At 62.2% G+C, this 111208-nt stretch carries 117 protein-coding genes and 1 riboswitch (1 of these 118 running past the window's edge); of the genes, 65 read left to right on the top strand and 52 right to left on the bottom strand.

The window, feature by feature from the left end; translation table 11 throughout:
- Positions 1-107: 107 nt before the first annotated feature.
- Positions 108-1496, bottom strand: a complete 1389-nt coding sequence (locus tag ACSQ84_RS09935) for a CmpA/NrtA family ABC transporter substrate-binding protein (RefSeq protein WP_436211500.1) — start codon at positions 1494-1496, stop codon at positions 108-110.
- A 167-nt stretch (positions 1497-1663) separates the two neighbouring features.
- Between ACSQ84_RS09935 and ACSQ84_RS09930 the strand changes: the two genes are divergently transcribed.
- Positions 1664-3595, top strand: a complete 1932-nt coding sequence (locus tag ACSQ84_RS09930; RefSeq protein ID WP_436211499.1) for a sigma 54-interacting transcriptional regulator — start codon at positions 1664-1666, stop codon at positions 3593-3595.
- Between the two features lie 201 nt (positions 3596-3796).
- Here the strand turns inward: ACSQ84_RS09930 and ACSQ84_RS09925 are convergent, their stop codons facing one another.
- The 4 genes from ACSQ84_RS09925 to ACSQ84_RS09910 all read right to left on the bottom strand — a co-directional run bounded on the left by ACSQ84_RS09925 (position 3797) and on the right by ACSQ84_RS09910 (position 7964).
- Complete coding sequence (locus ACSQ84_RS09925) at positions 3797-5182, bottom strand: CmpA/NrtA family ABC transporter substrate-binding protein (protein WP_436211498.1); 1386 nt, start codon at positions 5180-5182, stop codon at positions 3797-3799.
- A 111-nt stretch (positions 5183-5293) separates the two neighbouring features.
- The gene (locus ACSQ84_RS09920; protein WP_436211497.1) at positions 5294-6172 is read right to left on the bottom strand and encodes a sulfurtransferase; all 879 of its coding nucleotides are present in this window, start codon (positions 6170-6172) and stop codon (positions 5294-5296) included.
- Positions 6173-6234: 62 nt separating this feature from the next.
- The gene (locus ACSQ84_RS09915; RefSeq protein WP_436211496.1) at positions 6235-7347 is read right to left on the bottom strand and encodes an acyl-CoA dehydrogenase family protein; all 1113 of its coding nucleotides are present in this window, start codon (positions 7345-7347) and stop codon (positions 6235-6237) included.
- A gap of 74 nt (positions 7348-7421) precedes the next feature.
- Positions 7422-7964 (bottom strand): OsmC family protein, encoded by a 543-nt coding sequence (locus tag ACSQ84_RS09910; RefSeq protein ID WP_436211495.1) that lies wholly within the window; start codon positions 7962-7964, stop codon positions 7422-7424.
- A 232-nt stretch (positions 7965-8196) separates the two neighbouring features.
- Between ACSQ84_RS09910 and ACSQ84_RS09905 the strand changes: the two genes are divergently transcribed.
- Positions 8197-8859, top strand: coding sequence for a TetR/AcrR family transcriptional regulator (locus ACSQ84_RS09905; protein ID WP_436211494.1), 663 nt, complete (start codon positions 8197-8199; stop codon positions 8857-8859).
- 73 nt (positions 8860-8932) lie between these two features.
- Here ACSQ84_RS09905 and ACSQ84_RS09900 read toward each other — a convergent pair whose 3' ends face one another.
- A complete protein-coding gene (locus ACSQ84_RS09900; RefSeq protein WP_436212251.1) occupies positions 8933-10135 on the bottom strand; it encodes a TrmJ/YjtD family RNA methyltransferase in 1203 nt (400 codons plus the stop codon).
- A gap of 404 nt (positions 10136-10539) precedes the next feature.
- On the opposite strand from ACSQ84_RS09900, the gene ACSQ84_RS09895 reads away from it, so the two are divergent.
- The 6 genes from ACSQ84_RS09895 to ACSQ84_RS09870 all read left to right on the top strand — a co-directional run bounded on the left by ACSQ84_RS09895 (position 10540) and on the right by ACSQ84_RS09870 (position 17911).
- A complete protein-coding gene (locus ACSQ84_RS09895) occupies positions 10540-11754 on the top strand; it encodes a tyrosine-type recombinase/integrase (RefSeq protein ID WP_436211493.1) in 1215 nt (404 codons plus the stop codon).
- A gap of 136 nt (positions 11755-11890) precedes the next feature.
- Positions 11891-12124, top strand: a complete 234-nt coding sequence (locus tag ACSQ84_RS09890; RefSeq protein ID WP_436211492.1) for a helix-turn-helix transcriptional regulator — start codon at positions 11891-11893, stop codon at positions 12122-12124.
- Between the two features lie 205 nt (positions 12125-12329).
- Positions 12330-12554, top strand: a complete 225-nt coding sequence (locus tag ACSQ84_RS09885) for a hypothetical protein (RefSeq protein ID WP_436211491.1) — start codon at positions 12330-12332, stop codon at positions 12552-12554.
- Positions 12551-15238: a VapE domain-containing protein gene (locus ACSQ84_RS09880; RefSeq protein ID WP_436211490.1), complete on the top strand. Its 2688-nt coding sequence runs from the start codon at positions 12551-12553 to the stop codon at positions 15236-15238. The genes ACSQ84_RS09885 and ACSQ84_RS09880 overlap by 4 nt, the downstream gene beginning before the upstream one ends.
- A 628-nt stretch (positions 15239-15866) precedes the next feature.
- The gene (locus ACSQ84_RS09875; RefSeq protein WP_436211489.1) at positions 15867-16304 is read left to right on the top strand and encodes a hypothetical protein; all 438 of its coding nucleotides are present in this window, start codon (positions 15867-15869) and stop codon (positions 16302-16304) included.
- Entirely contained in the window at positions 16304-17911 is a 1608-nt protein-coding gene (locus ACSQ84_RS09870; RefSeq protein WP_436211488.1) for a hypothetical protein, read from the top strand. Before ACSQ84_RS09875 ends, ACSQ84_RS09870 begins: the two co-directional genes overlap by 1 nt.
- A gap of 95 nt (positions 17912-18006) precedes the next feature.
- Here the strand turns inward: ACSQ84_RS09870 and ACSQ84_RS09865 are convergent, their stop codons facing one another.
- Complete coding sequence (locus ACSQ84_RS09865; protein ID WP_436211487.1) at positions 18007-18486, bottom strand: hypothetical protein; 480 nt, start codon at positions 18484-18486, stop codon at positions 18007-18009.
- 647 nt (positions 18487-19133) lie between these two features.
- The gene (locus tag ACSQ84_RS09860) at positions 19134-19718 is read right to left on the bottom strand and encodes a hypothetical protein (protein WP_436211486.1); all 585 of its coding nucleotides are present in this window, start codon (positions 19716-19718) and stop codon (positions 19134-19136) included.
- Between the two features lie 266 nt (positions 19719-19984).
- Between ACSQ84_RS09860 and ACSQ84_RS09855 the strand changes: the two genes are divergently transcribed.
- The 8 genes from ACSQ84_RS09855 (at position 19985) to ACSQ84_RS09820 (ending at position 23790) form a co-directional block, all read left to right on the top strand.
- Positions 19985-20188, top strand: coding sequence for a hypothetical protein (locus ACSQ84_RS09855; protein WP_436211485.1), 204 nt, complete (start codon positions 19985-19987; stop codon positions 20186-20188).
- Entirely contained in the window at positions 20181-20453 is a 273-nt protein-coding gene (locus ACSQ84_RS09850) for a hypothetical protein (protein ID WP_436211484.1), read from the top strand. Before ACSQ84_RS09855 ends, ACSQ84_RS09850 begins: the two co-directional genes overlap by 8 nt.
- A gap of 2 nt (positions 20454-20455) precedes the next feature.
- Positions 20456-20959, top strand: a complete 504-nt coding sequence (locus ACSQ84_RS09845; RefSeq protein WP_436211483.1) for an HK97 family phage prohead protease — start codon at positions 20456-20458, stop codon at positions 20957-20959.
- Complete coding sequence (locus ACSQ84_RS09840) at positions 20926-21441, top strand: hypothetical protein (protein WP_436211482.1); 516 nt, start codon at positions 20926-20928, stop codon at positions 21439-21441. The genes ACSQ84_RS09845 and ACSQ84_RS09840 overlap by 34 nt, the downstream gene beginning before the upstream one ends.
- 105 nt (positions 21442-21546) lie before the next feature.
- The gene (locus ACSQ84_RS09835; RefSeq protein WP_436211481.1) at positions 21547-22152 is read left to right on the top strand and encodes a hypothetical protein; all 606 of its coding nucleotides are present in this window, start codon (positions 21547-21549) and stop codon (positions 22150-22152) included.
- A 37-nt stretch (positions 22153-22189) separates the two neighbouring features.
- Entirely contained in the window at positions 22190-23089 is a 900-nt protein-coding gene (gene ligD, locus ACSQ84_RS09830; RefSeq protein WP_436211480.1) for a non-homologous end-joining DNA ligase, read from the top strand.
- 38 nt (positions 23090-23127) lie between these two features.
- Positions 23128-23559, top strand: coding sequence for a hypothetical protein (locus ACSQ84_RS09825; RefSeq protein WP_436211479.1), 432 nt, complete (start codon positions 23128-23130; stop codon positions 23557-23559).
- Positions 23560-23586: 27 nt separating this feature from the next.
- A complete protein-coding gene (locus ACSQ84_RS09820; protein WP_436211478.1) occupies positions 23587-23790 on the top strand; it encodes a hypothetical protein in 204 nt (67 codons plus the stop codon).
- A 149-nt stretch (positions 23791-23939) separates the two neighbouring features.
- Here the strand turns inward: ACSQ84_RS09820 and ACSQ84_RS09815 are convergent, their stop codons facing one another.
- Positions 23940-24590, bottom strand: a complete 651-nt coding sequence (locus tag ACSQ84_RS09815) for a DarT1-associated NADAR antitoxin family protein (protein ID WP_436211477.1) — start codon at positions 24588-24590, stop codon at positions 23940-23942.
- A gap of 15 nt (positions 24591-24605) precedes the next feature.
- Positions 24606-25142 carry a DarT ssDNA thymidine ADP-ribosyltransferase family protein gene (locus ACSQ84_RS09810; RefSeq protein WP_436211476.1) on the bottom strand — a complete coding sequence of 179 codons (537 nt, stop codon included), beginning with the start codon at positions 25140-25142 and terminating at the stop codon, positions 24606-24608.
- A gap of 151 nt (positions 25143-25293) precedes the next feature.
- Here ACSQ84_RS09810 and ACSQ84_RS09805 point away from each other — a divergent pair, with 151 nt between their 5' ends.
- Positions 25294-26052 (top strand): DUF5131 family protein, encoded by a 759-nt coding sequence (locus ACSQ84_RS09805; RefSeq protein ID WP_436211475.1) that lies wholly within the window; start codon positions 25294-25296, stop codon positions 26050-26052.
- Here the strand turns inward: ACSQ84_RS09805 and tcmP are convergent.
- Entirely contained in the window at positions 26003-26941 is a 939-nt protein-coding gene (gene tcmP / locus ACSQ84_RS09800) for a three-Cys-motif partner protein TcmP (RefSeq protein ID WP_436211474.1), read from the bottom strand. The genes ACSQ84_RS09805 and tcmP overlap by 50 nt on opposite strands.
- 493 nt (positions 26942-27434) lie before the next feature.
- On the opposite strand from tcmP, the gene ACSQ84_RS09795 reads away from it, so the two are divergent.
- The 4 genes from ACSQ84_RS09795 (at position 27435) to ACSQ84_RS09780 (ending at position 31841) form a co-directional block, all read left to right on the top strand.
- Positions 27435-29162: an alpha/beta hydrolase family protein gene (locus ACSQ84_RS09795; protein WP_436211473.1), complete on the top strand. Its 1728-nt coding sequence runs from the start codon at positions 27435-27437 to the stop codon at positions 29160-29162.
- Positions 29163-29226: 64 nt separating this feature from the next.
- On the top strand, positions 29227-29841 hold the full coding sequence (locus ACSQ84_RS09790; protein ID WP_436211472.1) for a hypothetical protein: 615 nt from the start codon (positions 29227-29229) through the stop codon (positions 29839-29841).
- A 121-nt stretch (positions 29842-29962) separates the two neighbouring features.
- A complete protein-coding gene (locus ACSQ84_RS09785) occupies positions 29963-31180 on the top strand; it encodes an NADP-dependent isocitrate dehydrogenase (protein ID WP_436211471.1) in 1218 nt (405 codons plus the stop codon).
- 157 nt (positions 31181-31337) lie between these two features.
- Positions 31338-31841 (top strand): DUF3455 domain-containing protein, encoded by a 504-nt coding sequence (locus ACSQ84_RS09780; protein ID WP_436211470.1) that lies wholly within the window; start codon positions 31338-31340, stop codon positions 31839-31841.
- A gap of 8 nt (positions 31842-31849) precedes the next feature.
- Here ACSQ84_RS09780 and alaS read toward each other — a convergent pair whose 3' ends face one another.
- Positions 31850-34525: an alanine--tRNA ligase gene (gene alaS, locus ACSQ84_RS09775; protein ID WP_436211469.1), complete on the bottom strand. Its 2676-nt coding sequence runs from the start codon at positions 34523-34525 to the stop codon at positions 31850-31852.
- Between the two features lie 202 nt (positions 34526-34727).
- Positions 34728-34817, top strand: a riboswitch (glycine riboswitch).
- Positions 34818-34955: 138 nt separating this feature from the next.
- Between alaS and gcvT the strand changes: the two genes are divergently transcribed.
- The 3 genes from gcvT to gcvP all read left to right on the top strand — a co-directional run bounded on the left by gcvT (position 34956) and on the right by gcvP (position 39556).
- Entirely contained in the window at positions 34956-36101 is a 1146-nt protein-coding gene (gene gcvT / locus ACSQ84_RS09770; RefSeq protein WP_436211468.1) for a glycine cleavage system aminomethyltransferase GcvT, read from the top strand.
- 10 nt (positions 36102-36111) lie between these two features.
- On the top strand, positions 36112-36477 hold the full coding sequence (gene gcvH, locus ACSQ84_RS09765; protein WP_436211467.1) for a glycine cleavage system protein GcvH: 366 nt from the start codon (positions 36112-36114) through the stop codon (positions 36475-36477).
- A 190-nt stretch (positions 36478-36667) separates the two neighbouring features.
- On the top strand, positions 36668-39556 hold the full coding sequence (gene gcvP / locus ACSQ84_RS09760) for an aminomethyl-transferring glycine dehydrogenase (protein WP_436211466.1): 2889 nt from the start codon (positions 36668-36670) through the stop codon (positions 39554-39556).
- Between the two features lie 64 nt (positions 39557-39620).
- Here the strand turns inward: gcvP and ACSQ84_RS09755 are convergent, their stop codons facing one another.
- The 3 genes from ACSQ84_RS09755 to recA all read right to left on the bottom strand — a co-directional run bounded on the left by ACSQ84_RS09755 (position 39621) and on the right by recA (position 42934).
- The gene (locus ACSQ84_RS09755) at positions 39621-40688 is read right to left on the bottom strand and encodes a hypothetical protein (RefSeq protein ID WP_436211465.1); all 1068 of its coding nucleotides are present in this window, start codon (positions 40686-40688) and stop codon (positions 39621-39623) included.
- A 76-nt stretch (positions 40689-40764) separates the two neighbouring features.
- Positions 40765-41730, bottom strand: a complete 966-nt coding sequence (locus tag ACSQ84_RS09750) for a hypothetical protein (RefSeq protein ID WP_436211464.1) — start codon at positions 41728-41730, stop codon at positions 40765-40767.
- A 115-nt stretch (positions 41731-41845) separates the two neighbouring features.
- The gene (gene recA, locus ACSQ84_RS09745) at positions 41846-42934 is read right to left on the bottom strand and encodes a recombinase RecA (RefSeq protein ID WP_436211463.1); all 1089 of its coding nucleotides are present in this window, start codon (positions 42932-42934) and stop codon (positions 41846-41848) included.
- A 1043-nt stretch (positions 42935-43977) separates the two neighbouring features.
- On the opposite strand from recA, the gene ACSQ84_RS09740 reads away from it, so the two are divergent.
- The 3 genes from ACSQ84_RS09740 (at position 43978) to ACSQ84_RS09730 (ending at position 45203) form a co-directional block, all read left to right on the top strand.
- Positions 43978-44148 carry a bacteriocin gene (locus ACSQ84_RS09740; RefSeq protein WP_436211462.1) on the top strand — a complete coding sequence of 57 codons (171 nt, stop codon included), beginning with the start codon at positions 43978-43980 and terminating at the stop codon, positions 44146-44148.
- A gap of 308 nt (positions 44149-44456) precedes the next feature.
- Positions 44457-44645: a hypothetical protein gene (locus ACSQ84_RS09735; protein WP_436211461.1), complete on the top strand. Its 189-nt coding sequence runs from the start codon at positions 44457-44459 to the stop codon at positions 44643-44645.
- A gap of 318 nt (positions 44646-44963) precedes the next feature.
- Complete coding sequence (locus ACSQ84_RS09730) at positions 44964-45203, top strand: PilZ domain-containing protein (RefSeq protein ID WP_436211460.1); 240 nt, start codon at positions 44964-44966, stop codon at positions 45201-45203.
- Between the two features lie 347 nt (positions 45204-45550).
- Here the strand turns inward: ACSQ84_RS09730 and ACSQ84_RS09725 are convergent, their stop codons facing one another.
- The gene (locus tag ACSQ84_RS09725; RefSeq protein WP_436211459.1) at positions 45551-45787 is read right to left on the bottom strand and encodes a hypothetical protein; all 237 of its coding nucleotides are present in this window, start codon (positions 45785-45787) and stop codon (positions 45551-45553) included.
- 117 nt (positions 45788-45904) lie between these two features.
- Here ACSQ84_RS09725 and ACSQ84_RS09720 point away from each other — a divergent pair, with 117 nt between their 5' ends.
- Both ACSQ84_RS09720 and ACSQ84_RS09715 read left to right on the top strand, forming a co-directional pair.
- Positions 45905-46084 carry a hypothetical protein gene (locus tag ACSQ84_RS09720; RefSeq protein ID WP_436211458.1) on the top strand — a complete coding sequence of 60 codons (180 nt, stop codon included), beginning with the start codon at positions 45905-45907 and terminating at the stop codon, positions 46082-46084.
- A gap of 215 nt (positions 46085-46299) precedes the next feature.
- Positions 46300-46587, top strand: coding sequence for a DUF6894 family protein (locus tag ACSQ84_RS09715; RefSeq protein ID WP_436211457.1), 288 nt, complete (start codon positions 46300-46302; stop codon positions 46585-46587).
- Positions 46588-46605: 18 nt separating this feature from the next.
- Here the strand turns inward: ACSQ84_RS09715 and ACSQ84_RS09710 are convergent, their stop codons facing one another.
- The 3 genes from ACSQ84_RS09710 to ACSQ84_RS09700 all read right to left on the bottom strand — a co-directional run bounded on the left by ACSQ84_RS09710 (position 46606) and on the right by ACSQ84_RS09700 (position 47449).
- Entirely contained in the window at positions 46606-46836 is a 231-nt protein-coding gene (locus tag ACSQ84_RS09710) for a hypothetical protein (protein WP_436211456.1), read from the bottom strand.
- A gap of 111 nt (positions 46837-46947) precedes the next feature.
- Positions 46948-47229, bottom strand: coding sequence for a hypothetical protein (locus ACSQ84_RS09705; protein WP_436211455.1), 282 nt, complete (start codon positions 47227-47229; stop codon positions 46948-46950).
- An 88-nt stretch (positions 47230-47317) separates the two neighbouring features.
- Positions 47318-47449: a peptidylprolyl isomerase gene (locus ACSQ84_RS09700; RefSeq protein WP_436211454.1), complete on the bottom strand. Its 132-nt coding sequence runs from the start codon at positions 47447-47449 to the stop codon at positions 47318-47320.
- A 146-nt stretch (positions 47450-47595) separates the two neighbouring features.
- Here ACSQ84_RS09700 and ACSQ84_RS09695 point away from each other — a divergent pair, with 146 nt between their 5' ends.
- Positions 47596-48057 (top strand): PaaI family thioesterase, encoded by a 462-nt coding sequence (locus ACSQ84_RS09695; RefSeq protein WP_436211453.1) that lies wholly within the window; start codon positions 47596-47598, stop codon positions 48055-48057.
- A 13-nt stretch (positions 48058-48070) separates the two neighbouring features.
- On the opposite strand, the gene ACSQ84_RS09690 is transcribed toward ACSQ84_RS09695, so the two are convergent.
- The 4 genes from ACSQ84_RS09690 to ACSQ84_RS09675 all read right to left on the bottom strand — a co-directional run bounded on the left by ACSQ84_RS09690 (position 48071) and on the right by ACSQ84_RS09675 (position 52477).
- On the bottom strand, positions 48071-48376 hold the full coding sequence (locus tag ACSQ84_RS09690; RefSeq protein ID WP_436211452.1) for an HdeA/HdeB family chaperone: 306 nt from the start codon (positions 48374-48376) through the stop codon (positions 48071-48073).
- 149 nt (positions 48377-48525) lie between these two features.
- Entirely contained in the window at positions 48526-50589 is a 2064-nt protein-coding gene (locus ACSQ84_RS09685) for a pyrroloquinoline quinone-dependent dehydrogenase (RefSeq protein ID WP_436211451.1), read from the bottom strand.
- A gap of 67 nt (positions 50590-50656) precedes the next feature.
- The gene (locus ACSQ84_RS09680; protein WP_436211450.1) at positions 50657-52093 is read right to left on the bottom strand and encodes a caspase family protein; all 1437 of its coding nucleotides are present in this window, start codon (positions 52091-52093) and stop codon (positions 50657-50659) included.
- 156 nt (positions 52094-52249) lie between these two features.
- Positions 52250-52477 (bottom strand): hypothetical protein, encoded by a 228-nt coding sequence (locus tag ACSQ84_RS09675; RefSeq protein ID WP_436211449.1) that lies wholly within the window; start codon positions 52475-52477, stop codon positions 52250-52252.
- A 230-nt stretch (positions 52478-52707) separates the two neighbouring features.
- On the opposite strand from ACSQ84_RS09675, the gene ACSQ84_RS09670 reads away from it, so the two are divergent.
- From ACSQ84_RS09670 to ACSQ84_RS09660, 3 genes are all read left to right on the top strand, one after another.
- Positions 52708-53085, top strand: a complete 378-nt coding sequence (locus tag ACSQ84_RS09670) for a hypothetical protein (RefSeq protein ID WP_436211448.1) — start codon at positions 52708-52710, stop codon at positions 53083-53085.
- A 1086-nt stretch (positions 53086-54171) separates the two neighbouring features.
- On the top strand, positions 54172-55095 hold the full coding sequence (locus tag ACSQ84_RS09665; RefSeq protein ID WP_436211447.1) for an aminotransferase class IV: 924 nt from the start codon (positions 54172-54174) through the stop codon (positions 55093-55095).
- 152 nt (positions 55096-55247) lie between these two features.
- Complete coding sequence (locus ACSQ84_RS09660; protein WP_192734282.1) at positions 55248-55451, top strand: cold-shock protein; 204 nt, start codon at positions 55248-55250, stop codon at positions 55449-55451.
- 202 nt (positions 55452-55653) lie between these two features.
- On the opposite strand, the gene ACSQ84_RS09655 is transcribed toward ACSQ84_RS09660, so the two are convergent.
- On the bottom strand, positions 55654-57447 hold the full coding sequence (locus ACSQ84_RS09655) for a ShlB/FhaC/HecB family hemolysin secretion/activation protein (protein WP_436211446.1): 1794 nt from the start codon (positions 57445-57447) through the stop codon (positions 55654-55656).
- A gap of 129 nt (positions 57448-57576) precedes the next feature.
- Between ACSQ84_RS09655 and ACSQ84_RS09650 the strand changes: the two genes are divergently transcribed.
- The 4 genes from ACSQ84_RS09650 to ACSQ84_RS09635 all read left to right on the top strand — a co-directional run bounded on the left by ACSQ84_RS09650 (position 57577) and on the right by ACSQ84_RS09635 (position 63919).
- Positions 57577-58818: a FecR family protein gene (locus tag ACSQ84_RS09650; RefSeq protein ID WP_436211445.1), complete on the top strand. Its 1242-nt coding sequence runs from the start codon at positions 57577-57579 to the stop codon at positions 58816-58818.
- Between the two features lie 44 nt (positions 58819-58862).
- Positions 58863-61589 carry an EAL domain-containing protein gene (locus ACSQ84_RS09645; RefSeq protein WP_436211444.1) on the top strand — a complete coding sequence of 909 codons (2727 nt, stop codon included), beginning with the start codon at positions 58863-58865 and terminating at the stop codon, positions 61587-61589.
- A gap of 180 nt (positions 61590-61769) precedes the next feature.
- Positions 61770-62978, top strand: coding sequence for a GNAT family N-acetyltransferase (locus ACSQ84_RS09640; protein ID WP_436211443.1), 1209 nt, complete (start codon positions 61770-61772; stop codon positions 62976-62978).
- The gene (locus ACSQ84_RS09635) at positions 62975-63919 is read left to right on the top strand and encodes a cupin-like domain-containing protein (protein ID WP_436211442.1); all 945 of its coding nucleotides are present in this window, start codon (positions 62975-62977) and stop codon (positions 63917-63919) included. The genes ACSQ84_RS09640 and ACSQ84_RS09635 overlap by 4 nt, the downstream gene beginning before the upstream one ends.
- Positions 63920-64071: 152 nt before the next feature.
- Here ACSQ84_RS09635 and ACSQ84_RS09630 read toward each other — a convergent pair whose 3' ends face one another.
- The 9 genes from ACSQ84_RS09630 to ACSQ84_RS09590 form a co-directional block, all read right to left on the bottom strand.
- Entirely contained in the window at positions 64072-64710 is a 639-nt protein-coding gene (locus ACSQ84_RS09630; RefSeq protein WP_436211441.1) for an NIPSNAP family protein, read from the bottom strand.
- A gap of 255 nt (positions 64711-64965) precedes the next feature.
- The gene (locus tag ACSQ84_RS09625) at positions 64966-65631 is read right to left on the bottom strand and encodes a DsbA family oxidoreductase (RefSeq protein WP_436211440.1); all 666 of its coding nucleotides are present in this window, start codon (positions 65629-65631) and stop codon (positions 64966-64968) included.
- Between the two features lie 309 nt (positions 65632-65940).
- Positions 65941-66645: an ABC transporter ATP-binding protein gene (locus ACSQ84_RS09620; protein WP_436211439.1), complete on the bottom strand. Its 705-nt coding sequence runs from the start codon at positions 66643-66645 to the stop codon at positions 65941-65943.
- Entirely contained in the window at positions 66638-67372 is a 735-nt protein-coding gene (locus tag ACSQ84_RS09615) for an ABC transporter ATP-binding protein (RefSeq protein ID WP_436211438.1), read from the bottom strand. Before ACSQ84_RS09615 ends, ACSQ84_RS09620 begins: the two co-directional genes overlap by 8 nt.
- Positions 67359-68408, bottom strand: coding sequence for a branched-chain amino acid ABC transporter permease (locus ACSQ84_RS09610; RefSeq protein ID WP_436211437.1), 1050 nt, complete (start codon positions 68406-68408; stop codon positions 67359-67361). Before ACSQ84_RS09610 ends, ACSQ84_RS09615 begins: the two co-directional genes overlap by 14 nt.
- A gap of 89 nt (positions 68409-68497) precedes the next feature.
- Positions 68498-69718 carry a substrate-binding protein gene (locus ACSQ84_RS09605; protein WP_436211436.1) on the bottom strand — a complete coding sequence of 407 codons (1221 nt, stop codon included), beginning with the start codon at positions 69716-69718 and terminating at the stop codon, positions 68498-68500.
- A gap of 3 nt (positions 69719-69721) precedes the next feature.
- On the bottom strand, positions 69722-70579 hold the full coding sequence (locus tag ACSQ84_RS09600) for a branched-chain amino acid ABC transporter permease (RefSeq protein WP_436211435.1): 858 nt from the start codon (positions 70577-70579) through the stop codon (positions 69722-69724).
- A 33-nt stretch (positions 70580-70612) separates the two neighbouring features.
- The gene (locus ACSQ84_RS09595; RefSeq protein ID WP_436211434.1) at positions 70613-72127 is read right to left on the bottom strand and encodes an amidase; all 1515 of its coding nucleotides are present in this window, start codon (positions 72125-72127) and stop codon (positions 70613-70615) included.
- A gap of 143 nt (positions 72128-72270) precedes the next feature.
- Positions 72271-73449 carry a substrate-binding domain-containing protein gene (locus ACSQ84_RS09590; RefSeq protein WP_436211433.1) on the bottom strand — a complete coding sequence of 393 codons (1179 nt, stop codon included), beginning with the start codon at positions 73447-73449 and terminating at the stop codon, positions 72271-72273.
- 173 nt (positions 73450-73622) lie between these two features.
- Between ACSQ84_RS09590 and ACSQ84_RS09585 the strand changes: the two genes are divergently transcribed.
- Positions 73623-74060 carry a MarR family winged helix-turn-helix transcriptional regulator gene (locus tag ACSQ84_RS09585; RefSeq protein WP_436211432.1) on the top strand — a complete coding sequence of 146 codons (438 nt, stop codon included), beginning with the start codon at positions 73623-73625 and terminating at the stop codon, positions 74058-74060.
- A 51-nt stretch (positions 74061-74111) separates the two neighbouring features.
- Here ACSQ84_RS09585 and ACSQ84_RS09580 read toward each other — a convergent pair whose 3' ends face one another.
- A complete protein-coding gene (locus ACSQ84_RS09580; RefSeq protein ID WP_436211431.1) occupies positions 74112-74933 on the bottom strand; it encodes a helix-turn-helix domain-containing protein in 822 nt (273 codons plus the stop codon).
- Positions 74934-75034: 101 nt separating this feature from the next.
- Here ACSQ84_RS09580 and ACSQ84_RS09575 point away from each other — a divergent pair, with 101 nt between their 5' ends.
- From ACSQ84_RS09575 to ACSQ84_RS09545, 7 genes are all read left to right on the top strand, one after another.
- Positions 75035-75232, top strand: coding sequence for a hypothetical protein (locus ACSQ84_RS09575; RefSeq protein ID WP_436211430.1), 198 nt, complete (start codon positions 75035-75037; stop codon positions 75230-75232).
- Positions 75233-75268: 36 nt separating this feature from the next.
- Positions 75269-75667 carry a hypothetical protein gene (locus tag ACSQ84_RS09570; protein ID WP_436211429.1) on the top strand — a complete coding sequence of 133 codons (399 nt, stop codon included), beginning with the start codon at positions 75269-75271 and terminating at the stop codon, positions 75665-75667.
- A gap of 261 nt (positions 75668-75928) precedes the next feature.
- Positions 75929-76252: an ArsR/SmtB family transcription factor gene (locus tag ACSQ84_RS09565; RefSeq protein ID WP_436211428.1), complete on the top strand. Its 324-nt coding sequence runs from the start codon at positions 75929-75931 to the stop codon at positions 76250-76252.
- The gene (locus ACSQ84_RS09560) at positions 76249-76677 is read left to right on the top strand and encodes an SRPBCC family protein (protein ID WP_436211427.1); all 429 of its coding nucleotides are present in this window, start codon (positions 76249-76251) and stop codon (positions 76675-76677) included. Before ACSQ84_RS09565 ends, ACSQ84_RS09560 begins: the two co-directional genes overlap by 4 nt.
- Before the next feature lie 55 nt (positions 76678-76732).
- Positions 76733-76951, top strand: coding sequence for a hypothetical protein (locus tag ACSQ84_RS09555; protein ID WP_436212250.1), 219 nt, complete (start codon positions 76733-76735; stop codon positions 76949-76951).
- A gap of 9 nt (positions 76952-76960) precedes the next feature.
- Entirely contained in the window at positions 76961-77446 is a 486-nt protein-coding gene (locus ACSQ84_RS09550; protein ID WP_436211426.1) for a DUF1801 domain-containing protein, read from the top strand.
- Between the two features lie 46 nt (positions 77447-77492).
- Positions 77493-77909, top strand: coding sequence for a DUF1801 domain-containing protein (locus ACSQ84_RS09545; RefSeq protein ID WP_436211425.1), 417 nt, complete (start codon positions 77493-77495; stop codon positions 77907-77909).
- Positions 77910-77935: 26 nt separating this feature from the next.
- Here the strand turns inward: ACSQ84_RS09545 and ACSQ84_RS09540 are convergent, their stop codons facing one another.
- The gene (locus tag ACSQ84_RS09540; protein ID WP_436211424.1) at positions 77936-78070 is read right to left on the bottom strand and encodes a hypothetical protein; all 135 of its coding nucleotides are present in this window, start codon (positions 78068-78070) and stop codon (positions 77936-77938) included.
- Positions 78067-78528 (bottom strand): group III truncated hemoglobin, encoded by a 462-nt coding sequence (locus tag ACSQ84_RS09535; protein ID WP_436211423.1) that lies wholly within the window; start codon positions 78526-78528, stop codon positions 78067-78069. The genes ACSQ84_RS09540 and ACSQ84_RS09535 overlap by 4 nt, the downstream gene beginning before the upstream one ends.
- Positions 78529-78612: 84 nt before the next feature.
- On the opposite strand from ACSQ84_RS09535, the gene ACSQ84_RS09530 reads away from it, so the two are divergent.
- Positions 78613-79047, top strand: coding sequence for an RrF2 family transcriptional regulator (locus tag ACSQ84_RS09530; RefSeq protein WP_436211422.1), 435 nt, complete (start codon positions 78613-78615; stop codon positions 79045-79047).
- The gene (locus ACSQ84_RS09525) at positions 79044-79331 is read left to right on the top strand and encodes a DUF6522 family protein (RefSeq protein ID WP_436211421.1); all 288 of its coding nucleotides are present in this window, start codon (positions 79044-79046) and stop codon (positions 79329-79331) included. The genes ACSQ84_RS09530 and ACSQ84_RS09525 overlap by 4 nt, the downstream gene beginning before the upstream one ends.
- 107 nt (positions 79332-79438) lie before the next feature.
- On the opposite strand, the gene ACSQ84_RS09520 is transcribed toward ACSQ84_RS09525, so the two are convergent.
- A complete protein-coding gene (locus ACSQ84_RS09520; protein ID WP_436211420.1) occupies positions 79439-80173 on the bottom strand; it encodes an SET domain-containing protein in 735 nt (244 codons plus the stop codon).
- A gap of 183 nt (positions 80174-80356) precedes the next feature.
- On the opposite strand from ACSQ84_RS09520, the gene ACSQ84_RS09515 reads away from it, so the two are divergent.
- Positions 80357-80995, top strand: a complete 639-nt coding sequence (locus ACSQ84_RS09515; protein WP_436211419.1) for a hypothetical protein — start codon at positions 80357-80359, stop codon at positions 80993-80995.
- A 276-nt stretch (positions 80996-81271) separates the two neighbouring features.
- Here the strand turns inward: ACSQ84_RS09515 and ACSQ84_RS09510 are convergent, their stop codons facing one another.
- On the bottom strand, positions 81272-83140 hold the full coding sequence (locus tag ACSQ84_RS09510) for a dihydroxy-acid dehydratase domain-containing protein (RefSeq protein WP_436211418.1): 1869 nt from the start codon (positions 83138-83140) through the stop codon (positions 81272-81274).
- A gap of 122 nt (positions 83141-83262) precedes the next feature.
- A complete protein-coding gene (locus ACSQ84_RS09505; RefSeq protein WP_436211417.1) occupies positions 83263-84153 on the bottom strand; it encodes a DMT family transporter in 891 nt (296 codons plus the stop codon).
- Positions 84154-84247: 94 nt separating this feature from the next.
- On the opposite strand from ACSQ84_RS09505, the gene ACSQ84_RS09500 reads away from it, so the two are divergent.
- Positions 84248-85117: a LysR family transcriptional regulator gene (locus tag ACSQ84_RS09500; protein ID WP_436211416.1), complete on the top strand. Its 870-nt coding sequence runs from the start codon at positions 84248-84250 to the stop codon at positions 85115-85117.
- Positions 85118-85143: 26 nt separating this feature from the next.
- Here the strand turns inward: ACSQ84_RS09500 and ACSQ84_RS09495 are convergent, their stop codons facing one another.
- Complete coding sequence (locus ACSQ84_RS09495; RefSeq protein ID WP_436211415.1) at positions 85144-85872, bottom strand: TetR/AcrR family transcriptional regulator; 729 nt, start codon at positions 85870-85872, stop codon at positions 85144-85146.
- A gap of 111 nt (positions 85873-85983) precedes the next feature.
- Here ACSQ84_RS09495 and ACSQ84_RS09490 point away from each other — a divergent pair, with 111 nt between their 5' ends.
- The 8 genes from ACSQ84_RS09490 to ACSQ84_RS09455 all read left to right on the top strand — a co-directional run bounded on the left by ACSQ84_RS09490 (position 85984) and on the right by ACSQ84_RS09455 (position 92687).
- Positions 85984-87387 carry a carotenoid oxygenase family protein gene (locus ACSQ84_RS09490; protein WP_436211414.1) on the top strand — a complete coding sequence of 468 codons (1404 nt, stop codon included), beginning with the start codon at positions 85984-85986 and terminating at the stop codon, positions 87385-87387.
- A 195-nt stretch (positions 87388-87582) separates the two neighbouring features.
- A complete protein-coding gene (locus tag ACSQ84_RS09485) occupies positions 87583-88986 on the top strand; it encodes a carotenoid oxygenase family protein (protein ID WP_436211413.1) in 1404 nt (467 codons plus the stop codon).
- Positions 88987-89132: 146 nt separating this feature from the next.
- Positions 89133-89534 (top strand): MAPEG family protein, encoded by a 402-nt coding sequence (locus tag ACSQ84_RS09480; protein WP_436211412.1) that lies wholly within the window; start codon positions 89133-89135, stop codon positions 89532-89534.
- Positions 89535-89674: 140 nt separating this feature from the next.
- Positions 89675-90253 carry a hypothetical protein gene (locus tag ACSQ84_RS09475; protein WP_436211411.1) on the top strand — a complete coding sequence of 193 codons (579 nt, stop codon included), beginning with the start codon at positions 89675-89677 and terminating at the stop codon, positions 90251-90253.
- Between the two features lie 40 nt (positions 90254-90293).
- The gene (locus ACSQ84_RS09470) at positions 90294-90851 is read left to right on the top strand and encodes an inner membrane-spanning protein YciB (RefSeq protein WP_436211410.1); all 558 of its coding nucleotides are present in this window, start codon (positions 90294-90296) and stop codon (positions 90849-90851) included.
- Between the two features lie 106 nt (positions 90852-90957).
- Positions 90958-91254 carry a hypothetical protein gene (locus ACSQ84_RS09465; protein ID WP_436211409.1) on the top strand — a complete coding sequence of 99 codons (297 nt, stop codon included), beginning with the start codon at positions 90958-90960 and terminating at the stop codon, positions 91252-91254.
- 39 nt (positions 91255-91293) lie between these two features.
- Entirely contained in the window at positions 91294-92253 is a 960-nt protein-coding gene (locus tag ACSQ84_RS09460; RefSeq protein WP_436211408.1) for an SH3 domain-containing protein, read from the top strand.
- 122 nt (positions 92254-92375) lie between these two features.
- A complete protein-coding gene (locus ACSQ84_RS09455) occupies positions 92376-92687 on the top strand; it encodes a hypothetical protein (protein ID WP_436211407.1) in 312 nt (103 codons plus the stop codon).
- A gap of 53 nt (positions 92688-92740) precedes the next feature.
- Here ACSQ84_RS09455 and ACSQ84_RS09450 read toward each other — a convergent pair whose 3' ends face one another.
- Genes ACSQ84_RS09450 through ACSQ84_RS09440 form a run of 3 tightly spaced genes read right to left on the bottom strand, consistent with a single transcriptional unit; the run spans position 92741 to position 95557 of the window.
- The gene (locus ACSQ84_RS09450; protein ID WP_436211406.1) at positions 92741-93502 is read right to left on the bottom strand and encodes a DUF429 domain-containing protein; all 762 of its coding nucleotides are present in this window, start codon (positions 93500-93502) and stop codon (positions 92741-92743) included.
- On the bottom strand, positions 93424-93867 hold the full coding sequence (locus ACSQ84_RS09445) for a MaoC family dehydratase (protein ID WP_436211405.1): 444 nt from the start codon (positions 93865-93867) through the stop codon (positions 93424-93426). Before ACSQ84_RS09445 ends, ACSQ84_RS09450 begins: the two co-directional genes overlap by 79 nt.
- Before the next feature lie 37 nt (positions 93868-93904).
- Positions 93905-95557 carry a fumarate hydratase gene (locus tag ACSQ84_RS09440; RefSeq protein WP_436211404.1) on the bottom strand — a complete coding sequence of 551 codons (1653 nt, stop codon included), beginning with the start codon at positions 95555-95557 and terminating at the stop codon, positions 93905-93907.
- A gap of 374 nt (positions 95558-95931) precedes the next feature.
- Between ACSQ84_RS09440 and ACSQ84_RS09435 the strand changes: the two genes are divergently transcribed.
- The 6 genes from ACSQ84_RS09435 (at position 95932) to ACSQ84_RS09410 (ending at position 98992) form a co-directional block, all read left to right on the top strand.
- Positions 95932-96465 (top strand): hypothetical protein, encoded by a 534-nt coding sequence (locus tag ACSQ84_RS09435; RefSeq protein WP_436211403.1) that lies wholly within the window; start codon positions 95932-95934, stop codon positions 96463-96465.
- Positions 96466-96473: 8 nt separating this feature from the next.
- Positions 96474-96947 (top strand): hypothetical protein, encoded by a 474-nt coding sequence (locus tag ACSQ84_RS09430; protein WP_436211402.1) that lies wholly within the window; start codon positions 96474-96476, stop codon positions 96945-96947.
- Positions 96948-97040: 93 nt separating this feature from the next.
- Positions 97041-97514, top strand: a complete 474-nt coding sequence (locus tag ACSQ84_RS09425; RefSeq protein ID WP_436211401.1) for a hypothetical protein — start codon at positions 97041-97043, stop codon at positions 97512-97514.
- Positions 97515-97653: 139 nt separating this feature from the next.
- A complete protein-coding gene (locus ACSQ84_RS09420; protein ID WP_436211400.1) occupies positions 97654-97854 on the top strand; it encodes a hypothetical protein in 201 nt (66 codons plus the stop codon).
- A 93-nt stretch (positions 97855-97947) separates the two neighbouring features.
- Positions 97948-98622, top strand: coding sequence for a methyltransferase family protein (locus ACSQ84_RS09415; RefSeq protein WP_436211399.1), 675 nt, complete (start codon positions 97948-97950; stop codon positions 98620-98622).
- 10 nt (positions 98623-98632) lie between these two features.
- Positions 98633-98992, top strand: a complete 360-nt coding sequence (locus ACSQ84_RS09410; protein ID WP_436211398.1) for a GFA family protein — start codon at positions 98633-98635, stop codon at positions 98990-98992.
- A gap of 129 nt (positions 98993-99121) precedes the next feature.
- Here the strand turns inward: ACSQ84_RS09410 and ACSQ84_RS09405 are convergent, their stop codons facing one another.
- The gene (locus ACSQ84_RS09405; RefSeq protein ID WP_436211397.1) at positions 99122-99829 is read right to left on the bottom strand and encodes a glutathione S-transferase; all 708 of its coding nucleotides are present in this window, start codon (positions 99827-99829) and stop codon (positions 99122-99124) included.
- A gap of 214 nt (positions 99830-100043) precedes the next feature.
- On the opposite strand from ACSQ84_RS09405, the gene ACSQ84_RS09400 reads away from it, so the two are divergent.
- Positions 100044-100493, top strand: coding sequence for a DUF3606 domain-containing protein (locus tag ACSQ84_RS09400; protein ID WP_436211396.1), 450 nt, complete (start codon positions 100044-100046; stop codon positions 100491-100493).
- A 107-nt stretch (positions 100494-100600) separates the two neighbouring features.
- On the opposite strand, the gene ACSQ84_RS09395 is transcribed toward ACSQ84_RS09400, so the two are convergent.
- Positions 100601-100981: a hypothetical protein gene (locus tag ACSQ84_RS09395; protein WP_436211395.1), complete on the bottom strand. Its 381-nt coding sequence runs from the start codon at positions 100979-100981 to the stop codon at positions 100601-100603.
- Positions 100982-101176: 195 nt separating this feature from the next.
- A complete protein-coding gene (locus ACSQ84_RS09390) occupies positions 101177-102334 on the bottom strand; it encodes an acyl-CoA dehydrogenase family protein (RefSeq protein ID WP_436211394.1) in 1158 nt (385 codons plus the stop codon).
- A 109-nt stretch (positions 102335-102443) separates the two neighbouring features.
- Here ACSQ84_RS09390 and ACSQ84_RS09385 point away from each other — a divergent pair, with 109 nt between their 5' ends.
- The gene (locus ACSQ84_RS09385; RefSeq protein WP_436211393.1) at positions 102444-103373 is read left to right on the top strand and encodes a LysR substrate-binding domain-containing protein; all 930 of its coding nucleotides are present in this window, start codon (positions 102444-102446) and stop codon (positions 103371-103373) included.
- 24 nt (positions 103374-103397) lie between these two features.
- Here ACSQ84_RS09385 and ACSQ84_RS09380 read toward each other — a convergent pair whose 3' ends face one another.
- The 6 genes from ACSQ84_RS09380 to flhB form a co-directional block, all read right to left on the bottom strand.
- Positions 103398-104231 carry an amidohydrolase family protein gene (locus tag ACSQ84_RS09380; RefSeq protein WP_436211392.1) on the bottom strand — a complete coding sequence of 278 codons (834 nt, stop codon included), beginning with the start codon at positions 104229-104231 and terminating at the stop codon, positions 103398-103400.
- A gap of 35 nt (positions 104232-104266) precedes the next feature.
- Positions 104267-104956 (bottom strand): lectin, encoded by a 690-nt coding sequence (locus tag ACSQ84_RS09375; RefSeq protein ID WP_436211391.1) that lies wholly within the window; start codon positions 104954-104956, stop codon positions 104267-104269.
- A 139-nt stretch (positions 104957-105095) separates the two neighbouring features.
- Positions 105096-106082: a Tim44 domain-containing protein gene (locus tag ACSQ84_RS09370; RefSeq protein ID WP_436211390.1), complete on the bottom strand. Its 987-nt coding sequence runs from the start codon at positions 106080-106082 to the stop codon at positions 105096-105098.
- A 118-nt stretch (positions 106083-106200) separates the two neighbouring features.
- On the bottom strand, positions 106201-107409 hold the full coding sequence (locus ACSQ84_RS09365) for a hypothetical protein (protein ID WP_436211389.1): 1209 nt from the start codon (positions 107407-107409) through the stop codon (positions 106201-106203).
- A 143-nt stretch (positions 107410-107552) separates the two neighbouring features.
- Positions 107553-110114 carry a cell cycle histidine kinase CckA gene (gene cckA, locus ACSQ84_RS09360; RefSeq protein ID WP_436211388.1) on the bottom strand — a complete coding sequence of 854 codons (2562 nt, stop codon included), beginning with the start codon at positions 110112-110114 and terminating at the stop codon, positions 107553-107555.
- Positions 110115-110260: 146 nt separating this feature from the next.
- On the bottom strand, positions 110261-111208 hold the 3' portion of the coding sequence (flhB, locus tag ACSQ84_RS09355; protein ID WP_436211387.1) for a flagellar biosynthesis protein FlhB. 126 nt of this gene lie beyond the right edge of the window; only the last 948 of its 1074 coding nucleotides appear in the window; the start codon falls outside the window, past its right edge; its stop codon occupies positions 110261-110263.

The raw sequence follows: 111208 nt of genomic DNA, 5'->3' as shown, positions 1-111208 counted from the left end.
GACGTTGTGCCCCATACAAGGGGCACGGCGTATGGGTCCCCCCGATGCGCAATTGCGCATCTGAGTTCGCCGGGACGACAGCGGCAAATGTAGTTGCGTCTCCGCCATCAGCTCGCCTTCCTGATCTTGAAGCTGGCGAGGTAATCCTCGGGCTTGGCCGGATCGAAGGTCTTGCCCATCACCGAAAAACTCTTGGTCGTCGTGCTCGGCGGCGTCAGTCCCGCCTCTTTCATCAACCTGGTAGCATCGGTGGCGAGATAGACCTGCGCGGCGATGCCGGCATAATCGACATCGCCCTTGAGCTGACCCCAGCGCTTCATCTGCGTCATGATCCAGATCGCAAAGGACTGCCAGGGGAACGGATCGAAGTCGACGCGGTTCGGCTGGGTCACCACATTGCCGAGGCCGTCGGCAAACGTGCCGGTGAGAATCTGCTCCAGCACGATCTGCGGCTGGTTCAGATAATTCGCCGGCGCGATCGCCTCCGCGATCTGCTTGCGGTTCTCGGCCTTGTGCGCGAACGCCGTGGCCTGGATGATCGACTTGAGCAAGGCGCTATAGGTGTTCGGCATCGAGGTGATGAATTCCTTCGATGCGGCGAAGGCGCAGCAGGGATGCCCCTCCCAGATATCCTTGGTCAGGATGTGGATGAAGCCGACGCCGTCATAGACCGCGCGCTGGTTCATCGGATCGGGGCCGAGGAAACCGTCGATATTGTCGGCGCGCAGATTGGCGACCATCTCCGGCGGCGGCACGGCGCGGATCTGCACATCGGCGTCCGGGTCGATGCCGTGTTCGGCGAGATAATAGCGCAGCAGGTAATTGTGCATGGAGTAGTCGAACGGAACCGCGAACTTGAAACCCTTCCAGGTCTTCGGGTCGCGCCTGTCCTTGTGCTTGACCGCGAGCGTGATGGCCTGGCCGTTGATGTTTTCAACCGCCGGCATGGTGTAGGGCAGCGGGTTGGAGCCGACGCCCATGGTGATCGCGAGCGGCATCGGCGACAGCATGTGCGCCGCGTCGTATTCCTTGTTGATGGTCTTGTCGCGAATGACGGCCCAGCCGGCGGTCTTGATGACTTCGACGTTGAGGCCGTTCTTGGCATAAAACCCCATCGGCGCCGCCATGATGATCGGCGTCGCGCAGGTGATCGGAATGAAGCCGACCTTGAGGTCCTTCTTTTCCAGAGGCCCGCCTTGCGCGAAGGCCTCGGTCGCGGTCTTGAGCGGAAAGAATTGCGACAGCGCGGCGGCGGCGGTCGCAGCGCCCACCGATTTCAGGAAGGCGCGGCGCGCCACATCCTGCGGAAACATCGCGCGCATCACGGCTGAAGCGACCACGTTCTCGTATCGGGCCTCTTCGGAAGCGGTAACAGCCGGCGGCAGCGCAAGCTGCGCGGCGGCATCATGTTCGGCATCGCTAACGTGCCTGCCGCAACTGCAACCCTTGGAATGGAGTTGGCGGGCGGGATCGAACGGATTGTCGAACGTGGACATGAAACCTCCTGCGTAACGCTGAAGTTAATTACGCAAGGAGTGTGCCAGCCACGGCAGACCGAATTTATCGAATCATTGCAGCTATTTAGCTGGCTTGTTGGCGGCTACGAAAATTCGTGATACACGAAATATCGTAGCCGAATTACGATTTCTCGGAGTTTTGGAGAATGGACCCGACGCCGCATCCGCATGCCGCGACGGCGCGCGATCTCGATCTGCGCACTATCGCCTTTGATTATCTGGTCGAGCCGACGCTGCTGCTCGATCCGGATACAGACGAAATCATCGATGCCAATCCCGCCGCCTGCGCCCTGCTCGGCTACGATCGGACGTTGCTGCGGGAAACCAAATTCAGCGCGCTGCATGCCGGGCAAGTGCCTGCGCTGATCGTGTTCAGCCAGGCCGTGCTCGACAAGGGTGCCTGGTGGACCAACGCGCTGACGCCGCGCCACGCCACCAGCCAGAAGCTGCGGCTGGAATATACGGGATCGATGGTGCCGCATGACGGTCGCACGCTGATATTGCTCACCATGAGCGATCTCGAGCAGCGCCGCCGCCGCAACGTCGACGCGACCGCCGAGGACCATATGCGCGGCGGGCTCGCCGCCTGGCAGCGTGTCGAACGGGTATTCCAGGATATCGAGCGCGAGAACCAGTTGATCCTGCGCGCCGCCGGCGAAGGCATCTACGGCGTCAACGCCGAGGGCAAGACCACCTTCGTCAATCCGGCCGCCGAGCGGATGCTGGGGTGGAGCGCCGAGGAATTGGTCGGCAAGGCCATCCATCCGATCGTTCACCACAGCCACCACGACGGCAGTCATTATCCCGACGAAGACTGCCCGATCTATGCCGCGTTCCGCGATGGCGCGGTCCACAACGTCGACGGCGAAGTGTTCTGGCGCAAGAACGGCTCGCCGGTGTGGGTCGAGTACACGTCGACGCCGATCCGCGACCGCGGCACGGTGGTCGGCGCCGTGATCGTGTTTCGCGACGTCAGCCACCGCCGCGAAGCCGACGAGAAACTGCACGCCGCCCTCGCCGAGGTCGACCGCTTGCGCGAGCGGCTGGAGCTGGAAAACGCCTATCTGCAGGAAGAAATCCGGATCGAGACCAACCCGCGCGGCATCATCGGCCAGAGCGAAGCGATCCAGAAGACGCTGCGCCAGGTCAAGCTGGTCGCGCCGACCACGGCCGCCGTCATGATCACCGGCGAGTCCGGCACCGGCAAGGAACTGATCGCGCGCGCCATTCATGAAGCCAGCAACCGCCGCGACCGGCCGCTGATCCGCGTCAACTGCGCGGCGATCCCGCGTGAACTGTTCGAGAGCGAGTTCTTCGGGCACGTCAGGGGCGCCTTCACCGGCGCGGTGCGCGACCGCATCGGGCGGTTTGAACTCGCCGATGGCGGCACGCTGTTTCTCGATGAAGTCGGCGAAATTCCGCTGGAGTTGCAGGGCAAGCTGCTGCGTGTGCTGCAGGAAGGCAATTTCGAGCGCGTCGGCGAGGAGCGCACCCGCACCGTGGATGTCCGCGTGATCGCCGCCACTAACCGGAACCTGAAGCAGGAAGTGCAGCGCGGCCGGTTCCGCGAGGATCTCTATTTCCGGCTCAACGTGTTCCCAGTGGAATCCGTGCCGCTGCGCGACCGCCGCGAGGACATTCCGCTGCTGGCCCAGCATTTTTTGATGAGCGAGAGCAATGAGCTGAAATCCGATCTGCGGTTGTCGGAGGGCGATGCGCGGCGGCTGCAGCGTTACGATTGGCCCGGCAATGTCCGCGAACTGCAGAACGTGATCGAGCGCGCGGCGATCCTGTCGCAGAACGGACGTTTGCGGATCGATCTGCCTGATATGGCCGGCGCGCACGCACCGGCCAGCGCCAGCCGCCAGAAGAGCGAGGCCCGGCCGGCCGTGATGACGTCAGCCGAGATGCGCGATCACGAACGGTCCAACGTCCTGGCCGCCCTTGCCGCCTGCAACGGCAAGGTGTTCGGCGCAGGCGGTGCTGCCGCAATGCTCGACCTCAAGCCGACCACGCTGGCCTCGCGCATGAAGGCGCTCGGGATTTCGGCCGCCCGTTCGCGGCAGGCGGATGCGTGATGATTTTTGGTCGAACCAGCTAGCCCGCGCGTCCGCTTCACCTCTCCCTAGCGGGGAGAGGTCGATTTGCGTAGCAAATCGGGTGAGGGGGTGCTGCCCAAGAGACACCGTAACCCCTCACCCGGCGCTGCGCGCCGACCTCTCCCGAAGGGAGAGGTGACTCTCGGATGTCGCGCCAGGTCAACCTGATCTCATCAACCTCTACGACGACTTCCTGATCTTGAAGCTCGCCAGATAATCCTCCGGCTTGGCGGCGTCAAAGGTCTTGCCCATCACCGAGAAGGATTTGTAGGAGGACGCCGGCGGCGTCAGCCCCATTTCCTTCATCACCTTGGCGGTGTCGGTCGCGAGAAAGACCTGCTCGGCCACCGCCTTGTAATCGACGTCGCCCTTGATCTGGCCCCAGCGCTTCATCTGGGTCAGCATCCACACCGCAAACGACTGCCAGGGGAACGGATCGAAATCGACGCGCTTGGCATCGGTCTTCACGCCGCCGAGCCCATCGGCATAGGTCCCGGTCAGCACCTGTTCAAGCACCGTCACCGGCGCGTTGATGTAATTGGGCGGCGCGATCGCCTCTGCGATCTGCTTGCGGTTTTCGGCTTTCGAGGCATAGGCCGTCGCATCGACGATCGCCCGCGTCAGCGCCGCAAAACTGTTCGGCGACTGCGTGATGAACTCCTTGCTCGCCGCGAAGGTGCAGCAGGGATGACCGTCCCAGATTTCCTTGGACAGGATATGCAGGAAGCCGACGCCGTCATAGATCGCACGCTGGCAGATGTTGTCGGGCGCCAGGAAGCCGTCGATGTTGTCTGCGCGCAAATTGGCGACCATTTCGGGCGGCGGCACCGAGCGCAGCTGCACGTCGGTATCGGGATCGAGGCCGTGTTCGGCGAGGTAATAGCGCAGCAGGTAATTGTGCATGGAATAGTCGAACGGAATGGCGAACTTCATGCCCTTCCAGTCCTTCGGATCGCGCTTGTCCTTGTGCTTCATGGCGAGCGTGATGCCCTGCCCGTTGATGTTCTCGATCGCCGGCACCGCAAACGGGATCGCGTTGGCGCCGAGCCCCAGCGAAATCGCGATCGGCATCGGCGCCAGCATGTGCGAGGCGTCGTATTCCTTGTTGATGGTCTTGTCACGAATGACCGCCCAGCCGGCGGTCTTCACCACTTCGACGTTGAGGCCGTATTTGGCATAGAAGCCGAGCGGCGCGGCCATGATGATCGGCGTGGCGCAGGTGATCGGGATGAAGCCGACCTTGAGATCCTTTTTCTCCGGCGTACCGGTGTTGCCGAACGCTTCGGTCGCCGCCTTGATCGGGAAGAATTGCGAGATCGCGGCCAGCGCGGTCGAGGCGCCGACCGATTTCAGGAAGGCGCGGCGCGCGGCGTCCTGCGGAAACATCGCCCGCACCACGGCGGAAGCGACCACGCCCTCGTAGCGCTGTTGCTCGCTCTCGACGGGCTCGCAACGCAGCGCCAATGCCGCATGTTCGTGTTCGGCTGCGGAGCGATGCTGGCCGCAGACGCAGCCGGCACGCGAGAGTTCGCGGCTCGCGTCGAAGGGATCGTCGAAGGTGGACATGCTGCGCCCCTTTGTCACGCCGGCGCGGCGGAAGCCCTTATCCGCCGCGTACCGGGTCAATTCATTCACGGCCCGGCCTGTTTCGACCGGGCCGCGAGAAACATGCACGTCCTATGCCGCCTTGCCGGTGACGCGGGCAGCCGTCGGCAAGCCCTCGTCGATCGGCAGCGACGGATCGCGCGACCATTCGTTCCAGGAGCCGAAATACATCCGAACGTCCTTCACGCCGGCGTTCTTCAACGCGAGGAAGGTGTTCGAGGCCCGCGCGCCCTTGAAGCAATAGAGATAGACCGGCGTATTCTCTGAAATCCCGACGGTGGCGCATTCGGCCAAAATCTCGTCCTTCGATTTGAAGCGCGGGCCTTCCGCGGTCGGTTTCATCATCCGGTACCATTCCAGCCAGACCGCGCCGGGAATCCGTCCCTTCCGCGGGCAGAAATCCTTGCCGTAGGGCGAAGAGCTGTCGCCGATCCATTCATCGACATCGCGCACGTCGAGCAGCGCGATGCTGGGCTTGCCGAGTGCGGCCAGCATGGTCTTGGCGTCGATCAGGATCTCGCCGGCTTCGGGCACGATGGAGAACGACGCTTTCACCGGCGACGGCACGTCCGTCGTGGTCGGCAGGCCTGCGGCCGCCCAGGCATCGTAACCGCCATGCAGCACCTTGATCTTGGGATAGCCGAGCATCGTGAGCAGGTAATAGCCGCGGCAGGACTGGCCGAAGCCGGAGTTCATCGACTGCTCGTAAATGACGGCGGTTTCCTTGCCGGAAAGTCCGGCGCCGCCGAACGCGTCGGCGAATTTCGTTTTCAGCTCCTGCATGCCTTCCGGCGTCGAGGTCGCGAGGTACGTGAAGATTTCATGGACGTTGACGGCATTGGGCAGATGTCCCGCGCCGTAGGCGTCGGGATTGCGGGTGTCGATGACGACACACGGCTCCGTTTTCAAGAATTCGACGAGTTCGCCGGCAGTAATCAGCACGTCCGTCATGGCAGGCCTCTCCTGTTCTTGGGTTGCAGTTGGGGGTCGAACCGAAAAATCCTCTTCCGAACTCAGTCGCCCGCCAGCATCTTGCGAAGCTGCTTGGTGGCGGGGGTGACGATGGCGACGAAATAGGCTTCGCGCAGCCGGCGCTGGGCGCGGTGGCTCTTCAGGTAGCCGCGCGCGCCGCAATGGAGCATCGCGGCATGCGCGGCCGCGACGCTGGCGTCGCCGAGCCGCAATCGAAGTGCGATGACACGGCGCCAGTAGCTTTCGTCGGCGTTGTAGGGATCGCACGCCAGCGCCATCGTCTCCTTCTCGAACTCCGAATGCAGTTCGCGAAACTGGATCGGTTGCTGCGGCAGATAGCGGTTGACGTGGCCGAGCGGCGCGTCGACCTCATCCATGATCTGGATGCAGTCCTTGATCAGGCCGAGCGCCATGCCGGCCTGCAGCAGGATGAAGCCGGCGCGGATCTTCTTGACGAAGGGAGCTGCGGGGTCGGCCAGGATGAGCTCGTCGGGCACGAAAACGTCGCGGAACTGGACGCCGTAAGTGCCGGTACCGTCCATCGCGAGAAACGGCTTGCATGGCTGCAGCGTGATCGCCGGGTTGGAGCAATCGGCGAGGAACATCACCGGTCCGGTCTCGTCCTCGCGCTCGAAGATCGTGCCGAAAAAATGATCGGCACCGAGATTGGAGACCCAGGGCAGCGCGCCCTTGACGACGTAACCGCCATCGACCTTGCGGCCCTTCAGCTTGAGCTTCTCGATCCCGAAGAAGCTCTTCATCGGATTGGAGAGCCCGGTGCCGCCGAGGACTTGTCCCGTGGCAAATTTGTCGGCGAACTTTGCGGCCAGTGTCGGATTGCTTGAATTGGCGGCGTACCAGACCAGCGTGGTCTGGCACCACGCCATGAAGGCGGTTGCCCCGCAGACTTCACCGAGAACGGCGATGGATTGAATGGCGCAGCGCAGATCGGCTGCGCCATTCAGCGGTTGATGACTGCCCCATGCCCCGACATCGCCGAGGCGCCGCAGCAGTTCGTCGGGATAGACGGTGCCCTCGTCGATCGCGATCGCCTGGGATGCGAGGTTCTTGCGCGCGATCAACGCGACCTGATCGGCAATCGATGCCGATGGAAGATCGTCAACCGCGAGCCGGGATACCGCCGGTGAACCCATGAAACCCTCCGCACCCAAGGTCAATTGTCAGGCCAATTTCGAGGTTTAGTTCTGAGGTCTTGGTTGCGCGGCCGCTAGGCGCTGACTTCGAGGTTGACCGGGCGTGTGAAAGTGTTGGCTACCGGCGACCATTGCTTGACGTGGGTCACCAGCGCGTCGATCTCGCTCTGGGACACGCCCTCGCAGGCCATATCGACCTTGACGCGAACATCGGTGAAGCCGACCGGTTTTTCGCTGACGTCGCCGGTGCCCCACACCGCGGTGATATTGAGATCGCCCTCGAGTTCGAGCTCGAGCTTGTTGACGATCCAGCCGCGGTGAACGGCGTTGGCATGAAGACCAACCGCGAGGCAGGAGCCCAGCGCAGCCAGTGACGCTTCCGAGGGATTAGGTGCGGTGTCGTCGCCGAGCAGTCCTGGCGGCTCGTCGACGATGTAGGGCGCGAGGTTGCGGATGTAGTTGGCGTGGCGGAACTTGCCTTCCGCCACGGTCTTGCACTTCAAGGTCTTGATGACCTTCGGGTTGGCCTTGCCGTTGGCGATGAGCTGTTCAAGCCCGCCTTTGTCGATCGGCGCGAGGCAGCCTGTGAGCACTGTTTTTTGAGCGACCGCGGTCATCGTTGTTTTCTCCCTGGGGGTAGGATACCGAACGGTCTGTTTCCTGCATGAAGCGTGCCAGACCTCGCCAAAAGCAAAAGCCGAACTTCTCTCGCTGCTTAGCAATGCCTGCACGGAAATTGATCAGCCGCGCCGTGCACAAAGCCGATGCAATTGCCGCGTGTTGGCGATTATTCTGCGCGCACAAAGATGCGACTTGATGATTTCGCCGCGGTTCGATTTACTGACGCCCATGGGCAAATCAGTTTCGAAGAAGCAGGCCGTCGCCGCAGCGCTCGCTGCAAACGACGAAGAGTCGGCGCGCGGCCGTCTGCTCAGCGCGGCCACTCACCTGTTCTGCAAAAACGGAATCAACGCCACCGGCATCGACGCCATCATCCATGAAGCCGGCACTGCGAAGACCACGCTGTACAAATTGTTCGGCTCGAAAACCAACCTCGTGCACGCCGTGCTGGAGAGCGAAGGCAAGGCCTGGCGCGAATGGTTCATCGGCGCGATGGAGGAAGGCGGCGGCGACGCGCAGTCAAAGCTGACGCGGATCTTTCCGGCGCTGAAGAGCTGGTTCGGCGAAGAGCGGTTTTACGGCTGCCCCTTCATCAACGCCGTCGCCGAGCACGACAAGGACGCCAAACAGTTTCGCGCCATCGCGCTAAAGCACAAGAAGGTGGTGCTGGCGCACATCGAAAAGCTCGCCGGTGAAATGGGCGCGGCGGACCCGGAGAGTCTGGCGCATCAACTGGCGCTGCTGATCGACGGCGCCATCGTCGCCGCCATGGTGTCACGAGACCCGGGTGTCGCCGACACCGCCGCCTTGGCCGCCGGTTCCCTGTTCGGGCCATCCAGGGTGAAGAAGCCGAAGCGGGCGGCTGGGACGGCGCAGCTCGTGGCCGTCTAGCCAAGGCCCGTCCTATCTTTGCATGGGGTTGTTTTCGCGATTTTTATTTCTGGACCCGGGCGGGCCGGGATCGTTAGCCCACCGGCCGCAGGCTGGCCTCGAGCCGTCCCAGTTCGGCCTCAAGGTCCCGCTCCACCTCCGCCACCCGCATCTCGACCACCCGGTAGTCCCTCGCCTCGAGCCAGCTCCGCCGCGCGGCACGGTCGGCGACGATCGCCTCCGATTCGGTCCGGTTGACCAGTTCGATCGCGAGCCGGTGGACGAAGGAGACGAAGTCCGGGATGTGGCGGCCGACCGGGGTCTGGCGCTTGAACTGGCCGGCGAAGCGGCGGTCCCGGGTCAGCGCCTGCCACAGCATCCGCTCGGCGTCGGTCGGGTTGCGGCGCAGCAACCGGGCCAGCCCACGGACGGTTCCATTTTCGGAGGGCGCGGCGGCCTGGCTGTGTTCGGCCAACAGCGCCCGCAGCCGGGTCGCCTGTTCGCCGTCGAGCACGCCGCCCTTGGCCGGACCCTTGCGCCCCTCGGCGATCGCCATGACCACCCCGTGGAGGGTATGCATGTCCTGCTTGGTCGGCTCCATCCGGGTGAAGATGTTGCGCAGGTTGACCAGCATGGTCTCCCGCTTCTCGACCGGCCGGAGGAATTCGACCTTGTCGAGTTCCCGAACGAGATTGTCGAAGAAGGCCTGCATCTGGTGCTGGGAGGCCGGCTCGGAATGTTCCGGCATCGCGAACGGCAGGGCGCCGCCGGTCGACAGCTTGAACCACTCGTAGCCGATCAAGAGCACCGCCTGCGCCAAATTGAGCGAGGCGAAACCGGGGTTGACCGGGAAGGTGATGATCCGGTTGGCGAGCGCGACCTCCTCGTTCTGGAGACCGTAGCGCTCGCGGCCGAACATGATGCCGACCCCGCCCCGGCCTGCGACATGGGCGGCGATCTCGACCGCGGCGTCCGCAGGCGCCACCACCGGCTTGGCCTGGTCGTGGGCGCGGGCGGTGGTCGCAAACAGCAGCGTCAGATCCGCGACCGCCTGCTCGACGGAGTCGAACAATTCGGCGCTCTCCAGGATCTGGTCGGCGCCCGCCGCGGCGCGTTGCGCGGCGACGTTCGGCCAGCCGTCGCGCGGATTCACGATTCTTAAACGGGAAAGAGCGAAGTTGCCCATCGCTCGCGCGGCCATGCCGATATTCTCGCCGAGCTGCGGTTCGACAAGAACTACAACAGGTCCGGCTAAGTCCAAACCAGACTTGGTTTTATCGGTCCCGGATCCGGACATTTCTCGCGTCACTTTCCAATTCAGGTTCGGAAGCTGATTCAACTTCTGAAGGTTTTGAATCAGGATGCGAAGCATCCGATTCAACGTCTCATTCCATGCCTCGATGACCGGCCACGGCAACGGCCGGAATTCTCAAGCCAGACAACAGGGTTAGTAGCGTTTCCGAAAGTTCGGTCAAAGCCTCAATTGGGCTTGATCGGGCGCAGCTTGTGCGCCTCCTGCTTTCGGATAGGCTACCCATACCTTTGAGTTATTTTGCGTTATTTTGCGTCATTATAAGCGGCAGTAAGTGACTGAAAGATATACGATTTATCGCCTTGTAAGTTATTTTGACACCCGATACGTTCGCGCAATCAAACATGGGTTGAACGTAGGGTTGAGTGAAGATGACGAGTATAAACAGGTTGTCCTTCCTCAAGATTAAGGCGCTTAACAAGCCGGGGCTGTACTGCGACGGACAAGGTTTGTTCTTGCAGGTCGGACAGACCGGCACGAAGAGCTGGTCGTTTAGGTACACCTTCAATGGGAAGGTTCGGCAGATGGGCCTCGGATCGGTAACTCTGTGGGAGACGCTCAAGGAGGTTCGCGACCTCGCCCTCGCCGCCCGACAGTCGGTCTTCAACGGTATCGACCCCCTCGCCGCAAGGGAAGCCAAGCGGGCCGAGGCCGTCGCTACCGTGACGTTCAAGCAGGCGGCGGAGGGTTTCATCAAGGCGAAGGAAGCAGGATGGCGCGACCCGAAGACGGCACTCGCGCTGACTGCAGTCTTAGAGACCTACGCCTACCCGGTTATCGGGGACCTGCCTGTTTCGTCGATAGCAACCGGCCACATAATCAAAATCCTTGAGCCGATTTGGACCACCGTCAACGTGACGGCAAGCCGCCTTCGTGGTCGTATTGAGGCCATTCTTGACTGGGCAGCTGTTCGCGGTTTCAGGGAAAAGGGGGCGAACCCTGCAATGTGGCGGGGTCACATGGAGAGTCTTCTGGCCGCGCCTTCACAGGTTTCGAAGACCAAGCATCACCCGGCGATGCCGTACCTCGACCTGCCCGCGTTCATGGAGCGGCTGCGCGCCAAGGATTGCATATCGGCACGCGCCCTTGAGTTCACGATTCTGACGGCGGCCCGAAGCAACGAGATTAGGCAGTTTGTCGACAGCGAGATCGACCTCGCCACCGGGTTGTGGACGCTATCGGCCGAAAGAATGAAGTCTGACCGACCGCACCGCGTTCCGCTTTGTGCGAGGGCACTAGAAATAATCAAGACGACCCCTCGAATAAAAGGCTCGCCATTCATCTTCCCCGGCGCACGACGAACCAGCGGCCTATCGAGTTCGGCTATGTTGGAATACCTCCGCGATATGGATGGATGTGAAACCTTGACTGTTCACGGCATGCGGTCGTCGTTCCGCGATTGGGCCGGTGACATGACGAACTTTCCGCGCGAAGTGATCGAAATGGCGCTGGCTCATAAGGTGAAAAGCGAGACAGAAGCCGCATACCGACGTTCTGACGCGCTTGAGAAACGCCGCAGGCTCATGGACGATTGGTCGACATATTGCGCGGCCCCACCTATGGCATCGAGTGCGAACGTCATCCCGATACGAGCGACTCAATAAATTTTCGTTTCGTTCGATCAGTCATATTGCAAATCAAAATCGCGACGTATATTAACGCAACGGGTCACCACACCACCTGCTTCGCACCTCTCGCAGACTCTAAAAACTCGGTGCGTTAAAGTAATGGGGTGTGCCCGTGACGACCGATTCCCAAGAACCAATTCTTCCGCGCTTCCTGCGCCTCCCTGAAGTCCTGACCATTACGGGCTACTCAGCGGTGGACTCCATCTATCGAAAGATGCGGGAGGGCACGTTTCCCCGTTCCGTCAAGCTCGGTGCGCGCGCCATCGCGTGGCGTGAAGCGGATATCGCTGCGTGGGTCAAAGACCCGTCTGGGTATCGTGCCCCAGCGGCGGAGCAGGTCGCATGAGCGCAGCCTTAAATGCGTTGCGCGACGCAATCGCTCTTATAAACCACGGCAGCGATGTCTCTCTCGTCTGCAAAGAGGTTAGCGATTTCCATGCCTGCGGCCGACTAACGCCAGACGTTTACGTTGGCGTAGTCGACGCGATTGCGCACCAGTCAGGTCGGCCGCGCGTGCAGGTAGAAGCCGAAGTTCGGCGCTGGGTGTCGGCATGAGTACGCAGAACCGCCGCCAGCGTCGCATCGCCGATGCCATCGCCAGGGGCAAACGTAAGCCCGTACAGATTCAGATCGGTCCAGTTCGCGGTCATGTTCAGTTCGGTGTTAATCGCGGCATACGTGGCACGCTAGTCGACGCGGAAGCAGCGCGGCAAAAGGCGTCGCGTTCATCCATATCCTGCACCGTCAACAATAAAATGCAGGAGACAACGAAGTGACTGAAGTATTCACCAATGCCGAAAAAGTCTGGGTTGATACGCCGGTATCGACCGTGGCGCCCGGTGCAAATCTGCTATTGGATGCGGCGTTGATGTACGCGTCGCACGGCATCCCAGTGTTTCCGTGCTTGCCTCACAAGAAAATTCCTAGAACCACCAACGGATTCCGCGATGCTTCAAAGAATGAGACAACGATTCGGAACTGGTGGCATCAGTGGCCCGACGCTAACGTCGCCGTGCCAACAGGTAGCACATCTGGTTTCATAGCTGTTGACCCTGACGCCCCGAAGCACAACAAAGATGGCGTTCTGACCCGAGATGGTCGCGTTACATGGGCCGCCTTGGTCGCTGAGCGCGGGTGGGTCATCGAAACCCAAATGTCCCACACGCCGCGCGGCGGTCAGCATCTTCTTTTCAAAGTGCCAAAAGATCACCCTGTAAGAAACAGCGCTGGCACCCTTACCGACGGTGCCAACGAAGCAAAGGATTCAGGGATCGATATTCGCGGCGACGGCGGCTACATTGTCGTCTCGCCATCGATTGGCGACAACGGCGACGGTGGCCTCGCTCAGTACACATGGGACAGCCCGTTTGATCCGGCGAATATCTCCGAGCCGCCGGACGGTCTGCTTGAGCTGATAACGAAGCCGGGCGAACGCGAGCACGCGGCGGCACCCGGCGAAGCAAAGCCCCCGCTGGCTCCGAACGCCGAGATGTCGCCATGGGCCGCCGGCGCTCTTAGGAACATTGTCGGCGCATACCGCGCGCTAAAAACAGGCCGAAACCACCACCTCAATATCGCCGCCATGCAATTGGGCGAGTTAATTGCCGGCGGTGAGCTTAACCGTGCCGCAGTCGAGCGCGCACTTCTTGAAGCCGCCGAATTCAACGGAGGCGTTGCGGCACACACCCTTAAAGGGATCGAGGCGACAATCCGTAGCGGCATCAAGAAGGGCTTCACGAACCCACGCTCAAGGCCTGACATATCGGCCGCTGCAGCCCATGGCGCCGAGATCGCGAAGGCGATTGGCAACGTTGCCGGGGACGATGGCACGCTGCCCGTTGAGGTGCCCACATACGAAACCATCAAGCGCGATATCGCTGGGTTTCGCGTCGAGGCCATGAAACGCAAAGACCACGGCGAGCCGACCTACCCGGAGAAACTAAAGCCAATAATCAATAAGGTTGCGCTGCTAGTATTTAACGGGAGTCTGGACGAGGGGCAAAAAGCAACGCTCGTTATGCTGTTTCTCGGTTCAGGTGTGCATGGTTTTTCGTCTGGTGGCACCTTCAAAGGAACCACGACGCTTAAGAATATGCTCGATCAAGCCATTGCCAAACTCATGACCGAGCGTAAGGCCGCGCGCTGGCAGGATCAACTCATGCGCGGCGACGATGGTTCTGGCGCTATCATTGCCAATGAAGAGAACGCGGCCATCGCAGTTTCGAATATGTACGGCAACGTAATTCGCTACGACAAGTTTAGGGACGAGATCAAGTTTGGCGAACCATCGTCGGGGTCAGGTACCGCGATGGGCCAAGACGAGTACTTCGACGTGACAAGAACAGTGCAGCGCGCGGCGATCCCAACAATCAGGCCGCTGCAGGTTCGCGCGGCTGTTACCCGCGTCGCCCGCGTCAATCAGTTCGACTCCCTGCAAGATTACTTGCTCAACCTGCAGTGGGATGGAACGTCGCGGGACGGCTGGATGCATCTGCTCACGGGAGCGCCCGATACGCAGTACTACCGTCAGATCGAACGATGGTGGACAATCGGCACAGCCGCCCGAGCGCTTCAGCCGGGCTGCCAAATGGATAACATGCTGGTGTTCGTGAGCAAGCAGGGGAAGGGTAAGAACAAAGCGCTGCGCATTCTGTCAGGGGATCGCGTGGTCGAATACACCGACGACTTCGCCACAAAGGACGGCCAGCAAAAGATGCGCGGCCACTGGTTCATTGAAATGTCCGAGATGTCGTCGCTGAGCCGGCGTGATAACCTGGCTTACAAGGCATTCCAGACTCGCCTCAGCGACAAATACCGAAAAGCTTTTGACGTGGATTTCGTTGAGTATCCGCGCCAGTTCGTCACCGTCGGTACCGCGAACCCCGAGCCTTTCCTCCGCGACCCAACGGGCGAGCGCCGCTACTGGGTCGTCGATCTGGGTGAGAACGTTGATGGCATCCGACACGACGCGCTGGCTCGCAACGTCGATCAGATTTGGGCAGAGGCTGTCACACGCATCCGCACCGGGGAAAAGTGGTGGCCGGCCCCCGGCGCGACCGATCAATGGTTTCTCGACGAGCAGGTCAAGGTCAATGAGCGTTGGTCGCAGATGGATGCATGGGAGTTGGTGCTTCGCGGTCGTCTGCTGGAAGGCGGGATCCACACCCCGGGATGTGCAGAAGGTTGGCCCAATGAGTCGTGGCCGGGTGGTTCAGCGACACAGAAGCCTTATCGCAAGGTTCGCGGTGCCGCGTGGATATTGTCGAAGTTGCTAGAGCGTCCCATTGGGCAGTTCACGCAGACTGACTCGAACAGGGTAGCGGCGATCATGAAGCGTCTTGGGTATAAGAATCAGTCGGTTCGGCTCGATGGTACGAAGGCGCAGGGTTATATGTGGGTTGGCAACGGCACTGCCGGAGAATGGTGGCTTCGTTTGGATCATGATGAAAGTGAGGAGTGAGGTTGGATAGCTGCGCGGCAAACGAAGAATGAGCGCGATATTTAGGAATAGTAGGAGTGTTGTACGGCCGTCGGGGGTGCTTTGATCGCGATTTCAAAGCTCAGGGCTTAAAATCGAATATATATAAGAGCGAAATCGGCCTTATCATAAAATCAAACATACCCCTTACACCCCGTACACCCAATACAGTCATTGATTTTGTTGTCGTCTTCTGCGCACCGCCGATTTGCATACCCGATACGACCCCGTACACCGCTTCTCGGCCAGCGTCCGCGATGCCGTGCGGCACTCGCCCATGGGTTGCATCGCCTCGCCAACGATATTCAGCGCCAGCACACGTCGATACCACGACAACCCAAAGCCACCACGTTCGCGCCGCCCTACGATTCGATGCGGGTACCCGTGATGCGTTCGCGACGTTCGGGCGTCGCAATGCAGGGCGAAAATTTCAACGCAGTGTACCCCCTTTAAAATCGCTGCCGCTCGGGTTGCCCTCGTAGGACGCGGGTCGATTGCAACGTCAACAATCGCTCCGCGTTGATAACAAACGACAATCAAAAGATAATTTGTGTCAACCCATGTTTCAACCTATGATTGATCGAACGCACAGTACCGGAAGGACAACGTTATGACCGAGTATAAGTCGACTATCGGCATGACGCCGATTGAGTGGAACGAGCATGCCAAGGTGACGCCCGGCATGGGGTACTGGCAGGAGTGGCGCACCCAGTATCTGCATCATCTGTACGAGACGGAATATGGGCGTCTGCCCGTGGCAAAGTATTCGCTCCTGCAACGTGCGATCACGCTGCAAGTCGCATGCGAATACGCCGATGCCCTGCATCTTGCCGGACGCGGTTTCGATAGTGAAGCCTACGCCCGCAGTACGACGGTCATGCTGCGCCTGTTCACCAGCTTGGGCCTCGAGAAGAAGGCCGAGCAGCCCAACGACCTCAAGGCGTTTCTGGATCGGCGAGCAGCGCTGAAGCTCGTCAAGAAGGGCGAACCGCCTGTCACCACAGCGCCCATCGAGCACGGCGTAGATCTTTACCCAGGCAAAGACTGATGAGCACGACATACGCAGAAGCATGCTGCCTCCCTGAATTGTTCGGCCCGTGGTTCGACGGTGATACCGAAGCCGGCTCGACCTGGGACACATGGCGCGTCTTGGACAAGGCCATCTTCGGCGATCCCCTCGATCCCGACGAACTGCGCATCTTCACGGAATTGACCGGGCGAACCGAGCCGCAGTCGCAGCAGGCTACCGAAGCATGGATCATCGCGGGCCGTCGCTCGGGCAAAGACGTGAAAGCCGCAAGCATCGTGGTCTACCTCGCGACCATTGCGAACGAAGAACGCAAGTTCACGGACTACCTAACCCCGGGTGAAACTGGCGTTATTCAGCTACTCGCCGTGGACCGCATCCAAGCGGCTGTGTGTCTGAAGTACGTCACTGCCATGTTCGAGCAGCCGCTTCTCAAGCCTTATGTGAAGGACGAACTGAGCGACGGCATCGAACTGACCAATGGGTTGATGATCTCAATCACCACGAATGACAAGCGACGCGTTCGCGGTCGGACAGTCGTCGCCTGCGTTCTGGACGAGGTCGCATACTGGCTTTCGACCGAGACCACCGTAAATCCGGATACCGCGGTTTATGATGCCCTCAAGCCCGCAATGGCAACCATTCCCGGCGCGCTGTTGATCGGCATTTCCAGCCCATACGCTCACCGTGGTTTGCTGTATTCAAAGTATAAAAAGCACTTCAAGAAGAACGGCGACAACGTTCTGGTCGTGAAAGCCCCAACGTGGAGAATGAATCCAACCCTGAGCCGCGACCACGGCGTCATTGCCGATGCCTACGCCGACGACCAGCAAGCCGCGTCAGCCGAGTACGGTGCCGAATTCCGAACCGACGTTTCCGCCTTCGTTGCGCAGTCAGTCATTGATGCATGTGTGGACTCGGCTGTCGCTGAACGGGCACCTAACCATGAGACGCAATATGTCGCCTTTGCCGACCCATCGGGCGGTTCGTCGGATTCCTTCACGCTGGCTATTGCCCACGCGGTCGGCGCGTACTCGATCCTCGATTGTGTCCGAGAGGTCCCTGCCCCGTTCCACCCGGCAACCACCGTCGCGGAACTCTGCGTCACCATTAAGTCATATGGCCTGACAACGGTCACGGGCGATCGATATGCGAGCCAATGGGTCGTCTCAGAGTTTGCCGAGCATGGTGTCGAATACGTCCACAGCGAGCGCAACCGATCAGAGCTGTACTTGGACTTATTGCCACGTCTCAACAGCGGCACGGCGCGGCTACTAGATATCAAGCGCCTGTCCACGCAACTCGGCAACCTAGAACGTCGCACAGCGCGCGGCGGTCGCGATACCGTTGACCACGCCCCGGGCGCTCATGACGACGTGGCGAACGCGGTCGCTGGCGCGGTCACACTCTGCCAAGTCGATGCCCAATACCCCGTTGAAGTTCGGCTGTTCAGATTCCGCGATCAACCACCGCCCGAGAAGCCCGCACCAAACCTTGCCCCGGCGATACCGCTCGGCTCTCCCCCGCCCGTGATCGGAAATCATGCCAAGACCGCACGACTGATGACCGAAGCCGAGCTACTAGTCGCGGAATTTAGGGCCGGGCCATACGGCCCTTCGGCACCGTGAGAACATCGCGCAAGAGATGGCCCGCGGCACCGCTATGACGGCCTATGATCCATAGCGCTCCCGTGTCCACCGAGGACATGGAAAAGATGGCCGATCTAGTCATGCTTCTGCGCCTCCTCATAGTTCCAAAGACCAGTGTTGACCATCATTCGCGGTAATCCGCTCACGCTCGATGAGTAATAATAGGGTGGGCCCCCGCCCTCGAGTTTGTAGTAGTAGTGACCCCGGTACATGCCATGGGTCGTAATGATCTCAAATTTAAAGGCAGGGGCATTACTCCTGCTTTCAGAACTGCATATCCAGTTCTTCGCATCAACGACTGAGCACTTGTCCAGGATAATTTGGCCGGGGAAGAATTGGCCATTAAATTCGGTTACGTCGAGCTGAACCTTCTGCGTGCTCGTATTGACCTTGATAATCATCTCCGAACCTTTGCCAACAATCTTCGGGCATCGGAAGTTGCTGTCGAGGGGAGTTTGTTCGCATCTGAGGAGCGTGACACTGCGCTCGTTTACGTCGCAGGCAGCAAGCAAGAACAATGGGAACAGGCCAAATAGGCGGTACATCAAATTCATCGAGAAGCATCGTTGGTTATGGATCGGATTATTTTCTGCGCCTCTGTAGGCTCCTCAGGATTTTCGGGAGCATTTGGCAAAAGGGGTGGCAGAGGCGCTACATTGTGTCGGGACATAAAGTCGTCGATAAAATCGTAGTATGCGACCGGTGTGCCCCTTATCCTCTTCATGGCCCGCTCAAATAGATAATCACGGGCTAGTCGGGCGTGCTGATAGCGATTGGGTGTTCGCCTGCTGTATCGGCGGGCGATATCTATCGAGAGGTCTGTTATGAACGCCTTGGAGATTGGCGACGGGAAAACGCGCGCTTGCACGGCTTTCTTTTTCAGAAGCCAGCCCGTGTATAGAGCCATAGGACCGTTTGCCGCCAACGTAATCCACATTGAACAAGGGTATCCGGTTGCGTCTTCGTCGGCAATGTGCCTTTGCTACGAGCCCTTGACGGCACACTCGTCGCGACGTTCGGGTGCTTGCGCGACGGCGGCGAGGGTTGCGAGTGGGTCCGGTCACTTCGCTATTTTGCGAGCGCCGCCTATGGGGGACCCCAAAATTTCGACGCATCACGGGCGCTTACAACGCGCCGCCAAAACGCGAAAACGGCCCCGCATTGTTGCGAGGCCCTTCGTCGTCTTCGGTATTCGAAAGTGTCAGGCCTTGTACTGCACCTTCTGGCCCGCGACCTTGATGGTTTCGATCTGCACCTTTGCGCGCTTGAGGTCGCCAATCAACGCGTTTGCTGCGCCCGTTGTGATGCTCATTTCGGCGGCGATCATTTCGACGCTGTGCGGCGCGGCTTCGATCAGGGCGAGTACCTGGGCTTTCTTCGTCGGGGCCTTCGGTGCAGCCGGGGCCTTGACCTTGGCGGCCTCAGGTGCGCCCCCTGTGGGCAGGAACGCCGGAACGTCAACCACGGCCGCAGGCAACTCGAATGCGTCGATCTCTTCTTGAGTCAAGGTTGTGCCCTGCGGTTCGAGCAACGTGCACTCAGGGGCATTGATGCCGTCGTCCCCGACAAGCGACGCGTCGGCCTGCGCCGCGAACTCGTCCTTGATCTCCTTGATGGTCGCCTTCTTGTACACCCGCGAGTGCATGAACTTCTTCGCTGCGACGAGCGCGGCCTCGGCAGCTTCGTGGGTTTCGTGCTTCGTCGCGCGATCCATTTCGAAGGCCCAGACGGTGCCGCGCAGAGGAACTTCTTTGCCCTTGTGGATGACGGTTACGATGAATGCCATTTGCTTGCTCCGTTTGGTTTGCGCCGTTGCGCGTTGTCGATAATTGTTTGTCGGCGACTAGTTCAGGAGTGTAAAGGTACATCTCAACCTTTAGTTGTACCGCAAACGCATCTCTGAGGTGCAGCCGAAAAGACATATCGTTATCTCGTCCGGCGCTGTGTCATCCTGCAATCGTCGCGATCCAATCGCGCCCGACGCGCTCTGCGTCATCTGAAATCCTTGAGTTCACTGCCCCTGCCTTTATGGCGTTGCCCGGATGAGGCCCAATGACCGAAAAACTCAACACACTCTCGTCTTTCGAAAAACTGATTGTCGCTATGCGCCTAGTCTCGGGGCGCAACGATGCCCGCAGGCTCACGCGTTTGATCCGTGAGCATAGCGAGTTGTTCACTACGCCTATCGACGGCGTGCAGAACAAGGAGTTGGTCGGATGGTTGACCCGCTCAATGGAGAAGTCACCCAATGATTGAAGACGAAGACGGAAACGCTGTAAAGAAGCTGCCGCTTACGGCAAGCGAGCGCAGCAACGTGGCCCAAAACTTGTCCAAGAGCAGCGCGCTCATCAAGTTTGCGGATGACCTTGTCCTAGAGGGCATCGTTGATACGCGCACCGAAGGCCTCGAATGCTGCCGGGTGTACCTCGCTCATATGTGCGGTATGGACGAACGAACCTCGCGACTCGTAATCCTGAGCGCCGTGCTCGGCGACTTGAAACGCACACTCGGCGGCGTGTGACTATGCGGATTGCCGGGTACGCCAGCACACCACACGTCGACAAGCGCTGGCGCAGCGTCAGCAATGACGCTTTTGGTGCAGTCGAGACCGAGGATGTCCGCCTGTACCTCGACCACGATGAAACCAGGATCGCAGGCACGCTCACGCTGATCGAAAGGCGCGAGCGCGGTCTTTGGGCCGAGGCCGTTTTGGCAGAAGGCCAACCGGGCGTGGCACGCGTCGCGTCCGATATTCGCGCCGGGAAGCAATACGGGTTCTCCATCGGCGCGAAGCGTCTGCTCGGATGGCGCTTAATTAGTAGGGTCGCGCTGTTCGAGATTTCGGTGACCGAGCATCCCGCAAACCCCGAATGCCTCATTACCTGGGTTGATCGACCCGCAGTCAAACTGTGGCCGAAGGACCTCGCGGACGTATATGCCGAGCAAGACGCTGCGGCAGAACTCCATAAACACGAGATAGAGGATAAACTGAAATGGCTGACCGCGAACGTATCAGGATTAATTTGAGGACTCTTGATCGCACGGCGCTGCGTGAAGTCGCACGCGTAACGGCGATCCCTCGCGAGGAGTTGGAAGACTTCGCGCTAGTCGGCCTTGACCTTGGCGAGGACGCCATGGGCCGCCTCGAATTGTGGCACGCTGATTTTGCCCTCAAGCAGGCGCTGGTGTCGCCGGGCAACATGACGCTCCTTTCATTCGCAACGGAGGCGACGGGTATCCTGCCCAAGAGGATTAGCGACTTCGTAAACGGTCTGGTCGAATTGACCGAAGACGAAAAGACCGATCTGCGCGACCTAGTTATGGGACGCTATGGCCGAAGTGGCGTGGAAGGCAAATTCACCAAGACAAACCGCGCCGCAGTCACTGTGATGCTGGGCAACGCATCGGCGTCAGTCGATCCCGAATGCTCTCGCCGTGCAGAAGCCCTGCGAACCCTTTCCACCCTGAACCTTGAACAGCTTGAGGGACTCGCGCGCCGAGTCGTGTGATCGTGAAGGTTTTCGATCTTGAAGTCGCGACGGGCTTGTTCCGCACCCCCTAGAGCGATACTTATCGCACGTTTTTGCAGCGATCTGGTCATTGGAGGAGAGCGAATGGATTTCGGTGGGGGTGCAAGGAGAGGTATTGCCGTCCATGAGTCCGGCCATGCCGTTGCCCGCGTTCTCTCTATAGGCCGCGTAGGCATCACTAATGAAAACGCTATCCGTTGGATAGAAATGGACCGGGGCACTCCACACTGCTCCATGTTCGAACTACCGCTGCACATGCCCGGGCTTAAGGAATTTGGGGAGCGCGAAGGCATCAGGGAAGACAAATGGCCGACGGTGGAAGAATGGCGCAAGCTGTTTTCCTTTATGGGCATCGATCCATTGGAATGGGCGAGCGTGCGGCTTTTTGAATTTGCCGCCGGAGCAGCGGCGCAAGCAAAATTCGGAGGCGTATCATTCGACTCGGTCTGGCTTGACCACGGGTGCAGCGATGACCATCAGATGGCCATTGAAACTTGTCAAAGGATCGGCTTGAACCAACCTGAGGCAAAAGGACTTTTTGTGGAGCGGTCCAAGGAAGCGTGCGCCGTAATGGATAAGCCCGACGTGTGGCGGGCGGTGCTAACTTTAGCCGAACGATTGCCAACCACCGGCCGAATGCCGGGCGACACCGTTGTTTCTATCGTTCAAAATGCATTGCGTGCCTCGTAAGGAAGACGCAGAATAGTATTTTTTGTGAGTTGCGTGAGTGGCGAAGAATAGCAAACCGGTGATGCCGGGGTTCATTAAGCCCCAGCTTGCGACCCTGAAGAGCAAAGCTCCCAAGGGCGACCAGTGGATTCACGAAATAAAATACGACGGCTACCGCGTCCAGGTGCACGTCAACGCCGGGAAGAAGAAGGTCTTCACCCGAAACGGATTGGACTGGACCAAGCGCTTCTCACTGATTGCCAGCGCCTTCGATATTCCGGGGCAAGCCATCATCGATGGCGAAGTGGTCGTCATCCACGAAGTCCGGACCAATTTTTCTGAACTTCAAGCCGAACTTGCCTCAGGCAGGCAGGATCGGCTCGTCTACTACGCCTTCGACCTGCTCTGGCGTGATGGCGATCTCCGCAAACTTCCCCAGCTCGAACGCAAGGAAATGCTGGCTGACCTAATCGGCGAAAACGATATCGATATGCCGGTCCTCTACAGTGAACATTTGACCGGCGACGGGCAGGAGATGTTTGAGCATGCCGCGAAGCTGGGATGGGAAGGCATCATCTCCAAGAACGCGACTGCGCCTTACCGATCGGAGCGAACTGAGTCTTGGCTGAAAATCAAAACTGTCATCAAGGGGAAGTTCCCGGTGATCGGCTTCGTCAAGGATCCTACCGGCGTCGCTGCGCTGTACCTTGGCAAGAAAGAAGGCAAGGATTTGGTCTACATGGGGAAGGTCGGCACGGGCTGGTCTCGGACGGTTTCTAGCCAAATCCGAAAGCAGCTTGATTCCGTTGTCAGCCCGAAATCGAAGCTCACCAGACAGGTCAAAAAGCCCAAGGCGACTTGGGTAGACCCGGTGTTTTTCGCGGACATTGAATACCGGGACATCACCTCGGAAGGCTTGCTCAGGCAAAGCTCGTTCAAGGGCCTCAAACGGAACTAGGGCAAGGCAGTACGAACAAGTGAAGGATTTAAAGGGCCGTGGTTGATCCCAGGATAATTGCCGCGATGGAAATGCGGATTGTAACTAAAAAGGAAGCTGCGGGTCGTCAGATCGATGTTGCGATCCGCTTGTATGAAATAGGCGAATATGAGGCTTCGATGACGCTCTCATGCGCCGCTGAAGGAATGCTCCTCAGCGGCATGCCCCAGCCTTTGTTCGATAGAATGAAGGCGGGGCGGCCAGCCGATTTCAAGACAGAAAAGGAATGGGCAACGTTCCTGAATGATACGAGGGACTGGCTCAAGCACTCCAATGACCAAGAGGACCGATGTATCCGCAAGTTTGAGGCCTGGGTTATGCTCTGCCGTGGTCTGACGAAATACTACGGGATGTACGGCAGCGAGACTGATGAGATGAAAGCTTTCACTGAGAGGGCGCGTGAGAGCGGCATGACGCTGGCCGACAAATAGCTTCACTTTTACCAACGGGGATAGGGCATGGAATGGGTGATGATTTTGATGATTCTAGTGGGCGGAAATAACCCGGAGTCATTCAGCCACTATCTAGCAGGCTTCGCGAATGAGAAGCTTTGCGCCGAAGCGGCTAATGATTTTAAGAGTGAATTCGGCAAACCAACCGCTGAAGGAACAAAGATAGAGGTTCGGGCAGTCTGCCGACCCAAAAAGGCTGGCAAAGAGTAGTTTCACGGAGCTGTTGATAGCGGCTTAAACTTAGTAGCCATTTTCTTCATGCGGCGCAGCTCTTTTAGATTTCGTGCGATCTGTGAAGCGAAGATACGGGGACGGGAATACCGTGCTCGACGGCCTTTCAAGACGGTCGCGTGCAATCATTAGATCGAAGAAGACTCCATCTGCGCCTTGAAATCATCAAATGATGACATCGTCTTCTCTAGCCGATGACGCTTGATCAATGAAACGAAGGCAGCAAAAGACCGAGCTTGGCAGTTCACGGAGCGCTCTGGGTTGAATTCGATATCTGTGAAGCCGGCCCACTCTTCTCGGCGCGCAATCCAGTCGCGGTGCTGGTATAGCGCTTTGAAATAGAGCCAGTCGTAGAACATTGTAATAGGCGAGGTCGGAAAGTTTTTTCCCTCAAATTGAAATCCAATCAATCGACCTGAGTTCTTGATCCTTGGGTCTTGCTTTGCCTCCTTGCTCGTTTTCGAAAAGAGATCGGTGAAGGGGCCGCCGTGTTCGAACACTTTGCTTCCTTGAAACGCGCATTCGACTGTTGTCGGCTCTCCGTCTGCATCTATTTTTAGATGGAAGGCGCTGAGCCGTTGTCCGACTTCCAAATCTGACTTGCTGGAGATTTCCAGCAATGGGCTAAGGCCCTGAGCGCTGGCTGCTAGGTGCAATTCCACCACGTTCTTCTTTTTTTGTGACGGTGCTAGTCCCGGGTGCCAAGGAAATCGAACCTGAACCTGTTGGACTAGTTGGGTGCCAGTCACCGAAGGTACAAAAACTGGTCTTTCAGCCATCGATCCGCGTCCCGTTTAAAGCCCTCCGATTATATGCTGGATTACCAAGCCTGTCGGAATAAGAATTTCGTACTTTTCCGCCTTTTGCAGGCGGCTCTGTATGTCCGCGTTACTCCAGTCTGTACGTGTATAGATCACCTCTAGGTCCAATTGATCGAGCGCTGTTGCGGCCGGGACGCGAACTATTCCCGCCTGGTTTGACGGAGCGTTTGTGATCATCACGTTCGGCAATTTGATTACGTTTGGATGGATTTCAAGATACACGGGATCGAGCTTCCGCTCGTCATTCATCGCCGTATGCACCATCGGATGACTGCTAGTGAAGCAAAGGCAGACATAGTCGTCAGTACCTTTTGCATGATCGCTGGCGAGACTGTTTGCATCTCCGCCAGTCTTGATCCCATTGAACAGTCCAAGCCGCTTCAATTCTTTTGTGGATAGCAAACCATGCTGCCGGATCAGCGGTAAGTTCTTGCGGTCGGTAAAATGGTAGAACTTGCGATGCTGCACACTTTTCGCAACCGTTTCCGTCAGAAAATGATCAAGATCCATGGAGGTCCCCAGAACTCGAGTTCCATTACGACTCTAACGGGTACTTTCTGATTTACGCAACAGCGACTCACTGATAGAACAAACAGTGAACAAAGGACCTTTAATTAACACTTGAGTGTCATCATCTCTGGCGGGACATAGGGGATCGGAGATGGCGGAAACGTCAATTGAATGGACTGATGCGACCTGGAACCCCGTGGCGGGGTGCACGGTGCTGACTGCGGGCTGCACAAATTGCTATGCCATGCGGATGGCCGCTCGGCTCGATGCAATGGGCCAGCCTAAATACAAAGGCCTTACTCGAAAGAGCGGCGGAAGATCAGTTTGGACGGGTAAGGTCCGTCTTGATCACAAGTCCATCGACGTGCCGAAGTCGTGGTCAAAGCCGCGCAAGGTCTTTGTCAACTCGATGTCCGATTTGTTTCACACGGACGTGCCGCCCGATTTCATTGCGCGCGTATGGGCCACGATGAAAGCGACCCCGAGGCACACCTATCAAATTCTCACAAAGCGGCCGGACCGAATGGCCGCGATCTTGTCTCAGCCAGAGTTCGAGATCCTGCCAAACGTCTGGCTCGGTGCCAGCGTCGAGGATGGACGTGTGCTATCGCGACTCGATGATATTCGGAAAGTACCAGCGGCAATCCGGTTTGTTTCCTTAGAGCCTTTAATTGGCTCGGTCGCGGCCGGAGACCTCACAGATATCGATTGGGCAATCGTCGGCGGCGAAAGCGGTCCGCGAGCAAGACCTATGAACCCCGAATGGGTCAGCGAGATCGAAGCGATGTGCCGGAAATCAGGTACAGCGTTCTTTTTCAAACAGTGGGGCGGCAAGAATAAGAAGGCCGCTGGCCGGATGCTCAATGGGCGGACATACGACGAGATGCCGTCGGCCCATAGTTTTTCATGACGTACCGGTGGAATTTCTTGGCGAGATCGATTGCCGGCGCGCTCGGATTGGCGACCGCCAAGAACAACGAAAATTTCTGTTGATTGATGTTGGTGAAGAGCGGCAGCGGTTCGGAGACGTATGGGAAAAGTGTCTCCATGCGACCTTTGAACCAAGTTTCAATCTGCGCTTTGGTTGCGTTGCGTCGTTCATCAGCAGCGAATTCCGGGATCATCGCGTCGAATAATGTTTTCGCGAAGAGATCGCTGGTGGGCGGCGGAAGCTCATAAAGATCGCGCCATGCGGGACTTAGCACTCGATCCAGTTTTTTCTGCTTTGGGCCGACGCCGCTGAGCTTGTTCGCAAGCTGGCGAGTGACGTCCTGAAGTGGGAATAGATACCAGACGTCCACGCACTGCGTTTTTGCCAAGAGTTCCAGGGTCGCCCAATCCACCTGCAGTGCATAGGGATCAAGAAACACTGCCGCACGAGCTCCACCGGAAGCGCCGCGCCGCCAGACCTGCCGTGAAAAAACTTCTCTAATGGCTGCGTTGGCATCGCGGTCAATGATCTCGATGTCGAGCGACCGGTTAGCGGCCTTGAGAGCGTGCAGGGCTTTGTTGTGCTGATCGTCGCTCTCATTAAAAATGAAGTGCTTGAAGGCTGGCCGGATATTCAGCGCTCGTTTGGCAGAGCCCGGTAGGGTTTCCGTCACCCATTGCACCGGCTGGCGCTCAAGCAGCCCACCAGTGAGCTTTTCGTTGGTGCGATCACCCGTGCCGGCGAAAACGTCCACGTACCAAAGATCGAAATTCTTTTGGGTCAGAGCCTTGGTATAGCATTCCAAATAATAGCAGATGGCATCGAGCTTAAGCTCGGTCCAAGCGCCGCCGAATTGGTGCTCTGTCATGCTGAGGTCTCGCGTGTCGCGGAACGCGACTCGCCGGCAACATTCAACTGCAGCCCGTCACCAAGCACAAGGACAAAGCGAGAACTCGACCCGATAAACTAGCCTTCGGCGGGGCGTAATTCATTGTCCCCGCCATTGGCGCGCATTAGCTCAAGCATTAGCGCAGCGGGATTTCTCCAAGGTAGTGCTCGAAGGCCAAATCGATAATTTATACTGAGAATCAAGTGGTACAGTTGGGTGGGCTCGAACCACCGACCTCCTGTTCCACAGACATGCCCCTGTTTGCGTCACTAGCGTTCATCTCCGACCCGTGCGAGGGCCAAAATAGCAGCGTGGGTTAATCGTGGGTTGGGCGTCACGCCATGGAGCAATATCGAGCGATATCAAATACATAATGCCTAAAGTACGCGGGTAGGCTAACAATCACACTCAAAGCGAAGCTGCAAACAAACAGGCGGCCGGGTCAACGGCTGAGGCCAAAGAGGAGACGTCCATGCGCGGCAGATGGTCGTTGGCGATTGCCGGTGTCCTCCTCATTTTGGCCGGCGGACTGCTGGCCCACCTGACCCAGACCGCCGGCGGCATCCGGATCCAGGACGTTAGGTTCAAGGGCGCCAAGGGCAACACCATGAGTGCCCTGCTCTACATCCCGGCCAATGCCACGCCGCAGATTCCGGCGCCGGGGATTCTCGCGGCCCACGGCTACATCAATTCGCGCGAGACCCAGGACGGCTTTGCCATCGAGTTCGCCCGCCGCGGCTATGTCGTCCTCGCCCTCGACCAGACCGGCCACGGCTACAGCGACCCGCCCGCCTTCGCCCACGGGTTTGGGGGGCCGGACGGGCTGGCTTACCTGCGCAGTCTCGAGTTCGTCGACAAGGCCAATATCGGCCTCGAGGGTCATTCGATGGGCGGCTGGGCCGTGCTGGCCGCCGCGGCCGCGATGCCCGACGACTACCAATCGATGGTGCTGGAGGGGTCGTCCACCGGCAAGCCGTTCGCCGCCGACGGCACCCCGAGCTGGCCGCGGAACGTTGCCCTGGTGTTCGCCCAATACGAGGAATTCTCGACCCTGATGTGGGGCGTCGATCGGGCCCGGGACGTCACCCAGAGCCCAAAACTGTGGGCCATGTTCGGTACCCAGGGGCCGGTCGAACCCGGCAAGGTCTATGGTGATATCGCCAAAGGCACCGCGCGGGTGCTCTATACGCCGGCCATCACCCACCCGGCCGAGCACATTTCCCACGAGGCGATCGGCTACAGCCTCGACTGGTTCGCCAAGACATTGAAGGGCGGCGCGCCGCTGCCGGCCGGTGACCAGATCTGGTTCCGCAAGGAAATCGGCACGCTCATCGCCCTGCTCGGCTTTGTCGTTCTCCTGATCGGTGCCTTCGACGCCCTGCTGGAAGCCAAGATGTATTCCCGCCTGCGGCTGCCCGAAATCGCCGACGGCACCATGCCGGCCCATTCGGCGGCAGACGGCCGGCGCTGGACCACGGCCTTCATCCTGACCGCGTTCATCCCGGCGCTGACCTATTATCCGGCCCTGGCGTTGGCCGGCACTTTTGTAAAGCCGTCAGCCTGGCTGCCCCAGGGCATCACCAACCAGATCATGGTCTGGGCGGTCATCAACGCCCTGATCACACTGGCTTTGATGCGGTTCGCGCCCAAGCGGGCCAGGCGGGCCGGGATCGTCGGGCAGTCGGTCGTGATCGCGCTCGCCACCGTCGCGATCGGCTATGCCGCGCTGTGGCTGGCCGACCTCGCCTTCAAGATCGACTTCCGGTTCTGGATCGTGGCGCTGAAGCTGATGAGCGCCAGGCAGGCGCTGATGTTCCTGATCTACCTGGTGCCATTCACGGCGTTTTTCGTGATCGCGCTGCACGTGCTGCACCGGAATTTCTCGACCATGGCGGCCGGCCGCGCCTCCCTCTATCTCAGCAACATCCTGGCGCTGACACTGGGCTTCATCGTGCTGCTGGCGCTGCAATACGGCACGCTGTGGCTGACCGGAAAGCTGTTCGACCCGCTGCCCGACCCCGGCTTCGTGCCGCTCTCGACCATCGTCGCCATCCAGTTCGTGCCGCTGCTGGCGATCTGCGCCGTGGTCGCGACTTTCACCTGGCGGCGGACCGGCTCGAGCCTGCCGGGCGCCCTGATCTGCGGCCTGTTCGTGACCTGGTACGTGGTGGCGGGAACGGCGACACAGGCGGCGTTCTGACCCTGATCGAGCCGGAGGCGGATCTTACCGCGAACCGTGTCCGCTCGCGCCGCGACCAAGCCTCATGTCTTCCCGCGAGCAACGCTATCCGCATACGCCCATGCCGTCGCGCGCGTCCCTGATCGGGCGTCAGCGGGCGGGGCAGCTGGCGCCGACCGACACCGCCGAGGCGCTGCGGGCGGCGCGCGGCTGTCCCGACGCGTGGTATCGCGTCCAGGCCCTCGCCTCGGTTGCGGAACACGCGGACCCGGGCGCTGCCTTGTCGATTCTGGAAGAAGCCGCGCGTGAAGCGCAATCATGCCATGACGCCTATGGCACGGTCGCCGTGATGGCATGGCCGATCCGCGTGGCGCTCAAGCAGGGACGGCTGGCCTTCGCCGAGCGCGAACTCAAGAAGTGCCTTGCGCTGGCACCCCAAATCGAGCCCCGCGCGTCGCAGGCCTACGCGTTGGAGATTCTATGGCACAGCTGTTTTACGGAGCACCCCAGCCATGCCAACGCGGTGTGGCGCAGAATTCTGGAGCTTTGCCATCCCGACCACAGCTGGCGTGCCGCCCGGCTCTATTTGCACATCGCCGAAATCCAGCACCGGCAGAATCGCAACGCCGCCGCGGTGATCCGCGCCATGCCGCCGGGCAAGGCGCGAAGCTGGCTGGAACGGCGTTTCGGGCTCGCCTGAAAAGCAGCCAGATCTGCACCGCCAATCGCCTTCCAGCACGCGTTTTCGGGTGCTATAGCGACGGCACCACCATCCCATCCGCCGCTAAACGCGCGGTTTTCCAAAAAAGGCCCCCTCCGTCATGGCAAAAATCAAGGTGACCAACCCCGTCGTCGAACTCGATGGCGACGAGATGACCCGGATCATCTGGCAGTACATCAAGGACAAGCTGATCAACCCGTTCCTCGATGTGAACCTGATGTATTTCGACCTCGGGATGGAATACCGCGACAAGACCAATGACCAGGTCACGATCGACGCCGCCAACGCCATCAAGAAGGTCGGCGTCGGCGTCAAATGCGCCACGATCACCCCGGACGAGGCCCGGGTGAAGGAATTCGGCCTCAAGGAAATGTGGAAGTCGCCCAACGGCACTATCCGCAACATCCTCGGCGGCGTCGTGTTCCGCGAACCCATCATCTGCAAGAACGTGCCCCGCCTGGTGCCCGGCTGGACCAAGCCGATCATCATCGGCCGTCACGCCTTCGGCGACCAGTACCGCGCTACCGACTTCAAGTTCCCCGGCAAGGGCACGCTGACGATGAAATTCGTCGGCGACGACGGCAAGGTGATCGAACGAGAAGTCTACAAGTCGCCGGGCGCCGGCATTGCGCTGGCGATGTACAATCTGGACGACTCGATCGCCGATTTCGCCCGCGCCTCGTTCAACCAGGGCCTCGCCAAGAGCTATTCGGTCTATCTCTCGACCAAGAACACCATCCTGAAAACCTATGACGGCCGGTTCAAGGACATCTTCCAGGACATCTACGACAACGAGTTCAAAGCCAAGTTCGAGGCCAAGAAGATCACCTATGAACACCGCCTGATCGACGACATGGTGGCGGCGGCGATGAAGTGGTCCGGCGGCTATGTCTGGGCCTGCAAGAACTACGACGGCGACGTGCAGTCCGACACGGTGGCGCAGGGCTACGGCTCGCTCGGCCTGATGACCTCGGTGCTGATGACGCCGGACGGCGATACCGTGGAAGCCGAGGCCGCGCATGGCACGGTGACCCGGCACTACCGCGAGCACCAGAAGGGCAAGGAAACCTCGACCAACTCGATCGCCTCGATCTTCGCCTGGACCCGCGGCCTGTCGCACCGCGCCAAGCTCGACAACAACGAGGAACTGGCGAAGTTTGCCGACACGCTGGAGAAGGTCTGCGTCGACACCGTCGAAGCCGGCTACATGACCAAGGACCTCGCGCTCTTGGTCGGCGCCGACCAGCGCTGGCTCTCCACCACAGGCTTCCTCGACAAGGTCGCGGAAAACCTCACCAAGGCGACGGCGGCGAAGTAAGCCGCCCCGCGACCAGCCAGCAACCATCACCGTCATTGCGAGCGAAGCGAAGCAATCCATCCTTCACTGGAGAAAGTATAGATTGCTTCGTCGCTTTCGCTCCCTTGCACAAGCGCTCTGCGCTTGTTGCAGGCAATGACGAGTTTGGAGCATCGCCATGCTTCCACACCGCATTGCCGCGATTACCCTCCTGCTGTTGGCGAGTTCAGCGACCGCGCATGCTGCCGACCCACTGCCCGAAGCCATCGCCGCACCAGGCCAGATAGTTGTCACCACGCTGCATGCCGAGGGCGCGCAAATCTACGAATGCAAGGCCGGCGTCGACGGCAAGCCGATCTGGTCATTCCGCGAACCAATCGCGACGCTGCTGGCCGATGGCAAAACCGTCGGCCGTCACTATGCCGGACCGACCTGGGAACATAGCGACGGCAGCGCCGTGGCCGCCAAGGTCGCGGGCAACGCCCCCGGCACGACTGCAAATGACATCCCTTGGCTGAAGCTTGAAGTAACCTCCCGGCGCGGCAGCGGCGTGCTTGCCGATGTCACCACAGTGCAGCGGATCAACACCAAGGGCGGAAAGCGTGACGGCGCATGCGATGTTGTCGGCAGCTTTCTGAACGTGCCTTACTCGGCGGATTACGTGTTCCTGCGCAAGGGCTGAGCGTTCCGTTAAACGCCGGCCATCGCCTGTTCGATCGCCGACAAGGCGGCATCGGCCTTGGCCCCGTCGGGACCGCCGGCTTGCGCCATGTCGGGCCGCCCGCCGCCGCCCTTGCCGCCGAGCGTTGCGGACGCGATCTTGACGAGATCGACGGCGCTGAAGCGCGACGTCAGGTCGGCGGTGACGCCAACCACCACGCCGGCCTTGCCGTCCTCGGTGACGCCGACGATCGCGACCACGCCGGAGCCGATCTGCTTCTTGCCATCGTCGACCAGGCTCTTGAGGTCCTTGGTCTCGACGCCCTCGACCGCGCGCGCCAACAACTTGACGCCGCCCGCTTCGCGCACGCCGCCGGCTGCCGCCGCGCCATTGCCTCCGCCGCCGCCCATCGCGAGCTTCTTGCGCGCCTCCGACAGGTCGCGCTCGAGCTTCTTGCGCTCTTCCATCAGCGCGGCGATGCGCCCCGGCATTTCCTCGACCGAGGTGCGCAGCTCGCCTGCCGCGTTCCTGGCAAGCTGCATGGTGTCGTTGGCGTGTTTTCGCGCGTGACGTCCGGTCAGCGCCTCGATGCGGCGAACGCCGGAGGCGACCGCGCTTTCGCCGGTCACTGAAATCAGGCCGATATCGCCGGTGCGCCGGACATGCGTGCCGCCGCACAATTCCACCGACCAGCCGAGCGCGTTCTGGCCGTGCTCGCGGGACTGTTTGCCCATCGACACCACGCGCACCTCATCGCCATATTTTTCGCCGAACAGCGCACGGGCGCCGGCATCGCGGGCGTCATCGACCCCCATCAGCCGCGTGGTGACCTCGTCATTCTCCAGCACCACCTCGTTGGCGATATCCTCGACGCGCGCGAGTTCTTCCGCGGTGATCGGCTTCGGATGCACGAAGTCGAAACGCAAGCGATCCGGCGCCACCAGCGAACCGCGCTGGGCAATGTGGTCGCCGAGCACCTGGCGCAGCGCCTCATGCAGCAGATGGGTCGCCGAGTGATGGGAGCGGATCGAGGACCGCCGTGAATGGTCGACCTCGAGCTGCAAGGCAGTGCCGATTTTCAGCGTGCCCTGCTCCACCGTGCCCTGATGCACGAAGAGATCGCCGGCCCGCTTCTGCGTATCGGTGACGCGGAACTTGACGCCCTCGCCGATCATCACGCCGGTATCGCCGACCTGGCCGCCGGACTCCGCGTAAAACGGTGTCTGGTTGAGGACGATCGATCCGGTCTCACCAGCCTTGAGGCTGTCGGCCTCCTTGCCGTCCTTGACCAGCGCCGAAACCACGGCCTCGGCGCTCTCGGTCTCATAACCGAGGAACTCGGTGGCGCCGAGTTTTTCGCGCAGCGGAAACCAGATGTTCTCGCTCGCGGTATCGCCGCTTCCAGACCACGACGCGCGCGCTTTCACCTTCTGCTTTTCCATCGCATCGGTGAACGCGGCCTGGTCGACGCTGATGCCGCGCGACTTCAACGCGTCCTGGGTGAGATCGAGCGGGAAACCGTAGGTGTCGTACAGCGTGAACGCGGTATCGCCATCGAACATGTCGCCTTTCTTCAAGCCACTGCTCTTCTCGTCGAGAATCGACAGGCCGCGCTCCAGCGTCTTGCGGAAGCGGGTTTCTTCCAGCTGCAGCGTTTCCTCGATCAGCTTTTCGGCGCGCACCAGATCCGGATAGGCCTGCCCCATCTCGCGCACCAGCGCCCAGACCAGGCGGTGCATCAAAGGTTCGCGCGCGCCGAGCAACTGCGCATGGCGCATCGCGCGGCGCATAATCCGGCGCAGCACATAACCGCGGCCCTCGTTCGAGGGCAGCACGCCATCGGAGATCAGGAAGGCGGAGGAGCGCAGATGGTCGGCGATGACACGGAACGACGCCACGGTTTGTTCCCGCGGTCCGTCCCCCAGCGCCGAAGCGGCGGCATCGATCAGGTTACGGAACAGATCGGTTTCGAAGACGCTGTCGACGCCCTGCAGGATGCAGGCCATACGCTCCAGCCCGAGGCCGGTGTCGATCGAGGGTCGCGGCAGCGGCAGGCGCTCTTCCTTCGTCACCTGCTCGAACTGCATGAAGACGAGATTCCAGAATTCGAGGAAGCGATCGCCGTCTTCCTCCGGGCTTCCAGGAGGTCCGCCCCAGATGTGCTCGCCACGGTCGATGAAGATCTCCGAGCAGGGGCCGCACGGCCCGGTATCCCCCATCGCCCAGAAATTGTCTGAGGTCGGAATGCGGATGATACGATCGTCGCCGAAGCCCGCGATCTTCTTCCAAAGCCCGGCCGCCTCGTCGTCGGTGTGATAAACCGTGACGAGCAGCTTGTCCTTCTTCAGCCCGAAGTCCCTGGTGATCAGGTTCCAGGCGAGTTCGATCGCGCGCTCCTTGAAGTAGTCGCCGAACGAGAAATTGCCGAGCATCTCGAAAAACGTGAGATGCCGCGCGGTGTAGCCGACATTGTCGAGATCGTTGTGCTTGCCGCCGGCGCGGACGCATTTCTGCGAGGTGGTGGCGCGCTGGTACGGGCGCTTCTCGACGCCGGTGAAGACGTTCTTGAACTGCACCATGCCGGCATTGGTGAACATCAGGGTCGGGTCGTTGCGCGGGACGAGCGGCGACGACGGCACGATCTCGTGGCCGTTCTCGGCAAAATAGTCCAAAAATTTCGACCTGATCTCGTTGACGCCGCTCATGTTCATCCAATCGGAAAGTGGACCGGGTCAGGCCGCAAATAGACCTTTTCTGCCGGCCGAACGCTTTTAGACAAGGCCAAAGGCGGTGTCCAGAAACTGTGCAGGCGGATCATAGGCTTGCCGCAGCACACAAGACTGGTTGATAGGCCCTTCCGCGCGTTGACAGGCTTGCCATGGCTGTGTTTCCCTCCCATCTGTTCAAGACGTCACGTCGGGAGAGATCGGCTTAAGCGCCGGCGCCGAAGGAGCAACCGCCCCGGAAACTCTCAGGCAAACGGACCCTCGTGACGGACTAGCATCTGGAAAGAGACGCCGAAGGGCTTTGGCCATGAGGTGTCCGCCGACGGGATAATACTCTCAGGCACAGCGACAGATGGGGCTTTCTTTGGGTTTTCGGGGGCTGGTCCCCGAACCCTGGAGGGTCCTTGGGATGCTGGCACGCGACGAATCTCCCTTACATCACACACCCTTGCACGCGCTCCATGTGGCGCGCGGCGGCAAGATGGTTCCATTCGCCGGCTATGAAATGCCGGTGCAGTACGCCGCCGGCGTGCTCCGGGAACATCAGCACACGCGAAGCGCCGCCGGCCTGTTCGACGTCTCGCATATGGGCCAATTCGCGCTGCGGCCGAAATCCGGCAAGGTCGAGGACGCCGCACTGGCGCTGGAACGGCTGGTGCCGCAGGACATCGTTGCGGTGGCACCCGGGCGGCAGCGCTACGCGCAGTTCACCAATCCCGATGGCGGCATTCTCGACGATCTGATGGTGGCGAATTTCGGCGACCATCTGTTTCTGGTGGTCAACGCCGCCTGCAAGGCCGAGGACGAGGCCCATCTGCGCGCGCACCTTTCGGATGCCTGCGTGATCGATTCGCTGGCCGACCGCGCGCTGATCGCCCTGCAGGGACCGAAGGCCGAATCGGCATTGACAAGATTCTGTGCAGACCTCGCCGCCATGAAATTCATGGACTCCGGTCCGCGCAAGGTGGCGGGCTACGACTGCTTCGTCTCGCGCTCCGGCTATACCGGCGAAGACGGGTTTGAGATTTCGGTTCCGGCCGAGCATGCCGAAGCGCTGGTGAAGTCGCTGCTGGAAAATGCCGACGTGCTGCCGATCGGCCTGGGCGCGCGCGACAGCCTCCGCCTCGAGGCCGGGCTTTGCTTGTACGGCCACGACATCGACACCACGACCACCCCGGTCGAAGGCGCGCTGGAATGGTCGGTGCAGAAAAGCCGCCGCAGCGGCGGCGCGCGCGCCGGCGGTTTTCCCGGTGCCGAAATTATTCTCGCGCACTTTGAAAAGGGTGCCGCACGCCGCCGCGTAGGATTAAGGCCCGAAGGCCGCGCGCCGGTGCGCGAAGGCGCGGTTTTGTTTGCGGATAGCACGTCGGCCGAGCCGATCGGCAAGGTCACCTCGGGTGGTTTCGGCCCGAGCCTCAATGCGCCTGTCGCGATGGGCTATTTGCCGTCGCAGCTTTCGGCGACCGGCACGCAAGTGTTCGCCGAAGTCCGCGGCCAGCGCCTGCCGCTGCAGGTCGCCGCCATGCCATTCGTTCCCAACACCTATAAACGCTGAAGGACATCTCATGACGATTTTGTTCACGACCGACCATGAATGGCTCCGCATCGAGGGCGATGTCGCCACCATCGGGGTTACCGACTACGCGCAGTCGCAGCTCGGCGACGTCGTGTTCGTCGAACTGCCCAAGGTCGGCCGCAGCCTCAAGAAGGCGGAAGCCGCCGCCGTCGTCGAATCCGTCAAGGCCGCCTCCGACGTCTACGCGCCGATCTCCGGCGACGTGCTCGAAGTCAACGAGGATCTCGCCGCCGAACCCGCGCTGGTGAATTCCGACGCCGCCGGCAAGGCCTGGTTCTTCAAGCTGAAGATCAAAGACAAGAGCGAACTCGACGGCCTGATGGACGAAGCCGCCTACGCCAAACACACCGCGTGAGAGATGAAGCAATTTGCGACCACATACTCGCTGTCATCGCCCGGCCTTGTGCGCAATTGCGCACTGGGACCGGGCGACCCAGTACGCCGCGGCCCTTCGGCTCAATCGCTGATTTCCCGGCGTACTGGATGCCCCGCCTTCGCGGGGCATGACGGCAAGTGGGCGATATGACGAGCATAAAGGAAAGACCATGAACGCGCCGCTCAAGCATACCAACGAGGCCGCCACCGATTTCGTGCGCCGCCATATCGGCCCCTCGCCCCGCGACGTCGCGGCGATGCTGGAGAGCGTCGGCGCCGCGAGTCTCGGCGAGTTGATGAGCCAGACGCTGCCGTCCTCGATCCGGCAGAAGACGCCGCTCGATCTCGGGCGTCCCCTCAGCGAAACCGAAGCGCTCGCGCATATGGGCGAGCTCGCCGCGCAGAACCAGGTATTCACCTCGCTGATCGGCCAAGGCTATTCCGGCACCATCCTGCCCGCCGTAATCCAGCGCAACATTCTGGAGAACCCGGCCTGGTACACGGCCTACACGCCGTATCAGCCGGAGATCAGCCAGGGCCGGCTGGAGGCGCTGTTCAACTTCCAGACCATGATCTGCGATTTGACCGGCCTCGACGTCGCCAATGCCTCGCTGCTTGATGAGGCCACGGCCGCCGCCGAAGCGATGGCACTGGCGGAGCGCTTCTCTGGCGTGAAAAGCAAATCGTTCTTCGTCGATGCGGACGTGCATCCCCAGACGCTGGCGCTGCTGCGCACCCGCGCCGAGCCGCTGGGCTGGAAACTGGTCGTCGGCGATCCCCTCGCCGATCTCGACAAAGCGGACGTGTTGGGTGCGCTGCTGCAATACCCCGGCAGTTCCGGCGCGGTGCGTGATCTGCGCCCCGCGATTGCGTCGCTGCGCGCCAAGGGGGCGCTTGCCGTCGTCGCCGCCGACCTGCTGGCGCTGGCGCTGCTGGCATCGCCCGGCGAACTCGGCGCCGATATCGCGATCGGGTCGGCGCAGCGCTTTGGCGTGCCGATGGGTTATGGCGGGCCGCATGCCGCCTATATGGCGGTGCGCGACGCGCTGAAGCGCTCGCTGCCCGGCCGCATCGTCGGACTGTCGGTGGATTCGCGCGGCGAGCCCGCTTATCGCCTCGCGCTGCAAACCCGCGAGCAGCACATCCGCCGCGAAAAGGCCACCTCCAACATCTGCACCGCGCAGGTGCTGCTGGCGGTGATCGCCTCGATGTACGCGGTCTATCATGGCCCCGAAGGCCTGACTTACATTGCGCGCCAGGTACACCGGCACGCCGCCGTGCTGGCGGCGGGATTGGCGAAGCTCGGCTTTGCGCCCGCTTCGCAGAACTTCTTCGATACCGTCACGGTGTCATCAGGCGCCAAGCAGGACGAGATCGTCGCCCGCGCCCGCACCGAGAAGATCAATCTGCGCATCGGCCAGGACACATCTGGAAAAGCCACGCTCGGGATTGCCGTGGACGAAACCACGACGCCGGCTGTGATTGAGGCGGTGTGGCGCGCGTTCGGCGGCAAACTGTCTTATGCGGAAATCGAGATTGGCGCACGCGAGGCGCTTCCGGCCGAGTTGAAGCGCACCACCGCGTTCCTCACCCATCCGGTGTTTCATGCGCACCGCTCCGAGACCGAACTGCTGCGCTACATGCGCAAGCTCAGCGATCGCGACCTCGCGCTCGACCGCGCGATGATTCCGCTCGGCTCCTGCACCATGAAGCTCAACGCGACCGCGGAGATGATCCCGCTAACCTGGGCCGAATTCGGCAGCCTGCATCCGTTTGCGCCCGCCGAGCAGGCCAAGGGTTATCACGCGCTGTTCAAGCGGCTTGAGCAATGGCTGTGCGACATCACCGGTTATGACGCGATCTCCTTGCAGCCGAATTCCGGCGCCCAGGGCGAATATGCCGGCTTGCTGGCGATCCGCGCCTATCACGCCGCGCGCGGCGAGCCGCATCGCAAAATCTGCCTGATCCCCTCGTCCGCGCACGGCACCAATCCGGCGTCCGCCGCGATGGTCGGCATGGAAGTCGTCGTGACCGCCTGTGACGTCAGAGGCGACGTCGACGTTGACGATCTCCGCGCCAAGGCGGAGAAGCATTCCAAAAACCTCGCCGCGGTGATGATCACCTATCCCTCGACGCACGGCGTGTTCGAGGAGCACATCCGCGATATCTGCGACATCGTGCATGGCCATGGCGGCCAGGTCTATCTCGACGGCGCCAACATGAATGCGCAGGTCGGCCTGTCGCGGCCCGGCGATTACGGCGCCGACGTCAGCCATCTCAATTTGCACAAAACGTTCTGCATTCCGCATGGCGGCGGCGGCCCCGGCATGGGACCGATCGGCGTCAAGGCGCATCTGGCCCCATTCCTGCCCGGCCATCCCGCGACCGACGGCACGGTGCCGCATCCGATCGGTCCGGTGTCGGCCGCACCATTCGGCTCTGCGTCGATCCTGACGATCTCCTACATCTACATCCTGATGATGGGCGGCGAAGGCCTGACGCGGGCGACCGAGATCGCGATCCTGAACGCCAATTACATCGCGACAAAACTCGATCCGCATTTCCCGGTGCTCTACAAGAACGCCAAGGGGCGCGTCGCGCATGAATGCATCGTCGACCCCCGCCCGCTGAAAACGACCAGCGGCGTCACCGTCGACGACATCGCCAAACGGCTGATCGATTACGGTTTCCACGCCCCGACCATGAGCTTTCCGGTGCCGGGCACGCTGATGATCGAGCCGACCGAATCCGAGTCGAAGGCGGAACTGGACCGGTTCTGCAATGCGATGATTGCGATCCGCAACGAGATCGCCGAGGTCGAAGGCGGCCGCTGGAAAATCGAGGCGTCGCCGCTGCGCCACGCGCCGCACACCGTACACGATATCGCCGACGACGCCTGGGCCCGCGCCTACAGCCGCGCCGAGGGTTGTTTCCCGGCGGGGACCTCGCGGACGGACAAATACTGGTGCCCGGTTGGCCGCGTCGACAACGTCTATGGCGACCGCAACCTGGTGTGCTCGTGCCCGCCGGTTTCGGATTACGCGCAGGCGGCGGAGTGAGTCGCGCGCGTGTGGCGGTGGGTGGCATCGCCGAGGCTCGGTCGGGGCAACCCTCGCGCACCGATCAAAGCGGCTGACGATACGGGTGGGTTGCTGGTCCGGAGACAAAAGTCGATAAAGGCCGGGATGGTTGAGGCGCGACGAGCGCCGGATTCCAGCGCCACAGACGATCATTGGTCAATCTGGTCCCGCCCCACCAGCGATCGATTGGGTTGTAGCGGCTGAAATCTTCCTTGTGCGCGACAATCGCCCAGCCGAGCTCGGTTAGCGATAGCAGGCTTCGCCGGTAAGCCTCGCCGCGGCCGCGATAGTTCTCCCTGCCAAGCGTGCGCAACTCGTCGTCAAGGCCAGCGATCGCTGGATTCGGGCCGTGCGCCAGCCCCTCAAGCAGGAATCCGATTTCCCGGGTGTTAAAGACCCGCCGCCGGCGAACCGAATAGAGATAGAACAGCGCATTCGTGAGCGTGTAGCCTCGCGCAATGAGTTCCAGCAAGCGCATTTCCGTCGCGCCGAGTCCGGTCGCGTGGGAAGGTAGCTCCTCGAGCAGGTCAAGCAAGGCCGGTCTTAACAAGGGCAGCGCACTCAAATCCTCGGCCAGCAAACCGAAGCAGGCTTCCGGCGTTGCGGACCGATACGCCCGCCAGGCCATGGTTGCCGTCTCGATCTCGCTCTCGGTGACGTCGATGGCAGGGACCTTCCATTTTGCGAGTGGCTCCGGCTCCACCATGAGCAGATCGAGGTCGACAAGCCGCACCTTCAACTTGGCTATGACCTCCGGATGCGGACTGAGGAGATCGAGCAGCCATACCAATTGTAACTGATCGTTCGGGGCCGGATCGAACCACAACTCAACGGTCTCAAACGGCCGGCAGGCCTCGACCAGGCTCAGTGTCTTTAGGCTGTCAAGCTGGCGATGCCAGCGGAACGTATAGACCGACCAATGGCCGCCGGGGCCATGCTGCTCCGTCTGCGCAGCGACGTAGAATGCTAGTTCATCCGGAGGCGGCAACTTGCCATCCACGAAGCGAAACAGGAATGTGACGGGCGCCTCGGTTCGGCCCGAAGCTTCGAAATTCGAGCCGCCCTCACCGCCAAGGATTAATGGTTTCATCGATCCGACCAATTCACTCATAAGGAAAAACAATCGAAGACGCGACAACTCAAGGTTTGAAACAGTCCTAGCAACAGCGAGACACTTTCACTCAGGGCTAAATCAAAGCCTTGCTCGACGGATCCCAGCGCCACAGATTGTCATTGGTCAATTCCGTCCCGCCCCACCAGCGATGGATCGGGTTGTGCCGGCTGAAATCCTCAGTCTGCGCCAGGACGGCCTCGCCGAGCGCGGTCAGCGATAGTTTGCTTCGTCTGTACCGCGCGAGGCGCGCAGCGTCCTCGTGCATCTCATCCGTAAACGGCCCCTCCTCCAAGCCTGCCACGGCAGGTGCCGGACCCGCGGCTAACCCGTCCAGCAGCGATCCGACTTCCCAGTAGCCAAACACACGTCGCGTATTGCGCTTGTTGTGGCCCGGAAAGAGATCGAACGGAGTCGCATTACCCGCCGCAACCAGTTCAAGTATCCGCATTTCGGTCGCGCCTAACCCGGTTACGGACATCGGCAGTTCTTCAAGCAATTCCGGCACGGTCAGCCGAAGCTGCGGCAGGACACTGAAGTCCCTGTCAAGCAGATCAGCCCAGGCCCGCGGCGTCGGCTGCCGATACGCCTGCCAAGCCATGCTGGCAGCTTCGAGATGATCCTTCGATATTTTGACGCCCGGTGGCTGCCATTTGGAAATCGTTTCCGGAGCTTGTTCGGCAATGTCGACGTCCGCCTGAAACAAGGTCAGCTTCGCGACGATGCTCTCACGCGAGCTCAGATAATCCAGAAGCTGAGCAAGCATGAGTTGTGTGTTCGGCGCCGGGTCGAACCACAATTCGACGGCCTCGCAGCGCTCGCAGAGGTCGAGGGGGCCCATCCCCTTCAAATGAAACTCGCCAAGCCGATGCTGCGGAAAGTGATCCAGCGAGCCCGGTCCCAACATGGCTTCCAGCTTCGCGTCGGACGGCAATTCGCCCCAGACAAACCGGAAGCCGAGCGGAATCACGATGTCGGCGACGCCGGCGCGCAAGAGACATCCGGCTGCCGAGTCGCCTGTTGTCAGAACCAGGCGCGTCATCTTCGCTGCCCTCCCACGCAAAACAAAACGGGCACTGAAAACGTCGGCAACTCAACGTTCTCAGCACCCGCTATGTCGAAACCCGGATCAGGCGATCCGAGATTTCGGAAAAGTCCTATTCGTCGGCCGGCTCTTCGCCGTCGGCGTCGCGCTCGGGGGGACCGGCGAGAATCTGTTCGGCGATCAGGCCGGAGTTCTGGCGGATCGCCATCTCGATCTTCGCGGTCATGTCGGGGTTGGCCTTGAGGAACGCTTTCGAGTTCTCGCGGCCTTGGCCCAGCCGCTGGCTGTCATAAGAGAACCAGGCGCCGGATTTCTCGACGATGCCGGCCTTGACGCCGAGGTCGAGGATTTCACCCATCTTGGAAACGCCCTCGCCATACATGATGTCGAATTCGACCTGCTTGAACGGCGGCGCCAGCTTGTTCTTCACCACCTTGACGCGGGTGGCGTTGCCGACGACTTCGTCGCGCTCCTTGATCGCACCGATGCGGCGGATGTCGAGGCGAACGGAGGCGTAGAATTTCAGCGCATTACCGCCGGTGGTGGTTTCCGGCGAACCATACATCACACCGATCTTCATGCGGATCTGGTTGATGAAGATCACCATAGTGTTGGATTTGTTGATCGAGGCGGTGAGCTTGCGCAGCGCCTGGCTCATCAGCCGCGCCTGCAGGCCGGGCAGCGCATCGCCCATTTCGCCTTCGAGCTCGGCCTTCGGCACCAAGGCGGCGACGGAATCGACGACCAGCACGTCGACCGCGCCGGAACGCACCAGCGTGTCGCAGATTTCCAGCGCCTGCTCGCCGGTGTCGGGCTGCGAGATCAGGAGTTCGTCGATGTTGACGCCGAGCTTGCGGGCATAGACCGGGTCGAGCGCGTGTTCGGCGTCGATGAAGGCGCAGATGCCGCCCTTCTTCTGGCCTTCCGCCACTGTGTGCAGCGCCAGCGTGGTTTTGCCCGAGGATTCCGGCCCGTAGATTTCGACCACTCGCCCGCGCGGCAGGCCGCCGACGCCGAGCGCGATGTCCAGTCCAAGCGAGCCTGACGATATCGTCTCGATATCCATCGAGCGGTCGTTCTTGCCCAGCTTCATCACCGAACCCTTGCCGAACTGGCGCTCGATCTGCGAGAGCGCGGCGGACAGGGCCTTGGTCTTATCCATGGAGGATCCTTCGACGATACGCAGGGCAGTGGCGGACATTGGTCGTGCTCCTTATGGCGGGGATTCGCTAGCGGGACAAACGGACGGCGAGGATCTCAGGGATTCGATTGACGGTGAGAGCTTGTACCACCTTTGTTCTATGTTCGCAATATGTTCTTTTTTCGAGGCGTTGCCGTCCGCCTTTAACCCCCGGTGTCTTATGCTGAATTTCGAAGTGTCGTAGTTCGCGTTAACGAATGATCTCACCGTGTTTACCCGGTGTTCTCAAAGGCCCGGCACGAGCGGCGTGATTCAAATCATTATAAACCCATTAGGCCCGCGCGATCGGGGAATGGATTGAACACCTTCCCGATTTGCCAGAGGGAAACATTCCCGCAAGCTGCAACGGCGCTATGCCTACTTCGCGGCTTGGCTTCCAAGGCTCAACAGGTCGCCAGAATCATCCGGGTTGCCGGAGATCACGCGCTCCACTGGTAAGGTGGCGGCGGCAGATGCAGCAGCCAACATAAGGGCATCCATTACTGAAACGCTGCACATTGAAACGCGTGCCCGGCGCCGCCTCAGCTATCGTCCGTAATTCTGCCCTTGCCGGCACAGGCCTCACACTTCTCAGGATAAATTCTGTGAGTTGCCAGTACGGGCTGCTTCACCACGGGAAAGCCCGTTCCATTGCAGGCGGCGCACCTATGCTCTCTGATCTTTGGCGTCACGGCTTTCATTTGACCCACCTTTCATCCGGCTCGCTTGGCGGTCCTCGCACACTATGTATGGCGGTGAAACGTGGCCAGCGATTTGCGCCCGTATGATTGCGGAGACCCCGAGCATGCGCATGGGGGCGCACAAGCGCGAGCACCGCAGCGGACCAGCTCCGATCCGCGAATAACGCCAACCGCTTTCTTCGCCAGCACCTTCGGTGGAACGCGGCCACGCGTAGGCCAGATGCCAACCGTGCTGGCCTCCAGGGGCTGGCCCAATTGCCCAATTGCCAGAGTGACGGCCATCACAGCCGCGCATCGCGGGCCGGCCTATCCCTGTCATCGAGGCTGGCGGGAGTGGTCCTGCCCCACAAACAGGAGACAGACATGAGCGAACTCAACAACGAAATCTGCGAACTGTCGTTTGACGAACTCGAGCAGGTCAGCGGCGGCAACATCATCAACCGGATCGTCGAGGCGTACCTGGCCGCTGTGGGCAAGAACTTGATGGACGCCATACACCCGCCGAAGCCGAAGATGAGCATGCAAATGCGGTAATGCCGGGGCAAAATCGGGATTAAGAGGCTACCTCGATTGGCGGCCTCTTTTATTGCAGTAGCTTTCAAAACCTCTTCGTACTTATCGAGCACTGCTTAGGCGCGCGATGCCATCCGCATCAAGAGGCCGCCTCGGTTGGCGGCCTTTTTCATTGCCGGTAGCTCGACGCCATTTCCAATCGGCAGATTTGAAACATGCAGCGGCTCAATTCGGAGCGTGACACTCATCACAGCGAGCGATCGGATCTGCGCGTATCCCTTTGATCACGGGTGGCGGGAATGGTCTCGCTCCAACGACGGGAGACGACAATGATCAACTTGAACAATCGCGAACTGACGATCGATGAACTCGATATTGCGACCGGCGGCAAGGATGGCGACGGCAACGGAACCGGCACCGGCGGTGGCGATGGCCTCGGCAGGTATCGCCGCCTCGCTGGAGAAATCATCGGCGGCGTCATCGGCTTCGTCAAAACCATCGGCGGCATCTTCGGCTAATCGACGCTTCATCGGACGAGCCCCGGCCTCTGGGCCGGGGCTTGTTCGTTTGGGCTGCCGGTTCTCCAGCAAAGTTCCGGAGCCGCTACCGGTCTCGTGATGCTGCCCTCGAATCGCGCAGCTCGCGCTCGGCTGCCTCGCTTCCCGTCCGGTTCAGCCGACCAGATAGCTCTCTCCCGTAGTTCTCCGGGCAAGAACAAAGTTCCGGCCGTCCCTTGAGGGTTGGTCCCCAGCTTTTCGCCTTGTGTTCGCGCCTTACCCCCGCACGGTTCCCGCAGTCCCACCCATTCGGCCTTGAAATAGGATATAATGGGGCGAATGGACGAGACCCGCATTGCCCCGCGGCGGCGCACGTTGAAGGCCGGAACCATCGAGTTCGGCGGCGGCGGGATCGACTGCACCGTTCGGAATCTCTCGCAGACTGGCGCCGCACTTGAGGTCGTGAGCCCGCTGTTCATCCCGGACCGCTTCACCCTGTTCGTGCCATCAGAGCAATTGAAGCGGCCGTGCCATGTCGTCTGGCGCAGGGAAAAGCGTATCGGCGTCACGTTCGATTGAGTGCGCCGCCCTGGCGACGGCGATCGCTTCGTTATTTGGCCGAGGACGTTGAACCTTTTGAAGGCCCGCCGCGACGTATCAATGCCTGGGACATTGCATCACTCGGGGTATAAGCCTGCGCCGCCAAGCGACCATATTCCGCTTGCGCGGCGCGGTGCGTTTTGGGCCGCTCCTGTAAAGGTAACAGACTGCCTCTGCAGGCATTTCCAGATCGCTGGCGGCTTTGCAGCACCCCGCGGCTCGTGCGAAACCAGCAAGGCGCTCTGAACCCGTTTAAGGCAGGAATGGTTACTCACGCGGCGTTTGCAGGGCGCGTTGAGTGCAACGCGGGCGCGCAAAGTACGCTATCAGACAATGGAACTTTCCTCGCCCAGCTTCGTTGATTCCGGGCGCGCGGGAGATTCCCCATGAATCACAAAGGCGTAGAATATACGCTGACACGATCGGAAACTCCGGACATCTGGAAGTGGCAATTCCGGATCGGCGGTCTCCTCAGGTCCGGAAGAACGGAAGCAAGGCTGCTCCTGCTCGCCATGCGCCGCGTTCAGCTGAAGGTTGACCGCGAACTCAAGCATACCGGCCATCGACTGGCTTCCCCGAAACCACCTGCCCGCTTATTCCCTTAACGAGCATCAATTAATATTTACAATTTTAGGTGACATTCTCGGATTGAATGCGGCTGGACCGGACAGGGCTGCTTCATGACTTACAAGGGCGTTGAATACAGCGTGACGGCGGTAGCTCCGGGGATCTGGAAATGGCAATTCCGGATCGACGACAGGGTCGTCGCCGGCAAAACCGAGGCCAAACTTTATTTGCTGGCGGTGAGGCGGGTGCAGCTGCGGATCGACCGCGAGCGGAAAAAAAGCCAGGCTGGCTAGCCCGCCCGGCCGGCGCAGCAACGACGAAACATTCTTCAATGATTGCTAGACGTTGCGGCGGAGCCGACGCTTGGGCCATGGAGCCGATAGGTGCTTAATCCCGTAAATGACCGGAATTGATCTTTGGCCGGTCGAGGAATCCACTCCGCCGGTTCCGACCCGTGGTGCACGTAGCGGCCTCACCGCATTTGCCCCGCCGCATTAGTCATGGTGCCATGCCGATTTTCTTCTTCAGCGTCCGAAACGGCGAGCACGGCGACATCTGTAATGCCGGCGCCGAGTTTCCCGATCGGAATGCGGCCTGGAAGGAAATGACCGGCGTCTGCAGCGACATGGTTGCCGAGGTGTCGCGCAAACTCGGCGAAAATACCGAGTGGCAGATGGAGCTTCTGGACGAGTCCCGGAAGCCGGTTTTTCGAATCCGCCTGGTTGCAGAGTCGCTGGATCAGGCAGGCGCCTTGGCGGCGGCCCCCATCAAGCAAGTCGCTGGCTCGAAACGCTAGGCCTGCAACCAACGCCTTCTAATCCGCGCTGGCGAGCCGCCGCATCGTGAACTCGATGTCGCCGCCCGGTAGTTCGCGCCAGCTTTCGACCGCGCTCATATAGGCCGCCTTGGGATAGCGGCTGAGGAAATCGCGCGCCCGCTTCCGCGCTATCTCGCGCGGCAGCGTGAAGGTCTCGCGCAGATAGCCATCATCCGGCTTGCGCCGGGTGGCCATCCGGCTGGCCAGATCGCGCGGGCGCATGACCATGTCGCAACTCCGATACACAGGACGACAGGTTCAATATAGGGCCGGCGGGGAACGATTCCGAGTCTGCTTTGGAGCTTCGGCTATGGGGCTTTTGGGTTATCGGGCTTTTGGCTAGCGAGGACTATTGGCTGCACTGCCGCTGGTCTTCGGCTTGGCCGGCGCGGCCGCCTTGGGCGTCTCGTTGTTGCGCACGGTTCCCCACGGATCGGAAGAGGCCTTCGTGTCGGGAATCTTCTTCAGCGATTCCTTGTAGGCCTTTTCCCTGATCGCATCCTGTTCCTTCTCCTCCGGAGTCTTGGTGGCGACTTCGGGCATCAGGTTGAGGTTGGGCATTTGCGCGTAGGCAGGCGCCGTCAGCAACACCATCACCGCGGCCGCGCTCAGAATTCTCATCACACGCTCTCCTTTGGGACGCTCTCCCCAGCATCTTCGGCGGTATATCACCGCCGCAGCCGCGCCGCCAAGCATAGGCGTCAGTGCTTCAAAGCCGGTCCGACTTGCAGGATTTGGGGGATTGCACCCAGTCGTCCCAGATCGGACCGCATTTGGTGCAGCCGCTAAGCGCAAGGCCCATGGCGATCAGGCCCAAAATCAACACCACCCGGCGAAACATTCAACGCGCCCCTGCTCCTGAAGCGACGATCATGGCCCCCAAGTCTGGCATTTTCAAGCCGAATGGAGCCTGGCTTGCCATGGTCATTTCGGCCGAATGCGCCTTACAATGTGCGGATAACAACATCGGGCGAGGAACGAGCATTCATGCAACAGGAGCAGTCGGCGGAATTCGGCATCGCGGACGCAAAGCGCGTGCTCGGCGAGGTGTTTGCGCCCTGGGTGCTGGACCTCAATCTGTCGATCGAGGGTTTTGACATTATCCCGCCGCCGGACGGTCCGGCCGACTGGCAGCCGGGCGCGATCCTGCGCATGCCGTTTTCGCAACGGCTGTGCCGCAACGGCGGCACCGTCTGCGGTCAGTCGCTGATGGCGTTTGCCGACACCGCGATGGTGGTGGCCAACCTCGCCGCCAATCGCGGCTATCGTCCGATGACGACGGTCGATCAGACCACGCACTTCATGCGCGCCGTCACGGCCTCCGACGTGCTGGCCGATGCGCGCGTGGTTCGCCTCGGGCGCACCATGAGCTTTGGCCGCGTCACGCTCTCCAGCGCCACCGACAACAAGCCGGTAGCAATGGTCTCGAGCGCGTTCGCGATGCTGTAGCTCTTTTTACGCGTTACTTGCCGAGAACCGATTCAGCCGCATTGACGATGCTCATCGTCGGATTCTTTCCGCAATAGGTGCCGAACTTCTTGGCGTTCTCCACGAACACATCGGTGTCGATGATCGCCTCGTCGGAGTCGCCCTTGTACCAGCCGTCCATCCAGGTCAGCACCATCTTGATGGTGTCATCGCCACCATCGACGAACTGCTTGCAGGTCATGGTCGACAGGTCGAGAACGACAGCCTGCGCCGGGACGGATGCAAGTCCTAGCGGAAGCGTAAGCGACGCCGCAAACAGGATCGAAACACTCGTCTTCATGATGCTCTCCCTTGGCGCATGACGGTGAAAGCCGGCACCAATGCCGGAAAACCGCGCCAGCACGTTTCCCGGCCATTGTCGTAAACGAAATCCGAATGCATGCGCAAGCGCGGGTTGTATTGAATTCGATCGTCGGCCATTGCGCTTCGCTACATGGGATTCTCAAACAGAGCACGATTACGTTTCGCACGACGGTTTCGGCGCCAGCGCCACGCCGCAAGCACCAGCAGCGCGACGATGAAGCCAGCTGCGATCGCCATGGCCATGAACCTGCCGCCCGGCCGGTCGATGGTGCGCGACCATAGCGTGGGCGCCTCCCCTGCCCGCGCCAGGCGGAACGCGACCACGCTGTCGCCGATCGTCGTGCCCGACTCGGAATGACCGCCGGCACCAATCGCCACATATTGCTCGCCCTTCCAGAGATAGGTCATGGGATTGGCGACGCCCGGCACCGGCAGCCGGCCCTGCCATAACTCCTCGCCGGTCTTGCTGTTGAAGGCGCGCAGGTAAGCATCCATCGCGCCGGTGAAGGCCAGTCCGCCGGCGGTAATGACAACACCGTTGACCAGCGGCGTGCCAAAGTTGAAGGCGATGCCGAGCGGCGCGCGATCCTCCGTGGTGCCGACCCGCGAGCGCCAGAGAATTTTTCCGGCCCTGAGATCGACCGCCACCATCTCGCCCCAGGGCGGCTTGTTGCACAGCAGGCCGAGCGGCGAGAACACCGTCGCGCGCGTCATCGCAAACGGCGCGCCCTGCTGCTGACCGAAATCATGGCCAGGCGGCGGACTGAAACCTCTGGCCTCCGCGCGCGGCAGTAACTTGACGATGTGGATCGCCCGCGACGTGTTGGCGTAGAGGATCTGGTTGACCGGATCGAACGCCGCCCCGCCCCAGTTCACGCCGCCGCCGGTCATCGGAAACACCACCGTCCCGTGTGTCGAAGGCGGCGTGTAGAGGCCGTCATTGCGCGCGGCTTCGACCTGCGCGCGGCACAGCGCACGATCGCGGAACGGAATGAGGCCGAACACATCGTCCGCCGAAATCCGCTGCGACAACAGCGGCGGCACGTGGGTCGGAAACGGTTGGGTCGGCGACAGCTGCTCGCCCTCGGCGCCGCCTTGCGGCACGGCGCGTTCCTCGACCGGCCACACCGGCTTGCCGCTGTCGCGGTCGAGCACGAACACAAAGCCCTGCTTGGTCGGCTGGATCACGACATCGCGCATGCCGTCCCCGGTATCGATGCGCGCCAGCGTCGGCTGCGCCGACACATCGTAGTCCCAGACGTCGTGATGCACGGTCTGGAACGACCACACCAGTTCGCCGGTCTCGGCACGCAACGCCACCACCGAATTGGCATGCTCGTTGTTGCCCGGCCGCTTGCCGCCCCAGAAATCCGGGCTCGGCGACGAGGTCGGCAGGAACACCAGCCCGCGGTCCTCGTCCGCCGACATCGGCGCCCAGACATTGGCGTGTCCTGAGGTCACGCCGCCATGAACCAGCGGATCGAACCCCCAGCGCAGCCGTCCGGTCCTGACATCGAACGCGCGCACGGTACCAAGTGGCGCCTCGACGCGGCGGTTATCCGCGATCGCCGAACCGACGATGACGACGCCGCTGACGACCACCGGCGCCGACGTGATCTGAAATTCGCCCGGCCATTCTAGCGCCGCGCCGGTCTCGATCTTGACCTCGCCGCCGTTGCCGAAATCGGCGCAGGGAATGCCGGTGCGGGCATCGAGCGCGATCACGCGGACATCGTTGGTGCCCATGAAGATCCGCGCACGGCAGGCGGCGTCCTCTAGCGCCTCGCTGTCGACCCAATAGGCGACGCCGCGGCAATTGTAGCGGTTGGCCGGGCGCTGGCTGGTCGAAATCTTCGGATCGTAGCGCCACTTCTGCGCGCCGGTGCCGGGATCGAGCGCGATCACTTCGTTGAACGGCGAGCAGAAGATCAGGCTGTCATCGACGAACAGCGGCGTCGCCTGAAACTTGCTGCGCTTCATCACTTCGGACGCGCGGCGATCGAGATCGCCGGTGCGAAACTCGAAGGCGCGGACCAGGTTGCCGACATTGTCCGGCGTGACCTGCGCCAGCTTCGAGAACCGCATCCCGCCGCGATCGCCGCCCCAATGCTCCCAGGCCCAGGCCGGAAACAATATTGCCGGGGAAATGATGAGCGCGACGAAGGCGAACAGGCCGATCAGGCTTCGCATGATTTCCCCGCAACGGAAGCAGCGCGCTGCGGCACTGTCTTGCGAAACCGATTACGCCAAACCTGCGTCAGTATCTACCCCGGCCCTGATGATCGCCGCCGCCGTGGCGTCCACCACCGTAGCCGCCGCCACCAATTCCGATCCCGATGCCGATGCCGATCGGCGGCCCGAGCGGCGCAGGCTCATACACCTCGCGCGGCGGCGGACGGCGAACGACCACTTCATCCTCATAGTCGGGCCCGCGCGTGCGCTTCGGCGGCGCGCGTTCGACCCGCTTGGGCGGATCCGGATCGACCCGCCTGATCGGCGTCGTGTTCTTCTTCAACGCCGGCGGGGTGGTGCAGGGACAGGTCAGCGCGACGTTCTGCGGCGCAGCGCCACCGCCGACCGCCACGGCCGGGATGATCTCGGGACGGTTGCGCAGGCGTTCTTCCAGCGTGCGCGCGGTCGGCACCAGGTCGCTGTCCGGGAATCTCGCCAGGAAGGCGCGATAGCCCGCCGCAGTGTTCAATACCACCGCGTCGTTCCACGCCACCATGCGCCTGTGTCGGGCGAGCCAGTCACGGGCCAGCGCACCGAGCGGTGTCTGCGCATACAGATTGGCGAACGCCTCGTAGGATTCATCGGTGCCATCGGCGACGATGATCTCGTTTGCGGCCTCGACCGGCTTGCCTTTCAGCTCGCGCGTCCACGCCTCGACGGTTTTCCTGGTCGAGGCCAGCTTCGGCCCGGGCACCGGGGTGCCGAAGAATCTGAAATCCTCGGTCAGCGAGGAGCTGTCCCACGGCGTCTGTCGTCCGTCGGTCGCCTTGTTGACCGACACGCGCGTGCGCTTGAAGGTTTCCTCGATCGGAATGTTGGCTTCCTTGGCCGCGGCGAGCAGCGCGGTGGTGTAGGGACTGTTGCTGCCCGTGCCGTCCTCGGCCACCGCGCCGGGCGAGGTCGAGAACGACAGGAACGTATTCGGCGCGCCGATCTTGGCGTCGATGATCGCGAGCCCACCGCCGGCGCTCTTGGCGATTGCGGGGAACGGATTGTTGCGGCAGGCGTCGAGCAGCAGGATCCGCATCTTGCTCGGCGCCGAGGTCAGCGTGTTCAGGACGTCGTTCAGCCGCACCGCCTGGATCGGAATGTCGGATTCCCGCTTCGGATCGATGTCGACCGGCACCAGAAAATTCTCGCCGTCGATCTGCACGCCGTGGCCGGCGTAATACACCAGCGCGATCGAATCGCCGCCCTTGGCGGCGACTTTGGCGGCGAATTCCGACAGCTGCTCGCGAATCTGGCTCTGCGACAGATCGGAGGCGGTCGACACCTCGAAGCCGGATTCGGTCAGCATCTGGCTGACCGCCCTGGCGTCGTTGATCGGATTGGGCAGCGCCGGCACGGATTTATAGGCCGATTGGCCGATCACCAGCGCAAGGCGGCTTTCGGCGGAGGCGCAAGGCGCGCCCAACAGCAGCGCCGCCGGCAACACTAAACTGAAAAGCGCGTGACGAAACATGGGACCACCTCCGGCAATGCAGGCTGCAAATTGGTCATGGTGTCGGTGGTAAAGGTTCAAGCAAGTCAGGCAATGTGAGGTGGGACACAGACTCAAGACAACGACGAATTTGTCGCAGGCGAATGCCTGCGCGATTTGACGTCATCACGCTTTGGCTTACCTGGATTTCCTGGCGGGTTCCGCCGGGCGCGCGACGCCCCAGGGGTCGTATTTCTCCTTCGGTTCGGGAATTCGATCGAGCGCGGCCTTGTAGGCGTTCTCGTCGACCTTCGGCCTGGTATCCTGCTTTGCCTTCTGCTCCTCGCCCTGCGGCCGCCGGGCCTGGGCGTGCGCGGGCAGCGCAAGCAGCGCCAGAATGAACGCCGCAATCGTCAAGGTCTTCATCGCCCCCTGCTTTCTCCGCCACCCTGCTCCGCGACGTTCCGGCCGGGACGATGGCAATCCCGGGATCGGGTATCCGGTGCAGGATAGCCCGTCCGGACGCGCCTTTCAGCAAATGTTGATCGCCGGGCGACCCATTGGCCGCACAATTTGATCGCCGCCGGGGGGCGCAATTTTTGCCGACCCGGGGTAAAAAGCCGGCGATGGGGCGGATCGTTGTTCAGATTGCGTTGATGGCGGGCGGAGTGCTTGTTCTGGCCGGCTGCGGCTTTGCCGACGTCCGCTCGCCGGTGCCGGAATTCATGCGCGCCAAAGCGCCCGAACCGCCGCCGCTCGAGCCGCCTCCCGATGTCAAACGCCTCCTCAGCGAAAAACTGGATTCGGTGTTTTTGGCGGCGTCGAATCCAAGGGGGGTGCAGGTCTCGGCGCCGCGCCCCGAGCTGCGCGGAACCGGCTGGACCGCCTGCGTCAAGGCCGATCTGACCTCAGTGAACGGCAAGCCGCTCGGCACCCAGACCTATCGCATCACGATTGCCAACGGCGTGATCTTCGATCGCCGCCACGTCGAGGGGGATGATACCTGCACGAGCGAGAGCTACGAGCCGGTTTAGCGGGCTTGGTGTAACGGATTTGAATGATGTCAACGTGCCGCTCCACGCCGTGCTGTCGTCACCCGCGAAGGCGGGTGATCCAGTACGCCGCGGCTCCTCGATTCAATCATTGACGTCTCTGGGATACGCTCATTCTCAAACCCGTCATCCTGAGGTGCGAGCCCCTTCGGCGAGCCTCGAAGGACGACGGCCCGACTGTGGCCGATTCATCCTTCGAGGCTCGCCCAGCGGTGCAAGTGCACCGCAAGGCTCGCGCCTCCAGCGACAACGGCGCAGCCGTTGCGCGGGGATGACGGGGAAATAGTTTCGCGATCTCGCGGCACGTTGCGCCCGAGCTTTGCAAGTAACATTCGCCCCCAAATCCAGAGGGCGCAGGGAATGCCGGATGCGCGCTGCACCCGCGATCTCGTGTGCGAAGTGCACAAACAAAGGTGCACACGAGCATACAGGGCAGCGGAGAACATCCGACATTCCCTGCGCAATGGCTTTACGGCTTATAACGAGCTCTCCCCGGAGAACGGCTCTTTTGCCTCCGTTGCGCCCTGAGAAGCAATTGCCTCCAGGTGCATTGACGCCAGCACCGCGACGTCAGGACCACACGCCTTTGCCGTACGCTCTCGTGCCGTTCGTTATCGGCACTGCCAACGTCCACCGCGACCCGTCCCAACGATCGTGACGATCATGATACGCCCCTCTGGCGGGACGGGATGGGTGGAGATATAAACTGATTTATACTTCCGTAAAAGCGAAATATTTTTTATTTCAGGGCTTGACATGATTTCGGTAGATCAGAAGTGATTTGCCCGTCGGGTTGATTTGTCGCACCCATCGCATCCAGATTCCGGTTGCACGCGAGGCGACGCAGCATGTGGGGCGGGTTCGCTTTAACCCGCCGCATTATGTGCAAGATGGCGGGTTAAAGCGAACCCGCCCTACACGCTACACGCTATAATCACCGCAAGTTTGCGCCGGCCGAATAAGTTTACGTTGCTGGCCGGTTAACGCGGACATTCAAGTCGTTGACTCCTTGAAATTCGCGGGGCGAACTAGCCGAAGGATCCGTCACTACAGGCCGGGAGACACCCCATGACCACCGCCCCCTACCCCGATGGCGCCGGCTACGTCCGGGGCCGTTATGTCCCGATCGCCGAGGCGACGCTGCCGGTGACGGATTGGGGGTTTACGCGCTCGGACGTCGTCTATGACGTCGTGCACGTGTTCAAGGGCGGCTTCTTCCGGCTGGCCGACCATCTCGACCGGTTCGAGCGCTCGATGGCGAAACGACGGATCCATCCGCCGGAAGACCGCGGCGCGATCGAGGCGATCCTGCATCGCTGTGTCGCCCTCACCGGCCTTGCGGACGCCTATGTGGCGATGGTGGCCTCGCGCGGACGGCCGCGTGTTATGGGATCGCGGCGGCCGGCGGATTGCGAAAACCATTTGATCGCCTATGCGCTGCCCTGGATCGACGTCGTGCCAAAGGACGTGCAGGCGCGCGGCGCCCACGTCCTTGTCGCCTCGACGCCGCGCGTGCCGGACGCGTCGGTCGATCCCACCGTGAAGAACTATCAGTGGAACGACCTGACCTCCGGCCTGCTGGAGGCGCACGATGCCGGTTTCGACACCGCCGTGCTGTGCGACGCGCAGGGTTTTCTCACCGAGGGACCCGGCTTCAACGTCTTCGTCGTGCGCGACGGAAGGGTGACGACGCCCGATCGCGGCAGCCTGCGCGGGATCACGCGGCAATCGGTGCTGGAACTATGCGCCGAACTCGGCATCGAGGCGGCGGTCGAACCGATCCTGCGATCGGCGCTCGACCACGCGGACGAGGTTTTTCTGGCGACCACCGCCGGCGGCGTCATGCCAGCGTCGCGCATCGGAACGCGCATCCTCGGCAACGACCGGCCGGGGCCGATCTCGACGCGGCTGAAGGATACTTATTGGCGCAAGCACGATGAGGGCTGGCACCATACGCCGGTGCAATACCAGATGGCGGAAGCGGGCGAATAAGCCTCGAACGGTCACAGATTGGCGCGCGGCCAAGGTCCTCAGCCTCCTGGCTTGACAGGCCTTGCCGACCGCCGATCCGGCCCCAAGACCCTTGCGGAGCACCCTCGGACGGACCTAGGGTACCTCCTCGATCAAAACTAGGGAGTGCGGACGTGGCGACAGGTACTGTGAAGTGGTTCAACGCGACCAAGGGGTTCGGGTTTATCCAGCCCGACAGCGGCGGCAAGGATGTGTTCGTGCATATCTCGGCGGTGGAAAAAGCGGGACTGAGTTCCCTGAATGAGGGCGCCAAGGTCAGCTACGAAGAAAAAGAAAACCGCGGCAAGACCTCCGCGGAAAATCTCAGAGTTGGCTAACGAAGCTACCGCTCGCCGGCCCGCGCCGGCGAGCCAACGCTGCATCAGCGCAACCGGGGAAACTGCCGGCAGCGCGTAGGATAGATGCCAACGGGTCGCGCACATGCGCGCCCGATGGCAGGCTCCGCGATACCCATCACATGCATCATCCGTGAGCGATGGGTTTCGCGAAGAGCTCAACCCATCCTTGGACTGGAGCCGTCTACAGACAGCGCGTCGTCGCGCGTGCCGGGCAAAGCTTGAACGCGCTCGATAGCGAGAACAATAGCCGCGCGCTGCGGCTGGAATTATCAGGCGCGCGATAGCTCAGCGGCGCCGCGACGCCGATGTCGGCCTGCCAGTCATCGAACAGGAAGAAGCGCACGCCGCCGCCCGCCGAGGTCAGCGCGAGACCTTCATCCATGGTGTAGCCGGCATTCCAGGCGGCGCCAGCGTCGACGAAGCCATAGAGCTGAACGCTGCTCCAATAGCGATAGTTCAGCTTGTGGTCGAAGCGCAGTTCGAACGAGCCGGCGATGCCGTTGTCGCCGCTGATCTCCGCGCTGCCGTAGCCGCGGCCGAATGCGATGCCGCCGAGATAGAATTGCTGCGAGAGGAAAAGCGGCCCTGACGCCCATTGGCCGGCGCCCGACAGTTTCACCGACCAGGCGTCGGACAGCGTCTGGTAGCGCGCGTACCAGAAATTCAGCGCGGAGAATCTGCCGGACGCATCGTCGTGCGACAGCAAGTCGTCGTCGCGGTGCGAGGCGCCCATGATGTCGAGGCCCTGACGAAGGCCAAACGTCAGATAGTTGCTGCCGCCGAAATCATCCTTGAGCCGGTAATCCGCGGTCAGGTTCAGGGTACGGATGCGATCGTTGTAGATCGGTCCGAACACGTCCTGCTCCCTGACATTGCTGAATCCCAGCCCCGCCGTCAGCGTCAAACCGGATTGCTGCGATTGCAGCGGCACGATGCTGCCGTGAAATTCGAACGATTTGGTCTTGGTGTTGTCGCTGTAGAGGTGGCGAATGTCGCCCGGCCAGACCTCGCTGTAAAAGCCGGACGCGCCGATGCGGGCGCCGTCGGTGCCCACAGGCACTTCATAGGACAGCCGGCCGAACGCGAGCTGCCTCGGATCGCCCGGGGTGGTCGAGAGATTGAGCACCAGTGAATCGCCGGGCGCGAGATAGGAGTTGAAAGCGGCGGTGCCGTAGCTTTGCCAGGGTCCGACCGCCGACGATCCCATGTTGTCGACGCCGAACGACGTGTAGAGATGCCAGGTCTTCAGTTCGACGACGAGGCGGAAACGGCCGCTGGCGGTGCCGATCTCCTCGAGCCCGGTGTCCAGGATGCGTATGCCGGGCCGGCCGTTGATCAGGAGCAGTTGCCGCTCCAGCGTCGCAAGGCGCGCGGGCCGTTCGCTCACCACGATATCGAGCATCGGGCGGATCCCGAACTCTCCGGCGCCCTCGCCTTTCAGCGTCAACTCCGTGATGCTGCCTTCGATGACCTCGAGGCGAAGCCGGCCTTCCTTGATGTCCTGCACCGGGACGATTGCCCGGGAGAGATGAAAACCGGCGGCGCGATAGATATCGCTGACCGCGGACGCCATGTCGGCGAGGTCGGCCTGCGAGACCTTTCTGCCGAGGTAGGGCTGATAGGCGGTATCGAGTTTTTCGCGCGGGATCGCCACGGCGCCGGCGATGACCACGTGGCGCAGCACGAACAGCGGCTTGGTATCCGCCTTTCCCTCCGGCCGGGCGAATGGCGTCCGCGGCAACCGGGGCCGCCCACCCGGCGTCTGATCAATCTGCTGATCCTCGAAGCGCTTTTCGGTCTGCCTCGGGTCATAACCGGGGCTGGCGTGCTGGGCGCGGGCCGGCAGGACGGCGATGAATGCGGTCAGGAATAACAGGCAAGCGACCAGGGACCGGTGCCCGGCTACAGGTACAGCAGCGCGCACCCGTAGTACTACGGACAGCGGGGCCTGAATCTGGGGAGAACCGTTAGCCATATGATTTTTATAGGGTTTTTATGGTCAACGAACGGTTAACGCCGCGCTTGGATACCCGCGGTTCCCACTCACTCAATGTTGAAACTTTTCCTCTAAATCTCGGGAGAATTCGGCAACTGGAGACAGTTCATGCGCACGGCCCATCACATCTCGCGGCTTCTGACGGCGACGTTCTTTCTGGCGGCCGCTTCCAGCGCCATCGCCGCCGATGACGGCGCCTGGACGGTCAGCAAGTCCTCCGGCGAGGTGTGGCGCACCCATAGCGGCGCGCAGCCGGCGTCGCTGCAGCCGGAAGAATTCCTGAAGCCGGGCGACACCATTCGCACCGGCAAGAACGGTCGCGTGCTGCTCAAGCGCGGCGAAGAATCCATGATGATTGCGCCGAACTCGGTGGTCGGCGTGCCCGCGGAGAAGAAGGAAGGGCTGTCGACGACGATCGTTCAGCAGGCCGGCTCGATCCTGCTCGACGTCGAAAAGCGCAACGTCAGGCATTTCGAGGTCGAGACCCCCTACCTCGCCGCCGTGGTCAAGGGCACGCAGTTTCGCGTCACCGTGAACGCCACCAGCACCAGCGTCGATGTGATCCGCGGCCAGGTCGAAGTGGCCGATTTCCGCACCGGACAGATCGCACAGGTCAAGCCAGGCCAGCACGCGACCAGCTTCGCACATGGCAAAGGCGGGCTTTCGCTCGGCGGATCCGGGACATTGAGCCCGATCGAGTCCGGTAAACCGCGCACGCCTTCGATCGAGCGGGTGCCGGTGCCGCGCGCCGGCCTCACCGCGCCGCGCAATACCGCGATCGGACAGGCCATCCAATCGCCGGGCAACGGCGCCCGCGCCAGCGCCGACAAAGCGGCGGACAAGACGTCAAACAAGGCATCCCACCGCGCGGTCGCCGGCATGGCAAAGCACGGCGGCATCCGGATTTCGTCGGCGATCGGCGAAGTCAAGGTCAACGTCCACAAGGTCACCAACGGCCTCGCCCGCGACAAATCGGCGGTGCATGCGGGTAACCGAAACGCGGCCAACAAGAACACGATCTGGGGTTCATCCGGCACGGCAACCAATTCGGCCGCAAGCACCGGAAACGCTGGCAACGTCGCGGCGACCAGCGCCGGCGCGGCAAGCGCGGGCACATCCGCCGCCTCATCCCAGAGCTCCGCGGTCGCGGCCATCACCGGCTCCGGTAATGGCGGTGGAAATGGCAACGGAAACGGCAATAGCGGAAACGGCAACAACGGTAGCGGCAACGGCAACAATGGCGCCAACGGCAATGGTCACAACAACAACCGTTACGGCGACAAGCACACCAACGGCAATGGCAACGGCGGTGGAAATGGCGGTGGTAGCGGCCATGGCAAGAACAGATAGCTAACCTTCTCGTCAATCGATCTGCCGTTGGGGGACGGTAACCCGTGAAACAGTATCGCCCGCATATTTTCGCGATGATTGCCCTGGCAATCGTGCTGTCGTGCGGCTGGCATGGCGCGCTGCGCCATGATCTGGCCGACCTGCGTTTCGCCTGGCAGTCGCGGGAGGCCAGCGGCGATATCGTGGTCGTCGCGATCGATGCGCCGTCGATCGACAAGATCGGCGTCTGGCCCTGGTCGCGCCGGCTCTATGCCGAGCTGATCCAGCAGCTTCAGGGCGCGGACGTGCAGGACATCGTGCTCGACGTCGATTTCAGCACTCCGTCGGATGCGGCGTCGGACCGGAGTTTTGCGCAAGCGCTGGAAAAAGCCGGCGGATCGGTCGTGCTGCCCTCGTTCCAGCAGCCCGGCGCCGACCGAACCACCATGCACGTCAACCGCCCGCTGCCGCAGTTCACCGATCATTCCTGGCCGGCGCTGGTCAATGTCGAGGTCGGGCCGGACGGCCTGGTGCGCCGTTATCCGTTTGGCGACAAGCTCGACGGCAAGTTCGTGCCCTCGATGGCCGCCGTGCTCGCCGGGCAATATGCCGAGAAGCGTGCGCCGTTCCTGATCGATTACAGCATCCGAAGTACGTCGGTGCCGCGCGTGTCCTTTGCCGACGTTTTGCATGGCGATCCGGCGACGCTGCAAAAGCTGAAGGGCAAGAAGGTCATCGTCGGCGGCACCGCGCTCGAACTCGGCGACCGCTTCAGCGTCCCCAACGGCGTCATCGTATCCGGACCCGTGCTGCAAACCCTGGCTGCCGAATCGTTGCTGCAGAACCGCGCCTTGCAATGGACCTCGAACGTCGTCACCATGGCCGTGCTCGGCCTGCTCGGCCTCGTGATGCTGCTGTCGTGGCGCCGGGTCTCCGCCGGAAGGCGCGCGGCGATGCTGCTGGGAATGGCTGTCGGCATCGAAGGCGTCGCTTTCCTGCTGCAGGCGGCGTTCCCGCTGATGCTCGACACCTCGTTGTTTCATATCGCCATCATCGTCTACGTCGCGACCATCGCGCTGGACGAAATCGATGTAAGGGATTTGCTGGGCCGGATCGCCGAAAACCGCTTCCAGCGCGTGGCCATGTCGCTCGGCGACGGCCTGATCTGTACCGATTCCAATTATCTGATCACGGTGTGGAATCCCGGTGCGACGGCGATCTTCGGCTATGCGCCGGAACAGATGATCGGCCGTCCGTTCGACACCATCTGCGCCCGCGACGAGGGGCTCGCCGCGGCGTCTTTTGCGGTCCGAAGCGCCACCGATCTTGCCGCCGGCACCGTGATCGAATTCGACGGACGGCGCAGGAACGGCGAGATTTTCCCGGTCGAGGCCAGTTTCTCCGGCTGGCAGGGCACCGACGGATTTCAGTTCGGCGCGATCCTGCGCGACATCTCGGTGCGCAAGCGCGAAGCCGAACGCATCAGATACCTGGCGGAATATGATTCATTGACCGGGCTGATCAACCGCAACACGCTGCACGCCCAGCTGACCACGATGATCTCGAAAGCCGAGACCGATGGCGGCGAGATCGCGTTGCTGGTGGTCGGTCTCGACGGCTTTCAGCAGATCAACAACTTGCTCAGCCACGCCAGCGGCGATCTGGTGCTGCGCGCGGTGTCGGAACGTCTGGCGGCCGAGATGGCGGGCACCGGCACGGTAGCGCGGCTGAGCGGCGATGAATTCGCCATCGCACTTTCGATCGACGATCTCGGCGATGATATTAGCGCGCTCGCGATGCGGATCGGTGCCGCCTTCGACGCACCATTGCTCGCCGGCACGCGCCAGCACCGGGTCAGGGTTTCGATCGGTGCTGCGGTTTTCCCCGCCGGGGGCCGTACTGCGGACGAGCTGCTGAGCAACGCGCATCTGGCGCTGAGCCGCGCCAAGGCGACCAAACGCGGCGGCTACCTGCTGTTCGAGGATTCCATCCGGCGCGAACTCGAAACCCGCCTGACGCTGGAAGCCGAACTGGCGCTGGCGGCGGAACGCAACGAGTTCGAATTGTTCTATCAGCCGCAGCTGCATCTGGGCGACAATCGCCTGATTGGCGCCGAAGCCTTGATCCGCTGGCGCCATCCGGTCCGCGGCCTGGTTTCGCCGGCGGAGTTCATGCCCGTTGTCAACACCTCGCCGATTTCGGAACGGATTGCCGACTGGGTGCTCGAAACCGCCTGCGCGCAAGGTGCGGCGTGGGAGCGCGCCGGACAAAAGCTCCGCATGGGCGTCAACCTTTCGCCCTCGCAGCTGCAGTCGGGCGACCTTGCAGCTTCGGTCGCCGATGTGCTCGCCAACACCGGATTCAGCCCGACCAGTCTCGAACTCGAGTTCACCGAGGATATCCTCTTGCTCGACGAGCAAGGCGCACTGAACACGTTCCAGAAGATTCAGGCGCTCGGCGTGCGCATCGTGTTCGACGATTTCGGCACCGGCTATGCGAGCCTGAGCTACTTGAAGAAATTCCCGCTCGACGGCCTCAAGATCGACCGCTCCTTCGTGTTCGGATTGCTGGGCAATCCGGACGATGCCGCGATCGTCAGTTCGACCATCGGCCTCAGCAAGCAATTGGGGCTGTCGGTGATCGCCGAAGGCATCGAGAACCGCGCCACCGCCGATTTCCTGGTCAGCATGGGCTGCGAAGAGGGCCAAGGCTATTGCTTCGGAAAGCCGATGCCGGCGGCCGATTTCGAACGGCAGTTTCTCGCCGCTCCGGCGGAGGCGATCGTCGCCTGACGCGGCCCCGCTTTTCGCAGCGGCATGGTGAATCGACCGTTAAAATAACTGCTCGAATCCGAGCGTCGGCTCAACGGCATTTTCCATTTCTTTCGACTAGCGTCGCCCCGGAACGTGGTGCGCAGGCAGACGGTACCCTGTCGGTGCCGCCGCGGGATTGCGACCGGGGAAACGGGGAACGTGGCCGAGATTGTTCAGACATCAGTCGTTCGTCGCGCATCAGGTAAGGATGCCGCACGCACGCGCACACCGGCGGCAGAACCTGCCCGTGCGCTGACGCCGCTTGCCGACGTCCCCGCCGCCCAATGGCGCGCGCTGTCGGGGCGTACCGCCGAGCCCAACGGCTATTACCTCCCGGAATGGGAATCGGCCGTGAATGCTTCCGCGCGGGGCCGCGGCGGCGCCTCTGCCCTGAGTGCCTGGAGCGATGCCGCCGAGCTGACCGGGTTGATGCCTGTGATTTCGATGTGGCGCGCCTACAAGATTCCGCTGCCGGTTTGGGTCAGCGCCGATCCCTATGGCTCGCTGTCGACGCCGCTGCTCGACCGCGACAATGCCGAAGAAGCGGCAGCCCGCCTGCTGGACGGCGCGCGGCAGGCGGGCGCCCACGCGCTGATGCTGCGCGACATGTCGCTGGATGGCGCCGCGATGAAGGCTTTCACCGAAGCGCTGGCCCGCGACGGACTCAAGCCGCGTGTGCTGCAATCGCATGTCCGCGCCGCCCTCGATGCCAGCCTTGACGCTGAGGAGTTGCTGCGCGACGCGCTGGGGCCGAAGAAGCTGAAAGAGCTGCGCCGGCAGCGAAACCGGCTCGGCGACCATGGCGAGGTGCATTTCGACATCGCGCGCACCGCGGCCGAAGTCACGGCCGCACTCGAAACATTCCTCAACCTGGAAGCCAGCGGCTGGAAGGCCAAGCGCGGCACCGCGCTGGTGCAGCACGCCGGCGATGCGGCCTTTATCCGCCGCGCCACGCCTGATCTCGCGGCCACCGGTCAATGCGAGATCGTGACGTTGCGCGCCGGCGAGACACCGGTGGCCGCGGCCATCGTGCTGCGGCAGCAGGACCACGCCTTCTATTTCAAGCTTGGTGTCGACGAGCGCTTCTCAAAGTTCTCGCCGGGCGTGCAGCTGACGCTGGATTTGACCCGGCACCTTTGCGCCGATCCTGCGATTACGCTGGTCGATTCCACCGCCAATGCCGACCATCCCATGATCAACCCGATCTGGCGCGGACGGCTTGCCATCGGCGACGTGCTGATTCCGCTGCGGCGGGGCGATGTGGTCGCACGGCTTGCCCAAACCGCCTTGACGCTGCGCCGGCTGGCCCGTGAGCCGGCCCGCCGCGCCATCCATTTCATCAGGGAACGTCAGGAGAAATCCTCATGAACACGCAGACCGCCGTAGCGCCCGTGATCACCGCCGACAACGACGCGCTACGCCGCGACTTTCCGCTCAAACCGTTCGCGATCCGCCACAAGCTGGCCGGCCATCCGCTGCTGATGCTGCCGCGCATCGCGCAACTGGCGGCAGAATTGCCGCGCGATTTGATCGAGTATAATTCCGGCAAGGTCGCGATCAGCCAGGATCCCGACGCCATTCCCTCGGTCGATCTCGATCCGGTCGCAGTCGTCAAAAGCATCGAGACCGCCGGCGCCTGGATGGTGCTCAAGCGCGTCGAGAATTCGCCGGAGTACCGCCGACTGCTGGAAGACACCCTGCTCTCGGTCGCCCGCGCGCGCGGCTTCAGCAGCCTGGCCGACGCCGGCTTCGAACAGCTCGAAGGTTTTCTGTTCGTGTCCTCGCCGAATTCGACCACGCCGTTCCACCTCGACAGCGAAGACAATTTCTTCGTGCATATTCACGGCGAAAAGTTCTTCACCATTTTCGACAACAACGACCGCGCGATCGTGCCCGACGACGAGATCGAGCGCTCGATGACCAAGCATCGCAATTTGAAATATGACGAGAGCTTTGCGTCGCGCGGCAAGGAATTTCATCTGTTCGCCGGCGACGGCTGCTACGTGCCGTATCAGTGGCCGCATTGGGTGCGGACCGCTGGTTCGTTCTCGATCTCGATGGCGATCACCTGGAAGACGCGCGAGGTGCGCCGCCTCAACGACCTGCATTTCTTCAATTCGATGCTGCGCGGCATCGGCTGGCCGCAGCAGCCGCCCGGCAAACAGCCGGTGCGCGACGCGGTCAAGCTGGCCTTCTACCGCACGGTGACGGCGGCGATCAAGCCGCTGCGCGCCTCGATGGCAATGCGTCGCGTGCTGCGCCGCATCGCGCTGGGTAAGCGCGCGAATTATTATTTGAAGGGCGTTTAGCGCCGGCAAATGAGGACCGTCATCCTGAGGTGCGAGCGCTTGCGAGCCTCGAAGGATGACAGTTCGAGCCCGTAGCCTATCCTTCGAGGCTCGCCGAAGACGGCGAGCACCTCAGGATGACGGCGGAGTATGTTGCGCGAAGGGCTTCCCTCTCACTTCAGCGGCGAATGCGGCGCCGGCAGCATGATGGTCGAGTGCATCTCGTCGAGGAAGCCCGGGCCCTTGCCGAGGAATTCCTGCCAGGCCGGATCCTTCATGGCATTGCCCCGCGCTTCCGCGCGCGCGTTGAGGTCGGGATAGGCCCAGATGTGGCAGGCCTCGTTGGGCTGCCCGGCTTCCGTCAGCCAGAGGCCGACGATCTTGGAGTATTTTTCGCGCTCGGGAAGCACCGCGGTAAACGCATCGAGCCACTGCTTGAGGCCGCCGGCCGGCTTGCCGCGGTAGTTGCGCAGTTCGTAGATGTTGCCCGAGGATGCCGGGGCTACCGGCGGCCTCACCGCGTTCATCAGGCGGACGTCCTGACGGACCAATAGCGGACGGATCAGCGGAATGTACTCACTGGTCCAGCGCGGGTTCCTGGCGAGCTCGGCGCGAAGCTTTGCGCGCGCCTCGAAACTGTCGTAGCTCCACATGTGCAGGACCTGGTTGAGCGGCCCGATCTCGGTCATCCAGTAACCCTCGAGCTTGCCGTAGTCGTTCTTGCGGATGTCAGCCGACACGGTGCTCGCCGCCTTCACCATGTCGCCGAGCGTGCCGGGTCTTACGGTGTAGGTTCGCAGTTCGTAGATCATGGGAGTTTCCCTTGGTTTCTTGGTTGTGCGGACATATCAGGGCGTGAGAGCGGCAAGGAGCTAGCGAGCGAAGCTCACCTCTCCCCGTCCTTTACGGGGAGAGGTCGGATCGTCTCGGCGATGCGAAGCATCGTCCGGTACGATCCGGGTGAGGGGCGAGGCACACTGGCAATCGCAACACCGCGTTCACCGGAGAGAGGCCCCTCACCCCAACCCTCTCCCCGCAAGAGCGGGGCGAGGGAGAAGACCACCGCGTCACCCCGCCGCCTGCGCGTTGATCTCTTCCGACACCTGACGGATGGCGCGGGCGAGTTGGTCGGCGGGCTGCGCGCCGGAGATGGCGTATTTTTGCGCGAGCACGAAAGTCGGCACGCCGGAGATGCCCTTTTCGGACGCCTCCTGCGCCTGGCCCGAGATCAGGGCTACGTCCTCATCGGTGGCAAGGCGCTTGCGCACGTCGTCGGCATCGAGGCCGATATCGGCGGCCGCCTGCACCAGCACGTCGACGTCGGTGAGATCGCCGCCATCGCGAAAGTACAATTCCATCAGCCGCTGCTTCATCTCGGCGGATTTGCCTTGCGCTTCCGCCCAGTGGATCAGGCGATGGCAATCGGTGGTATTGGGCTGGCGCTTTACGAGCTCGGGCCGGTAGGTCAGGCCCTCCTCGCCGGCGGCCGTGACGACGCGGCCGGCAATGCCCTTGTAGGCCTCGACCGAGCCGAACTTCGCGGTGAGATATTCGTCGCGGCTGATGCCCTCGCGCGGCACCCAGGAATTGAGGAAGAACGGCCGCCAACGCACCTCGACCGGCACATCCGGCACCAGCGCCAGCGCGTTCTCGATCCGGCGCTTGCCGATATAGCACCACGGGCAGACCACGTCGGAGACGATGTCGATCTTCAGCGGTTTTAAGGTGCTCATCGGCGGCGTCCCTTGTTGAATGATGGCCGGAAAATAGGCCGATTGGAGCCCCAGACAAGGCCCCGGGCCGCATGCCGCCATTACATAACCTCTGCGGTTATTGTGGCCGCGGGCCGGTCTCCGTAGAAATCGGGCAATAACTCACCTGCGGAGCCCGATATGACCCCCATTTTCAAGCCGGAAGGCCACCGAGCGCGCCGAGGTCGCCGGATATGCTGCAGGGCAGCGCGACCACCGTAAGCAAACAGAATCTGGCGCTTTAGCATCCAGCTCGTCATGCCCGGCCCGGCCATGACGACGTTGGGTCTTTCAAGGCGCCAGATACTGCAGCAGCCTCGGATCGTCACGGACTTCCTGCGACGATCCTGATAGCGCGACCCGGCCGCGGTCGAGCACAAAGGCTCGGTCCGCGACGCGAAGCGCGAGATCGAGATGCTGCTCGACGATCACGATGGCGATATCTTTGGCCAGCAGGATCAGGCGCTCGGTGATTTCCTCGATCACGCCGATCCAGACGCCTTCGGTCGGCTCGTCCAGCAACAGCACCCGCGGCTCCGACAGCAGCGCGCGGCCGATCGCCAGCATCTTGCGCTCGCCGCCGGACAAGGTGCCGGCGACCTGCTCCATGCGCTGACCGAGCTTCGGAAATATCTCCAGCACGCGGTTGACGGCCTGGCTGTCGCGGTTGGTCAAGGCGCCGACGGCCAGATTATCGCGCACCGAAAGCCTGGCGAATACGGCGTGCTCCTGCGGAACGTAGCCGACGCCGAGGCGAATGCGCTGCTCGGTGGGCAGCGCGCCGACACTGCGGCCATCGAGGCTGACGGAGCCGGCGAGCAGCGGCAGTTCGCCGACGATCGCCTTCATCAGCGTGGTCTTGCCGGCGCCGTTGCGGCCGAGAATGGCGACGCCGCCGCGCCACGGCACGGCCATGGTGACGCCGAACAGCACCTGGCTCCGGCCGTAACCGGCATCGATATTCCTGATGTCGAGATATCTGTCCTGATCAGGCACGACGGAGATAGACCTCCTGAACCCGGGCGCTCGACTGGATATGCGAAACCGTGCCGCAATCGAGCACGCTGCCCTGGTCGAGCACGGTCAGCCGGTCGCAGATGTCCCGGATAAAATCCAGATCGTGCTCGACGATGACGAGGGAGCATTTTTTCTTGATCGGCTGCAGCAGTTCACCGGTTACACGGCGTTCCTCGAGACTCATGCCGCCGGTCGGCTCGTCCAGCAGCAGCAATTTCGGCTCGGGCGCCAGCGCCATCGCGATTTCAAGCCATTGCTGCTGGCCGTGGGACAGCGCGGACGCCGGTTCCGCCGCGCGATCGACCAGACGGAATTGCTCGAGCATGGCCATGGCGCGGTCGTGCAGCACGCCGCGGCTGCGCGAAAACACCAGGCTGGGCAGCGAGGTCTGCGCCTGCAGCGCCAGCAGGATGTTGTCGTACAGCGTCAGTGCCGGCAGCACGCTGGTGATCTGGAACTTCAGACTCATGCCGGCGCGCGCCCGCTCCGCCGGCGGGGCTTGCGAGATATCGCGGCCGCCGAACGTCACCGTGCCCGACGTCGGGATCTCCGCCCCGGCGACGCATTTCATCAGCGTGCTCTTGCCCGAACCGTTGGGTCCGATCAGACCGTGGAATTCGTTTTCCGCAACGGTAAGATCAGCGCCGTTCAGCGCCGTCAGCTTGCCGAATATCTTGATCAGGCCGCGCGCTTCAAGAAGAGCCACGATCGCCCTCCTGCGGCAGCCGGCCGAAACTGCCGACACGCTCGCGCTCGCTCAGGATCAGGCTGACCAAGCCTGCGGGGCGGAACAGAATGACCAGCAGCAGCAATATGCCAAGAATGATCGGCCAGATGTCCTGATAAGAGTTCGACAGCCAGAAACTGACCGCCTCGATCGCGACCGTGCCGATCACGGCGCCGATCAGCGTGCCGGAGCCGCCGAACAACACGTAGAGCACCACCTGCGTCGAGATCACCACGCCCAGCATGTTGGGCCAGACGAATCCTTCGTGAAACGCATAGAGACTGCCCGCGAGCCCCGCGACGGCGCCCGCGAAGGAAAAGATGATCGCCTTGAGGCGCTGCACCTGGTAGCCGAAGAAGGCGATCCGCTGCTCGTTCTCGCGCAGACCTGCCAGCGCCAGACCGAATTGCGACCGCACCAGAAAACGGCACAGCAGATAGACCGCCAGCAGAATGCCCAGCGTCATGTAGTAATAGACCGGCCCCTCCGTGATGTCGTAGCTGCCCAGCGTCATCGGCGGGATCGATGGAATGCCGTTCTGACCGCCGAGGTAATACCAGCCCCGCGCCACGCGGTCGGCCGCGTAGGAGCCGGTCAGCGTGCCCAGTGAAACGAAGATCACGCTGGATGGATGACGCCCGAGCAGCAGAAATCCGCCGAGCAGCAGCGCGAAGGCAAGACCGATCAACAGGCCGGCCGGCAGCACGATCAGGATCGAGGTCACGCCGAGATCTCGAGCAATCAGCGCTACCCCATAGCCGGCGGTGCCGAAGAACACGGCCTGCCCAAAGCTCATGATGCCGGCATATCCCCACACCAGATCGAACGACAGCGCAAACAGGCACAGGATCAGGACCCGCGTGGCATAGATCGTCAGATAGTCCTTGAGCACGAATGGCAGCAGCACCGCGATCGCCAGCACCACGATTTCAATGATCGGCAGCACTTGCCATCGGCGGGAGCGGCCGACCCGAAGGGGAAGCCGCAGCGACGTCGTCGGTGTCGGTTCTATCATCAGATCGCCGGCAGACCAGCTCCCGAGTTGGCAGCGGCGGTCATCCGCCGCCGCGCGCTCTGCATCGGCATTCCCTGTCGGCATCCTTCTCAGCATTCTTTGGGATCGACGAGGCCAGCGCTGCGGGCCACGATCTCATAATTGCCGCCCTTGGCAACCGCCGTGTACATCTTCATCTTGCAATGCCGCTTGCCGGGAACCATTTCCGCAGGCCCGCCGGGACCGTCGGCGATCTTGGCATGGTCCAGTGCCGCCGCAACTCCGTCGCGATCGATCTTGCCGGCCTCCTTGACCGCCGCTTCCCACAGCTTGAGGCCACGATAGGTCCCGGTCGCCGCACTTCCCGCTGCAAACAGGAAGGTGCCCGGGAACTGCTTCTCATAGCTCGCATGAAGCTTGGCGCTGAACGGATCTTCCGGGGTGAGCGCCTTGAAATAGTCGAGGCAGCTCGCGAGGCCCTCGATCTCCGCGGCCTGATTGATGTTGAGCGTGTTCTCGTCGTAGTAGACGCAACTCAGCCTGCCGCCGTTCTTGAGGAATCCCGCCTCATAGAGCTGCTTGAAGAACGGTCCTACCCCCGGCGGGATCACGGTGTTGAACACCACGTCCACCTTGTTGGAAATGACCCGGTTCACCGTGGCGCTGAAGTCGATCTGGTCGAGCGGGTAATATTCTTCGAACACGACCTCGCCGCCATTGGCCTCGATCACCTTGCGCGCATAGACGTTCAGGGTGTGCGGCCAAACGTAGTTGGCGCTCGGCAGCGCGAACCGCTTGCCGCCGTTCTTGATCAGCCAGGGAATGAACTCGTCGCACTGCTGCGCGGGCGTCGGGCCGGTGCAGAACAGATAGGGCGTGCACTCCTTGCCCTCGTAGAGCTGAGGGTAGATGTACAGCGTCTTGCCGCGCGCGACGATCACGTCCTTGATGGCGTTGCGCATCGAACTGGTGATGCCGCCGAGCACGAGATCGACCTTGTCGCGCTGGATCAACTTGCGGACGTTGCCGACCGCGACCGATTCATTCGACGCGGTATCCTCGATGAACAACTCCAGCGGCCGGCCCAGCAACCCGCCGGAATCGTTGATTTCCTTGATCACCATTTTCGCGACGTTCGCATCCGCGTTGCCGGCGTAACCGATCGGGCCGGTCAAGTCGGTCGCGATGCCGACCTTGATCGGGGCGGCCGCCGCGTTGGCCCAATCGGGGCGAACCACCCAACTGCCGACGCCGGTGGCAATGGCGGTGCTGGCAAAGGCGAAATTGGAGAGAAACCGCCGGCGGTTGAGCTGGCTGCGATCGCTGGACATGGACTAGACCCCTTTTCCTGAAATCAGGCCTTGCGGCCGAAACTTGATGAAGATGATGGCGAGAACGAACACGAGGACGTCGGCAATCACGGGCGGGATGATCCAGGGCAGCGCCGCGGCGAGTGTGCCGATCACGCCGGCGCCCGCGACGGGTCCCGCGAACGAGCCCACCCCGCCGACCATGACGGCAACAAAACCCTGGATCAGGAAGCGCAGGCCGAGATCGGCGAACAGCGAGAACACCGGCACGATCAGCGCGCCCGCAAGACCTGCGAGCGCGGCGCCGAACGCAAAGGTGGCGCCATAGATCGCATTGGTCGAAATGCCGGAGGCGCGGGCGAGCGCCGGGTTTTCCAGCGACGCCCGGATTCGCAAGCCGAAGGCGGTGCGCGCCAGCAGCAGATAGCTGCCGATCATCACCAGCGCCGTGATCAGGATGATGACCAGCCGCCAAGTGGAAAAGTGCATGGTCCCGATGTTGACCGAGCCGCCGAGCGGCTCCGGGACCGACAGATAGAGCCCGCCGATCAGGCCGCGGACGATTTCGCGGATGATGAGGCCGAGCGCGTAGGTGCCCAGCATCGCCACGATCGGCGCGGCGTAAAATCGCCGCACGATGCTTCGTTCCAGCACAAATCCCAGCGCACCGACGGCAAACGGTGCGGCCACCATGCCGACCCAGACCGGTGCACCCGCGCTGTGCGCGATATAGGTGACGTAGGCGCCGAGCAGGACGAACTCGCCCTGCGCGAAGTTGAAGATGCCCATCATGCTGGCGATGATCCCGAGCCCCAGCACGACCAAAACGACGATCGCCCCGAAACTCAGGATCTCGAACAGTGCGACGAACAGATTATCCATATGGCATCCAGCAGCGTTTGCGGGTTCGGCTGCTTACATTTTCTTCCAATCTGCCGCCTGCTCGAAGGCGTGCGCCGCGCGATAGATGGTCGATTCCTCGAAGTGCCGGCCGACCAGCATCAGACCTACCGGGAGTCCGTCGACCATGCCGCACGGCACCGACATTGCCGGGTGGTGCGTGATATCGAACGGTGCGGTGTTGGAGATCATCTCGAAGGCGCGCTGGCACACCTCTTCCCGGCTGGCGCCGGGCGCGGGCAACGGCGTCGCCTTCATCGGCGTAGTCGGCATCAGCAGCAGATCGTAATTCGCCAGCACCTTGTCATAGGCGGCGGTGATACGCCTGGAGATGTTGACGGATTTGCCGTAGTAGCGCGGACCGAAATTGTTGTTGATGTAGACGCCGAGCATCAGGAACAGTTTGGTCGTTTCCGACAGCGAGTCCGCCTGCCCGCGCCAGCCGCGGTGAAAATCCATCAGCGACGTCGAGTACAGATCCGAACGGCTGAGACCATAGCCGTCGCCGAACATCATGGTCTGGGCGATGCCTTCGGCGCCGATCGGCGTCCAGACCGCCGGTGCCACCATGTGCGCCGGGATTGAAACCTGTTCGACGGTCGCGCCGAGGCTCGCCAGCCGCTTCGCCGCTTCCATCACGCTCCGGTTGACGTCGGCTTCGGCGCCGGCCTGCTCGAAACCTTCCTTGACGATGGCGATCTTCATGCCCTTGATGCCGGCGCCCAGCGCCTTGGTGTAATCCTCCACCTTGGGCGACTTGATCCGCGGGTCGTAGCCGTCGTCACCGGCTATCACCTCGAGCAACAGTGCGTTGTCGGCGACATTGGCGGTCATCGGCCCGGTGTGATCGACGAAGATCTCGATCGGCATGATGCCGGTATAGGGCACCAGCCCCCAGGTCGGCTTCATGCCGTAGGTGCCGCTGAAGGACGACGGCATCCGGATCGATCCGCCCTGGTCGCCGCCCATCGCCATGTCGACTTCACCGAGCGCGACCACGACTGCGCTGCCGGACGACGATCCGCCTGCGGAATATCCCATCTTGTGCGGGTTGTGCACCGGGCCGGTCGAATTGGTATGGCTGCCGCCGGAGATGCAGAACGATTCGCAGTGCACCTTGCCGGCGATCTCGGCGCCGGCGTCGAGCATGCGCGTGACGACGGTGGCGTCGAAATCGGGAACATAGCCTTCGAGCGTCGCAGATCCGTTCATCATCGGCACGCCGGCCAGCATGATGTTGTCCTTCAGCGCGACGACCTTGCCCTTCAGCTTGCCGCTCGCCGCACCCTTGACGGTCGATTTGCGGTACCAGGCGTTGCGCGGATTTTCTTCCGGGGCCGGGCGATAGCCCGGGGTTCGCGGGTATTTCACGATCGGGACTTCGTCGGCCATCGCGCCGACGGCGTTGTAGGCATCGATCGAGCCCTGCATCAATCCACGGAAGGAGGTGACGTCCTCATCGGTCAAGGCCAGACCGCATTGGTCGGCAACCGCGCGCAATTGATCGGGAGTAGGAAGCGCTACTGTCACGATGGATTCTCCTGTTTCTTTGACGGCTCGCGAAGAAGATTGCGAAAGGGCCCCAACCCATTCCGATCACTAGAAACGGAAATGTTTTCCTTTTCAAGTATTATTTTGCAACACCTCCTTGGCGAAGCGTTACGCGTTCGCGCTCAGAACTGTTTGACCAGCTGGAAATCGATCCCGTTGGCGGCCGCAAGATAGATCGGCATCCTGGCGCTGCCGCGACGAATGCCGACGGTGCCGCGCGCGCCCTGATAATCCACGTTCGCGGCCGCGGCGAGCAGCGGCTTGCTCGCCAGCGAGCCTGCGCGTGCCGCGATCGTCTCCAGAAACCGCAAGCCTTCGTAGTTCGACTGCGCGATCGAGCCGAGCGGCGGCGCGTTGCGGCCGAACGAGGTCTCGTACTGGCAGCGGAACGCGTCGTTCTCGCGCGAGGCCTGGTCGATGAAATAGCCGGAGGCGCAGAACAGGTTTTCGGTATTGTCGGCGCCGATCCCGAGCAGCACCGTCTCGTCCATCGCCCCCGCCAGACGAAGCATGCGGGAGCCGAGCCCCTGCTCGCCAAAGGTACGGTTGAAGACAACGCTGTCGGTGCCGATCAACGTGAGCAGGGCCACGTCGGGCTTCGCGGCCCGTATACGCGCCAGCTGGTTGCCGTGATTGTGCTCGCCGATCGGCACGAACTCCTCGCCGACGACACGCCCGCCGGCATCCGCGATGTATTTCTTGATCGCCCGGTGGGACAGCCACGGCCAGACATAGTCGCTGCCGATCAGATACCAGTTCGACGCATGCTTTGCCTTGGCGAGCCAGTCGATGGCCGGGCGCCACTGCGCCCCCGGCGTCTCGCCGATGGCCATGACGCCGGGTGTCCGTTCGCCGCCCTCATAGACCGGCGTGTACAAATAAGGAATGCGCCCGGCGACGACCTTGCGCAGCGCCACCCTGACCGCGCTGATATGCGAGCCCATGACGAGGTCGGCGTCCTCGGACGCGACGATGTCGGAAGCGGTGCGCGTCACGTCGTCGATATCGCCGCCGGTGTCATGGAACGCGACTTCGATTTCGCGGCCGAGAATGCCGCCGCGGCGGTTGATCTCGGAAATGCCCAAAAGCGTGCTGTTGATGGAGGCCGGGCCCCAGATGCCCGACGGACCGGACAGTCCGACGAAATTGGCGATCCGCAATTTCTTGCGGTCGCGGCGCGCCCGAAACGGGCCAAGCGCCGGCTCCGAGGTGCCCGTCCCCAGCCCCGGAAACCCCTTGAGCAGCAATTCCGGCGGCATCGTTGGCCCGCCGAACTTTTCAAATGGCGATAGCGAGAGCAATTCGCTCTCCTTTTCAGCTTCTTTAGTCCGGCGCCATCAGACTACCATCGGCAAGGTGATCGGCAACAGAAAATATCCTAGTGGAAAATATTGAATATTCAACGATTCCCGTGCATAGAGTTCAAGCAAGAGCGCTAAAGATTCATCCAAACCCATTACGAAGTTCAAAAGCCTTGGCCAAATCGCCCAGTAAACCCATTACCGAGCATCTCGCCTACCTGCTTGCGCAGGCCAACCGGGAGATCAATCGCCAGCTCGACGCGCGCTTCCGCAAGGAAGGCGTGCCGGTCGAGCAATGGCGCATCCTGAAGGTGTTGTCCGACGGCAAGGGCCACTCGATGGGCGAACTCGCCGAAGCGGTGCTGCTCAATCATCCGACCCTGACCAAAATGGTCGACCGGATGGTGTCCGACGCCCTCGTTTACCGGGTCCAGGATGCCGACGACCGCCGCAAGGTTTTGATGTTCTCCTCAGACCGCGGCAAGGCGCTGACCCAGCGCCTGAACTCGCTGGCGCTGAACCAGGAAGCCTTCATCGCCGAGAATTACGGCAACAAGGCCACGGCGGATTTGAAGCGGCTGCTGGAAAGCCTGATCGAGAAGGCGAACTAGGGCTAGGCCGCTGATGCGGCGAGCGTTGCTTCCGAAGCTCACGGTGTCGCGTCAGGTGAGCGCCGCCGCCATCTCCCGCATTCGCTGCGTAGTCAGATCGTCGGCGGGGAAAAACGTCTCCAGTGCCAGTTCGGACAGCGTGACGTCGACCGGCGTGCCGAAGATCATCGTGGTCGAGATGAAGCTCAGCACCTCGCCGTTCTGCCGGAGCTTGAACGGGATCGCGACATTGTCCGGCGAGAGCGGGCCGGAACGCGCCGGCATCGGATAGGCCTTGAGCTCGTGATAGAGTTTTAGCAGCTCGGGATCGGCGGTCGCCTCGCACTGGCGGTGCAGCCGTTCCAAAAGATGACTGCTCCATTCGGCAAGGTTGACCGTGCGCGGTGCCAGCCCTTCGGGATGGAAGGCCAGCCGCATGATATTGAGGGGCTGGCCCAGCAGCCGCGCCGGGACGCCCTCGAGCAGCGGCGCCACCATGCGGTTGGCGGTGACGAGATTCCAGTGCCGGTCATAGGCCAGCGCCGGATTGGGTTCGTGCGCCTTCAGCACCAGGTCGATCGCCGTCCGTGCCGCTTTCAACGCGGGATCGTCGAGCGAGCGCTGCGGAAAGGCCGGTGCATAGCCGGCCGCCACCAGCAATACATTGCGTTCGCGCAAGGGCACCTCCAGGCGTTCGGCCAGTTTGAGCACCATCTCGCGCGACGGCGCAGCGCGGCCGGTTTCGACGAAACTCAAATGACGCGCCGAAATCTCGGCGTCACCGGCCAGATCAAGCTGGCTGAGATGGCGGCGCTGCCGCCATTCGCGCAGGTGATTGCCGATATGGACGGGCTGGGTGCGTTCGGCTCGCGCCGTGGAAGCATGTGCGTTCATGGTGGAAAACCTACCATGCGAATTTCTCAGCTTCCATTACCTCCCACGTAATCGAATTGGGTCGCGGACCGGGTCATCTTCACAGTCACAGGAGATGACCCATGCTGATGCTTTCGATCTTTCGAGCCCTGCACAATCTGGCGGTCTGGGTACTGGCCCGTTCCCTGAACGTGCCGGAACCCCTGGTGCACGACACCGGCGTTTTCGTGGTCGCGCAGGTGCAGACGATCGAGAACCGGATCGGCAAGGCGCTGTGCCCGATGCGGCGCTGGCGTCAGCTCCGGTCCTGGTTCCGCTAACCCCCAACCACCCCCGTAAAACCAAAGGAGAGAACTATGATCAACCCATCCTCATTCCTGCGCCGCGCGCTGCTTGCCGACGCCGTCTTCAGCGGCGTAGCGGCGGTCGGCCTTACGCTCGGCGCCGGCCTGCTGGCGCCCCTCCTCAATCTGCCGGAAGCCCTGTTGCGCGAGAGCGGGCTGTTTCTCATCGCCTATACCGCGCTGGTCGGCTGGCTCGGCACGCGGCAATCGGTGCTCAAGGCGCTGGTGCTGCTGGTGATCGTGGGCAATGCCGCGTGGACGCTAGGCAGTATCGCGCTGCTGTTCTCGGGCGCGGTCAGCCCGAACCTGCTCGGTGTCATCTTCGTCGCCGCGCAGGCGATTGCGACCGGCGTGTTTGCCGAACTGCAATATATCGGACTGCGCAAGAGCGGCGGCGTGGTGACCGCCTGAGCTCGATGTGAATTGCGCGCGCCCGATGACAGGCTTCCATGTCATCGGGCGCGAATTCGGGTGCCCCGTTGGCACCCTTGGCAGACGCCTTTCCGCTTAATGCATAACCAGCACGGTATGGTAATTCTAGGCTGAACTGTCCTGCCCCGGTGTGGTGCCACCTACTGAAGAAGGCCTATAATCGTAGAGTCTACCCCACTTGACTAACACATATCTGGATGGTTATACGTCTACCCATAGCCAACGGGTTATCAATTCCAGATGCCGAACGTACATGACGTGCTGTTCAGAACACTCGCCGATCCAACGCGGCGGGCGATCTTCGAACGGCTGTGCCGCGACGGCGAGCAGACGGTCACCGCCCTGACGGCCCGCGCCGGAGTCTCGCAACCAGCCGTCTCAAAACATCTCGGCGTGCTGAAGCAGGCCGGGCTGGTGCGCGACCGCCATGAAGGACGACAGACCCATTACAGTGCGCAGCTCGGCGCGCTTTCCCCGCTGATCGACTGGACCAGCCAGATGGCCGGCTTCTGGCAGAACCGGTTCGACGATCTTGAGGACCTACTGAAGAGGATGGACCAATGAACACTGCGACCGAAACGCGCTCCGTCGTTGTCGAACGCGAAATCCCTCATCCGCCGGAAAAGATCTGGCGCGCGCTGACACAACCGCACCTGATCGAGGAGTGGCTCATGAAGAACGACTTCAAGCCTGTCGTGGGTCACAATTTCAATCTTCGCGGCGAATGGGGCGGCGTGTTGGACTGCGAGGTCCTCGCCGTTGAGCCGCACAAGAAGCTGACCTACACCTGGAATTTCAAGCACGAGGAAGCGGCCTACAATCTGAGCAGTGTCGTCGCCTGGACTCTCACTCCGAGCGGCACTGGAACCCTGCTGCGCATGGAGCAGTCGGGCTTCCGTCCGGATCAGCCGCAGGCCTATGGCGGCGCCAAGGCGGGCTGGCAGGAGTTCTTTGCAAAATTGGAGCAGATCTTGGCGCGGGGTGAGTGAAGCCTGCAGGCAAAGCCAAGGAAATATTCAAGGCATGTAACGAGAGGAGATCGCACTGAATTGGAATATGTGGCTTCGCCAGATCCACCGCTGGCTGTCCATGGCCTTTACGGTGACCGTCATCGTCAACTTCATCGCCGTGGCACGGGGGACGCATGCCGACTGGCTGGGTTTCGTGGCGCTGCTCCCGCTTGCCTTGCTGCTGTTCACCGGTCTGTACTTGTTCGCGCTGCCCTATGCCGCCAAATGGCGCAGCGGTGGCGCGCCGGGATAAGGAATGGACATGAAGGCGGGCAAGACGTCGCGGAAGCCGGCGAAGAAGGTCGCAAAGAAGGCAACAAAGGCCGTCACCAAGACGAGCGCCGCGAAGCCGAAGCTGCTGTCGGGCGGCAATCCGCAAATCGCGAAGGCCTACGGCGACGCCCCGGTGCAAGCCTACATCGCGGCCATGCCGGGCTGGAAGAGCGATGTCGGGCGGCGCCTCGACGCGCTCATCACGCGCGCCGTCCCCGGCGTGTACAAGGCCGTCAAATGGAACTCGCCGCTGTACGGGTTCGAGGGCCAAGGCTGGTTCCTCGGCATCCACGTCTTCACGAAATACGTCAAGGTGGCTTTCTTCCGCGGCACGTCGCTACGCCCGATCCCTCCCGGCGAGTCCAGGCAGAAGGAAGTGCGCTATCTCGACATCCACGAGGACAACCCGCTCGACGACGCTCAGCTGACCGCCTGGGTGAAGCAAGCCAGCAAATTGCCCGGCGAGCGAATGTGAGCGGGAGACGGGCGATGACAACAACCATGAGAAAGCGACAACAACCATGAAGAAGGACAAGAGCGGCCCGAAGGAAGCAAGCGGAGACGAATCCCCCTCGCGGCTGATCGACGCGCGGATCAAGGAGCTGGGCGACTGGAGGGGCAAGACGCTCGCCGGTGTCCGCGCGCTGATCAAACAGGCAGTCCCTGACGTGATCGAAGAATGGAAGTGGCGCGGCGTTCCGGTCTGGTCGCACGATGGCATCATCTGCACCGGCGAGACCTACAAGAGCGCCGTGAAGCTGACGTTCGCCAAGGGCGCTTCGCTCAAGGACCCCAAAAAACTGTTCAACTCCAGCCTCGAAGGCAACACAAGGCGCGCGATCGATATCCATGAGGGCGTTGAAATCGATGCGGATGCCTTCAAGACGCTGATAAGCGCCGCTGCAGCGCTGAACAGCTCAAAGAAAAAAGCCCGCTAGCCGAATCCGGCCTCACGCGTTGGCGGCTAGCTCAACGCCAACGCCGCGAACATGCCGGCCAGCGTCAGCACCAGACCAATAACAAGCATCGGCAGCAGGCTGCTGCCGGAATACGGGTTGGCCTGATCCTGATTGGGTACCGCGCGCGTCTGGTTGGTCATTGCACGGCTCCTGTTTCGTTGCGCCGAAATCTCTCGCCAGGTGCAAGCATGAGGCCCTGCCCGCCGGCGATGCCAAGCTCGAGGCTTGCTGCGATCCGCCGTGCGCGTTCGACGAAATGCGCTTCGGCCTTCGGTGGACAGAGTTCGCGGGCGGCCGCCTCGAACAGTTCGAGCCAGCGGTCGAAATGACCGGCGTCGACCGGCAGCGGCGCGTGTTTCACCATGGGCGTGCCGTGGTAGCGGCCCGTCATCAGCGCCACCGACGACCAGAACGCGCACATCTGCTTCAGGTGCGGCTCCCAATCCGTAATGCGCGCCTCGAATACCGGCGCCAGCACCGTGTCGCGGCGGACTCTTGCGTAGAAGCCGTGCACCAGTTCCTCGATCATGGCCTCGGTGATGCCGGTCCGTTCCATGATCTCGGCCGTGATCGCCTCGCGCCGTTCCGCCCCTGTCATCGCGGGTTTCCTTAAATAGGTATTTCAAATGCGTATTTAGACGGCTATAGAAGGTCTGCCAAGTCACATCTTTGAAGGCCTCCCATGCGCCTGACGTCGTTTACGGATTTTGCCTTGCGCGCCCTGATGCGGCTGGCGGGAGAACCGGCGCGCTCGTTCGCCACCAACGAAATCGCGGCCGAGTTCGGCATCTCGCGCAATCATCTGGCCAAGGTGGTGCGGGATCTCGCCGACGGCGGCTTCATTTCGACCCAGCGCGGCGCCGGTGGCGGGTTCAGCCTGGCGCGGCCGCCGCAATCGATTACGCTCGGCGAGGTCGTGCGCGCGCTGGAAGGCGAAGCGCTGGTCGAATGTTTTCGTGAGGATGGCGGTTGTTGCGCGCTGATGCCGCGCTGCCGGCTGAAAGCAAAACTCGCTGCGGCGCGCGAAGCCTTTTTGCGCGAGCTCGACGCCACGACGCTGGCGGAATGCGCCTATCCTGCACGATCGAGAAGCAGGCCTGCGCGAGGCGTGGCATGAAGCCGATCGAATTTGCCGACGGTGCCGTCCAGATCGATGCGTCCATCGTCGCCGAAGGCCTCGGCATCGCGCTGCCGCGGCTTCGCGAAGGAATGCGCGCCGGCACCATCACCAGCGTTTCCGAGCGCGGTGTCGACGCGGATCAGGGCCGGCATCGGCTGACGTTCTTCTCCGAGCATCGCCGCTTCCGCGTCGTGGTCGATGCGTCCGGCACGATCGTTCAGCGCTCGGCGATAGATTTTGGGGATTCGGCGTTGCCGAAATCGGTGCGGAAGCCGGGCTAGACGGTGTCATTCCGGGGCGCGAAGCGAACCCGGAATCTCGAGATTCTCCGATGTGCAAATGCACATCGTAGTTCGATGCTTCGCATCGCCCCGGAATGACGGGTTTCTCAGACCGTCGCGCGGCTTTCCGCAGCCTGCCGGGGTTTTGCGAGAATGCCGGATTTTGCGGTGGGGATCTTGCGGGCGTGTCCGTTCAGCGACTTGCCGTCCAAGGACTTGCCGTTGAGCTTGGCGCCGTTCGCCTTGGCCCCATTGGTCTTGGTGCCATTCTTGGCGACCAGCTTCTGCTTGTCTCCTTCTTTGGCTTTTTCCCTAGCCTTGCGTGCCCGGGCGGCCTTCGCCTTCTGCTTCTCGGCCTCCTTCAGAGCCTTCCGCTCCGCCTTTGCCTTGAGGCGAAGCTTCTCCGCCCTCGCCTCGGCGCGCTTCTTCTTGCGCTTCTTTTCACAAGCGTCGCATTTGCAGCCGATCGGCTTCAGGTAGGCTTTGAAATAGTCGGTGCCGTAATCATAGTTGATCTCATCGCCCGGCTCGATGTTCTTGATGGCGCGGATGATGACCCTGCGCTTGCGCGGCTTGACGTCGGATTCCGCGTTCGGCTTGCAGGCATGGTTGATGTAGCGGGCGACGTTGGCGCGCACCGAACCGTCGATGGTCCAGCGGTTGGTCAATTCGAACAGATATTTGTTCTCGATCGCGTCGTCTTTTTTCTTCTTCGAATCCAGCAGCGGCCCAAGATAGCGGACGATTTTAGCGCCCTTCTTGATCGGCTTGGTGGCGAAGAGGCCAAGGCCGGTGCGGGAGCGGCCGACGCGATAGGGCTTGTTCGGGGATATGGCAGGCATGAGTTTGATATAACTGACACGCTAGTGAAGGGAATGGCGAAGCCGCTCTTCTAGGACGATTCCGCGCCGATGTCAGGTATTTCGCGTGGCTTCCTTGAACCTTCCCCAGATTGCACACGTCTGAAATATCATGGTTCCCAAAAGCCAGGGACGGCAGAGGGGACGTCCAACGGACGCCAAGGGATGAAACGCCTCAACCATCACTATTTGACGGCATTGGCCTGTGTGGCGGGTGCCGGGCTTGGCCCGCCTTCAACGGCAAATGCACAGACATTCAGCAGTAGCTACACGTCCACGGCGCCAAAGGATTGCCGCACGATCGGCAAGCCCAGCGAACTCGACGGCAGCACGACGCGGGTCTGCCTCGGCAAAGCGGGGCTCGTGGTGCTGATCAGCGAAGGCGACCTGCGCGAAACCGTCTCGGTCGGCCGCAACCGCGCCGCGGCGGCCGGGGAGCCGGCCGCGCAAAACTGGTTCGGCCCGTTCAACTCGACCACCAACACCGTCGAATGGCGCGCGGTGGACGGCAAGCCGTTCGCGATCATCCAGCGCTGGCACATCGCCGACAACAGCGATCCGGACAAGGAGGGCCGGCCGACCGCCAAGCCGATGCTGGCGGTGACAAGGCTGCCGCCCGGCGAAGCCTGCCACGTCGCCTATATCGACGCGCAGGCCAACCCCAATCCGAACGAACTCGCCCGCAAGGCCGCTGACGACCTCGCCCGCAGTTTCAAATGCGGCAAGGACGAGGTGAAGATTATCGGCGAGACCGGCCGCGCCGTGAGCCTGGCGAAGCGCTGGAGCGTGATGAAGTTAAGTTGAATCGGTGGGGCCGCAGATTCGGTGCACCTCTCCCGCTTGCGGGGGAGGTCGGCGCGAAGCGCCGGGTGGGGGCTCTCTCCACGTCGGGAGTGTCAATTGCGGAGACACCCCCACCCCGCCCTCCCCCGCAAGCGGGAGAGGGAGCGCAGTCCCTTCGCGGATGCTATTCGACCTAATCTCATCGTTTTATTTTGACGCGTTTTCTTTACGCGAACCGGTATCCACCCCCCGATCAAGTCCGAGGGCATGCTTCGCTCGAAAACGCCATGGCCCTTTCTAAAAAGCCTTCTCCGCTTCCGGCCGGTGCTTGTTCTTCGGCACGAAGCCCGAGCGTGTGGCTTCGCGCGGCTCGCGGACCCAGACCTCGCGGTTCGGATGCAGGCCGCCACCGCGGGTGGCCGGGACTGCGCTGAGCCGCGCGCGGTGCAGCAGGCGGGTGTCGGCGACGCCGCAGTTCGGGTGCAGGCCGCCATTATCAGCCACCACCTTTTCCCAAGCCGCTTTGCGCGCCTTCAGAATGGCAGGATCGGCCAGCGCCGTGCAGTTGAGTTCGTTGTTGTTCAGATCGGCGATGATCTCGTCGCCGTCCTCGACGAAGGCGATGGGGCCGCCAAGACCCGCTTCGGGACCAACATGGCCGATCACGAGGCCGACCGATCCACCGGAGAACCGCGCATCGGTCATCAGCGCCACCACGATGCCGCGCTCACGGCACAACGTCGTGATGCGCGAGGTCGGGTCGAGCATTTCGGGCATCCCCGGTGCGCCGCTCGGACCCTCGTAGCGCACGATGATCATGTCATTGTTCTGGAACCCTTCGGGCGCCTTGTCGAGCGCCGCCAGCAGGCCCTGCTCGCCTTCGAACACGCGCGCTCTGCCGCGGAACAGGTTGTTTTCAAGCCCGCCCTCGACGCCGGCAAGCTTCAGGATCGCCGAGAATTCCGGCGACAGATTGCCGCCGAGAACGCGCAGGCCACCGGTCGGCTTGTAGGGCTTGGCGACGGGATAGATCACCGTGCCGTCGGCAGTTTTCGCGCCGAGGCGCTTGACCTGCTCGGCCAGTGTCTCGCCGGTGCAGGTCATCACGTCGCCGTTGAGCAGCCCGGCCTCCAGCAGTTCGCGGACGATCACCTGCACGCCGCCAACGGCGTCGATGTCGACCATCGAATATTTGCCATACGGGCGGGCGTCGGTGAGGACCGGAACGACGTACTGCGACAGATGGTTGAACTCGGCCGGCGTCATCACCTCTTTCCAGAAGTCGGCAAAGCCTGCGGCGCGCGCGATCTCCGGCGCATGCAGCGTGACGTTGGTCGAGCCGCCGATCGCCATCGCGACGATCACGGCGTTGCGGATTGAATCGCGCACCACGATGTCGCGCGGCTTGAGGCCCTTCGCCATCATCTGCGCGAGATACTCGACCAGCTGGTCCGGAAACTCCTTAAGGCGGCGGGGATCGTCCGACGGCGGTGCCACCATGTGCAGCGGCTGCATGCCGACGACACCGATGAAGGTCTGCATGGTGTTGTAGGTGAACATGCCGCCGCAGCTGCCGTAACCGGGGCAGGCGTGGCAGGCGATGTGGTGGCGGTATTCCGCATCGGGATTGCCGGCGACCTGGTAGGCGCTGACGATGTCGAGCTTCTCGCCGGTGTTCGGATCCGTGCCGGGATGGATCGCGCCGTCAGACATGATGATCGCGGGCTCATTGTGCTCGAGCAGCGCGGCCAGCGTGCCGACCGGCGGCTTGTCGCAGGCCACGACGGCGATGGTGCCGGCAAGTCCGGTGGCGCTCAGATGTTCGCAGAGCGCGTCGTGGGTGATCTCACGCCCGATCAGCGAGTAACGCATTTCGCGCGTGCCATTGCGGATGCCGTCCGAGGTCGCGATGGTGTATTCCGGCTGCACCAGGCGCAGCTTCATCTGGCCCGCGCCCTTGCCGATCCGGCTCTTGAGGCTGGCGTGGATCGCATCGACCTTCGCCATCACACCCATGTAGCACTGGCTGTCGCCCTTGGTGCCGACCACGCCGACAGACGGCTCGTGAATGAGGTCTGGATCGGTGCCAAGTTCGCGCGCAATCCCGATGGTCTGGGTCGAGCGGCCTGGATGGCGGTCGATGCGTACAATGTTCGAATCTGTCACGGCTGGTTCCTTCCCGGCGGGCGGCTTTTTTCGATCGGCTATATAGAGTGCACAGCCGACCTTCGTCACAAAGTCAACTGGACACCTGGCCCAGGCGCATCCGCTGGACGCGCCGTTTCGGCCTATATCCGGACCGTTTCCTCTTTCGACGGCGAGGATGCAACCGAAATCCCTGCCGCGACGAGCAAGAGGCCCATTACCAGATTGACGGTAATCGGCTCATCCAGCGCATACGCCCCGAAGATCGCGGACGCGATCGGGTTGACGGTCACGGAGATGGCGACCCGCGTCGGCGTCGTTCGCTGCAGGGCGTACGACCACAGCAAGAACGTGAGGGCTCCACCGAACAAACCGAGGAACCCAACAACGCCCCATTGGACGGGCCCGAATGACACCGTCGCGGCGAAGCCACCACGCAGCCAGGCCAGAATGACAAGCACGAGAGCGCCAAAGGTCATGGCGAGGGCGGTATAGGCCATCGCTCCGTATTGCCTTGCCAATGCCCTCGACCAGACACTGTAGAAGGCCATACAGAGCGCGGCGGCGACCATCAACAGATCACCGCGCCACGCCGTCGAGGGGGCCGAGCCAAGCCCTGTGAACAGCGCAACAGCCACTCCCACGGTGGCAATCACCACCCCTGCCGTTTTGGCGCGCGTTAGTGTCTCGACGTGCAGCATCGCCGCCACCAGCATGGTCAGTAATGGCAGCGTCGAGAGCGCGAGCGAGCCACGGGCAGCCGTCGTGTAGATCAAGGACGCGTTGAACAGCACGGGAAACAAAGTGAAATAGAGCAGCCCCAATCCCGCGATCGGCGCCAGCGCAGCGACGTTGGGCCAGCGCGCCCGATGCCGCCAGGCGAGCGGCAACAGCAGCAGACTGCCGATTCCGAACCTGAAGGCGCCGAGCGTGATGGGGTCGGTGCTGCCGACAACGAGCCGGGTCACGCCGACCGATAGCCCACCCAGCGAACTGGATGCAACCGCAGATAATATGCCAATAATTTCTGTCACTTAAGCGCTCCTCGCGCAAGTCTTGCGGCAGAGGTAGCGGGCGCGCTATTATCTGTAAAACGAATAATTGAGATGAATTTTATCACGGAATGGCATGAGCACCGCACAACTCGATCCTGATCTGCTGCGGGCCTTCATTGCTGTGGCGGACCATCGTTCGTTCACGGATGCAGCAGCGTCGCTCAACCGAACACAGTCCGCCGTCAGTACCCAGATCAAGCGCCTGGAAGATCAGCTTGGGCTCAAGCTGTTTGCGCGCTCGACCAATCGCGTCGATCTCAGCGTGGCCGGCGAAGGCCTGGTTAGCTATGCGCGCCGCATCCTGAGCCTCGGCGAGGAGGCCATTCAGCGGCTGCGGCAGCACGAGATTGCCGGCCAGGTGCGGCTCGGCGTGATGGACGACTATGGGACCATCCTGATGCCTCCGATCTTGAAGGCGTTCTGCAATTCCTATCCCGGCATCGAACTGCACATGGAAACCGGTCTGACCTCCGGCATGACCGGTCGGGTCGGCAAAGCGTTTGACGTGGTCGTTGCGATGCATGCCAAGGGTGAAAAATCGGGAGAACTGCTACGGCGCGAACGCGCGGTATGGGCCGGCAGCCCGGAGCTGAATGTCCGCGATATCGACCCGTTGCCGGTTGCGCTTTATCCGAATGGATGTCTGTTTCGGGACTGGACGATTGCCGCGCTCGATCGCAGCGAAAGGCGGTGGCGGATTGCCTTCATCAGCCATAGCCACGGAGCCGTCGAGGCTATTGTGGCGCAAGGATTGGCGGTGACCGTTGTAAAGGAAGGAACGTTTCCACGATCCTTGCGAATGCTGGGCAGCGAGGACGGCCTGCCGGCGTTGCCGACCGCGGAAATCAGGCTGCACGTATCGCAGACCGCGCAGCCTCCAGCCATTCTTCTGGCGCAACATCTGCGCGATCACTTCAAGGCGGATCACCGCAGGGCGATGTAGGGCACCGTGGGCGATAGTGCCGTGGTTTACACTGCCGGCCCGCGGCCGACGGTCGAGCGCAGCATCGCGTCCAGCAGTTTGTCGGCAGACGTGCCCTCGGGCAATCGCTCCAGAATACCGGAGAGGCGGCCATCGAGCAGCAGCATGGTGAACCCATGCACCAGCGACCAGGCGCGCGCGATCGCGGCAGCCTGATCCAGCGATAACGTATCCGTGGAGATATGCTCCTGCCGGCTGGCGGCGACCCCGCCGGTCAATCCGGCGAACGAGGCCTCGGCGGCTTCACGCAGCGAGGGGCGCGAATAATCGAGCCGCTGGCTGCGGAACATCACCCCGTACATGCCTGGATGCGCCTGCGCGTAGGCGACGTAGGCCTTGGCGCTCGCCAGCCCCTGCATCATCGGATGCGTTTCGCTGTTGCCGGCAGCCTCCATCGCCGCATTGAACATCCGGAAACCGATCGCGGCGAGTTCGCTGACCAGACCGGTGAGATCACCGAAATGATGGGTTGGCGCGGCATGCGAGACGCCGGCTTCGCGTGCCACCGCGCGCAGCGTCAGCCCGGCCAGGCCGTCGCGTTCCAGCACCCGCTCGGCCGCCTTCAGCAACGCTTCATGCAGATCGCCATGATGATAGGGGGTATCGCCGGGCGAACGCCGGCGGCGGCCCGCCGGCTTCTCCGCGCCCGCCTTCGCCGGCCGACGCTTCCGCGCGGGACTGCGGACCACTTTGCTTTCTCTCGATGTTCTCGTCATGCGAATCCTTATAGCGTCAATTTTTACACTGTAAAGATTTTGCTTGACGATGGCCGCCTTGCCGCGTAGTGGTATCTTTACATTGTAAAGATCAACCCGGAGGAACGCTCGATGCTCGATCAAGTGGCGACCAAGGCGGCTCGGACCAATACCGCGCCGATTCCGATGGAATGTGACGCGCCGTTCCTGAAAGTGACCGGCGAGTTGCCGCGCGAGCTCAACGGCACGCTCTATCGCAACGGGCCCAACCCGCAATTCGAGGCGCCCGGCGCCCACTGGTTCGTCGGCGACGGCATGCTGCACGCCTTCCATCTCGAGAACGGCCGCGCCAGCTATCGCAACCGCTGGGTCCGCACCCCGAAATGGCAGGCCGAGCACGACGCCGGCCGCGCGCTGTTCGGCGGCTTCGGCCTGCGACGGCCCGACGCGCCGGCTGCGACCACCATGGACGGCGGCGTCGCCAACACCAACATCATCTTCCACGGCGGCCGCCTGCTGGCGCTGGAAGAGGGCCATCTGCCGACCGAGATCGAGCCCGGCACGCTGAAGACGCGGGGCTACTGCGATTACGGTGCCGGCATCAGCGGTCCCTTTACGGCGCATCCCAAGATCGATCCCGTCACCGGCGAAATGGTGTTCTTCGGCTACAATGCCGCAGGACCCCTGACCCCTGCCCTGTCGTTCGGATCGGTCAATGCGTCGGGCGTGGTGACGCGGTTCGAGCGCTTCGAAGCGCCCTATGCCAGCATGGTGCACGACTTCATCGTCACCGAAAATCATCTGCTGTTTCCGGTCCTGCCGCTCACCGGCAGCATCGAGCGCGTGATGCGCGGCGGACAGCCTTACGCCTGGGAGCCCGACAAGGGCGGCTATGTCGGCGTCATGAAACGCCGCGGCGCTCCGGGCGATATCGTCTGGTTTCGCGCCGAGACCTGCTACGTGTTTCACGTCATGAATGCCTGGGAGGAAGGCGACCGCATCATCGCCGACGTGATGCAATACGGCGAACCACCGCTGTTCAGCCATCCCGACGGCCGGCCGACCGACCCGAGCAAGACGCGCGCCCGGCTGTGCCGCTGGACCTTCGACCTCGCTGGCAATACCGACCGTTTCACCCAGACCTGGCTCGACGACATCGCCGGCGAATTCCCGCGCGTATGCGACGACCGCGTTGGCTCTCCCAACCGCCACGGCTGGTACTCCTGCGCCAATCCGGACCAGCCGGCCGCCGGCGCCTTGTCAGGTGTGATGCATGTCGATGGCAACGGATCGCGGCTGGGCCAGTATCTGCTGCCGCCGGGCGATACCCTCTCCGAACCGGCGTTCGTCGCCCGCAGCGATGACGCCAGCGAAGGAGACGGCTGGTTGCTGTCGGTGATCTGCCGCGGCCGCGAAAACCGCAGCGATCTTGCCGTATTCCAGGCCACCGATGTGGCCGGCGGCCCCATCGCGCTGGTCGAACTCGGACATCGCGTGCCCGATGGCATCCATGGCAATTGGGTGGGGGCGGCGTAAGCCAGCGTCAGCGACGAACTCGGAACCGATGTGATCAAGATTCCGGGCGCGCGTTTGCGTGCGCCCGGCTTCGATTTTCTCGTGATGCCGACTTAGGGCCCAATTTGACACTGTAAAGATTTTGCTTGACGGCGCGCCGCGTCTTCCTATACGTATCTTTACGTTGTAAAGATAAATCAGGGGAGGCGACGACGCATGCTTGACCAAGTGGCGACCAATCCGGCGCGAAGCAATCTGGCGCCGATTCCGATGGAATGCGACGCGCCGTTCCTGAAAGTCACCGGCGAGTTGCCGCGCGAGCTCAACGGCACGCTCTATCGCAATGGCCCCAACCCGCAATTCGAGGCGCCGGGCGCGCACTGGTTCGTCGGCGACGGCATGCTGCACGCCTTCCATCTCGAGAACGGCCGCGCCAGCTATCGCAACCGCTGGGTCCGCACCCCGAAATGGCTTGCCGAGCACGACGCCGGCCGCGCGCTGTTCGGCGGCTTCGGCCGCAAGCTGCCCGACGCGCCGCCTGATATCACCCAGGACGGCGGCGTCGCCAACACCAACATCATCTTCCACGGCGGCCGCCTGCTGGCGCTGGAAGAAGGCCACATGCCGACCGAGATCGAGCCGGGTACTCTGGAGCGTCTCGGCTATTGCGACTACAAGGGCGCGATCGCCGGGCCTTTCACGGCGCATCCCAAGATCGATCCCGTCACCGGCGAGATGGTGTTCTTCGGCTATAACGCAGCCGGACCCTTGACCCCTGCCCTGTCGTTCGGATCAGTCAATGCGGCGGGCGTGGTGACGCGCTTCGATCGCTTCGAGGCGCCCTATGCCAGCATGGTGCATGACTTCATCGTCACCGAAAATCACCTACTGTTTCCGATCCTGCCCATCACCGGCAGCATGGAGCGGGCGATGCGCGGCAAGCCGCCTTACGCCTGGGAGCCGGAGAAAGGCGCCTATGTCGGCGTCATGAAGCGCAACGGCTCCGCCAAAGACATCGTCTGGTTCCGCGCCGAAAGCTGCTACGTCTTCCACGTCATGAACGCGTGGGAACAAGGCAATCTCGTCGTCGCCGACGTGATGCAGTTTGAGGAGGCGCCGCTGTTCACCCATCCCGACGGCTCGCCGACGGATCCGGCGAAATCGCGCGCGCGGCATTGCCGCTGGACCTTCGATCTCTCCGGCAATACCGACCGCTTCACGCAAGTTTATCTCGACGATCTGACCGGTGAATTCCCGCGCATCGACGATCGCCGCGCAGGTCTCGCCAGCAACCACGGCTGGTACGCCTGCGCCAATCCTGACCTGCCGATGTTCGGCGCACTCGCCGGCATCGTGCATGTCGACGGCAAGGGCAAGCGGCTCGGCAATTATCTGCTGCCCGCCGGCGATACCATTTCCGAAGCTGTCTTCGTCGAGCGCGGCGAAGACGCCGCCGAGGGCGACGGCTGGCTCTTGGCCGCCGTCTGGCGCGCGCGCGAAAATCGCAGCGACCTTGCGGTGTTCAATGCCAGGGATGTCGAAGCAGGCCCGGTGGCGCTGGTGCATCTCGGGCACCGCGTGCCTGACGGATTCCATGGCAATTGGGTGAGTGCGAACTGACGCGCTAGCTAGCCCGTCATTCCGGGGCGATGCGACGCATCGAACCCGGAATCTCGAGATAATTGAATACGACAAGGTCGAGATTCCGGGTTCGCGCTAACGCGCGCCCCGGAATGACGTTATGAGTCATCCCGGGGGCAACACACATGCACGCGCCTGCGATCACCGGCTTCTATCTCGCCATTCTTGCGCTGCTGTACCTCGTGCTCGGCCTGCAGGTCTCGCGGCTGCGGCTCGGACACCGCGTCGTGTTCGGCGACGGCGACAATATCGAGCTGCGCAGCGCCATTCGCGCGCACGGCAACTTTGCCGAATACGTCCCCATCATCGCGTTGCTGGTCGCGATGCTTGAGACGTCGGGAGTGCCGGCTGTGCGGGTACATCTGCTGATGGGCGGACTGCTGGCGGCGCGGCTGCTGCATCCGCTCGGCATGTATGTCGGCCCACGCTCCATGCAGTTTCAGATCTGCCGAGTCGGCGGCATTCTGCTCACCCTCCTCATACTGCTCGTAGCCGCGCTGATGGCGCTGACGCGATTCTGGCCGTGATCAAGGATCGACACGGAACATGAGCTGAATACAATCTCTGGCATGCTTCTATTTTGACACTGTAAAGATTTTTCTTGACCGCTCCTACGGACCTCTCTAGAGTATCTTTACGATGTAAAGATATCGCCTGAGAGGCTGCCATGACGATCTTCCTGATCCTCGCCCCCTACGCTGCCTTCTCCCTGCTGATGCTGCTGAGTTCGGCCGACGTCAGCCTGTTCACCGCTGCTGCGATCTGCCTCGCGGTGATCGCGTACGACAGGGTTCGCGGCCGCTCGCTGAAGATCCTCGGTGCGGGCTCGGTGGTGGTCTTCACCGCGGTCGGCGGCTACGTCACCGAGATCGATCCCGACTTGAGCATCTCCGGCGTGAAGTTCGCCGTCGATGCCGGCATATTCCTGGTCACGCTGGGCTCGATCGTGGCCAGAAAACCCTTCACGCTGCAATATGCGCTCGAAGCAGTGGATGCCGAGACCGCGAAGCTGCCCGGTTTCATCAAGGCGAACTACATCATCACCTGGGCGTGGGTCGCGTCGATGCTGCTGATGATGGCCGGCAATGCTGCGCTGATCTACGTGCCGGGCCTGCCGCTATGGTCGGGATTGCTGATCGCCTTCGCCGCCCGCAACAGTGCGGTCTACTTCACCAAATGGTATCCCGAACACCGCAAGGCGAAGTATGGCACCCCGCCCGCCAACGCCTTGCCCGAAACCCACTGAGACTTAACATCAATCACCGCAGTCAGCAGAGGACAGCACGATGAAGGACGTATTCGCGAGATTAGGTGCCGACTTTTTCTCCACCATCGTGTTCCTCGCGATCTACCTCGCCACAAACAATGTCTTGCTGGCAACCGGTGTGGCGATCGCAGGCGCCGTCGGCCAGGTGATCTATTCGCGCATCAAGGGCAAGGAGCTCGGCTACATGACCTGGGCCAGCCTCGCGCTCGTGATCGTGCTCGGCAGCGCGACGCTTTTGACCCACGACCCGCGCTTCGTGCTGGCAAAACCCGCGATCGGGCATTTTGCGATCGGCGCCATCATGCTCAAGCGCGGCTGGATGCTGCGCTACATGCCGCCGATCGTGACCCAGACCATTCCGGAGTACGTCACCGCCGCGGGCTACGCCTGGGCCGCGCTGTGTTTCGTACTCGCCGCCGGCACCATCGGCGTGGCGATGACCGGCGACATGAAGCTGTGGACATTCTATGTGACCGTGGTGCTGATCGGCGCCAAGATCGCCATGTTCGCCGCGCAGTATGTCGCATTCCGCGTCCTGGTCGGCAACCGCCTGCGCGCGGCCGCCCGCGCCGCCTGAGTGGCGCAAAACAACAGGGTTGGGCTTGCGCGGCCAGATAGGCTATACCGCCGCGGGAGAACCCAGGACCATTCCGGTTACTGGGAAATGTATCGGGGAGACCAAGATGGCCGTGGACGGAAACTGGAACATCGTCATGACCACGCCGATGGGCGAACGCAAGGCGACGCTGACATTGAACAATGCCGGCGGCACGCTGACGGGCACCCAAGGCGCTGACGGCAATTCCGGCGAAATCTTCGACGGCACCGCCAACGGCGACGACGTCGCCTGGAAAATCTCCATCACCAACCCGATGCCGCTGACGCTCGCCTTCACCGGAAAGGTTTCCGGCGACAACATGTCCGGCGAAATGGGCATCGGCCCGATGGGCAGCTTTCCGTTCACGGGGACGCGGGCCTGAGCGTCAGGGAGCAGCTTCGCTCCCTCGCTGTTTTGCTGCATGCAAAAGATCGCCCTGCTTTCAATCGCCGCCGTCGCCTCCCTGGTGACGGCGGCGATCGCACAATCCGCGCCCGAGCCTGAGCCGGCATGGCGCGCCAGCGCGCTCGCTCTGGTGCCGGCGGGCTTTGTCGCGGGCGAAGCGTACCGCACCACGGACATGACCGGATACCTCGCGGTCTATCCGGCCAGCGCGAACGACCCGAAATCGCACTTCAGCGTGTTCGCACCCCGCGAAGTACTTGTCGTCACGCTCGATAAGGATGCGCGGCACGCGCTATCGGCTGAACTGAAGCCGCGCAGCGACCCCGCGCGCGGCAACCGCTACACCACGATGACCGATCCCGACGGTGAAGAGAGCGGGTTCGAGCAACGACACGCCGAACTCGCGGCGAAGCGCGCGGCGCTGCCCGCCGGGACCGAACCCTGCGATTTCGGCGCGTGGTCCGAAGATCGTGACCCCAAGGGCCTCAACGTCCGCGCCGAGCCGTCGGTGAAATCGCGCGTGCTGGGCACGTTGCCGCCACCCTACCGGCTGAAGACGCGCGGCAGCGAAAACACGCCGGAAGGCGGCTGGCTCACTGAATTTCGCATCATCGGCTTCAAGGACGGCTGGTTCCTGATCGAGGGCGCAACGCCGCCCGGCAAGGAATATGAGGACGAGAAGAAATATCCGCGCAACGCGCCAAAGCCATATTCAGGGCGCGGCTGGGTCGCCGCCAACAAGGTCGGAGCCAACTACGCCAATGGCGCCACGCGGATGGGAGGATTATTTCAGGCGCCATTCGCCGATGCGAAGTGGACACCGGCGATGCGCAAGTCAGGCGGCACGCTCGACACCGACGGCGGCCCGAAGCGGCTGCTCGCCTGCAGCGGCTATTGGGGCCTGGTCGAAAGCGAAGACGGTGTCCGCGGCTGGTGGCGCAGCCTGTGCTCCAACCAGGTGACGAATTGCAGTTGAGGAGTCGGGGGCAAGCACCATTTCAGCAGCTAATTCAAATGAGCAAGACCAAATGTCCAAAATCCTTTTTGGGCGCTCCTCTATGACACCGAAGGTATTTGCCTCTGAGATTATGCGAGCCGTTGTCGAAGAAAATGTTTCGATTTATCGAGACCTTTTTCTCAATAATGTCTGCCTCTGAGGCATCCGACCGTTATTGGCGTAGTGCTTTGGCACTCTTCAGCTCGCTCACAGAAGAGCAGCGGTCGATTCTCTTTGAGATCATGCGCCAAGTGAGCTTGGATATGGCCTCAAACATCCTGGGTGTCTTGGATGGCGTGAACCAAATAGATGGAGACGAAGCGGGTTTCACGTTGCTCTCAGCCGCAGGCGAAAAGCTCAACGGAGACCTGCAAAGCCTGTTTCTTGTCGAGGATGAATCCACCCCACGGTGAGGCGATCTCGGCACATATCTCGTCGTGGCCCCCTACGTTCGAGAAGCCATCGACTAAAACCAGATCTGCATCGGAAGATTGTGCGCGTCCGGCTGGGGCGATCCGACACTCCCAGCAGGTTCGCGCGCGGCAATTGCCACGGCGCAGGCGTCCAGCACATCGTCGCGCTTCGCGCCGGTGCCGATCCGCGCCTTGCTGAGCCATTGGTCGATATCGCAAAGCCCGCTCCGCTTGAGCAACCTCCGACGAAGGGAATCTCCTTCCTCGGATTTCTTCGACGGCAAGGGATTGTTTGCGTTCAACCGAAGAAACACCAACTCGGGATGGACCTCGCGGATGTCCAGCGTGCGATGCTCACGCAGGAAAGCGTCTACCTCCATGATCTTCGGTCCGAGATGCCAGAGCTGGCGCGACACTCGCTTCTGGCCGCGTCGCACGCATTCCCCGTTCGCTTCGTCGGGATCGCTGAAGTCTTGCCAAATCCAGCGCCGCGCCCCCGTGAAAACTCGCGAGGTGTGCGGGCGCAACATTGCGCGCGCCAGCACATCGCAGTCGCGCTCGCCATCGACCGTCATACCTATCGGAATATCGATGCTCGCTCGATCGAACGGACGCGACAGAGCCTGCGTGACGTCGCCATGGAAGGAGATTTCATGCGCATCGCCGTGGAGGAAAACGGCGACCCAGCCCTTGCTGAATCCGTCGAGCCCGAGGACCCTGTGCCCTGACCTCGCACTCACTTCGGGCGGCTGGGCACGATGGCAATCGGATTGAAGGTGTAAACCGCCTCGCCGTGCTGATTGTAGGCGGTCCATTTGATGCGAGCGACGCCATGCGGCTTCGAGCGTGACGGCACCAGTTCGACCAGTTCCCCTTCAAGATGAATGGTGTCGCCGGGCCGCACCGGTTTCAGCCAGCGGAGATCATCGACACCAGCGCCGAACAGCGGATGTGGTCCGAACGGACGACAACTCGACGCGAGCCGCATCGCAATGGCCGCTGTCTGCCATCCGGAAGCAGCGAGGCCGCCAAGTATGGTGTTCTTCGCCGCTTCCTCGTCGAGGTGGAACGGCTGTGGATCATATTCGGTCGCGAAGCGGATGATGTCGTCCTTCGACACCGTCACCCCGTCGCTCTTGAATTGCATACCGACCTTCAGGTCGTCGAACCACTCGATCATCATATCCTCGCTCACAATGCTGCCGAACGAGGCACGACTACCCCAGATTCAATTCCTTGAAAAAATCATTGCCCTTGTCGTCGATGATGATGAAGGCCGGGAAATCCACCACCTCGATGCGCCAGATCGCTTCCATGCCGAGTTCGGGATATTCCACCACCTCGACCTTCTTGATGCAGTGCTCGGCGAGGTTGGCCGCCGCTCCACCGATCGAGCCGAGATAGAAGCCGCCATGCTTCTTGCAGGCCTCGCGCACCGCGACCGCGCGGTTACCCTTGGCGACCATCACCATCGAGCCGCCCGCGGCCTGGAACTGGTCGACGAAAGAATCCATCCGGCCCGCGGTGGTCGGACCGAACGCGCCTGACGCGTAACCATCGGGCGTCTTGGCGGGACCGGCGTAATACACCGGATGGTTCTTGAAGTAGTCCGGCAGCGGCTCGCCCTTCTCCAGCCGCTCGCGCAATTTGGCGTGCGCGGAATCGCGCGCGACGATCATGGTGCCGGTCATCGACACCCGTGTCTTGATCGGATGTTTTGAAAGCGTCGCCAGAATATCCTTCATCGGCTGGTTGAGATCGATCTTTACGACTTCGCCGCCGAGCGCCTGCTCGACCGCCGGCAGATACTGCGCCGGGTTATGCTCGAGTTCCTCCAGATAGACGCCGTCTTTGGTGATCTTGCCGAGCACCTGGCGGTCAGCCGAACAAGACACGCCGAGGCCGATGGGCAGCGAGGCACCGTGGCGCGGCATCCGGATCACGCGCACGTCGTGGCAAAAATATTTGCCGCCGAACTGCGCGCCGACGCCGAGCGACTGCGTCATTTTCAAAATTTCCTGCTCCATCTCCAGATCGCGGAAGGCGTTACCGTCAGCTGAACCGTGCGTGGGCAGCGCATCGAGATAGCGCGCAGACGCCAGCTTCACCGTCTTCATGCAGAGTTCGGCCGAGGTGCCGCCGATCACGATCGCCAGGTGATAGGGCGGGCACGCCGCGGTGCCGAGCGTCAGCACCTTCTCCTTCAGGAACGCCAGCAGGCGGTCTTTTGTCAGCACCGACGGCGTCGCCTGAAACAGAAAACTCTTGTTGGCGCTGCCGCCACCCTTGGCCATGAACATGAATTTGTAAGAGTCATCGCCCTCGGCGTAGATCTCGCACTGCGCCGGCATGTTGTTGGCGGTGTTCTTTTCCTCATACATCGAGATCGGCGCCACCTGCGAATAACGCAGGTTACGGCGCAAATAAGCGTCGCGCGCGCCTTCGCTCAGCGCCGCCTCGTCGTCGCCATCGGTGATGACGCCGGCGCCCTTCTTGCCCATGATGATCGCTGTACCGGTGTCCTGGCACATCGGCAGCACGCCACCGGCGGCGATGTTGGCGTTCTTGAGGAAATCAAACGCCACGAACTTGTCGTTGTCGCTGGCTTCCTTGTCCTCGAGGATGTTGGCCAGCTGCTTCAGATGGCCGGGCCGCAGATAATGGTTGATGTCGCCAAAAGCGGCCTCCGACAGCGCCCGCAGCGCCTCGCGCGACACCACCAGCATGTCCTTGCCGAGCACCTTCTCGACCCGCACGCCGTCCGTCGTGATCTTCTTATAGGGCGTGGTGTCCGCGCCCAGCGGAAACAGCGGCGTGTGCTTGTAGGGCGGAACGGGCTTGGGGTCGGGAAAGGCGGTGGGGGCGTTCATGGGCGGACCTCTAGGGGAGTTTGGAGGTCTATCTAGACGCTTTTGCTTGACGTTAGAAGCGTTCAAAATGCAGCTGCGATGCCCGTGGAGTTCCTTTAGCGATAAAAACTCCAGCCCTCGGCTAGCTCGAACTGGTCGAGACAGCGGTGACCGGCTACTGTCAGATCTCCCGCCACGGAACGTCGTAACCCACGACCTACCACTCCACGTTGGCAGCGACCCTAACCAAGATGGCGCGGAGCGGAAACGTGATCACCGCCTGACGGAAATGCGAGGGAGGCTCGTGCAAAAGGCTCCGCCTCCCTGAACCCAAAAGCTCCCGGCCAACACCAATGCTCGCCATCCCATTCCCGGGGGCGAGGACCGATTCGACCGTGGCCGCGATGACCGAAACAACCAGCCTGCCCGCCCCTCCCCCAATCCCGTCGGCCCAGCGCGGGCTTGATCTACACATCGTCCTGATCATCATCGCGGTACTTGAAGTCCTCGACGGCCTGTCGGTGGCTTGGGCGATCTTCGGTGATCCTGAAATCGTGGTGTCAGGCCTCAGTGGCGCCGCCAGCGTCATGCATCCTTTGCTGGCGCTGGCGGCATTGCTGTTCGCCGCCACCGGGCGCGTACGGCCTGCGATTGTCGAACTCGGCGCGGTCATCATCGTGACCTGGCTGATGTTCATGCCAACCGTGGTGTCATCAGGAATGGATCTCACCGGCATCGGCGTGATCTGGTGGCCCGCGCAGATCATCATTTTTCCGCTGTTGGCCGTTCATCGGCTTTGCCATGCGCAACCGGCGGTTGGGCCTTGCCACCGCACTGGTCAGCATTCCCACCTTGTTCAACGTCGTCGCCGTGATGGCGCTTGCGATCCGGGTCACCATTCGCGGCTCCTGACGCCGGCAAAGCAATGAGGACAGAGATGACGACGATCGATATCAGGAAGCCTGCCCCGGAGGCGGAGACAGCCCCTGCCACGCCCACCCCGCGCCGGATCGGCCTGCGCATTGCGCTGGGCGTGATCGCGCTGATCGAGCTCGTCCATGGCTTGTCCAGTGCGCCGAATCTGTTGGGGGACATGTCGGAATTCCCGGGTCCCGGTATCGAGGGCGCGGTCATCAAGCTGCATTTGGCGATCCATCCGGTGCTGGCGCTGGCAACGCTGATATTCGCGGCGATCGGCCGCGTGCGCCACGCGCTCATCGCGCTCGCCGCGATGGTCGTGATGACCTGGCTGAGCTACTTGCCCCCGGTTCTATTGCAGGGGTTGGAATTCAGCACGTTCCGGACGCCAGCGCAGATCATCGCGTATCCGCTGGTGGCGGCCAGCGCCTTCGCCTTTGCCGCGTTCGCTATGATCGTGTTTTATATCGGCGTTTCCATTTACGGTTTCTGACGCACAGCTGACGCGGCTTCTGATTGACATTCGACCAGGGCTCTTGCAGGAAGCTGCCGCGCAGGCTTCAATGGGCGCAAGGGGCATTTACAAATGGCATCACGACGACAGTTTCGCCGATCGGTCCTGTTCGCAGCAGCACTTGCGCTAGCCGCCTTCTCAGCCTCGCCGGCCCGCGCCGACCGCTGCGACGACGTCGCCAAGCAATTGGCGAGCCAGATCGACGGGGTCAAGGTCAACCTCAAGGCCCGCAACATCGTCTATCTGACGCATCCCGCGACCAAGGAATTTTCGATCGGCTGCCGCGGCCAGAACTACTCGCTCGAGCTCTACGCGAAGACCGACCGCAAATTCAAACCGGAGTTCTCCAACCTGGTCGGCGCGGCCGCAGCCCTCGTCTTCACCATTCCGAAACCGGACGCCGTGACCGGCACCACGCGCTGCCTGAAGCGCATGGGCATCCTGCGCGGCGACAAGGTTTCGATGCGCTACCGCCGTCTCAACATGGAATGCACGCGCACCAAGACCGAGGCGGCGATCGCAGTCACACGCGGCAAGGACGAGTAGCGGCGCTCGCTGGAATCCACGGCATTCTAATGAAATCGCGAGCCCCCCGTTCACCATCGGGCAGGATCGCCGGCCGGCATTCACACATCGTTCGCTTCAATGGCTCCAGTGTCGGAGGCAACGAAGAGGATAGTTCCCGATGGATATCTCAGCTGTGTCCGCGCCGGTGCAGATCAAGCCGCCTGAAGCCAGCGCGCCCAAACCTGAGCTGAAGCCCGTCGACGTAAAGCGCGCCGATGTCCAAAACGGTGCCGCCGCCGACGGCACGCGCCTGCCGAAGCCGACCGTGCTTGCCGCCCTGCCGCCCGGACAGGGAACGCGGATCGACCAGCTCGCATAAGGGCCGCCCGCCGGGCCCCACGAGATTGGCCGAACGCCGCAAGTTTGCCGAAAAATCGCGCGATCATGATGCCCCAGGCAATGGGGATACCGCATGATCGCGAAGCTGTTGCTGCAGAATACTTTCTTCATCGTCGCGATGGGTGTGCTGTTGTTCGCCTCCGCCGGCGCGCTGGATTGGCCGGGCGCGTGGGTGTTGCTGGCGACGTCGGCGGTGCTCGGCCCGGCTTGCGGATTGTGGCTCGCGAAACACGATCCGGCGCTGCTGGCCGAACGCCTGCGGCTGACGGCGCGCGAGGAACAACCGGCTAGCGACAAGAAATTCATGCTGGTGTTCGCCGCCACGGCGCTGATCTGGATCGTCGCGATGGGACTGGACCGGCGCATGGAGGCCTCCCACGTCCCCCTGGCGCTGCAGGTGCTGGGATTTGCGATGTTCCTGCTCTCGACCGGCGTCAGCATGTGGGTGTTTCGCGAAAACTCCTTTGCAGCTCCCGTGATCAAGGTACAGACCGCGCGCGACCATCACGTGATCTCGACAGGCCCGTACGCCTTTGTCCGCCATCCCATGTACAGCGGCGTCATGCTGTTTTTCTTCGGCGTGCCGCTGCTGGTGGGATCATGGTGGGGCGTGGCGCTGGCGCCGGTGTTCGCCGTCCTGTTCGCTATTCGCGCAGGAATCGAGGAGCGCGCGCTGATCGCGGGGCTGCCGGGCTATGCTGACTACGCTGCGCGGGTGCGCTATCGTCTGCTGCCGGGAATCTGGTGAGGGGGATACGATGCCTGACAGCAAGACCTATACGGGCGGCTGCCATTGCGGCCAGGTGCGGTTCGAATGCACCACCGACCTGGCCATGGTGACCGACTGCAACTGCTCGATCTGCACCAAGAAAGGCCTGCATTTCACCTTCCTGGAGCCGAAGAGCTTTCATCTCCGCGCCGGCGAGGAGAACTTGCGGGAATATCTCTTCAACAAGCACGCCATCCACCATCAGCTCTGCATCGATTGCGGCGTCGACGTCTTTGCCCGCGGCACCAAGCCCGACGGCAGCGACGTGATCGCGCTCAACGTGAGCTGCATCGACGGCGTCGAATTGTCGAAGCTGGCGATGACGCCGGTGGATGGACGCAATCGATAGTGATTGTCATTCCGGGGCACGCGAAGCGTGAGCCCGGAATCCATAACCACGATCGGGAGTATGGATTCCCCGATGCGCAATTGCGCATCTGAGGCCTGCGCCAAGCGGCGCATCCCGGAATGACAAAAGCTAGATATCCAGCGCCTTATACCGCCGGAAAATCCCATCCTCGTTGAAGGCAATCCTACGATCGCTGGCGAGGTAGGCCTTGATGTTCGGCCGCGCGGCGACGCGGTCGCGCAGTTCGACCAGGCGGGGGATGCGCTTTTCAAAGGCCTTCATGCGCTTGGGAAAGGCGTAACGCAGGCCCTCGACGATCTGGAACAGCGACAGGTCGACATAGGTCAGGCGGCGGCCGGTGACCCAGGCGCCGCCATTGGCAGCCAGCAAGGCCTCGAAATAATCCAGATACTTCGGCACGCGTGACTTCCAGAATTCGGCGGTGCGCTTTTTCGCCGGCGCCTTCTGCTCCTCGTAATAGAGCGACGGGCCGAGCGGATGGTGGGTATCGTGAGCTTCCAGTACGAAATCCGCAATCGTCAGCTGCAGCTGATGCACCCACAGCTTTGCCGCCTCCGCTTTCGGCGCCAGCCCGTGCCGCGATCCGAGATAGAGTAGGATGTTGGCGGTCTGGCCGATCACGAGCTTTCCTGATTTCAGGAACGGCGGCGCAAACGGCGGCGTGCCCTTCGCGGTCTCCATCATCTTCATCATGGCACTCGTGCCGTTGCCGCTTCGCGCCACGTCGGTATAGACAGCGCCGGCTTCCTCCAGCGCAAGCCGGACATATTCGCCGCGGCCCTGAATGTGCGGCCAGTAATAGAGTTGATAGCGCATCGATGGCATCTCCACGGCAGCCTGCTCACAGCCATAACACATCAGTCCGAATTTCGTTCGTCACGCGCAGCTGCGAAACTGTCGCCGGAAAACGCGCCCGCAACAATGGCCCGCCCGGCCTGAATTCTCCACAGGCCCGAATCTGTCCGAGGGCGGACGGCCATGTTAGGTTGCCCCCTGGGTGCCGAATTTCACAACATGACAGGAGCATGGGATGGCGGATAACAAGACGAAGCGCGGCGGTGCCGATGCTGCGCTGATCGCAATGGGCGAAGCTTACGAAGTCGCCTATTGGTCGAAGAAATTGAAGATCACGCCGGCCCACTTGAAAGCCGCCGTCAAGAAGGTCGGCCGCTCCGCCAGGAAAGTCGAAGCCTACATCACAGAGCAGAACAACAAGGCTGCCGACCGCGCCCTGATCGCAATGAGCCAGCCCCATGAGGTCCGCTACTGGTCGAAGAAATTCAAGGTCACCCCGGCCAAATTGAAAGCAGCGGTTGCCGCCGTTGGGCACTCGTCGAAGAGCGTCGGCGCCTACCTGGCCAAGAAGACAACCACGAAGAAAGCCGCCAAGAAAACTACGAAGAAGGCTGTCAAAAAAGCTACAAATAAGAAGACCGCCAGGAAGACCGTCAAGAAGACGACAAAGAAAAAGGCCGCCTGAAAGGCGGCCTCAAAGCCGGGCATGGCTTTCGAGCATCAGCGCCGCGATCCCGTGAACCCGTCGTCGACCAGGGCGACGGCTTCAGGCGATGGCGGCGTGCGTGAAGCTCAATAACCGCAGGTGGCGCAGCGCGGCGCCACCGGCGCGTAATAGGCACGGGCGGGCGCAACCATTTCAACGCGCTCCTGGACGGCGTATTGCGGGGCGGTGCGCTCGTAGTGGACGCCGCCGGGCGAAACCATCACGGTCTTCGGCACCATCACGGTGCGAAACCGCGGCGGGGTGCGATAGGCCCTGACGCGGCCGGGCGAAACCATCACGGTTTCCTGCACGGTGCGGTACTGCGGCGGCACCACCTGCTGCACATACTGCTGCTGATAACAGCAGGGCTGCGGCTGATAGCACGAATAGCAGCCGGCGGAAGCGGCGGTCGGGATGACGGCAGCGACGAGCGCGGTGGCGAAGGCGGCGGCAATAACGCGAGACATGATATACCTGCTGGCTTGAAGAAAAATCCTGCGAAGTTGCACGCAACTTCGTCCGTTTGAATGATCTAGCCGAGCAGCACCATGCGTCAACTTGAAAACAAAATTTACCTTGATGAACATCGCTAACGAATCCTGAACGGTGCACGCATCGGTCAAGATCCGCACGCAAGCATCGTGATCATTCCATAATGCGGGTCAGAACCGTGGGGTGCCGGGCTCTAGACCAAGCCCCACCCGGCCCGACACCACATAGTTGTTCGGGGTCATGGCGATGTGCTTTACCGCCGCATGGACGTCGCGGACAAAGCGCTCGATCGGCGACGTCTCGAAAATCGCCGCCGCTCCCGTTTCGGCGGCCAGCATGTCGACGATCCGCAGCGCGCTTTCGGCGGCGTGGGTGCAAGCCGTTCTAAACACCGCGCGGGCACTGATAAGGCGCGGCCCCTCCTCTACCGAGGCCGCCATCAATTCCGACATCGCCTCGATCAGGAAGGCGCGGGCCGCACGATGCAAGGCGTCCGCCCGGCCGTAGTTGCTTTGCACGATCTCACGGTCACGCAGCAGGGTGCTGACACCTAGCCGGGCCTTCCGGCTCGCAAGCTCGACAAAGGCGTTCATCGCACCACGCGCGATTCCGAGCGGCACGACAGAAACGGTCCATGCGAACGCCGACAGCCTGGGCAACCGGTACACGATCCCGTCCTGCGTAGGGCGAGATTCCTGGAAGTTGTGCGTGTGTTGCTCGGGGACGAAGAGATTGCCGACCTCGAAGTCGCAACTGCCCGTGGCACGCAAGCCCGACACCCGCCAGGTGTCGTGAACGACGACATCGCGGCGCTCGAAATAGCAGCACAATGGTGGCCCGTCCTTGCCGTCCGCGCTTTTCGCGCTCGCGAGTCCCATGAAGTGCGACGCGTGAGGAGCGCCGCTGCCGAACGGCCAGCGGCCGCTGACGCGGTAGCCGCCTTCCACCTTCTGCGCTTCGCCGACAGCACCGGTGGCGCTCGTGACGAAGACACGCGGATTTGAGAAAAACTCCCGCACCACCCGTTCGGGCAGATAGCCGCCGATCCGGCTCATGCCTCCGCCATTGCCGACAAGCCACCCGACCGAACCGTCGAGTTCGGACGCGGCCTCCACTACGGTCATAAAATCGCCTGGCGACAGCTCCGGACCCCCGAGTGCCTGCGGTAGCCACAGGCGGAACAGACCAGCGTCCGCCAGCGCATCGAACACCGCGTCCGGCAACCGGCGTTCGCTGTCGAACGCAGCGCGGTGCTCTGCGATCACAGGCGCAAGCCGCTTGATTGCTCCCAGATAGCTCGAGACCTGGCCGGCGGCTTTTGCCTGCATCTGCGATCACCGTGTTAGACGCCTGCGCCACTCTCGGCCGCGATGCGCCGTCCACGCAAGCTCGCATAATTCATGTGCAGGATGAACTGATTTCATCTAGACTGCGGCCATGCGCAAGCTGCCGCCGTTAACCGAGTTGCGGGCCTTCGAGGCAGCGGCTCGTCATCTGAGCTTCAAGATGGCAGCGGCGGAGCTGCGCGTGACGCCAACGGCCATCAGCCATCAGATCAAGCTGCTCGAACGGTATTGCGGCAGGGCGCTGTTCCGCCGCAGGCCGCGTCCGCTCAAGCTGACCACGGCGGGCGAACAGCTTTTCCCGACGATCCGCGATGGCTTCGAAACTTTCGCGGATGCACTGGCGACAGTGCGGCAGGGCACAACGGGCGAGCGGCTCCGCATCACGGCAACCAATGCGTTTGCGGCACGGTGGCTCGTACCTCGGCTGCCGAACTGGCGCGCCGCTTTTCCTCGCCTTAAACTTGATATCCTTGGGACAGATGCGGTTCTCGACCTTGCGGCGGGCGAGGCCGACATCGCGATCCGCTATGCCCGCAGGCCGCCACCGGGTGGTCATTGCATTGAGTTGACCCGCGACATCTTCCGCGTCGTTGCGAGTCCAAGACTCGTCGGCGATCAGGGCAAGTCACTCAAGCCAGCCGAACTGGCGAACTTTCCCCTCATCGAGATCGATTGGCCATCCACGGACCTTGACGCGCCGAATTGGCGACGCTGGCAGACGGTGGCGCGCAGCCGTCTCAAGCGCGTGCCCGATCTCGCACAACTGCAAAGCCTCGCGTTCCGTGAAGAGTTGCACGCAATCGAAGCCGCGATCTCGGGTCAGGGTATTGCGATCTGCAGCGATGTGCTGGTGGCGCCTGAGCTTGCGAGCCGCGCACTCGTGCAAGTCTCGAAACTCACACTGCCGGGTTACGGGTTCTACCTCATGTACCAGTCCGGGCACCCGAAGCTCGCATCGATTAGTGCGTTCGCCACGTGGGCACACTCAATGCAGAACCATATCCGCTCCGAATCCGGGTAGCCCTATAAATTGAACTAGCGGGAGTCAGCCCCGCACGCTCGCGTAATCCCAGTCGATCCACGCGCAAAGCCCGCGGCCCATCACGTCTTCCAGATCGGCGCCCTTCAGCCACGGCAGCTCCTCGGTGAAGAACGTGACGCATTGCCGGTAGCTGCAGGGCATCCGCGTGATGTCGGTGCCCCAGAACATCCGCTTCGGCCCAAAGGCATCGAAGATGCGGTGCAGCCCGTCGTGGATGTTGCGGAACGGATAGGCTTCGGTCGAATAATGCGGCGCGCCGGTCGCCTTGACCGCGACGTTCGGCAATCGCGCCAGCGCCACCAATTCGTCGAGGTGGATGAAGGCCTCAGCATCCTGCCCGTGCCGGTTCAGACCGCAATGATCCAGCATCAACCGCAGACCGGGATGGCGTTCGGCGATTTCGCGAAATTTTGGGAGGAACAATCCGCCCATCATTGCGAGCGGCAGCCCCTCCTTTTCGGCCGCCGGCCACATCCAGTCGAGCGAACCGTCGTAGAGCCGTTTCTGGTCTTCTTCGAGCAGCAGCGGCCAGCGCAGGCCCATCATGCCAGGCTGCTTGCGCCAGCCATGGATCCGCTTGCGCTCGTCCGGATTTTCGAGCGCAAAATTGCCCAGGACGGCAAAGCGGTCCGGATATTTCCGGGCCGCTTCGATCGCCAGCGCATTGGAATCGGGATCCCATCCGCTCGGCGGGTGGATCAAGGCGGCATCCACCCCCGCCTCATCCATCTCCTGCAACACCTCCTCGGCCGTGAGCCTTTCGACCTTGCGATGCAGGCCGGACGTCGGCGTCACGGTTTGCGACCAGATGTGAACCTGCGCGTCGATGATCTTCATCGGCTCATTTCCGTATTCCCCGTTCCGGAATGAATTCAGTTCGCCGCGAAACAATACATCAGGCCGTCACCGCCGGTGGTCTTCAGGTCGTTCTGCGAGCAGCCGCCGTCCGGTCCGCGCGAGGGATGCGACGAATTCCAGGATTTTGAGGCCTCGTCGTCACGCAGGCCGACGCGGTCGATGTGCCCGACCATCGCGGCCCCCTGCGTACTGCTCGTCCAGTTCTTGCAGGTGCGGTCGTCGCCAGCTGCAAACGCCGTTCCGTCCGGCTGCGACCCCGTCAGCACGTCGTGGCGGTTCGGCGTATCGCCGCGGCCGCTGATGACCTCGTCCTTCTCGGAGAGCGCGGTCTGCTTGGTGAGGTTATTGGCGCCGTGCAACTCGGCGACATCCTTGGCGACCACGGTGCCCTTGGAATTCTTCCACGGCCCCTTGCCGATGCGGTCACGCGCATTGACGACCGGCTTGCCATCAGCGGCCTGGGTCGAGAGGTAGGCGCGCCAGGTCTTGACTCCAGAAGCATTGGCGCCGGCGGCCTGCGCCAGCGTCTGGCATTGATTGTCGGCCCCGGCGAGGCCGCCGAGATTGCCGCCATTGCCGATCGGGGTGCTGGTCACGAAGAAACTGGTGTCGGCCGATTGCGCCTGTGCCGGCGCGACGGCGAGAAGCGTGACCGCCGCGAGGGCGAAACAGGCCGGTGAGGTTATTCTGAAAACCAGGTTCATCGAATCCTCCCAATTGTTCTTGTTGGTAACGCCGTCATCAACACGCCGCGGCAATCATTATTCCGAATCCACAGCGGCAAAGCAAAAGGCGCCGCGGAATGAACCGCGGCGCCTTGCATGTTTAGCGTTCAGCAGAAGATCAGTTGGTCTGCTGGATCGCCGAGAGTTCCCAATGTCCGCCGGATTGGCGGGCGAAGGTCCACACCTCGGTCGCCTCGATCGGGGTGTCGCTGCCCGAGATCAGACGGTTGGTGCCACGCTCCAGCGTCTTGTCGACCAGCGAGAAGCGCATCGCGACGCTCGCATAGTCTGTCTGGCCTTCGCGCCAGGCTTCCGCGAGGTCACCCTGCAGCAGTTTGACGTCGGAGGTCTTGTTGATGTCGTTGTTGGCCTTGTTCTGCTCGAGGTCCTTGGTGAAGTACGACACCATCTCGGGCGTTGCGAGCGTGTGCAGCTTCGCGACGTCCTCGTTCGACCATGCGGCCTGGACATCGCCAAGCAGCCGTTCGAACGCCTCGTAATCAGAAGGCCCGATCTCGAGCGGCGCGGGGGTGCTCGATCCCAGTCCAAAGCCCATTCCGGAACCGAAGCCGCCACCGGTCTGTGGCGGGGCTGAACCCGCGGCAGGTCCGGTATTATTGGCATAAGCGTTCGCGGGTGTGTGGCGGCGCTGCCACCACGACATCGCCAGCTTGACCACGATCAGGATCAGGCCGATCTGCAGCACGAGGCCGATAATCGACGCCAATCCGCCGAGGCCACCGGCCAGCCCGCCGCCGGACAGCATGCCGAACAGGCCGGCGCCGAGGAAGCCGGCAGCGAGACCGCCCATCATCATGCCCATACCGGGCCGGCTGAAGAAGCCGCCCTTGGCCGCCCCTGCGGCTGCACCAGCGGCCGCCGGAGCGCCCGGCTGGCTAAAGGTACGGTTCATCGGCTGCGCCGCGTTAGGCGCCGTAGTGGTGCTGGGCGGAGCCGAATAGGTCTTCGATCCCCGCGAACCCGAGCTGCTGCCACCGCCGACACGGGCGTCAGCCGCCGTGATGGCCATCGCGGCGGGAACCGCCAGCGACAGGACGATGGCGAAGGCCCGGACAATTCCGCGCGTGCGTTGCGAGAAATTCATATCTGTTTCCTCAATTCCCCGGCATGGGGAAGCAGCCCCTAAGATGGGCAGACCCGCTTAAAAGTGAAGCCGTAAACGGGAACCAAAGCTGCGGCCCTCAGTCGCGGGGATGTGACGATTAGGCCGGTTGTGGGCTTGAACCTGTTGGAATTCGCAAGTTTTCCGCGCCGACCTGGCGAGTCGGACGCGGGTCGATGGGCCCAAGGATGCTTAACGCCACCTCACCGACCGGCGATGGATGCGTCGTTTCCTCGGCCACGAGGGCCTGATCCATCGTGTGGGCCCCGAGTTCGCACATCGCCTGGGTCGCGACATCGCCGCGGCGAACGCATTCCTTGGCCAGAAATTCGAATTGCGCCCGTGCTTGACGCAAGGTCTCTTTCGGCACCATGGCGCTGTTTGCTGTGGGCACCGAATCCCGGTCATGCGGCTGGACCGGGAGCGAACCGCCCTGTGCCGCCGCAGGCTGGTCCGTCACGCCAAGCTGGCTGATCCGGTCAAATGCCGATCGAAGCTCCTCCCGCTTGGCCTCGAGCGCCTCGATTCTTTGCTGCAGCTCCTCGTGTTCGTTCGCGGTCGCGACGCGGATCGCCGCCAATTCATCCTCGCGCGATCGCAACCGGGATTGCCAATCGTCACGCTCCCGGTCAAAGGCAAGCCGGAATTCGGCCATGACGGCCTCGCTCTGCGACAGCCTTGCCGAGAGCTCGTCGCGCTCGCGCAGAAAGTCGTTACGCTGCTGCTCGATTTGCTTGATGCTCGCATCCAGGCTTGCCTTCAGTGCGACACGCTCCTCATCGATCCCTGCACGAAGTTCTGCCAGGGCGCCTTCATGGGCTTGCGCGTTCGCGGCCGACGTTTCCTGTTCCTGCTTCAAGGTGCCTCGTTCAAGCTTCAATGCGTCCTGTTCCTGCTTCAGCGCGTTGCCGAGTTCGCGCAGTTCCGCCTCCCGCTCCTGCAGCGTCGTCTTGAGCGTATCGCGCTCGGTGATGATGAAACTGGAGAGTTTTACGTGCCGCTCGATGTCATGTCGGAGGCTTTCGCACTCGGTTTCCAGCTCGTCATTTTGATGGGTCAGGGTTTCGTACTTGTATCGCCAGAGCTGCTCCTCATCGTGGGCGCCTGAAACGCGCGCCATCAGCGACTCCAGCAGATCGGCCGTCCGCATCAAATATTCGGCGTTTTGCCCGTTGGACATCAGGTCGGCAAAACGGCGCAGAAAATGCACCATTTCCGCGGCTTCGGCCGCGTCAGGGACTGTGGCAGGATCTGTCATGCAGCTTGCCTTCTCGAACAGCATCGGTGCGGTGCGCAGCCAGGACGGCACCGGCCGGACACCTTAACCCCATTCAGAACGGCAAATGTATGGTCTCGTGAGGCTTCCGGCTCAAACGTCGGGAACAGGGCCGCGTTGCCGCCGCGCAATAAATCCTGAAATCGGGGGGACGCTGACCGAAAGTCGGAGCGGTCTCACGACGCCGTCATGGTCTCCTTCACCTTCGCGACCAGCGCGCTGAGCGCGAACGGTTTGGCGAGAAAGGCGAACTGCTCGTTTTCCGGCAGACTCTTGTCGAAGGCCTCTTCGGCATAGCCGGAGACGAAGATGATCTTGAGGTTGGGGTTGCGCTGCCGCATTTCCTTGAGCAGCGTCGGGCCGTCCATTTCCGGCATCACCACGTCGGAGACGACGAGATCGACGGCGCCGTTTTTCTCCTCCAGCGCTTCCATCGCCTCGAGGCCGTTGGCGGCCTCGATCACACTGTAACCGCGCGAGCGCAGACCGCGCGCGTTGAGCGAGCGCAGGCCGTCCTCGTCTTCCACCAGCAGGATCGTGCCCTGCCCGGTCAGATCGGCCTGCGGCTTCGGCGCCTCAGCCGCGGCTTCTTTCGCGCCGTTGACGGCTTGCGGCTCGGGGGCGGCTTCCAGTTCGGGACGGTGCCGCGGCAGGAAGATGCGGAACGAAGTGCCTTCGCCGGCTTTCGAATCGACGTAGACGAAGCCGCCGGTCTGCTTGACGATGCCGTAGACAGTCGACAGCCCGAGACCGGTGCCCTTGCCGACTTCCTTGGTCGAAAAGAACGGCTCGAAGATCTTGTCGACGATCTCGGTAGGGATTCCGGTGCCGGTGTCGGATACGTCGATCCGCACGTAATCCGCCGCCGGCATGCCCTTGTAGGACAATTGGGCGGCTTCATCCGTCGTGACGTTGCTGGTCCTGACCGTCAGCTTGCCGCCGTCGGCCATCGCGTCGCGGGCGTTGACCGCGAGATTGACGATCACCTGCTCGAATTGCGAGACGTCGACCTTGACCGGCCAGAGGTCGCGGCCGTGCACCAGGTCGAGCTTGACCTTCTCGCCGATCAGGCGGCGCAACAACATGGTGAGATCGGATAGCGCGTCGCCGAGATCGAGCACCTGCGGCCGCAGGGTCTGGCGGCGCGAGAACGCGAGCAGCTGCCGCACCAGGGTCGCAGCGCGGGTCGCGTTCTGCTTGATCTGCATGATGTCCTGGAACGACGGGTCGGTCGGCTTGTGCGCGTTCAGCAGGAAATCGTTGGCCATCATGATGGCCGAGAGCACGTTGTTGAAATCGTGCGCGATGCCGCCGGCGAGCTGGCCGACCATGTCCATTTTCTGCGACTGGTTGATCTGGTTCTCGAGCGTGCGCCGCTCGGTGGTCTCCAGCATGTAGACGATCGCGGCCTCGGTTTCGCGCTCGTCCTCCTCGACCGCGGTGACGAAATACTGCGCCCAGCGCTCCTTGACGCCGTCGAGCATGGCTTCGACCGGCGCAATGTCGCCCTGCCCTTCGGCGGCCTGGTTGATCGCCGCAATCAGCAGGCTGCGGTCGCGGGCGTTGACGGTGTGGAAGATCGACTTGTTCGCGGCACCGTCCGCGCTCAGGCTTTGCGCCAGCTTGGCGAAGCGGGCATTGGCGCGCACCACCGCGCCGGCGCGGTCGACGGTCGCGATCGCCATCGGGGTGTGGTCGAAGAACCGCATGAAGCGCACTTCGGCGGCGCGCTCCGGATCGGAATGCTCGTCGCGGGCGCGGCTGATCACCAGCGTCCGCGACGCGCCGGGCACGCCGTCGGCGCCGAACGCCAGCTTGTGATAGAGCCGCACCGGCATGGTCTTGCCGCTGCGCATGCGCAGATCGATGTCGAACACTTCGGTCTTGACCTCGCCCGGCACCGCCACGATCGAGGTCAGCAGCGACGCGCCGTCGCCCGATACGATATCGGTCAGCTTCAACCCGCCCGAACCGATTTCGGCAAGGTCGTGGTCGAGCCAGCCCGCCAGCGTCGCATTGACATAGACGACCTCGCCGGCAGGACTGACCGAGAAGAAGCCGCAAGGCGCGTGGTCGAGATATTCGATCGCATGCTGCAGCTCCTTGAAGACGTCCTCCTGGCGTTCGCGGTCCCGGGTGATGTCGGCGATCGACCACACCGAATATTTCGCCTCGCGCTTGCTGGCGCCGAGGGGACGGACCCGCATCCGCAGCCAGCGGCCGTGGGCGCCGTCGGTCCCTGCGATCCGGACTTCCTCCTGCTGCCGCTTGCCTTCGCGCGCCGCCTTGAGCAGGCGGAACACGGCTTCCGACACGTCGGGATTGCCAATGAAGACGCGCTCGATCGGGCGCACTTCCTGGGGGCTCGCCGCCCCGGTCAGCGCCAGATAGGCGGCGTTGGAATAGACGACGTGGCCGCGGGAGTCGGTGACCGCGAGCCCGTCATAGGCGTGGTCGGCGATGCGCCCCATCACCGGATCGTCGGCGCTGCGGTCGGTAAAACGGATAATGCCCGCGGCAAAGGCGAACAGGTTGAACAGGCCGACCATGGCGAGCAGCGCCAGCACGCCGAGGATATAGGGCTGGGCCTGGGCGCGCCCGATGGTCATCAGCACGACCGCGACCGCGACGATGCCGGCGGCCACCAGCAGCACCAGCACGATGCTGCCGCTCCGCCGCGCCGGCTCATGGGCCGCGAAGGGCTCGGGGGACGGATGGCTGTCGGTTTCGGCGGTCATATCAGGGGACGCAAAGCCCGTCGGCATGGAAGGCGCGCTGATTTGCGCGCCTCCCCTGAGTGCCTCAATCGGACCGGCAAGCGCAAGTCCATCAGGCGGCTATTTGACAAGTTGTGTGCATTTCAGGGTTATTTCTGGCCTATCCATCAGTTGCGCCGGCCGGCAACCTCGCGCTTCAGCCCCATGACAAAGCCGATGATTTCGGCGACCGCTTGATAGTGCTCGACCGGGATTTCGTCGTCGACGTCGACCGTGGCGTACAGCGCGCGCGCCAGCGGCACGTTTTCGACGATCGGAATGTCGTGTTTCTTGGCGATCTCCCTGATCTTGAAGGCGATATTGTCGACGCCCTTGGCAACGCAGACCGGCGCCGACATGCCGCGGTCGTAGGATAGCGCCACCGAATAGTGGGTCGGGTTGGTGATGATCACGCTGGCCTTGGGCACATCCGCCATCATGCGCTTCTTCATGTTGGCCTGGCGCAACTGCCGGATCTTGGCCTTGATGTGGGGGTCGCCCTCGGACTGCTTGAACTCGTCCTTGATCTCCTGCAGCGACATCTTCTGCCGCTGGAACCACTGCCGATACTGGAAGAAGTAGTCTGCGATCGCCACGGCCGCGAGCATCGCGACCACCGCCCCCATCAGATGCAGCGTCAAACTGGTGGTGACGCCCATGATCGCCGACGGGTCGAAGGCCAGAAACGACTCCAGCCGGTGGCGCTCCGGCCACAGCACCGCCATCATGACGGCGCCGAGCGCTATCAGCTTGAACAGGCCCTTGAGGAAATTTGCCAGCGCCTGCTTGCCGAAGACGCGCTTGAAGCCGGCGCCGGGCGACACCTTGCTGAATTTGGGCGTGAGCGATTCCGACGACCACACCAGGCGGTGCTGGATCATGTTGCCGGCGATCGCTGATATCATCAGCATCAGCAGCGGCACACCGATCGCCGCCAGCACGGCAATGCCAAGCGTGTTGCCGAGTTGCAGCAGCGCGGTGCCGTCGGCGCGCAGCGTGCCGGCATTGGCGATCAGATTGCGCAGCGGCATCAGGATGCCGCCGCCGATCGAGCCCGAGAAGGTCGACAACACGAG

Origin of the sequence: Bradyrhizobium sp. LjRoot220 (assembly GCF_964252915.1) — a bacterium.
GTDB lineage: Bacteria > Pseudomonadota > Alphaproteobacteria > Rhizobiales > Xanthobacteraceae > Bradyrhizobium.
Note: the sequence above shows the minus strand (reverse complement) of the source record. Positions and strands in the feature narration are given on the sequence as shown.

Bases quoted from the DNA above. Each gene is read 5' to 3' on its own strand.
- ACSQ84_RS09465 (WP_436211409.1), top strand. From the start codon at position 90,958: ATGGCCGTGGACGGAAACTGGAACATCGTCATGACCACGCCGATGGGC.
- ACSQ84_RS09485 (WP_436211413.1), top strand. From the start codon at position 87,583: ATGCTTGACCAAGTGGCGACCAATCCGGCGCGAAGCAATCTGGCGCCG.
- ACSQ84_RS09840 (WP_436211482.1), top strand. From the start codon at position 20,926: ATGGCTGACCGCGAACGTATCAGGATTAATTTGAGGACTCTTGATCGC.
- ACSQ84_RS09445 (WP_436211405.1), bottom strand. From the start codon at position 93,867: ATGATCGAGTGGTTCGACGACCTGAAGGTCGGTATGCAATTCAAGAGC.
- ACSQ84_RS09610 (WP_436211437.1), bottom strand. From the start codon at position 68,408: ATGATAGAACCGACACCGACGACGTCGCTGCGGCTTCCCCTTCGGGTC.
- ACSQ84_RS09475 (WP_436211411.1), top strand. From the start codon at position 89,675: ATGACGATCTTCCTGATCCTCGCCCCCTACGCTGCCTTCTCCCTGCTG.
- ACSQ84_RS09540 (WP_436211424.1), bottom strand. From the start codon at position 78,070: ATGACCAACCAGACGCGCGCGGTACCCAATCAGGATCAGGCCAACCCG.
- gcvH (WP_436211467.1), top strand. From the start codon at position 36,112: ATGACGATTTTGTTCACGACCGACCATGAATGGCTCCGCATCGAGGGC.
- ACSQ84_RS09375 (WP_436211391.1), bottom strand. From the start codon at position 104,956: ATGAACCTGGTTTTCAGAATAACCTCACCGGCCTGTTTCGCCCTCGCG.
- ACSQ84_RS09795 (WP_436211473.1), top strand. From the start codon at position 27,435: ATGCGCGGCAGATGGTCGTTGGCGATTGCCGGTGTCCTCCTCATTTTG.
- ACSQ84_RS09755 (WP_436211465.1), bottom strand. From the start codon at position 40,688: ATGAGTGAATTGGTCGGATCGATGAAACCATTAATCCTTGGCGGTGAG.
- ACSQ84_RS09575 (WP_436211430.1), top strand. From the start codon at position 75,035: ATGCTGATGCTTTCGATCTTTCGAGCCCTGCACAATCTGGCGGTCTGG.
- ACSQ84_RS09370 (WP_436211390.1), bottom strand. From the start codon at position 106,082: ATGAATTTCTCGCAACGCACGCGCGGAATTGTCCGGGCCTTCGCCATC.
- ACSQ84_RS09420 (WP_436211400.1), top strand. From the start codon at position 97,654: ATGGATATCTCAGCTGTGTCCGCGCCGGTGCAGATCAAGCCGCCTGAA.
- ACSQ84_RS09695 (WP_436211453.1), top strand. From the start codon at position 47,596: ATGCAACAGGAGCAGTCGGCGGAATTCGGCATCGCGGACGCAAAGCGC.
- ACSQ84_RS09515 (WP_436211419.1), top strand. From the start codon at position 80,357: ATGAAACGCCTCAACCATCACTATTTGACGGCATTGGCCTGTGTGGCG.
- ACSQ84_RS09710 (WP_436211456.1), bottom strand. From the start codon at position 46,836: ATGGTCATGCGCCCGCGCGATCTGGCCAGCCGGATGGCCACCCGGCGC.
- ACSQ84_RS09425 (WP_436211401.1), top strand. From the start codon at position 97,041: ATGGCATCACGACGACAGTTTCGCCGATCGGTCCTGTTCGCAGCAGCA.
- tcmP (WP_436211474.1), bottom strand. From the start codon at position 26,941: ATGACAGAGCACCAATTCGGCGGCGCTTGGACCGAGCTTAAGCTCGAT.
- ACSQ84_RS09605 (WP_436211436.1), bottom strand. From the start codon at position 69,718: ATGTCCAGCGATCGCAGCCAGCTCAACCGCCGGCGGTTTCTCTCCAAT.
- cckA (WP_436211388.1), bottom strand. From the start codon at position 110,114: ATGACCGCCGAAACCGACAGCCATCCGTCCCCCGAGCCCTTCGCGGCC.
- ACSQ84_RS09630 (WP_436211441.1), bottom strand. From the start codon at position 64,710: ATGATCTACGAACTGCGAACCTACACCGTAAGACCCGGCACGCTCGGC.
- ACSQ84_RS09405 (WP_436211397.1), bottom strand. From the start codon at position 99,829: ATGCGCTATCAACTCTATTACTGGCCGCACATTCAGGGCCGCGGCGAA.
- ACSQ84_RS09390 (WP_436211394.1), bottom strand. From the start codon at position 102,334: ATGCAGGCAAAAGCCGCCGGCCAGGTCTCGAGCTATCTGGGAGCAATC.
- ACSQ84_RS09600 (WP_436211435.1), bottom strand. From the start codon at position 70,579: ATGGATAATCTGTTCGTCGCACTGTTCGAGATCCTGAGTTTCGGGGCG.
- ACSQ84_RS09735 (WP_436211461.1), top strand. From the start codon at position 44,457: ATGATCAACTTGAACAATCGCGAACTGACGATCGATGAACTCGATATT.
- ACSQ84_RS09705 (WP_436211455.1), bottom strand. From the start codon at position 47,229: ATGAGAATTCTGAGCGCGGCCGCGGTGATGGTGTTGCTGACGGCGCCT.
- ACSQ84_RS09460 (WP_436211408.1), top strand. From the start codon at position 91,294: ATGCAAAAGATCGCCCTGCTTTCAATCGCCGCCGTCGCCTCCCTGGTG.
- gcvP (WP_436211466.1), top strand. From the start codon at position 36,668: ATGAACGCGCCGCTCAAGCATACCAACGAGGCCGCCACCGATTTCGTG.
- ACSQ84_RS09905 (WP_436211494.1), top strand. From the start codon at position 8,197: ATGGGCAAATCAGTTTCGAAGAAGCAGGCCGTCGCCGCAGCGCTCGCT.
- ACSQ84_RS09790 (WP_436211472.1), top strand. From the start codon at position 29,227: ATGTCTTCCCGCGAGCAACGCTATCCGCATACGCCCATGCCGTCGCGC.
- ACSQ84_RS09780 (WP_436211470.1), top strand. From the start codon at position 31,338: ATGCTTCCACACCGCATTGCCGCGATTACCCTCCTGCTGTTGGCGAGT.
- ACSQ84_RS09635 (WP_436211442.1), top strand. From the start codon at position 62,975: ATGAACACGCAGACCGCCGTAGCGCCCGTGATCACCGCCGACAACGAC.
- ACSQ84_RS09410 (WP_436211398.1), top strand. From the start codon at position 98,633: ATGCCTGACAGCAAGACCTATACGGGCGGCTGCCATTGCGGCCAGGTG.
- ACSQ84_RS09415 (WP_436211399.1), top strand. From the start codon at position 97,948: ATGATCGCGAAGCTGTTGCTGCAGAATACTTTCTTCATCGTCGCGATG.
- ACSQ84_RS09820 (WP_436211478.1), top strand. From the start codon at position 23,587: ATGGAATGGGTGATGATTTTGATGATTCTAGTGGGCGGAAATAACCCG.
- ACSQ84_RS09810 (WP_436211476.1), bottom strand. From the start codon at position 25,142: ATGGATCTTGATCATTTTCTGACGGAAACGGTTGCGAAAAGTGTGCAG.
- ACSQ84_RS09440 (WP_436211404.1), bottom strand. From the start codon at position 95,557: ATGAACGCCCCCACCGCCTTTCCCGACCCCAAGCCCGTTCCGCCCTAC.
- ACSQ84_RS09675 (WP_436211449.1), bottom strand. From the start codon at position 52,477: ATGAAGACCTTGACGATTGCGGCGTTCATTCTGGCGCTGCTTGCGCTG.
- ACSQ84_RS09720 (WP_436211458.1), top strand. From the start codon at position 45,905: ATGACTTACAAGGGCGTTGAATACAGCGTGACGGCGGTAGCTCCGGGG.
- ACSQ84_RS09530 (WP_436211422.1), top strand. From the start codon at position 78,613: ATGCGCCTGACGTCGTTTACGGATTTTGCCTTGCGCGCCCTGATGCGG.
- ACSQ84_RS09565 (WP_436211428.1), top strand. From the start codon at position 75,929: ATGCCGAACGTACATGACGTGCTGTTCAGAACACTCGCCGATCCAACG.
- ACSQ84_RS09860 (WP_436211486.1), bottom strand. From the start codon at position 19,718: ATGGCATTCATCGTAACCGTCATCCACAAGGGCAAAGAAGTTCCTCTG.
- ACSQ84_RS09550 (WP_436211426.1), top strand. From the start codon at position 76,961: ATGAAGGCGGGCAAGACGTCGCGGAAGCCGGCGAAGAAGGTCGCAAAG.
- ACSQ84_RS09385 (WP_436211393.1), top strand. From the start codon at position 102,444: ATGCGCAAGCTGCCGCCGTTAACCGAGTTGCGGGCCTTCGAGGCAGCG.
- ACSQ84_RS09570 (WP_436211429.1), top strand. From the start codon at position 75,269: ATGATCAACCCATCCTCATTCCTGCGCCGCGCGCTGCTTGCCGACGCC.
- ACSQ84_RS09700 (WP_436211454.1), bottom strand. From the start codon at position 47,449: ATGTTTCGCCGGGTGGTGTTGATTTTGGGCCTGATCGCCATGGGCCTT.
- ACSQ84_RS09500 (WP_436211416.1), top strand. From the start codon at position 84,248: ATGAGCACCGCACAACTCGATCCTGATCTGCTGCGGGCCTTCATTGCT.
- ACSQ84_RS09520 (WP_436211420.1), bottom strand. From the start codon at position 80,173: ATGCCTGCCATATCCCCGAACAAGCCCTATCGCGTCGGCCGCTCCCGC.
- ACSQ84_RS09690 (WP_436211452.1), bottom strand. From the start codon at position 48,376: ATGAAGACGAGTGTTTCGATCCTGTTTGCGGCGTCGCTTACGCTTCCG.
- ACSQ84_RS09525 (WP_436211421.1), top strand. From the start codon at position 79,044: ATGAAGCCGATCGAATTTGCCGACGGTGCCGTCCAGATCGATGCGTCC.
- ACSQ84_RS09730 (WP_436211460.1), top strand. From the start codon at position 44,964: ATGGACGAGACCCGCATTGCCCCGCGGCGGCGCACGTTGAAGGCCGGA.
- ACSQ84_RS09885 (WP_436211491.1), top strand. From the start codon at position 12,330: ATGAGTACGCAGAACCGCCGCCAGCGTCGCATCGCCGATGCCATCGCC.
- ACSQ84_RS09785 (WP_436211471.1), top strand. From the start codon at position 29,963: ATGGCAAAAATCAAGGTGACCAACCCCGTCGTCGAACTCGATGGCGAC.
- ACSQ84_RS09725 (WP_436211459.1), bottom strand. From the start codon at position 45,787: ATGGCCGGTATGCTTGAGTTCGCGGTCAACCTTCAGCTGAACGCGGCG.
- ACSQ84_RS09430 (WP_436211402.1), top strand. From the start codon at position 96,474: ATGACGACGATCGATATCAGGAAGCCTGCCCCGGAGGCGGAGACAGCC.
- ACSQ84_RS09900 (WP_436212251.1), bottom strand. From the start codon at position 10,135: ATGTCCGGATCCGGGACCGATAAAACCAAGTCTGGTTTGGACTTAGCC.
- ACSQ84_RS09750 (WP_436211464.1), bottom strand. From the start codon at position 41,730: ATGACGCGCCTGGTTCTGACAACAGGCGACTCGGCAGCCGGATGTCTC.
- gcvT (WP_436211468.1), top strand. From the start codon at position 34,956: ATGCTGGCACGCGACGAATCTCCCTTACATCACACACCCTTGCACGCG.
- ACSQ84_RS09920 (WP_436211497.1), bottom strand. From the start codon at position 6,172: ATGACGGACGTGCTGATTACTGCCGGCGAACTCGTCGAATTCTTGAAA.
- ACSQ84_RS09670 (WP_436211448.1), top strand. From the start codon at position 52,708: ATGGCGGGCGGAGTGCTTGTTCTGGCCGGCTGCGGCTTTGCCGACGTC.
- ACSQ84_RS09545 (WP_436211425.1), top strand. From the start codon at position 77,493: ATGAAGAAGGACAAGAGCGGCCCGAAGGAAGCAAGCGGAGACGAATCC.
- ACSQ84_RS09865 (WP_436211487.1), bottom strand. From the start codon at position 18,486: ATGAATTTGATGTACCGCCTATTTGGCCTGTTCCCATTGTTCTTGCTT.
- ACSQ84_RS09685 (WP_436211451.1), bottom strand. From the start codon at position 50,589: ATGCGAAGCCTGATCGGCCTGTTCGCCTTCGTCGCGCTCATCATTTCC.
- ACSQ84_RS09935 (WP_436211500.1), bottom strand. From the start codon at position 1,496: ATGTCCACGTTCGACAATCCGTTCGATCCCGCCCGCCAACTCCATTCC.
- ACSQ84_RS09535 (WP_436211423.1), bottom strand. From the start codon at position 78,528: ATGACAGGGGCGGAACGGCGCGAGGCGATCACGGCCGAGATCATGGAA.
- ACSQ84_RS09925 (WP_436211498.1), bottom strand. From the start codon at position 5,182: ATGTCCACCTTCGACGATCCCTTCGACGCGAGCCGCGAACTCTCGCGT.
- ACSQ84_RS09480 (WP_436211412.1), top strand. From the start codon at position 89,133: ATGCACGCGCCTGCGATCACCGGCTTCTATCTCGCCATTCTTGCGCTG.
- recA (WP_436211463.1), bottom strand. From the start codon at position 42,934: ATGTCCGCCACTGCCCTGCGTATCGTCGAAGGATCCTCCATGGATAAG.
- ACSQ84_RS09680 (WP_436211450.1), bottom strand. From the start codon at position 52,093: ATGTTTCGTCACGCGCTTTTCAGTTTAGTGTTGCCGGCGGCGCTGCTG.
- ACSQ84_RS09805 (WP_436211475.1), top strand. From the start codon at position 25,294: ATGGCGGAAACGTCAATTGAATGGACTGATGCGACCTGGAACCCCGTG.
- ACSQ84_RS09915 (WP_436211496.1), bottom strand. From the start codon at position 7,347: ATGGGTTCACCGGCGGTATCCCGGCTCGCGGTTGACGATCTTCCATCG.
- ACSQ84_RS09850 (WP_436211484.1), top strand. From the start codon at position 20,181: ATGATTGAAGACGAAGACGGAAACGCTGTAAAGAAGCTGCCGCTTACG.
- ACSQ84_RS09395 (WP_436211395.1), bottom strand. From the start codon at position 100,981: ATGTCTCGCGTTATTGCCGCCGCCTTCGCCACCGCGCTCGTCGCTGCC.
- ACSQ84_RS09490 (WP_436211414.1), top strand. From the start codon at position 85,984: ATGCTCGATCAAGTGGCGACCAAGGCGGCTCGGACCAATACCGCGCCG.
- alaS (WP_436211469.1), bottom strand. From the start codon at position 34,525: ATGAGCGGCGTCAACGAGATCAGGTCGAAATTTTTGGACTATTTTGCC.
- ACSQ84_RS09470 (WP_436211410.1), top strand. From the start codon at position 90,294: ATGAAGGACGTATTCGCGAGATTAGGTGCCGACTTTTTCTCCACCATC.
- ACSQ84_RS09495 (WP_436211415.1), bottom strand. From the start codon at position 85,872: ATGACGAGAACATCGAGAGAAAGCAAAGTGGTCCGCAGTCCCGCGCGG.
- ACSQ84_RS09740 (WP_436211462.1), top strand. From the start codon at position 43,978: ATGAGCGAACTCAACAACGAAATCTGCGAACTGTCGTTTGACGAACTC.
- ACSQ84_RS09815 (WP_436211477.1), bottom strand. From the start codon at position 24,590: ATGGCTGAAAGACCAGTTTTTGTACCTTCGGTGACTGGCACCCAACTA.
- ACSQ84_RS09870 (WP_436211488.1), top strand. From the start codon at position 16,304: ATGAGCACGACATACGCAGAAGCATGCTGCCTCCCTGAATTGTTCGGC.
- ACSQ84_RS09655 (WP_436211446.1), bottom strand. From the start codon at position 57,447: ATGGCTAACGGTTCTCCCCAGATTCAGGCCCCGCTGTCCGTAGTACTA.
- ACSQ84_RS09930 (WP_436211499.1), top strand. From the start codon at position 1,664: ATGGACCCGACGCCGCATCCGCATGCCGCGACGGCGCGCGATCTCGAT.
- ACSQ84_RS09835 (WP_436211481.1), top strand. From the start codon at position 21,547: ATGGATTTCGGTGGGGGTGCAAGGAGAGGTATTGCCGTCCATGAGTCC.
- ACSQ84_RS09845 (WP_436211483.1), top strand. From the start codon at position 20,456: ATGCGGATTGCCGGGTACGCCAGCACACCACACGTCGACAAGCGCTGG.
- ACSQ84_RS09580 (WP_436211431.1), bottom strand. From the start codon at position 74,933: ATGAACGCACATGCTTCCACGGCGCGAGCCGAACGCACCCAGCCCGTC.
- ACSQ84_RS09910 (WP_436211495.1), bottom strand. From the start codon at position 7,964: ATGACCGCGGTCGCTCAAAAAACAGTGCTCACAGGCTGCCTCGCGCCG.
- ACSQ84_RS09665 (WP_436211447.1), top strand. From the start codon at position 54,172: ATGACCACCGCCCCCTACCCCGATGGCGCCGGCTACGTCCGGGGCCGT.
- ACSQ84_RS09625 (WP_436211440.1), bottom strand. From the start codon at position 65,631: ATGAGCACCTTAAAACCGCTGAAGATCGACATCGTCTCCGACGTGGTC.
- ACSQ84_RS09875 (WP_436211489.1), top strand. From the start codon at position 15,867: ATGACCGAGTATAAGTCGACTATCGGCATGACGCCGATTGAGTGGAAC.
- ACSQ84_RS09650 (WP_436211445.1), top strand. From the start codon at position 57,577: ATGCGCACGGCCCATCACATCTCGCGGCTTCTGACGGCGACGTTCTTT.
- ACSQ84_RS09450 (WP_436211406.1), bottom strand. From the start codon at position 93,502: ATGGACCGCCTACAATCAGCACGGCGAGGCGGTTTACACCTTCAATCC.
- ACSQ84_RS09855 (WP_436211485.1), top strand. From the start codon at position 19,985: ATGACCGAAAAACTCAACACACTCTCGTCTTTCGAAAAACTGATTGTC.
- ACSQ84_RS09560 (WP_436211427.1), top strand. From the start codon at position 76,249: ATGAACACTGCGACCGAAACGCGCTCCGTCGTTGTCGAACGCGAAATC.
- ACSQ84_RS09400 (WP_436211396.1), top strand. From the start codon at position 100,044: ATGGCGGATAACAAGACGAAGCGCGGCGGTGCCGATGCTGCGCTGATC.
- ACSQ84_RS09715 (WP_436211457.1), top strand. From the start codon at position 46,300: ATGCCGATTTTCTTCTTCAGCGTCCGAAACGGCGAGCACGGCGACATC.
- ACSQ84_RS09380 (WP_436211392.1), bottom strand. From the start codon at position 104,231: ATGAAGATCATCGACGCGCAGGTTCACATCTGGTCGCAAACCGTGACG.